This is a genomic window from Streptomyces sp. NPDC090127, assembly GCF_044746945.1.
In the GTDB taxonomy this organism is placed as follows: Bacteria; Actinomycetota; Actinomycetes; order Streptomycetales; family Streptomycetaceae; genus Streptomyces.
Genome location: NZ_JBIVDE010000002.1, coordinates 927994 through 1042993, shown reverse-complemented (window position 1 = coordinate 1042993; position 115000 = coordinate 927994). Strand labels below are relative to the sequence as shown.

Annotated in this window: 96 protein-coding genes, 1 tRNA gene and 1 pseudogene (1 of these 98 cut by a window edge); 61 read left to right on the top strand and 37 right to left on the bottom strand. The window is 72.7% G+C overall.

Translation table 11 applies throughout. The features are described 5' to 3' along the window. From ACIPPS_RS10180 to ACIPPS_RS10165, 4 genes are all read right to left on the bottom strand, one after another. A protein-coding gene (locus ACIPPS_RS10180; RefSeq protein ID WP_401429137.1) for an ATP-binding cassette domain-containing protein crosses the window boundary here: on the bottom strand, positions 1-2828 show its 5' portion. 97 nt of this gene lie to the left of the window's left edge; the window shows 2828 of its 2925 coding nt (coding positions 1-2828); it begins with the start codon at positions 2826-2828; its stop codon lies beyond the left edge, outside the window. Positions 2829-2841: 13 nt separating this feature from the next. After that, positions 2842-4092 carry an ABC transporter substrate-binding protein gene (locus ACIPPS_RS10175; protein ID WP_401429135.1) on the bottom strand — a complete coding sequence of 417 codons (1251 nt, stop codon included), beginning with the start codon at positions 4090-4092 and terminating at the stop codon, positions 2842-2844. Between the two features lie 110 nt (positions 4093-4202). Continuing rightward, positions 4203-6032, bottom strand: a complete 1830-nt coding sequence (locus ACIPPS_RS10170; RefSeq protein ID WP_401429133.1) for an AMP-dependent synthetase/ligase — start codon at positions 6030-6032, stop codon at positions 4203-4205. A gap of 466 nt (positions 6033-6498) precedes the next feature. Continuing rightward, a complete protein-coding gene (locus tag ACIPPS_RS10165; protein WP_401429131.1) occupies positions 6499-7365 on the bottom strand; it encodes a LysR substrate-binding domain-containing protein in 867 nt (288 codons plus the stop codon). Between the two features lie 117 nt (positions 7366-7482). Between ACIPPS_RS10165 and ACIPPS_RS10160 the strand changes: the two genes are divergently transcribed. The 4 genes from ACIPPS_RS10160 (at position 7483) to ACIPPS_RS10145 (ending at position 11495) form a co-directional block, all read left to right on the top strand. Next, positions 7483-8550 carry a bile acid:sodium symporter family protein gene (locus ACIPPS_RS10160; protein WP_401429129.1) on the top strand — a complete coding sequence of 356 codons (1068 nt, stop codon included), beginning with the start codon at positions 7483-7485 and terminating at the stop codon, positions 8548-8550. Between the two features lie 178 nt (positions 8551-8728). Then, positions 8729-9250 (top strand): isochorismatase family protein, encoded by a 522-nt coding sequence (locus tag ACIPPS_RS10155; protein WP_401429127.1) that lies wholly within the window; start codon positions 8729-8731, stop codon positions 9248-9250. Further along, the gene (locus tag ACIPPS_RS10150) at positions 9247-9660 is read left to right on the top strand and encodes a (2Fe-2S) ferredoxin domain-containing protein (RefSeq protein WP_401429125.1); all 414 of its coding nucleotides are present in this window, start codon (positions 9247-9249) and stop codon (positions 9658-9660) included. Before ACIPPS_RS10155 ends, ACIPPS_RS10150 begins: the two co-directional genes overlap by 4 nt. Before the next feature lie 317 nt (positions 9661-9977). Continuing rightward, a complete protein-coding gene (locus tag ACIPPS_RS10145) occupies positions 9978-11495 on the top strand; it encodes a SulP family inorganic anion transporter (RefSeq protein ID WP_401429123.1) in 1518 nt (505 codons plus the stop codon). 138 nt (positions 11496-11633) lie between these two features. Here ACIPPS_RS10145 and ACIPPS_RS10140 read toward each other — a convergent pair whose 3' ends face one another. After that, positions 11634-11906, bottom strand: a complete 273-nt coding sequence (locus ACIPPS_RS10140; protein ID WP_401429574.1) for an ArsR/SmtB family transcription factor — start codon at positions 11904-11906, stop codon at positions 11634-11636. 304 nt (positions 11907-12210) lie between these two features. Here ACIPPS_RS10140 and ACIPPS_RS10135 point away from each other — a divergent pair, with 304 nt between their 5' ends. Beyond that, positions 12211-13191, top strand: a complete 981-nt coding sequence (locus ACIPPS_RS10135; RefSeq protein WP_401429120.1) for a zinc-binding alcohol dehydrogenase family protein — start codon at positions 12211-12213, stop codon at positions 13189-13191. Between the two features lie 174 nt (positions 13192-13365). Here the strand turns inward: ACIPPS_RS10135 and fdhD are convergent, their stop codons facing one another. Continuing rightward, positions 13366-14214 (bottom strand): formate dehydrogenase accessory sulfurtransferase FdhD, encoded by an 849-nt coding sequence (gene fdhD / locus ACIPPS_RS10130; RefSeq protein ID WP_401429118.1) that lies wholly within the window; start codon positions 14212-14214, stop codon positions 13366-13368. 222 nt (positions 14215-14436) lie between these two features. On the opposite strand from fdhD, the gene ACIPPS_RS10125 reads away from it, so the two are divergent. The 19 genes from ACIPPS_RS10125 to ACIPPS_RS10035 all read left to right on the top strand — a co-directional run bounded on the left by ACIPPS_RS10125 (position 14437) and on the right by ACIPPS_RS10035 (position 39191). After that, positions 14437-15399, top strand: a complete 963-nt coding sequence (locus tag ACIPPS_RS10125) for a beta-ketoacyl-ACP synthase III (RefSeq protein WP_401429116.1) — start codon at positions 14437-14439, stop codon at positions 15397-15399. A 292-nt stretch (positions 15400-15691) separates the two neighbouring features. Further along, complete coding sequence (locus ACIPPS_RS10120) at positions 15692-16558, top strand: hypothetical protein (protein WP_401429113.1); 867 nt, start codon at positions 15692-15694, stop codon at positions 16556-16558. A 79-nt stretch (positions 16559-16637) separates the two neighbouring features. Continuing rightward, on the top strand, positions 16638-17294 hold the full coding sequence (locus tag ACIPPS_RS10115; protein ID WP_401429111.1) for a class F sortase: 657 nt from the start codon (positions 16638-16640) through the stop codon (positions 17292-17294). Positions 17295-17473: 179 nt separating this feature from the next. Continuing rightward, positions 17474-18655 carry an ROK family protein gene (locus ACIPPS_RS10110; protein WP_401429109.1) on the top strand — a complete coding sequence of 394 codons (1182 nt, stop codon included), beginning with the start codon at positions 17474-17476 and terminating at the stop codon, positions 18653-18655. 258 nt (positions 18656-18913) lie between these two features. Then, positions 18914-20440, top strand: coding sequence for a sugar ABC transporter ATP-binding protein (locus ACIPPS_RS10105; protein ID WP_401429107.1), 1527 nt, complete (start codon positions 18914-18916; stop codon positions 20438-20440). Further along, the gene (locus ACIPPS_RS10100) at positions 20437-21444 is read left to right on the top strand and encodes an ABC transporter permease (protein WP_401429104.1); all 1008 of its coding nucleotides are present in this window, start codon (positions 20437-20439) and stop codon (positions 21442-21444) included. The genes ACIPPS_RS10105 and ACIPPS_RS10100 overlap by 4 nt, the downstream gene beginning before the upstream one ends. Positions 21445-21511: 67 nt before the next feature. Continuing rightward, positions 21512-22549, top strand: a complete 1038-nt coding sequence (locus tag ACIPPS_RS10095; RefSeq protein WP_401429102.1) for a substrate-binding domain-containing protein — start codon at positions 21512-21514, stop codon at positions 22547-22549. 64 nt (positions 22550-22613) lie between these two features. Then, entirely contained in the window at positions 22614-23843 is a 1230-nt protein-coding gene (locus tag ACIPPS_RS10090; protein ID WP_401429099.1) for a Gfo/Idh/MocA family protein, read from the top strand. A 13-nt stretch (positions 23844-23856) separates the two neighbouring features. Beyond that, positions 23857-24861, top strand: coding sequence for a sugar phosphate isomerase/epimerase family protein (locus tag ACIPPS_RS10085; protein WP_401429097.1), 1005 nt, complete (start codon positions 23857-23859; stop codon positions 24859-24861). Positions 24862-25121: 260 nt separating this feature from the next. Further along, a complete protein-coding gene (locus ACIPPS_RS10080; protein WP_401429095.1) occupies positions 25122-28805 on the top strand; it encodes a ThuA domain-containing protein in 3684 nt (1227 codons plus the stop codon). An 83-nt stretch (positions 28806-28888) separates the two neighbouring features. Next, positions 28889-30016, top strand: coding sequence for an inositol-3-phosphate synthase (locus tag ACIPPS_RS10075; RefSeq protein WP_401429093.1), 1128 nt, complete (start codon positions 28889-28891; stop codon positions 30014-30016). Further along, positions 30013-31014, top strand: coding sequence for an SCO3242 family prenyltransferase (locus ACIPPS_RS10070; protein ID WP_401429090.1), 1002 nt, complete (start codon positions 30013-30015; stop codon positions 31012-31014). Before ACIPPS_RS10075 ends, ACIPPS_RS10070 begins: the two co-directional genes overlap by 4 nt. A gap of 179 nt (positions 31015-31193) precedes the next feature. Further along, the gene (locus ACIPPS_RS10065) at positions 31194-32099 is read left to right on the top strand and encodes a sugar phosphate isomerase/epimerase family protein (RefSeq protein ID WP_401429088.1); all 906 of its coding nucleotides are present in this window, start codon (positions 31194-31196) and stop codon (positions 32097-32099) included. Continuing rightward, a complete protein-coding gene (locus ACIPPS_RS10060; protein WP_401429086.1) occupies positions 32093-32656 on the top strand; it encodes an EboA domain-containing protein in 564 nt (187 codons plus the stop codon). The genes ACIPPS_RS10065 and ACIPPS_RS10060 overlap by 7 nt, the downstream gene beginning before the upstream one ends. Then, positions 32656-33507: a TatD family hydrolase gene (locus ACIPPS_RS10055; RefSeq protein WP_401429084.1), complete on the top strand. Its 852-nt coding sequence runs from the start codon at positions 32656-32658 to the stop codon at positions 33505-33507. The genes ACIPPS_RS10060 and ACIPPS_RS10055 overlap by 1 nt, the downstream gene beginning before the upstream one ends. 13 nt (positions 33508-33520) lie before the next feature. After that, positions 33521-34690, top strand: a complete 1170-nt coding sequence (eboE, locus tag ACIPPS_RS10050; RefSeq protein WP_401429082.1) for a metabolite traffic protein EboE — start codon at positions 33521-33523, stop codon at positions 34688-34690. Then, positions 34687-36084, top strand: a complete 1398-nt coding sequence (locus tag ACIPPS_RS10045) for an alkaline phosphatase family protein (protein WP_401429080.1) — start codon at positions 34687-34689, stop codon at positions 36082-36084. Before eboE ends, ACIPPS_RS10045 begins: the two co-directional genes overlap by 4 nt. Positions 36085-36133: 49 nt before the next feature. Beyond that, on the top strand, positions 36134-37228 hold the full coding sequence (locus ACIPPS_RS10040) for a sugar phosphate isomerase/epimerase family protein (protein ID WP_401429078.1): 1095 nt from the start codon (positions 36134-36136) through the stop codon (positions 37226-37228). Positions 37229-37607: 379 nt separating this feature from the next. Further along, positions 37608-39191: an aldehyde dehydrogenase family protein gene (locus ACIPPS_RS10035; RefSeq protein WP_401429076.1), complete on the top strand. Its 1584-nt coding sequence runs from the start codon at positions 37608-37610 to the stop codon at positions 39189-39191. Positions 39192-39301: 110 nt separating this feature from the next. On the opposite strand, the gene ACIPPS_RS10030 is transcribed toward ACIPPS_RS10035, so the two are convergent. Next, positions 39302-40570 carry a DUF2254 domain-containing protein gene (locus tag ACIPPS_RS10030; protein ID WP_401429572.1) on the bottom strand — a complete coding sequence of 423 codons (1269 nt, stop codon included), beginning with the start codon at positions 40568-40570 and terminating at the stop codon, positions 39302-39304. Positions 40571-40826: 256 nt separating this feature from the next. Here ACIPPS_RS10030 and ACIPPS_RS10025 point away from each other — a divergent pair. Next, positions 40827-40911 (top strand) — tRNA-Leu (locus ACIPPS_RS10025). A gap of 79 nt (positions 40912-40990) precedes the next feature. Here ACIPPS_RS10025 and ACIPPS_RS10020 read toward each other — a convergent pair. From ACIPPS_RS10020 to ACIPPS_RS10005, 4 genes are read right to left on the bottom strand one after another with little or no spacing between them, the layout of a single operon-like run. Continuing rightward, positions 40991-44164, bottom strand: coding sequence for a DEAD/DEAH box helicase (locus tag ACIPPS_RS10020; protein ID WP_401429074.1), 3174 nt, complete (start codon positions 44162-44164; stop codon positions 40991-40993). Positions 44165-44216: 52 nt separating this feature from the next. Then, positions 44217-44933 (bottom strand): class I SAM-dependent methyltransferase, encoded by a 717-nt coding sequence (locus ACIPPS_RS10015; RefSeq protein WP_401429072.1) that lies wholly within the window; start codon positions 44931-44933, stop codon positions 44217-44219. Continuing rightward, positions 44902-45414 (bottom strand): hypothetical protein, encoded by a 513-nt coding sequence (locus tag ACIPPS_RS10010; RefSeq protein WP_401429069.1) that lies wholly within the window; start codon positions 45412-45414, stop codon positions 44902-44904. Before ACIPPS_RS10010 ends, ACIPPS_RS10015 begins: the two co-directional genes overlap by 32 nt. Continuing rightward, positions 45408-45860: an ATP-binding protein gene (locus ACIPPS_RS10005; protein WP_401429570.1), complete on the bottom strand. Its 453-nt coding sequence runs from the start codon at positions 45858-45860 to the stop codon at positions 45408-45410. The genes ACIPPS_RS10010 and ACIPPS_RS10005 overlap by 7 nt, the downstream gene beginning before the upstream one ends. A 241-nt stretch (positions 45861-46101) precedes the next feature. On the opposite strand from ACIPPS_RS10005, the gene ACIPPS_RS10000 reads away from it, so the two are divergent. The 3 genes from ACIPPS_RS10000 to ACIPPS_RS09990 all read left to right on the top strand — a co-directional run bounded on the left by ACIPPS_RS10000 (position 46102) and on the right by ACIPPS_RS09990 (position 48092). After that, positions 46102-46965, top strand: coding sequence for a helix-turn-helix domain-containing protein (locus ACIPPS_RS10000; protein WP_401429067.1), 864 nt, complete (start codon positions 46102-46104; stop codon positions 46963-46965). Continuing rightward, entirely contained in the window at positions 46966-47202 is a 237-nt protein-coding gene (locus ACIPPS_RS09995; protein ID WP_401429065.1) for a DUF397 domain-containing protein, read from the top strand. 77 nt (positions 47203-47279) lie between these two features. Next, the gene (locus tag ACIPPS_RS09990) at positions 47280-48092 is read left to right on the top strand and encodes an SAM-dependent methyltransferase (RefSeq protein WP_401429062.1); all 813 of its coding nucleotides are present in this window, start codon (positions 47280-47282) and stop codon (positions 48090-48092) included. A gap of 125 nt (positions 48093-48217) precedes the next feature. On the opposite strand, the gene ACIPPS_RS09985 is transcribed toward ACIPPS_RS09990, so the two are convergent. Both ACIPPS_RS09985 and ACIPPS_RS09980 read right to left on the bottom strand, forming a co-directional pair. Then, complete coding sequence (locus ACIPPS_RS09985; RefSeq protein WP_401429060.1) at positions 48218-50089, bottom strand: M64 family metallopeptidase; 1872 nt, start codon at positions 50087-50089, stop codon at positions 48218-48220. Positions 50090-50191: 102 nt separating this feature from the next. Continuing rightward, positions 50192-51535 carry a 6-phospho-beta-glucosidase gene (locus ACIPPS_RS09980; RefSeq protein WP_401429057.1) on the bottom strand — a complete coding sequence of 448 codons (1344 nt, stop codon included), beginning with the start codon at positions 51533-51535 and terminating at the stop codon, positions 50192-50194. 17 nt (positions 51536-51552) lie between these two features. Here ACIPPS_RS09980 and ACIPPS_RS09975 point away from each other — a divergent pair, with 17 nt between their 5' ends. Then, positions 51553-51939 carry a VOC family protein gene (locus tag ACIPPS_RS09975; RefSeq protein WP_401429055.1) on the top strand — a complete coding sequence of 129 codons (387 nt, stop codon included), beginning with the start codon at positions 51553-51555 and terminating at the stop codon, positions 51937-51939. A gap of 60 nt (positions 51940-51999) precedes the next feature. Here ACIPPS_RS09975 and ACIPPS_RS09970 read toward each other — a convergent pair whose 3' ends face one another. Further along, positions 52000-53799 (bottom strand): FAD-dependent oxidoreductase, encoded by a 1800-nt coding sequence (locus tag ACIPPS_RS09970; RefSeq protein WP_401429053.1) that lies wholly within the window; start codon positions 53797-53799, stop codon positions 52000-52002. A 160-nt stretch (positions 53800-53959) separates the two neighbouring features. Here ACIPPS_RS09970 and ACIPPS_RS09965 point away from each other — a divergent pair, with 160 nt between their 5' ends. Further along, the gene (locus ACIPPS_RS09965; protein ID WP_401429050.1) at positions 53960-54553 is read left to right on the top strand and encodes a YchJ family protein; all 594 of its coding nucleotides are present in this window, start codon (positions 53960-53962) and stop codon (positions 54551-54553) included. 227 nt (positions 54554-54780) lie between these two features. On the opposite strand, the gene ACIPPS_RS09960 is transcribed toward ACIPPS_RS09965, so the two are convergent. From ACIPPS_RS09960 to ACIPPS_RS09950, 3 genes are all read right to left on the bottom strand, one after another. After that, positions 54781-56865, bottom strand: a complete 2085-nt coding sequence (locus ACIPPS_RS09960; RefSeq protein WP_401429048.1) for an MDR family MFS transporter — start codon at positions 56863-56865, stop codon at positions 54781-54783. 156 nt (positions 56866-57021) lie between these two features. After that, the gene (locus ACIPPS_RS09955) at positions 57022-57219 is read right to left on the bottom strand and encodes a hypothetical protein (RefSeq protein WP_401429568.1); all 198 of its coding nucleotides are present in this window, start codon (positions 57217-57219) and stop codon (positions 57022-57024) included. Between the two features lie 505 nt (positions 57220-57724). Beyond that, positions 57725-58783 carry an ATP-dependent DNA ligase gene (locus ACIPPS_RS09950; protein ID WP_401429047.1) on the bottom strand — a complete coding sequence of 353 codons (1059 nt, stop codon included), beginning with the start codon at positions 58781-58783 and terminating at the stop codon, positions 57725-57727. 52 nt (positions 58784-58835) lie between these two features. Between ACIPPS_RS09950 and ligD the strand changes: the two genes are divergently transcribed. The 3 genes from ligD to ACIPPS_RS09935 all read left to right on the top strand — a co-directional run bounded on the left by ligD (position 58836) and on the right by ACIPPS_RS09935 (position 61198). Continuing rightward, positions 58836-59855, top strand: coding sequence for a non-homologous end-joining DNA ligase (gene ligD, locus ACIPPS_RS09945; protein WP_401429045.1), 1020 nt, complete (start codon positions 58836-58838; stop codon positions 59853-59855). 205 nt (positions 59856-60060) lie between these two features. Beyond that, entirely contained in the window at positions 60061-60819 is a 759-nt protein-coding gene (locus tag ACIPPS_RS09940; RefSeq protein WP_401429042.1) for a class I SAM-dependent methyltransferase, read from the top strand. Positions 60820-60913: 94 nt separating this feature from the next. Continuing rightward, a complete protein-coding gene (locus ACIPPS_RS09935) occupies positions 60914-61198 on the top strand; it encodes a WhiB family transcriptional regulator (RefSeq protein WP_401429040.1) in 285 nt (94 codons plus the stop codon). A gap of 59 nt (positions 61199-61257) precedes the next feature. On the opposite strand, the gene ACIPPS_RS09930 is transcribed toward ACIPPS_RS09935, so the two are convergent. The 3 genes from ACIPPS_RS09930 to ACIPPS_RS09920 form a co-directional block, all read right to left on the bottom strand. Next, positions 61258-62232: an acyl-ACP desaturase gene (locus ACIPPS_RS09930; RefSeq protein ID WP_401429038.1), complete on the bottom strand. Its 975-nt coding sequence runs from the start codon at positions 62230-62232 to the stop codon at positions 61258-61260. Positions 62233-62468: 236 nt separating this feature from the next. Beyond that, positions 62469-64103, bottom strand: coding sequence for an ABC-F family ATP-binding cassette domain-containing protein (locus tag ACIPPS_RS09925; RefSeq protein ID WP_401429035.1), 1635 nt, complete (start codon positions 64101-64103; stop codon positions 62469-62471). A gap of 315 nt (positions 64104-64418) precedes the next feature. After that, complete coding sequence (locus ACIPPS_RS09920) at positions 64419-64829, bottom strand: SsgA family sporulation/cell division regulator (protein ID WP_401429033.1); 411 nt, start codon at positions 64827-64829, stop codon at positions 64419-64421. A 190-nt stretch (positions 64830-65019) separates the two neighbouring features. Between ACIPPS_RS09920 and ACIPPS_RS09915 the strand changes: the two genes are divergently transcribed. Beyond that, positions 65020-66159, top strand: coding sequence for a WD40/YVTN/BNR-like repeat-containing protein (locus tag ACIPPS_RS09915; RefSeq protein ID WP_401429031.1), 1140 nt, complete (start codon positions 65020-65022; stop codon positions 66157-66159). A gap of 12 nt (positions 66160-66171) precedes the next feature. Here ACIPPS_RS09915 and ACIPPS_RS09910 read toward each other — a convergent pair whose 3' ends face one another. Then, positions 66172-66471 carry a YciI family protein gene (locus ACIPPS_RS09910; RefSeq protein ID WP_401429029.1) on the bottom strand — a complete coding sequence of 100 codons (300 nt, stop codon included), beginning with the start codon at positions 66469-66471 and terminating at the stop codon, positions 66172-66174. Positions 66472-66555: 84 nt separating this feature from the next. On the opposite strand from ACIPPS_RS09910, the gene ACIPPS_RS09905 reads away from it, so the two are divergent. The 3 genes from ACIPPS_RS09905 (at position 66556) to ACIPPS_RS09895 (ending at position 68011) form a co-directional block, all read left to right on the top strand. Beyond that, positions 66556-67260: an endonuclease V gene (locus ACIPPS_RS09905; RefSeq protein ID WP_401429027.1), complete on the top strand. Its 705-nt coding sequence runs from the start codon at positions 66556-66558 to the stop codon at positions 67258-67260. Between the two features lie 245 nt (positions 67261-67505). Further along, a complete protein-coding gene (mmpA, locus tag ACIPPS_RS09900) occupies positions 67506-67640 on the top strand; it encodes a morphogenic membrane protein MmpA (protein WP_401429025.1) in 135 nt (44 codons plus the stop codon). Continuing rightward, the gene (locus tag ACIPPS_RS09895; protein ID WP_401429023.1) at positions 67637-68011 is read left to right on the top strand and encodes a VOC family protein; all 375 of its coding nucleotides are present in this window, start codon (positions 67637-67639) and stop codon (positions 68009-68011) included. The genes mmpA and ACIPPS_RS09895 overlap by 4 nt, the downstream gene beginning before the upstream one ends. Before the next feature lie 27 nt (positions 68012-68038). On the opposite strand, the gene ACIPPS_RS09890 is transcribed toward ACIPPS_RS09895, so the two are convergent. Continuing rightward, entirely contained in the window at positions 68039-69247 is a 1209-nt protein-coding gene (locus ACIPPS_RS09890; RefSeq protein WP_401429020.1) for a saccharopine dehydrogenase family protein, read from the bottom strand. A gap of 198 nt (positions 69248-69445) precedes the next feature. Between ACIPPS_RS09890 and ACIPPS_RS09885 the strand changes: the two genes are divergently transcribed. From ACIPPS_RS09885 to ACIPPS_RS09870, 4 genes are all read left to right on the top strand, one after another. Then, a complete protein-coding gene (locus ACIPPS_RS09885) occupies positions 69446-70603 on the top strand; it encodes a CaiB/BaiF CoA transferase family protein (protein WP_401429017.1) in 1158 nt (385 codons plus the stop codon). Then, positions 70600-71742, top strand: a complete 1143-nt coding sequence (locus tag ACIPPS_RS09880) for an acyl-CoA dehydrogenase family protein (protein ID WP_401429015.1) — start codon at positions 70600-70602, stop codon at positions 71740-71742. Before ACIPPS_RS09885 ends, ACIPPS_RS09880 begins: the two co-directional genes overlap by 4 nt. Positions 71743-71785: 43 nt before the next feature. Further along, positions 71786-73003, top strand: a complete 1218-nt coding sequence (locus tag ACIPPS_RS09875; protein ID WP_401429012.1) for an acetyl-CoA C-acetyltransferase — start codon at positions 71786-71788, stop codon at positions 73001-73003. 63 nt (positions 73004-73066) lie between these two features. Then, positions 73067-75238, top strand: a complete 2172-nt coding sequence (locus ACIPPS_RS09870; protein ID WP_401429010.1) for a 3-hydroxyacyl-CoA dehydrogenase NAD-binding domain-containing protein — start codon at positions 73067-73069, stop codon at positions 75236-75238. Here the strand turns inward: ACIPPS_RS09870 and ACIPPS_RS09865 are convergent. Next, positions 75235-75996 (bottom strand): MerR family transcriptional regulator, encoded by a 762-nt coding sequence (locus tag ACIPPS_RS09865; protein ID WP_401429008.1) that lies wholly within the window; start codon positions 75994-75996, stop codon positions 75235-75237. The genes ACIPPS_RS09870 and ACIPPS_RS09865 overlap by 4 nt on opposite strands. A 269-nt stretch (positions 75997-76265) precedes the next feature. On the opposite strand from ACIPPS_RS09865, the gene ACIPPS_RS09860 reads away from it, so the two are divergent. Continuing rightward, positions 76266-76730 (top strand): hypothetical protein, encoded by a 465-nt coding sequence (locus ACIPPS_RS09860; protein ID WP_401429006.1) that lies wholly within the window; start codon positions 76266-76268, stop codon positions 76728-76730. A 78-nt stretch (positions 76731-76808) separates the two neighbouring features. Here the strand turns inward: ACIPPS_RS09860 and sph are convergent, their stop codons facing one another. Beyond that, on the bottom strand, positions 76809-77798 hold the full coding sequence (gene sph / locus ACIPPS_RS09855) for a sphingomyelin phosphodiesterase (RefSeq protein WP_401429004.1): 990 nt from the start codon (positions 77796-77798) through the stop codon (positions 76809-76811). A gap of 181 nt (positions 77799-77979) precedes the next feature. Between sph and ACIPPS_RS09850 the strand changes: the two genes are divergently transcribed. Further along, a complete protein-coding gene (locus ACIPPS_RS09850; protein ID WP_401429002.1) occupies positions 77980-78468 on the top strand; it encodes a hypothetical protein in 489 nt (162 codons plus the stop codon). Between the two features lie 261 nt (positions 78469-78729). Continuing rightward, a complete protein-coding gene (locus ACIPPS_RS09845; protein ID WP_401428999.1) occupies positions 78730-79710 on the top strand; it encodes an oxygenase MpaB family protein in 981 nt (326 codons plus the stop codon). On the opposite strand, the gene ACIPPS_RS09840 is transcribed toward ACIPPS_RS09845, so the two are convergent. From ACIPPS_RS09840 to ACIPPS_RS09815, 6 genes are all read right to left on the bottom strand, one after another. After that, positions 79685-81052, bottom strand: a complete 1368-nt coding sequence (locus ACIPPS_RS09840) for a GH1 family beta-glucosidase (RefSeq protein ID WP_401428996.1) — start codon at positions 81050-81052, stop codon at positions 79685-79687. The two genes, ACIPPS_RS09845 and ACIPPS_RS09840, sit on opposite strands and share 26 nt — an antisense overlap. Before the next feature lie 47 nt (positions 81053-81099). After that, positions 81100-82023 (bottom strand): carbohydrate ABC transporter permease, encoded by a 924-nt coding sequence (locus tag ACIPPS_RS09835; RefSeq protein WP_401429565.1) that lies wholly within the window; start codon positions 82021-82023, stop codon positions 81100-81102. After that, positions 81936-82904 (bottom strand): carbohydrate ABC transporter permease, encoded by a 969-nt coding sequence (locus tag ACIPPS_RS09830; RefSeq protein WP_401428994.1) that lies wholly within the window; start codon positions 82902-82904, stop codon positions 81936-81938. Before ACIPPS_RS09830 ends, ACIPPS_RS09835 begins: the two co-directional genes overlap by 88 nt. Before the next feature lie 305 nt (positions 82905-83209). Next, positions 83210-84517, bottom strand: a complete 1308-nt coding sequence (locus tag ACIPPS_RS09825; RefSeq protein ID WP_401428991.1) for an extracellular solute-binding protein — start codon at positions 84515-84517, stop codon at positions 83210-83212. Positions 84518-84676: 159 nt separating this feature from the next. Continuing rightward, entirely contained in the window at positions 84677-85705 is a 1029-nt protein-coding gene (locus ACIPPS_RS09820; protein ID WP_401428989.1) for a LacI family DNA-binding transcriptional regulator, read from the bottom strand. Between the two features lie 393 nt (positions 85706-86098). Then, the gene (locus ACIPPS_RS09815; protein ID WP_401428986.1) at positions 86099-87637 is read right to left on the bottom strand and encodes a M1 family metallopeptidase; all 1539 of its coding nucleotides are present in this window, start codon (positions 87635-87637) and stop codon (positions 86099-86101) included. A 201-nt stretch (positions 87638-87838) separates the two neighbouring features. Between ACIPPS_RS09815 and ACIPPS_RS09810 the strand changes: the two genes are divergently transcribed. From ACIPPS_RS09810 to ACIPPS_RS09800, 3 genes are all read left to right on the top strand, one after another. Then, complete coding sequence (locus tag ACIPPS_RS09810) at positions 87839-89929, top strand: Xaa-Pro dipeptidyl-peptidase (protein WP_401428984.1); 2091 nt, start codon at positions 87839-87841, stop codon at positions 89927-89929. Further along, the gene (locus ACIPPS_RS09805; protein ID WP_401428981.1) at positions 89926-91296 is read left to right on the top strand and encodes a M14 family metallopeptidase; all 1371 of its coding nucleotides are present in this window, start codon (positions 89926-89928) and stop codon (positions 91294-91296) included. Before ACIPPS_RS09810 ends, ACIPPS_RS09805 begins: the two co-directional genes overlap by 4 nt. A 102-nt stretch (positions 91297-91398) precedes the next feature. Beyond that, a complete protein-coding gene (locus ACIPPS_RS09800; RefSeq protein WP_401428979.1) occupies positions 91399-93135 on the top strand; it encodes a BCCT family transporter in 1737 nt (578 codons plus the stop codon). A 47-nt stretch (positions 93136-93182) separates the two neighbouring features. Here ACIPPS_RS09800 and ACIPPS_RS09795 read toward each other — a convergent pair whose 3' ends face one another. Continuing rightward, complete coding sequence (locus ACIPPS_RS09795) at positions 93183-94151, bottom strand: NAD(P)/FAD-dependent oxidoreductase (RefSeq protein ID WP_401428976.1); 969 nt, start codon at positions 94149-94151, stop codon at positions 93183-93185. Positions 94152-94223: 72 nt separating this feature from the next. Here ACIPPS_RS09795 and ACIPPS_RS09790 point away from each other — a divergent pair, with 72 nt between their 5' ends. Genes ACIPPS_RS09790 through ACIPPS_RS09780 form a run of 3 tightly spaced genes read left to right on the top strand, consistent with a single transcriptional unit; the run spans position 94224 to position 96621 of the window. Then, positions 94224-95861, top strand: coding sequence for an ABC-F family ATP-binding cassette domain-containing protein (locus ACIPPS_RS09790; RefSeq protein WP_401428974.1), 1638 nt, complete (start codon positions 94224-94226; stop codon positions 95859-95861). After that, a complete protein-coding gene (locus tag ACIPPS_RS09785) occupies positions 95861-96217 on the top strand; it encodes a 2-phosphosulfolactate phosphatase (protein ID WP_401428971.1) in 357 nt (118 codons plus the stop codon). Before ACIPPS_RS09790 ends, ACIPPS_RS09785 begins: the two co-directional genes overlap by 1 nt. Beyond that, positions 96214-96621 carry a hypothetical protein gene (locus ACIPPS_RS09780; protein WP_401428968.1) on the top strand — a complete coding sequence of 136 codons (408 nt, stop codon included), beginning with the start codon at positions 96214-96216 and terminating at the stop codon, positions 96619-96621. Before ACIPPS_RS09785 ends, ACIPPS_RS09780 begins: the two co-directional genes overlap by 4 nt. A gap of 99 nt (positions 96622-96720) precedes the next feature. Here ACIPPS_RS09780 and ACIPPS_RS09775 read toward each other — a convergent pair whose 3' ends face one another. Then, positions 96721-99123, bottom strand: a complete 2403-nt coding sequence (locus tag ACIPPS_RS09775) for a Tex family protein (RefSeq protein WP_401428966.1) — start codon at positions 99121-99123, stop codon at positions 96721-96723. A gap of 141 nt (positions 99124-99264) precedes the next feature. Then, a complete protein-coding gene (locus ACIPPS_RS09770) occupies positions 99265-100128 on the bottom strand; it encodes a hypothetical protein (protein WP_401428965.1) in 864 nt (287 codons plus the stop codon). A gap of 130 nt (positions 100129-100258) precedes the next feature. Here ACIPPS_RS09770 and ACIPPS_RS09765 point away from each other — a divergent pair. Together ACIPPS_RS09765 and ACIPPS_RS09760 are read left to right on the top strand one after the other, a co-directional pair. Beyond that, a pseudogene (locus ACIPPS_RS09765) lies at positions 100259-101221 on the top strand (GlxA family transcriptional regulator); the annotation flags it as partial. A gap of 219 nt (positions 101222-101440) precedes the next feature. Continuing rightward, positions 101441-102082, top strand: a complete 642-nt coding sequence (locus ACIPPS_RS09760; protein ID WP_401428963.1) for a DJ-1/PfpI family protein — start codon at positions 101441-101443, stop codon at positions 102080-102082. 28 nt (positions 102083-102110) lie between these two features. Here ACIPPS_RS09760 and ACIPPS_RS09755 read toward each other — a convergent pair whose 3' ends face one another. Then, positions 102111-102863, bottom strand: coding sequence for an enoyl-CoA hydratase/isomerase family protein (locus tag ACIPPS_RS09755; protein ID WP_401428960.1), 753 nt, complete (start codon positions 102861-102863; stop codon positions 102111-102113). A gap of 64 nt (positions 102864-102927) precedes the next feature. Between ACIPPS_RS09755 and ACIPPS_RS09750 the strand changes: the two genes are divergently transcribed. Together ACIPPS_RS09750 and ACIPPS_RS09745 are read left to right on the top strand one after the other, a co-directional pair. Next, positions 102928-103602: an HdeD family acid-resistance protein gene (locus tag ACIPPS_RS09750; RefSeq protein ID WP_401428958.1), complete on the top strand. Its 675-nt coding sequence runs from the start codon at positions 102928-102930 to the stop codon at positions 103600-103602. A 142-nt stretch (positions 103603-103744) separates the two neighbouring features. Next, on the top strand, positions 103745-104281 hold the full coding sequence (locus tag ACIPPS_RS09745; protein ID WP_401428956.1) for an ATP-binding protein: 537 nt from the start codon (positions 103745-103747) through the stop codon (positions 104279-104281). Here ACIPPS_RS09745 and idi read toward each other — a convergent pair. The 3 genes from idi to ACIPPS_RS09730 form a co-directional block, all read right to left on the bottom strand. Next, entirely contained in the window at positions 104247-104855 is a 609-nt protein-coding gene (idi, locus tag ACIPPS_RS09740) for an isopentenyl-diphosphate Delta-isomerase (protein ID WP_401428953.1), read from the bottom strand. The two genes, ACIPPS_RS09745 and idi, sit on opposite strands and share 35 nt — an antisense overlap. A gap of 142 nt (positions 104856-104997) precedes the next feature. Then, positions 104998-106251: a GNAT family N-acetyltransferase gene (locus ACIPPS_RS09735; RefSeq protein WP_401428951.1), complete on the bottom strand. Its 1254-nt coding sequence runs from the start codon at positions 106249-106251 to the stop codon at positions 104998-105000. A gap of 207 nt (positions 106252-106458) precedes the next feature. Further along, positions 106459-107400, bottom strand: a complete 942-nt coding sequence (locus ACIPPS_RS09730) for a cation diffusion facilitator family transporter (RefSeq protein ID WP_401428949.1) — start codon at positions 107398-107400, stop codon at positions 106459-106461. A 425-nt stretch (positions 107401-107825) separates the two neighbouring features. Here ACIPPS_RS09730 and ACIPPS_RS09725 point away from each other — a divergent pair, with 425 nt between their 5' ends. From ACIPPS_RS09725 to ACIPPS_RS09695, 7 genes are all read left to right on the top strand, one after another. After that, on the top strand, positions 107826-109649 hold the full coding sequence (locus tag ACIPPS_RS09725; protein WP_401429563.1) for a DUF5941 domain-containing protein: 1824 nt from the start codon (positions 107826-107828) through the stop codon (positions 109647-109649). Continuing rightward, a complete protein-coding gene (locus ACIPPS_RS09720) occupies positions 109646-110383 on the top strand; it encodes a sugar phosphate nucleotidyltransferase (protein WP_401428947.1) in 738 nt (245 codons plus the stop codon). Before ACIPPS_RS09725 ends, ACIPPS_RS09720 begins: the two co-directional genes overlap by 4 nt. After that, on the top strand, positions 110371-111432 hold the full coding sequence (locus tag ACIPPS_RS09715) for an iron-containing alcohol dehydrogenase family protein (RefSeq protein ID WP_401428945.1): 1062 nt from the start codon (positions 110371-110373) through the stop codon (positions 111430-111432). The genes ACIPPS_RS09720 and ACIPPS_RS09715 overlap by 13 nt, the downstream gene beginning before the upstream one ends. Beyond that, the gene (locus tag ACIPPS_RS09710; RefSeq protein WP_401428942.1) at positions 111410-112189 is read left to right on the top strand and encodes a CDP-alcohol phosphatidyltransferase family protein; all 780 of its coding nucleotides are present in this window, start codon (positions 111410-111412) and stop codon (positions 112187-112189) included. Before ACIPPS_RS09715 ends, ACIPPS_RS09710 begins: the two co-directional genes overlap by 23 nt. Before the next feature lie 78 nt (positions 112190-112267). Then, positions 112268-113146, top strand: coding sequence for a glycosyltransferase family 2 protein (locus tag ACIPPS_RS09705; RefSeq protein WP_401429560.1), 879 nt, complete (start codon positions 112268-112270; stop codon positions 113144-113146). 62 nt (positions 113147-113208) lie between these two features. After that, positions 113209-114138: an ABC transporter permease gene (locus ACIPPS_RS09700; protein WP_401428940.1), complete on the top strand. Its 930-nt coding sequence runs from the start codon at positions 113209-113211 to the stop codon at positions 114136-114138. After that, entirely contained in the window at positions 114131-114916 is a 786-nt protein-coding gene (locus ACIPPS_RS09695; protein WP_401428937.1) for an ABC transporter ATP-binding protein, read from the top strand. Before ACIPPS_RS09700 ends, ACIPPS_RS09695 begins: the two co-directional genes overlap by 8 nt. The last annotated feature ends 84 nt before the right edge of the window (positions 114917-115000 follow it).

Here is a 115000-nt window from a genome sequence, read left to right as displayed (position 1 = left end):
TACGCGACGGTGTCGGCGAGGGCGAGCACCTCGGCCGCCTTCTCCTCCACCAGGACCAGCGCGGTCCCGTGCGCGCGGAGCTCCGAGAGGAGGCGGAAGACCTCGTCCACCACCCGGGGCGCGAGACCGAGCGAGGGCTCGTCGGCGACCAGGACCTCCGGCGGGTGCTGGAGGAGCGGCGCGAGCGCGAGCAGCTGCTGCTCCCCGCCCGACAGGGATCCGGCGGCGACGGACCGGCGGGCGGCGAGCACCGGGAAGCGGGCGTAGACGGCGTCGCGGTCCTCGGCGGCCGGCAGGTGAAGGGCCAGGTTCTCCTCGATGGAGAGCCCGGCGAAGATCCCCCTCCCCTCGGGCGCGAGTCGCACGCCGCGCCGCGCCCGCGCGACGGCCGTGTCCCCGGTGGCGTCCTCGCCCCGGACGCGTACCAGTCCCTGGGCGGGCCGCAGCAGGCCCGCCGCCACGCGGCACAGCGTGGACTTCCCGGCCCCGTTGGGCCCGAGCAGCACGAGCGCCTCGCCCCCGCGCACCGCGAGATCCGCCCCGCGCAGCACGCCCGCACCCCCGTACCCGGCGTACACGCCCCGCAGTTCCAACGCGGGGGTGGTGGCGGTGGTGGCTGCGGGTCCGGAACCGGTCCCGGCCCCTGCGCCGGCCTCCGGCGCCCGCGCCCGCACCCGTACCGGCCCTGAGGCCTCATCCCGTACGGGTCCCGCGGCGTCCTCCCGTATCGGCCCCGCGATCTCCTCCCGTACGGGATCGGGTGCCTGCTCCGGAATCGCCCCGGCCGCTGACCCGGGCCCGCCCGGTCCGCCCGGTCCGCCCGGCACCCCCGCCACGCCCGGCACCCCCGCCACGCCCGGCACCCCCGCCACCCCCGGTCCGCCCGGCAGCGCAGCCTCCGCCTCCGCCGAGCCGGGCCGTCGTGCCGCCCGGGCCGCCCGCCGGGACGGCCAGGCCGCGCAGTAGCCGTCCGGGTCGTTCGCCAGGGCGAGGCCCGCGAGGCCGAAGAGGATCACCGGCAGGTGCGCGGACTCCGTCACGTACGTGGCCATCAGGTGCGGGACCACCGCGAAGACCAGGCCCGCCACCACCGCGAACTGCGGGCGCCGCACCCCCGCCGCGACCACGACGGCCAGCCACACCAGGCCCGTCATCGCCGTGAAGTCCGTCGCCGTGATCCGCGTGCTGTACGAGGCCAGCAGTACGCCGCCGAACCCCGCGAGCCCCGCCGACACCGTGAAGAGCAGAAGCTTCGTCCGTACCACCGAGACGCCCGACGCGGCGGCCGCCTCCGGCGCCGACCGCACCGCCAGGATCGCCCGGCCCCACCGGGAGCCGCGCAGCCAGGTCAGCAGGGCCACCACCGCTCCGCAGAGCAGCACGAGCGCGAGCCCGAGCGCCCGGTCGTCGCCCAGGTCCACCGGACCGACGACCGGGCGGGGGATCTCCCACCCGGTGTCGCCGTTGCGCAGCCATCCCAGCTGGAACAGCACCTGGTCCGCCAGGAACGCGAGGGCCAGCGTGGCGAGCGCGAGGGACCGTCCGCCGAGCCGGAGCGCGGGCAACGCCACCACCGCGCCGAGGAGCGCCGCCGCGACCGTGCCGATCGCCGCCGCCGCGACGAACGGCCAGCCGTGGCTCATCAGCAGCCCCGCGACCAGGGCGGCGCCGGTCACGAACGTCGCCTGGGCCAGCGAGACCATCGCCCCGAGACCGGTCACCACCGTGAACGACATGAACACGAGCCCGACGGCGAGCCCCTGGGCCAGGATCCCGCTCCAGAAGGGCGTCGTGACGGTGTAGAACGCCGTACCGAGCAGCGCGCCGCCCACCACCCACGCGCCCCAGCGGCGCCGCCGGCCCTTCCCGGCCAGATAGTCGACCGGCGGCGGGTCCGCCGCCGCCGTGCCCGCGGCCCGCCGTCGCCGCGCGAGCACGACGAGCCCGGCGAAGAGGATGAGGAAGGGCACGGCGGTGCGGAAGCCGGTGATGTCGTCGGCGAACGAGGAGTAGCCGGCCACCAGGTTCTGCAGCACCCCGAGCCCGAGCCCGCCCGCGAAGGCGAGCGGCACGGAGAGGAACCGCCCGAGCACCGCCGCCGTCGCCGAGACGAACAGGAACAGGGTGTAGTCGTGGGCCGACAACCCCAGGAGCGGGGTGGCGAGGACCCCGGCGAGCCCGGCGAGGCCCGAGGACAGCATCCAGGCGATCGAGGACAGCCGGTCCGCGCTGATGCCGCGCAGTTCGGTCAGCGAGCGGTTGTCGACGGCCGCACGCAGCAGCAGCCCGAGCCGGGTGTGCCGCATCAGCACCCACAGACCGGCGGCGGCGAGGGCCGTCGCGACCCAGGTGATGAGCTGGTCGGAGTCGATGCCGACGCTGTCCAGGAGCTGCCAGGACTCCGCCGGGCTCGGTCCGACGCCCGGCAGCCCGAACTGGTTCTCGGCGGGCAGGACCGGCGCCCCGGCCCGTTCCAGCAGCTCCACCGCCCACAGCCCGGCCGCCGGCAGGGCGACGAGCAGACCGATCGTCGCCACGATCTGCGCCGTCTCGCCGACACCCGCGAGCTTGCGGAACATCAGCCGGTCCAGTCCCCACCCGAGCCCGGGCGCGACCACGCACACCAGGAGCAGGGCGGTGGGGACGGCAGGCCAGCCGAAGCCGGAGTGGAGCTCGTAGAACGCCAGCGCGCAGAGATAGGCGGTGGCGCCGTGCGCGAAGTTGAAGAGCCCGGAGGCGGAGTACGAGAGTACGAGCCCGGTCGCGAGCAGCGCGTACAGCGCGCCCGAGACCAGCCCGCTCAGGACGAAGCCCAGCAGGTCACCCACGCGAACGCGCCCCTCAGCCGAACGGGATCGGCGGATAGCACCGGAACGGCACGGCCACCTCGTACCGCCCGTTCTTCAGCCGGACCAGCGCCCCGCAGCCGAAGCTCTCCTTCTGCCCCTTGGGCTCGGCGCGGTCACCGACCAGCGTGCCGGTGTCGGAGAACCCGTTCGCGGCCTGCTGGAACGACTCGACGGTGAGGTCCTTGCCCGCTTTCGCGGCGATGGCGAGGAAGAGGTCGGCGCTCATGTAGCCGGTGAGCATGTGCATGTTGAGCGGTACCTCCTTGCCACCTGCCGCCTTCCTGATGTCCTCCTTGAACCGGCGCATCGCCGGGCTGTCCGCCTCGAACGGCTGGAACTGCAGCAGGACGTGCACCCCGTCGAGCGCCTGCTTCGTCGCCTCCTTGGCGAGCAGCCCGGGGTCGTAGTCCGTCGGGTCGGAGATGACGCCCTTGTAGCCGGACCTCTTGAGCGCGGTGAACAGACCGATGTTGTACGGCGTCTGCATCACGGAGACGACGGCGTCGGGCGCGCGGCCGCCGGGGCCCGAGCGCAGGATCTCCTTGGTGTACGCCGACCAGTCGCTCGGCATCGAGGTCGCGGGCACCACGGCCTTGGCGTACGGGACCTGGAAGCCGGCCGCCCTGAAGCCCTGGGTGAAGGTGCGGATGCCGAACTTCCCGGCGTCGTTGTCGCCCGCGATGAGCGCGACCGACTTGCCCCGCGCGCCGCCGAGGACGGTGGCGAGGCCCTCGGGCCAGGTCTGGTTGAGGGTGCCGCCGGGCGTGGGGACGAGGCAGCCGTTGAAGCCGTAGATGTACGCGGGACCGCAGAACGAGGGGAGCGTGCCCCAGCCGACGGTCGGGACCTTCTGGCCGTTGAGGAAGTCGGCGCCCGCGAAGGTGACCGAACTCATGGGGGAGACCGCGAAGACCTTGTCCTGCTGGACGAGTTTGCGGGCCGCCGCGAGGTTCCTGGCCGGGTCCTGGCCGTCGTCCTCGGCGCCGAGGTAGTCGATCGTCCGGCCGTTGATCCCGCCTTCGGCGTTGGCCCGGTCGTAGCGGGCCCGGGCGCCGAGGTCGGTGTCCTTCTTGGAGTAGCCGCTCGCGGTGGTCATGGAGACGATGCCGCCGACCTTGATCGCGTCGGCGGTGACTCCGCGTACCGAGGAGGTGGTCGTACCGCCGCTGGACGAGGCGGAGTTGCAGGCGGTCACGAGGAGCAGCGTCAAGGTGGCGGCGATGGTGCGCAACGGTCGCGGCACGGGTGATCCCTCCGTCGGGTGCCCGCATTCTGTGACCGTGCTGATGAACCGTCAATAACTGATGCAGCGTCAATTGATGATGTGTCAGCCGGGTTTGAGGGCTGCTCCCGTCAGCCGTACAGCGCGTTGACCTCGGCCGCGTACGCCTGCTCGATCGCCTTCCGCTTCAGCTTCAGGGACGGGGTGAGCAGGCCGTGCTCCTCGCTGAACGGATGCGCCAGGATCCGGAACGTCCGGATGGACTCCGCCTGCGAGACGGAGGTGTTGGCCGCGACCACGGCCCGCCGGATCTCCGTCTCCAGGCTCGGGTCGCGCACCAGCTCGGCCGGCGGCAGCGGCGGACGGCCCTGCATCGCCAGCCAGTGCTCCACCGCTTCCTGATCCATCGTCACCAGAGCGGCGATGTACGGTCGGTCGTTGCCCACCACGATGCACTGGGCGATCAGCGGATGCGCCCGCACCCGCTCCTCCAGGCCGGCCGGCGACACGCTCTTGCCGCCGGAGGTCACCAGGATCTCCTTCTTCCGCCCGGTGATCGTCAGATAGCCGTCCTCGTCGAGCGCTCCGAGGTCCCCGGTCGCCAGCCAGCCGTCGTTCAGGACGGCGGCGGTCGCCTGCGGGTTGTTGAGGTACCCCGAGAAGACCTGGCCGCCGTACAGCCACACCTCTCCGTCCTCGGCGATGTGCACCGTCGTCCCCGGCACCGGCTGCCCGACCGTGCCGTACCTGACCCGCTCGGGCGGATTGGCGGTGGCCGCGGCCGAGGACTCCGTCAGGCCGTACCCCTCGAAGATCGTCACCCCGGCGCCCTCGAAGAAGAGCCCGAGCCGCCGGTCCATGCCCGAGCCGCCCGACATCGCGTGCCGGACCCGCCCGCCCATGGCCTCGCGGACCTTGCCGTACACGACCTTCTCGAAGAACTGGTGCTGCATCCGCAGCGCCGCCGAGGGGCCCGGGCCGAGCCCGAAGGCCTTGTGCTCCATCGCCTCGGCGTACTTGGCCGCCACGTCGACGGCCTTGTCGAAGGGGCCCAGCTTCCCTTCGCTCTCCGCCCGGCGGCGGGCGGCGTGGAAGACCTTCTCGAAGACGTACGGCACGGCCAGGATGAACGTCGGCCGGAAGGCGGCCAGGTCCGGCAGGAGCGCGGACGCCTGCAAGGCGGGCTGGTGGCCCAGCTTCACGCCGCTCTGGACGGCCGCCACCTCCACCATGCGCCCGAAGACATGGGCGAGCGGCAGGAAGAGCAGCGTCGAGGCCTCGTCGCCCGGCTTGGAGTGGAAGACCGGCTCCCAGCGGCCGGTCAGCATGTCCGTCTCGAACATGAGGTTGGAGTGCGTGATGACACAGCCCTTGGGGCGGCCCGTGGTGCCCGAGGTGTAGATGATCGTCGCCACGGACTCGGGCGTCACCGCCCGGCGGTGCCGCTGCACGATGTCCTCGTCGATCTCGCGGCCCGCCGCCGTCAGTTCGGCGACCGCGCCGGCGCCCGCGTCCAGCTGCCACAGCCGCTGGAGCAGGGGCAGCCGGTCGATCACCGAACCGATGGTCATCGCGTTGTCCTCGGACTCCACCACGCACGCCGTGACCTCGGCGTCGTGCAGCGTCCAGTAGACCTGATCGGCGGAGGCGGTCGGGTAGATCGGCACCGACTGGGCGCCGAGCGTCCAGAGCGCGAAGTCGAAGAGGGTCCACTCGTAGCGGGTCCTGGCCATGATGGCGACCCGGTCGCCGAACCGCACGCCGTGCGCGATCAGCCCCTTCGCGAGCGCGAGCACCTCGTCCCGGAACTGCGCCGACGTCACGTCACGCCACTGCCCGGTGGCGTCCTTGCGGCCGAGCGCCACATGGTCCGGGGTCTGCTCGGCACGGTCGAACACGGCGTCCGCCAGACCGCCGACCTGAGGCGCCGCCTCGATGGGCGGCACGGTGAACTCGCGCAATGACCTGCTCCTCGAACGCTCGCTGTCGCGCTCCGTACGGCGCGGGTGACGGTACCCCACCCGACTGGCGGGCGGGAGGGCCTTCACCAAGCCGGGACATTGGGTGTTGTCACAGGTCAGGAGAGTGGGGAGGGGTAAGTGGCGGGAGGTCGGGGGTGGTTACTGACCGGGGAGTAAGCAGGGTGGGCCGCAATCTCCACGGAATCTGTACCGGCCGCTCACGTTCATGCCTCCGGAGACCGGGGTCGGCGGCTGGAGGTACGCCTGACGGGTGGCCCGGGGATGGGGGTGGCCCTGGCCGGTGGCCGGTGGCGAACGGTCCTGGGTGGCCGGTGGCCGGTGGCGAAGGGTCCCGGGTGGCCGTGGCCGTGGCAGGTGGCCGGCGCCTGGCCGGTGGCCGGTGGCGAAGGGTCCCGGGTGGCCGTGGCAGGTGGCCGGCGCCTGGCCGGTGGCGCGAGGCCGTTGGTCAGCCGGGGCGGTGGAGTCGGACGCCTCCCGCCAGGATCGCGGCGGCCAGGGCGTCGGCCGCCTCCTGGGCCGGTCCCCGCGGGCGGCCCGTGCGCAGGACGAAGTCGACCTCGCCCAGGTCGGGCAGCCCCGCCCGCGCGGGCAGCTGGGTCAGGCCCGGCGGAACCAGCCCACGGGTGTGCGCCATCACGCCCAGACCGGCGCGGGCCGCCGCGATGTTGGCGCTCAGGCTGCTGCTCGTGCACGCGATCCGCCACGCCCGGCCGTGCGCCTCCAGGGCTTCGAGCGCCCGGGCGCGGGTGATGCCCGGCGGCGGGAAGACGATCAGCGGCACCGGCCGGTCCGGGTCGAGCCGCAGTTTCGGAGCGCCGATCCAGACGAGCGTGTCCCGCCAGACCGGCTCGCCCCCGCTCTCCTCGGCGCGCCGCTTCGCCAGGATCAGGTCGAGCCGGCCCGCCTCCAGACGGGTGTTGAGCGTCCCGGACAGCTCGACGGTCAGCTCCAGGTCCACCTCGGGATGCTCGCGCCGGAACGATTCCAGGATCTCCGGCAGCCGGGTCACCACGAAGTCCTCGGACGCGCCGAAGCGCAGCCGCCCGCGCAGCCGGGTCCCGGTGAAGAAGGCGGCGGCCCGCTCGTGTGCGCTCAGGATCGTCCGGGCGAAGCCGAGCATCGCCTCGCCGTCCTGCGTCAGCTCCACGCTGTGCGTGTCGCGGGTGAACAGCGGACGCCCCGTGGCGTCCTCCAGGCGCCGTACGTGCTGGCTCACGGTCGACTGGCGGACGCCGAGCCTACGGGCGGCCTGGGTGAAACTCAGCGTCTCGGCGACCGCGAGGAAGGTGCGGAGCTGGGCCGGATCGTACACAGCGCCACGTTATCGCGTCTCGTGATGACAGTCAGAGCGCTGTGCGGGATTCCCGATCGCCGTCGACCGGTCGCAGGATAGGGAGGCACGGTCCGTCGTCCGAGAGCAGTGGAGCACATGAGCCGCCGTACCACCCTCCTGCCGTCCGGGCCGCCGGTCGACCCGTACATCCTGGCGATCCTCGGCACGGTGGGCGTCGCGGCCCTGCTGCCCGCCTCCGGCGCCGCGGCGACGGTCGCCGACGGCGCGTCGACGGGCGTCATCGCGCTGCTGTTCTTCCTCTACGGCGCCCGGCTCTCCACCCGCGAGGCGCTGGACGGGCTACGTCACTGGCGGCTCCATGTCACCGTCCTCGCGGCCACCTTCGTCGTCTTCCCGCTCCTCGGACTCGCGGCGAAGGGACTGGTACCGGCCGTTCTCACGCCTCCGCTCTACAGCGGCCTCCTCTTCCTCTGCCTGGTGCCGTCCACCGTCCAGTCCTCGATCGCGTTCACCTCGATCGCCCGGGGCAACGTCCCGGCCGCGATCTGCGCGGGCTCCTTCTCCTCGCTCGCCGGGGTCGTGCTCACCCCGCTGCTCGCCGCGTTCCTGCTCGGCTCCACGGCGGGCGGGTTCTCCGCCGACTCGGTGACCCAGATCGTGCTCCAGCTGCTGGTGCCGTTCCTGGCGGGGCAGCTGCTGCGGCGCTGGGTCGGCGGGTTCGTGCGGCGGAACAAGAAGGTGCTGGGGTACGTCGACCGGGGCTCGATCCTGCTCGTCGTCTACACGGCCTTCAGCCACGGGATGGTCGCCGGCATCTGGCACCAGGTCACACCGGCGCGGCTCGGGCTCCTGCTCGCGGCCGAGGCGGTCCTGCTCGCCGTGATGCTGTCGCTCACCTGGTTCGGTGCGGCGCGGCTCGGCTTCGGCCGGGAGGACCGGATCGCGATCCAGTTCGCGGGCTCGAAGAAGAGCCTGGCGGCCGGGCTCCCGATGGCGAGCGTACTGTTCGGACCGCAGGCCGCGCTGGCGGTCCTGCCGCTGATGCTCTTCCACCAGATGCAGCTGCTGGTCTGCACGGTGATCGCGAAGCGCCGTGCACGGGACCCGGAGGCGGAGCCGACGCCGGAGTCCGCCCTTGAGCCGGGAACGCCGCTGGAGCCCGGCCCCGCGCCGGAGTCGGCGGCTACCGCCACTAGGCGCTGAGCGCGACGGGCACCCGGGCCGGCCCTCGACGGGCACCCGGGCCGGCCCTCGACGGGCACCCGAGGCGGAGCGTGACCGGCACCCCCCGGTGCGCTCGCCCGAGCGGCGCGACCGGGCCGTGGCGCGATCGCGCCCCCGCCCCCGCCGCGAAGATCAACCGGCCCGCTACCGTGCACCCATGCCCGCACTCGATCCCGGCCACAGCGCACTCGTCCTCGTCGACCTGATGGAACGCATCGTCGCGCTGCCCCTCGCTCCCCGTACCGGAACCGACGTCCTCACCGCCGCGACCCGGCTCGCCGCGACCTTCCGTGCGGCCGGCGCGCCCGTCGTGCACCTCAGGGTCGAGCGGCCGAACGTCGAGACCCAGCCGCCCGGCAGCGAGCTCGTCCCCTCCCTCGTCCACCCCGGCGACCACGTCGTCGTCAAGCGGACCATCGGTGGTTTCCAGGACACCGGGCTCCACGAACTCCTCGCCGCCCGCTCCGTCACCACCGTCGTCCTCGGCGGCATCGCCACCAACCTCGGTGTCGAGTCGACCGCCCGCGCCGCCTGCGACCTCGGCTACGAACCGGTCTTCGCCGAGGACGCCATGGCCGCGCTCACCGCCGACGAGCACCACGCCTCGGTGGCCCTGGACTTCCCGCGCCTCGGCACCGTCGCCCCCGTCGACGCGATCACCCTGGACGGCCCCGAGTGACGCCCGTCCCGATACGGTACGGCGCCCGGCCCTGCTCCCTGGTCGTCTGCCGGGGCTGCTGCTGCGGCGACGCGACCAAGAACCCGGGCGTCGACCACGACGGCCAGCTCGCCCGGCTCCGACGCGCGGCCGCGGAGTCCCGAGGCCGGCTGTCCGTCCGTACCAGCGACTGCCTCGGCCCCTGCGCGCAGGCCAACGTCGTCGTGGTCCAGCCCTCCACCGAGGGGCGCCGCCGGGGCGGGCGCGCCGCCTGGATCGGGTTCACCACGGACGACGACTGCCTCGACGACATCCTGGCCTGGACGGCCGCGGGCGGCCCCGGTGTCGCCGAACCCCCGGCCACGCTCGCGCTCCAGATGATCGACCCGCCCGCCGTGGCGGCGGCCCCCGAGCCCCGGCGCCGCCGCTGAGGCACCCGCCGCCGAGGTCGGTCGGGCGGGCGTACGGCAGGTGCCCGGTAGGCTGGTCGCTCGTGGTGGGCGTGGCGGGCAGCCGCCTCGCCCTCGCGCCCCCGCCGGGGCCGACGCAGCCCCCGGCGCACGCCGGTCCCGTGGCGAGGCCCCTCACGCAGTGCCGCTCCGGCCCGTCCCCTCCGCACCCCCCCGTACGACCCGGCGCCTTCGCGCCCTCTCCCTCCCGCCCCTCCCGCCCCTTCCGCCCCTTCCGTACGTCCCGGCCCGTCCGGCCTCCCGGCAGGCCGTGCCCGAGCACGACAGGTTCCCGTTCCTTGCCCTCCTCCGCTCCCGCTCCCGTCGCGTCACCGGCCGCGTCCCTCCGTGGACTGAAGCCCGACTGGCTGCGTGACCCGAAGGTCTGGCGCACCGAGATCCTGGCCGGTCTCGTCGTGGCCCTCGCGCTCGTCCCCGAGGCGATCGCGTTCTCGATCATCGCCGGCGTCGACCCCGCGCTCGGTCTGTTCGCCTCCTTCACCATGGCCGTGACGCTCTCGATCGTCGGCGGCCGGCGGGCGATGATCTCCGCGGCGACCGGCGCGGTGGCGCTCGTGATCGCACCGCTCAACCGCGAGCACGGACTCGGGTACCTGATCGCCGCCGTCATCCTGGCCGGGGTCTTCCAGATCGCCCTGGGCGCGCTGGGAGTGGCCAAGCTGATGCGGTTCATCCCGCGCTCGGTGATGGTCGGCTTCGTCAACGCGCTCTCCATCCTGGTCTTCATGGCCCAGATCCCCGAGATGCGCGACGTGCCCTGGGCCGTCTATCCGCTGGTCGTCGCCGGCCTGGCACTCATGGTGTTCTTCCCGAAGATCAGCACCGTCGTCCCGGCACCGCTGGTCTCCATCGGCATCCTGACCACGATCACCGTGGCGGCCGGGATCGCGGTGCCGACGGTCGGGGACAAGGGCGCCCTGCCGTCCGCCCTGCCCGTGCCGGGCCTGCCCGACGTGCCGTTCACCCTCGACACGCTGACGACGATCGCTCCGTACGCCTTCGCGATGGCGCTGGTCGGGCTGATGGAGTCGCTGATGACGGCGAAGCTGGTCGACGAGATCACCGACACCCACTCCGACAAGACCCGCGAATCCGTCGGCCAGGGCATCGCCAACATCGTCACCGGTTTCTTCGGCGGCATCGGCGGCTGCGCGGTGATCGGCCAGACGATGATCAACGTGAAGGTCTCCGGCGCCCGTACCCGCCTGTCGACGTTCCTGGCTGGCGTCTTCCTGATGCTGCTGTGCATCGTCTTCGGGCCGGTCGTCTCCGAGATCCCGATGGCCGCCCTGGTGGCCGTCATGATCATGGTGTGCGTCGCGACCTTCGACTGGCACTCCGTCGCCCCGAAGACCCTCCGTCGGATGCCCGCCGGAGAGATCACCGTCATGGTGATCACCGTCGTCGCCGTGGTCGCCACGCACAACCTCGCCGTCGGCGTCGTCGTCGGCTCGGTCACCGCCATGGTGATCTTCGCCAAGCGGGTCGCGCACCTCGCGGACGTCACCGCCGTCGCCGACGAGGGCGGCGGGAGGGTGGTCTACCGGGTCACCGGCGAGCTCTTCTTCGCCTCGTCCAACGACATCGTCGGCCGCTTCGACTACGCGGGCGACCCGGAGAAGGTGGTCATCGACCTCTCCGGGACCCATGTCTGGGACGCCTCCTCCGTCGCGGCGCTCGACGCCATCGAGACGAAGTACGCCCAGCGCGGCAAGACCGTCGAGATCACCGGCCTCAACGATCGCAGCGCCGCACTTCATGGCCGCCTGTCCGGCGAACTCACCGTCGGTCACTGAGCCGACGGCTGAGGGCCGACGGTCGACGACGGCAGACGGCCGACGGTCGACGACGGCTGACGGCTGACGGCCGACGGTCGACGACGGCTGACGGCCGACGACGGCTGACGGCTGACGGCCGTGGCCGGTGCGTGCGGTCTAGCGGGGATCCGTGCGCAGCACCAGCGCCAGCAGGCCGGGGAAGCGGGCGTCGAACTCCGTGCGCCGCAGTCGGTTGACCCGGCGCGGCCCCTCGTCGCGCTGCTCGACCAGGCCCGCCCCGCGCAGGACGGAGAAGTGGTGGCTCAGCGCCGCTTTCCCCACTGGTACGTCGAAGCTGCCGCAGCTCCGCGACCACTCGTCCGACCCCGCCAGCTCGCGGACGAGGGTGAGGCGTACCGGGTCGGCGAGAGCGGCGAGCGCCGCCTCCACCGGGACCTCGTCGGGGTGGGTGTGATCGGGGGCGCTGCGGTGTCCGGTCGTACGGCGACCCGTGGTGGGGGGCTCGTCCTTGGTGCGGGGCCCGCCGGGGGTGCGTGGCCCGCCGGGGGTGTGAGGCTCGCCCGTGGTGAGGGGCTCGCCCGTGGTGTGGGGGCCACTGGTGGCGCGCTGGGTCATGACCGCTCCCTCCCCTTCCGTGACGCTCGGGGGTCGGCACCGCTTGCCGACTGTTCGATGAAAACCATACACTCGCGAGTGTTCGCTTTTCATTGAACAGTCAAGCCAGGGGTGAGGCATGCGCGCGATCGAGTTCCAGGAGTACGGCGGTCCGGAGGTCCTGCGGCCGGTGGAGGCCGAGGTGCCCGAGCCGGGCCCCGGCCAGGTGAGCATCGACGTCGCCTACGCCGGGGTGAACTTCGCCGACCTGAAGGCGCGCGCGGAGGGCTACCGGGTTGCGACCCTGCCCTACCGCCCCGGCCTGGAGGCCTCGGGGCGGATCCGGGCGGTCGGCGCGGGCGTGCCGGGGCTGACCGTCGGGCAGCAGGTCACCGCGCTGACGGACGGCGGGGCGTACGCGGAGGTGGCCCTCGCCGACGCCACCACCGTCTTCCCGCTCCCGCCCGGTATCGACCTGCGTACGGCCGCGTCCCTGCCGACGGTCCTGCCCACGGCGTACGCCCTCGTCCACGCCGTGGGCCGGATCGCGCCCGGCGAGAGCGTCCTCGTCCAGGGCGCGGCGGGCGGAATCGGCACGGTCGTCGGCCAGCTGGCGAAGGCGGCCGGCGCGGGCGCGGTGTACGGCGTGGTCTCCTCCGAGGCGAAGGCGGCGCACGCCCGCGCCCACGGCTACGACGAGGTCTTCGTCGGCGACTTCGAGAAGGCGGTCCGGGACGCGACCGGCGGGCGCGGAGTCGACCTTGCCCTTGACCCCGTCGGCGGCGAGACGTTCCGAGCCGCCCTGGCCTCGCTCGCGGTCTTCGGCCGCCTGGTCTCCTTCGGCAACGCGAGCTCGGCCGAGCCGTGGCGCGTGGGCCAGCCGGAGCTCTACCCGACAGGTGTCTCCGTCGGCGGCTTCTCCGTCCTCACGCTGGCGAAGACCGCACCGGCCGAGCTGCGGGAGCTGACCGAGCGGGCGTTCGCGACGGTCGCCGACGGTACGGTCACGCTCCCGGTCACCGCCGAGTTCCCCCTCGCCGACGCGGCGGACGCGCATCGGCTGATGGGGACCCGGGCGAGCACGGGCAAGCTGCTGCTGGCCGTCACTCCCGGTCTCTGAGGCGAGCACTCCCGGGCCCCTCCGGCCTCTGAGGCGAGCACTCCCGGGCCCCTCCGGCCTCTGCGGCGAGGGCCCCCGGACTCCTCCGGCCTCTGCGGCGAGGACCCCCGGACTCCTCCGGCCTCTGCGGCGAGGGGCCCCGGGCCCGCCGCCGCGAGGCAGGGCGGCGGCCCGTCAGCTGTGTGAGGCCGCGGCCCCGAGGGCGATCCGGTGCTCGCCCGCGTACACGTTCATGTCCTGCCCGCGCAGGAAGCCGACCAGCGTCAGGCCCGTCTCGGCCGCCAGGTCGACGGCCAGGGAGGACGGCGCGGAGACGGCCGCGAGCACCGGGATGCCCGCCATCACCGCCTTCTGCGCCAGCTCGAACGAGGCCCGGCCGGAGACCAGCAGGACCGCCCGGGACAGCGGCAGCCGCCCGTCGCTCAGGGCCCGGCCGACCAGCTTGTCCACGGCGTTGTGCCGGCCGACGTCCTCCCGCACGTCGAGCAGCTCGCCGTCCTCCGAGAAGAGCGCCGCCGCGTGCAGCCCCCCGGTCCGGTCGAAGACCCGCTGCGCGGCCCTCAGCCGATCGGGCAGGAGGGCCAGGAGCTCGGGCGTCAGCCGGAGCGGGGGCGCGTCGGCGATCGGGAAGCGTGCCGTGGTCCGTACGGCGTCCAGGCTGGCCTTGCCGCACAACCCGCACGACGAGGTCGTGTACACGTTCCGCTCCAGGGTGATGTCCGGGACGGGCACCCCGGGCGCCAGCTGGACGTCCACCACGTTGTACGTGTTCGTGCCGTCGTCCTTGGCGCCCGCGCAATACACGATGTTCCGCACGTCCGACGCCGCGCCGAGCGCTCCCTCGCTGACCAGGAACCCGGCGGCCAGCGCGAAGTCGTCGCCGGGCGTGCGCATGGTGATCGCGAGCGGCCGGCCGTTCAGCCGGATCTCCAGCGGCTCCTCGGCCACCAGCGTGTCCGGGCGTTCGTTGACGGCCGTGCCCCGGATCCGGATGACGCGCCGTCGCTCGGTGACCCGTCCCATTGGCTCCACCCGATTCTGTACGTGCCGGAAGCCGAAACGGCCCTTGATAGAGAGGTTGCCATGGTTCACCGGGTCACGTGCGGTGAGGTGGCCCCGACGTCCGTTGTCACGGTCTCCCAACACCTACGGGCGAATCTTGGTGGTTTACGTGCCTGGTTACCGATGAGTCGCTGGTCAGGATGGGAGGTCCTGCTTCCACGTGAACCCAAGGGGGTCCCGAGCATGACGGGCACTCGTATCGCCGCGCTCGGGCACTACCAGCCCGCCAAGGTGCTCACCAACGCCGACCTGGCGGCGCTCGTCGACACCAGTGACGAGTGGATCACCAGCCGGGTCGGCATCAGGACCCGCCACATGGCCGGCCCCGACGAGCCGGTCGACGAACTCGCCGCACAAGCCGCCGGCAAGGCGCTCGCCACCGCCGGCCTCGCCGCCGCCGACATCGACCTGGTCCTCGTCGCGACCTCCACGGCGATCGACCGCTCGCCCAACACCGCGGCCCGCGTCGCGGCCCGGCTCGGCATGACCTCGCCCGCCACCATGGATCTCAACGTGGTCTGCGCGGGGTTCACCCACGCCCTCGCCACCGCCGACCACGCGATCAGGGCCGGTGCCGCCCGCCGCGCCCTGGTCATCGGCGCCGACAAGATGACCGAGGTCACCGACTGGACCGACCGCACGACGTGCGTCCTCGTCGGCGACGGGGCGGGCGCGGCGATCGTCGAGGCGGTACCGGAGGGTGCGGCCGGCCCGGCCGGCGAGCCCGGCATCGGCCCGGTGCTCTGGGGTTCCGTCCCGGAGATGGGGCACGCCGTCCGGATCGAGGGCACCCCGCCGCGCTTCGCGCAGGAGGGCCAGTCCGTCTACCGCTGGGCCACCCAGCAGCTGCCCGCCCTCGCCCGCCAGGTGTGCGAGCGCTCCGGGCTCGCGCCGGAGGACCTGGCCGGTGTCGTGCTGCACCAGGCCAACCTGCGGATCATCGAGCCCCTCGCCGCGAAGATCGGGGCGGTCAACGCGGTGGTGGCCCGGGACGTGGTCGAGTCCGGCAACACCTCGGCCGCCTCGATCCCGCTGGCCCTCGCCAAGCTGGTCGAACGCGGTGAGCTGCCGTCCGGGGCGCCGACCCTGCTCTTCGGCTTCGGCGGCAACCTCTCGTACGCGGGCCAGGTCGTCCGGGTCCCGTAGCGACCGGGGTCGCGATCCCGCCCCCGTACCTGCCGGTCGCCCGGCGGGGTCGACCGCCGCTGCCGCTGCCGCTGCCGCTGCCGCTGCCGCTGCCGCCGCTTCCGCCGGTACCGCACGCCGCCGGTGGCGCGGCAGCGCGGCGAGCGGTCCTGGAAGGACCGCCCACCCGTTCGGCGGGGCCCGGTGGCGAGCGCCTCGGGCCCGTCCTAGCTTCGGACAGGTCGAGGGTTGTCTCGTGCCGCACGCGGAACCGTCCGCCGGGCCCCTCGCGTGACCGGGAGGAACGACCGCCATGCGCGCGATACGCGGTGCCGTCACGGCCCTGCTCGCCACCGCAGCCCTCTGCCTGGCCGCGCCGACGGCCGGGGCGGCGGTCGACGACGACGCGTCGGGCGAGGGCGCGACGAGCGAGGGTGCGTCGAGGGACGGTGCGTCGAGCGACGGTGCGTCGAGCGAGGGCGCGGGCGCCGAGGTGGGCACCGGCCTTGTCGGCGCGGCGGAAGGCATCGGAGAGGGCGCGGCAGAGGGCATCGGCGAGGGCATCGGCGAAGGCATCGGAGAGGGCGCGGAAGAGGCCCTGGGGCAAGGCGTCGGACCGACCGCAGGAGACGCCACCGGCGCCGCCGCCGCGGACGCCACCGGAGCCGCCGCCGCGGACGGCACCGGAGCCGCCGCCGGAGACGGTACCGGCCACGGCATCACCTCCTTCGGCTTCTCCGTCACGCCGGAGACGGTCGCCCCCGGCGGGAAGGTCACGCTGAAGTCCGACGGCTGCGAGGTCCCCTCCGTGACCGTCACCTCCGGGGTCTTCGACTCCGTCACGCTCAGCGAGGGCCGCGCGGGCGCCGCCACGGTCGACGTCGACGCCAAGGTCGGCGCGGAGTACCAGGTGACCTTCGACTGCAAGGGCGAGAAGGGCACCGCCACCCTCACCGTCGCAGGTGGCTCCGGCCACTCCACGGGCGGCCACGAGTCCGGCGGCCTGGACAGCGGTGCCGTCGACACCGGCGCCCACAAAGGTGTCAAGGCCGGCTTCGGCGGCGGGACCGACGCCATGGGCGCACCCGAGGCCGTCATGGGCACCGCGCTGATCGCGGGCGCGATCGGCGGGGGCGGCGCCCTGCTGCTGCGCCGCCGCCGCGCCGACGGCCGCGCCTGAAACGGCTCCTCCGCCCTGGGGTGACGAGGTCCGGGGCGGAGGGGCGCCATCACGTACAGCGGAACCGGGAGCGCAGATCGTGCAGGGCTCGAACACGACGTCCAGGCGCGGCGCGTGGGGCGTCGTCGCCGTCGTCCTGCTCGTCGGCGTCCATCTCGTCCGGGGCGGTACGCAGGAGTGGAGCACCGCGGGCCCTCCTCAGCCGCTCGCCGCCGCGGCCCCGGGCCGCGCCGCCGCCCACGCCCCGGTGCGCGCCCCCGCTCCGCTGCCCGCCTCCCGTCCCACCCGCGTCCGCGTCCCCGCCCTCCGTGTCGACGCCCCCGTCACCGCCGTCGGACGCGACGCCGAGGGGTGGATCGACACGCCCCCGGCGGACGAGGCCGACCTCGCCGGCTGGTTCACCGGCGCGGTCACACCGGGGGAGAAGGGCACGGCGGTGGTCGTCGGCCATGTCGACACCCCCGAGGGCCGGGCCGTCTTCTACGAACTCGGGTCGCTGGCCAAGGGACAGCGCGTCGAGATCGTCCGCCAGGACGGCGGGACCGCCGTCTTCTCCGTGTACGGAGTCGAGGTCGTCCCGAAGGAGGGCTTCCCGGCCGAGCGGATCTACCGGGCGTCCCCGACCCCCGAGCTGCGCGTCCTGACCTGCGGCGGCGGCTTCTCCCGACAGCGGGGGTACGACGGCAACGTCGTCGTCTCCGCCCGTCTGGTCGACGTGCGCCACCCCGCCGCCTGACCCGCCCCCTGGCGGGGCCCCGCGACCCTGCTTTGTCCTTCGCCGGGAAAAAGTCTGCACGGATCACTGCGCAAGTTCTTCCCACCCCCGGACACCACTGCTACGTTCCCCTCGAAAGCCCGGCGGAGAGCCGACCGAAGGGCTTCGCCGACCGGCTAGGGGAGGGGCGCGTGAGACGCATGACCGCACGACCCGCCAACGCGCACCAGGCACGACTGCTGCGTCTCCTGCGCGACGGGGGCCCCAACTCCCGTGCGCAGTTGGGCGATCAGATCGACCTGTCCCGCTCCAGGCTCGCCGTCGAGGTGGACCGGCTCCTCGACACCGGCCTCGTCGTCGCGGACGGCCTCGCCGCCTCGCGCGGCGGACGCCGTTCGCACAACATCCGGCTCGCCCCCGAACTCCGCTTCCTCGGCGTCGACATCGGTGCCACGTCCATCGACGTGGCCGTCACCAACGCCGAGTTGGAGGTGCTCGGACATCTGAACCACCCCATGGACGTCCGTGAGGGCCCCGTCGCCGTCTTCGAGCAGGCCCTCGCCATGGCCTCGAAGCTGCGCGCCTCCGGTCTCGCCGAAGGATTCGACGGCGCCGGTGTCGGCGTCCCGGGGCCGGTCCGCTTCCCCGAGGGCATCCCGGTCGCGCCCCCGATCATGCCCGGCTGGGACGGCTTCCCCGTACGGGAGGCGCTCAGCCAGGAACTCGGCTGCCCGGTCATGGTCGACAACGACGTGAACCTCATGGCCATGGGCGAGCAGCACGCGGGCGTCGCCCGCTCGGTCGGCGACTTCCTCTGCGTCAAGATCGGTACGGGCATCGGCTGCGGCATCGTCGTGGGCGGGGACGTCTACCGCGGTACGACGGGCAGCGCCGGCGACATCGGGCACATCCAGGTGGAACCGGACGGCCGCGCCTGCGCGTGCGGCAACAAGGGCTGCCTGGAGGCCCACTTCAGCGGCGCCGCCCTGGCCCGCGACGCCGAGGACGCGGCGCGCGCGGGTCGGTCGGACGAGCTCGCCGGACGCCTCGCGGCGGCCGGCCGGCTCACGGCGGTCGACGTCGCCGCGGCGGCCGCCGCCGGGGACGCCACCGCGCTCGCCCTCATCCGCGAGGGCGGCAACCGGGTCGGGCAGGTCATCGCCGGGCTCGTCAGCTTCTTCAATCCCGGTCTGGTGGTGATCGGCGGCGGGGTCACCGGCCTCGGTCACAACCTCCTCGCCAGTGTCCGCACCCAGGTGTACCGCCAGTCCCTTCCGCTGGCCACCGGCAACCTTCCCATCGTGCTGGGCGAGTTGGGCCAGACCGCCGGGGTGACCGGCGCGGCCCGTCTCATCAGCGACCACCTCTTCTCCCCGGCGTAACAGCCCGGCCAGAGGCGACCGTCCCGTAGCCCCGGGGGCCGGACCTCGCTCGGGGGCCGCCGGCGCACCCACCGCCCCCGGCTCGCCGCCCACCACCCTGGCTCGCCACCCACCACCCCCGGCGCACCATCCACAACCCCGGCTCGCCGTCCACCACTCCGGCCCACCACTCACCACCCGCCACCCCGGCCCCGCCGGCACCACCTCCGTCAGCACCCGCTCAGGCGCACACCCGCAACCGCCGAGGGGATCTTCGCCATGGCCCCAGAACAACCGCCCACACCCCTACTCACTATGTCCGCCATCACCAAGTCCTTCCCCGGCGTCCGCGCCCTCGACGGCGTCGACCTCGAGGTCGCCCCCGGCGAGGTGCACTGCCTCCTCGGCCAGAACGGCGCCGGGAAGTCCACGCTCATCAAGGTCCTCGCCGGTGCCCACCAGCCCGACGGCGGCCGGATCGCCTGGCGCGGCGAACCCGTCCAGCTCCGCTCGCCGATCGCCGCCATGCGCCTCGGCATCGCCACCATCTACCAGGAGCTCGACCTCGTCGAAGGACTCTCCGTCGCCGAGAACGTCCATCTCGGCCATGAGCCCACCACCGCCGGCTTCGTCGTCCGGGGCCGCGCCGCCCGCGCCTCCACGGCAGCACTCCTGAAGAGGCTCGGCCACCCCGAGATCGACCCGGCCCGACGCGTCGGCGACCTCTCCGCCGCCCAGCAGCAGATCGTGTCGATGGCCCGTGCCCTCTCCCACGACGTCCGGCTCATCGTCATGGACGAACCGTCCGCCGCGCTCGACCCCGACGAGGTCGACAATCTCTTCCGTATCGTCGCCGACCTCACCGCCGCCGGTGTCGCCGTCGTCTACATCTCCCACCGCCTGGAGGAGATCCGCCGGATCGGCGACCGGGTCACCGTCCTCAAGGACGGTCGCGCGGTCGCCGGCGGACTGCCGGCGGCCTCGACCCCGACGCGTGACATCGTTGCCCTGATGACCGGCCGGAACGTCGAATACGTCTTCCCGCCGCGCCCCGCGGGACCCCCGGCCGCCGCACCCGTGCTCCAGGTCCAAGGGCTCGCCAGGGACGGGGAGTTCGCCCCCGTCGACCTGGAGCTGCGGCCGGGGGAGATCGTCGGCCTCGCCGGGCTCGTCGGCTCGGGCCGCTCCGAGATCCTGGAGACGATCTACGGCGCCCGGAAGGCCACCGCGGGCCAGGTCCTCGTCGACAGGCGCGCCCTGCGCCCCGGCAGCGTCCGGGCAGCCGTCCGCGCCGGGCTCGGACTCGCCCCCGAGGAACGCAAGGCCCAGGGACTGCTGATGCAGGAGTCCGTCACCCGGAACGTCTCGGTCTCCACGCTCGCCCGCTTCGCGCGCGGCGGCTGGATCGACCGGAGCGGCGAGCGGGACGCGGCCCGGACCGCCACCCGGGAGCTGTCGCTGCGGCCCGACAACCCCGACGCCCCCATCCGTACCCTCTCCGGCGGCAACCAGCAGAAGGCCGTGCTCGCCCGCTGGCTGCTGCGCGGCTGCCGCGTGCTGCTCCTGGACGAGCCGACCCGGGGCGTCGACGTGGGCGCCCGCGCCGAGCTGTACGCCGTCATCCGGCGCCTCGCCGACGACGGGCTCGCCGTCCTCCTCGTGTCGAGCGAAGTGCCCGAGGTGCTGGGCCTGGCCGACCGCGTCCTGGTGCTCAGGGAGGGCCGTGTCGTCCACACGGCGCCCGCCCACGAGCTCGACGAACACCGCGTACTCGACCTCGTGATGGAAGGGAGCCCCCGCTCATGACGCTGTCCACGACCAAGACCCCCGAGGCGTCCGCGCAGGCCGGCGGCCGGCGCCCGCTCGGTCTGCGGGCCGACGTCCGCAACCTCTCCCTGCTGGGGGTGCTCGCCGTACTGATCGCGGTCGGCGGCTTCACCCGGCCCGACGAGTTCCTCGCCGTCTCCAACCTCCAACTCGTGCTCACCCAGGCCTCCGTGATCGGCGTCGTCACCGTCGGCATGACCTTCGTCATCACCAGCGGCGGCATCGACCTCTCCGTCGGCGCGATCGTCGCCCTCGCCTCCGTCTGGGCGACCACCCTCGCGACACAGGAGTACGGGTTCACCGGCATCCTCTTCACGGCCGTCGTCGTCGGCCTGGGCTGCGGCCTGGTGAACGGTCTGCTCGTCGCGTACGGCGGGATGGTCCCGTTCATCGCGACCCTCGCCATGCTCGCCTCCGCCCGCGGCCTCGCCCTCCAGATCACCGACGGCCGGACGCAGATCGTCACCGTCGACTCCGTCCTGGACCTCGGCATCCCCGACGCCTACATCCTGGGCATCCCGCCGCTCGTCCTGGTCTTCGCCGGTGTCACCGTCCTCGGCTGGCTGGTCCTCAACCGGACCACCTTCGGCCGCCGCACGGTCGCCGTCGGAGGCAACGCGGAGGCCGCCCGGCTCGCCGGCATCGACGTCCGCCGCCAGCGCCTCTACCTCTACCTGCTCTCCGGCCTGTGCTGCGGCATCGCGGCCTTCCTGCTGATCATCCTGTCCGGCTCCGGCCAGAACACCAACGGCAACCTGTACGAGCTCGACGCCATCGCCGCCGCGATCATCGGCGGCACCCTCCTCAGCGGCGGCCGGGGCACCATCGTCGGCTCCGTCCTCGGCGTCCTCGTCTTCACCACGATCACCAACATCTTCGCGCTCAACAACCTGCAGAGCGACGTCCAGCAGATCGCCAAGGGCGCGATCATCGTCGCCGCCGTGCTGGTCCAGCACCGGACCGCGCGCAACGGCGACACCTGACCTCCACCCCTCTTCCGAGTCCGCCCCCCGCCCGTATCTCCCTCACCCCCCGAAGGGATCCCTCGCCATGCCAGAAACCAGCCGCAGAGGACTGCTGTTCGGCACCGCGGCCGTCTCCGCCGGAGCCTTCCTCACCGCCTGCACCAGCAACGAGCCCAAAAACCAGGCGCCGGTCGCCAGCAGCGCGCCCGCCGCCGACGACAAGCCCGGCACCCCCGTCACCATCGGCTTCGCCGGCCCCCAGGCCGACCACGGCTGGCTCAACGCCATCAACCAGAACGCCAAGCAGCAGGCGAAGAAGTACAGCGACGTCACCCTGGAGATCACCGAGGGCTCCAACGACACCGCCGTCCAGATCGGCCAGATCCAGACCCTCATCAACAAGAAGGTCGACGTCCTGGTCATCCTGCCCGCCGACGGCAAGGCGCTCACGCAGGTCGGCCTCCAGGCCATGAAGGCCGGCATCCCCGTCGTCAACCTGGACCGCGTCTTCGCCTCCCCACAGGCCTACCGCTGCTGGATCGGCGGCGACAACTACGGCATGGGCCTCAACGCCGGCCGCTACATCGGCGAGCAGCTCAAGGACAAGCCCAACGCCACCGTGATCGAACTCGCGGGACTCGACAGCCTGGAGCTGACCAAGCAGCGCACCCAGGGCTTCGACGACGCCCTCAAGAACTACCCCAACATCCGCAAGGTGGCCCGCCAGGCGGCCGACTTCACGGTCGAGTCCGGGCAGGCCAAGATGGCCCAACTCCTCCAGGCCCAGTCGAAGTTCGACGCGCTGTGGAACCACGACGACGACCAGGGCGTCGGCGCGCTGCGGGCCATCGCCCAGGCCGGCCGCAAGGACTTCCTGATGGTCGGCGGCGCCGGCGCGAAGTCCGCGATGGACGCCATCAAGGCCGACGACGGCGTGCTCAAGGCCACCGTCCTCTACCCGCCGACCATGGCCGCCTCCGCGATCGACCTGGCCCGTGCCCTCGGCCAGAAGAAGGGCGTCGCCGGCCTCTCCGAGCTGGAGATCCCGGCCTCCCTGACGCTGTACTCGGCCGTCGTCACCAAGGAGAACGTCGACGAGTACCTGCCCACCGGCTTCAGCTGACCGGGCTCGGGCCGCCGGCCCGAATCCGGCACCCCCCACCGTGCAACCGACGAGGAGGAACCGTATGGAACAGCGGGAGAGCGAGGCCGGCGTGGCCGAGCAGGCCACGACCATGGCGCCGACGCTCGGCATCGGAATGGTCGGCTACGCGTTCATGGGCGCCGCCCACTCCCAGGGGTGGCGCACCGCGGGGCGCGTCTTCGACCTGCCGCTGCGGCCCGTCCTCGCCGCCGTCGCCGGCCGTGACCGGGCGGCGGTGCGGGCGGCGGCGGACCGGCACGGCTGGGCCGCCGCCGAGACCGACTGGCGCGCCCTCGTCGCGCGCGACGACGTCCAGCTCGTGGACGTCTGCACGCCGGGCGACAGCCATGCGGAGATCGCCGTCGCCGCCCTGGAGGCGGGCAAGCACGTCCTGTGCGAGAAGCCGCTCGCCAACTCCGTCGCCGAGGCCGAGGCGATGGTCGCCGCGGCCGAGGCGGCGGCCGCCCGCGGCCAGGTCGCCATGGTCGGCTTCAACTACCGGCGGGTGCCGGCCCTCGCGTACGCCCGGCGGCTCGTCGCGGAGGGCAGGCTCGGCGCGCTGCGGCACGTACGGGTCACCTACCTCCAGGACTGGCTGGTCGACCCCGCCTTCCCGCTGACCTGGCGCCTGGAGCGCGAGCACGCGGGGTCCGGAGCCCTCGGCGACCTCGGGGCGCACGCCGTCGACCTGGCCCAATACCTCGCGGGGGAGCTCCTGGTCGGGGTCTCGGCGCTCACCGAGACCTTCGTACGGGAGCGTCCGCTGCTCGCGGGCGTGTCGGCCGGACTCTCCGGGACCGCCTCGGGGCCGGGCGGGGCGTACGGGACGGTGACGGTGGACGACGCCGCCGTGTTCACCGGGCGGCTCGCGTCGGGGGCGCTGGCCTCCTTCGAGGCGACCCGGATGGCCGCGGGCCGGAAGAACGCCCTGCGCCTGGAGATCAACGGCGAGAAGGGATCGCTCGCCTTCGACCTGGAGCGGCTCAACGAGCTCTTCTTCCACGACCACACCGAGCCGGCCGCCTCCGCGGGATTCCGGCGGATCCTGGTGACCGAGCCGGACCATCCGTACCTGGAGGGCTGGTGGCCGCCCGGTCACGGGCTCGGCTACGAGCACACCTTCGTCCACCAGGCCCGCGACCTGGTCCTCGCCGTCGCGTCCGGGACCGCTCCGGCCCCGTCCTTCGCCGACGGGCTCCAGGTGCAGCGGGTCCTGGCCGCCGTGGAGGAGAGCGCCGAGAAGAACTCCGTCTACACCCCCGTACCGCTCTAGGAGGCCTGTGACCGTGTCCCGTCCCTTCACCCTCTTCACCGGCCAGTGGGCCGACCTGCCGCTGGAGGAGGTCTGCCGGCTCGCCCGCGACTTCGGCTACGACGGCCTCGAACTCGCTTGCTGGGGCGACCACTTCGAGGTCGACAAGGCGCTGGCCGACCCGTCGTACGTCGACGGCCGCCGCGCCCTCCTGGAGAAGTACGGCCTGACGTGCTGGGCGGTCTCCAACCACCTGGTGGGCCAGGCCGTCTGCGACCATCCCATCGACGAACGCCACCAGGCCATCGTCCCGGGCCGGATCTGGGGCGACGGCGAGCCCGAGGGCGTACGGCAGCGGGCGGCGCGCGAGCTCGCCGACACCGCCAGGGCCGCCGCCGCGCTCGGCGTCGACACCGTCATCGGCTTCACCGGCTCGTCGATCTGGCACCTGGTGGCGATGTTCCCGCCGGTCCCCGAGCACATGATCGAGCGCGGCTACGAGGACTTCGCCGAGCGCTGGAACCCGATCCTGGACGTCTTCGACGCCGAGGGCGTCCGCTTCGCCCACGAGGTCCATCCGAGCGAGATCGCGTACGACTACTGGACCACGCAGCGGGCGCTCGAAGCGGTGGACCACCGGCCGGCCTTCGGGCTCAACTTCGATCCGAGCCACTTCGTCTGGCAGGACCTGGACCCGGTCGGCTTCCTCTGGGACTTCCGCGACCGGATCTACCACGTGGACTGCAAGGAGGCCCGCAAGCGCCTCGACGGGCGCAACGGGCGCCTCGGCTCGCACCTGCCGTGGGGCGATCCCCGGCGCGGCTGGGACTTCGTCTCGGCCGGGCACGGCGACGTGCCGTGGGAGGACGTCTTCCGGATGCTCCGCTCGATCGGTTACGGAGGCCCGGTCTCGGTGGAGTGGGAGGACGCCGGGATGGACCGTCTCACCGGCGCGCCGGAAGCGCTTGCCCATCTCAAGCGGTTCGACTTCGACCCGCCGTCGGCCTCCTTCGACGCGGCCTTCGGCGGTCGCGACTAGGTCGTGTCCCCAGCCGAGGGCACAGGTGGACGCCCGGGTGGCGGCGACGTCGTCCGGGCCGCTCCGCGCTGCCCGCGACCGGCTTTGTCCTGTCGCGGTGAAAAGGTCGACGGGGACTGTGCGCAAGGGCTTTCCGGCCCGGACGAACCCCGCTACGGTCCCTGATGTGTTCATGACGTAACTCGCAGATCGAGACCAGCGTGACGGCGCGCGCCGGTCCCCGGACACCCGCACACCCGGCCCTATTCCGGAGGACATCCGTGCACAGCAGGAAACGCCCCCGAGCCCGAAAGCCACTCGCCCTCCTCGCCGCAGGCCTTCTCGCCCTCGGCGGCCAACAGGCCCTCGCGGCCGAGCCGGAAGGCGCGCCCGCCGCCGCGGCCGCCGAGGACTTCCAGCAGGTCACCCTCGCCAAGGGCGGTGAGGAGGTCGGCGAACCGATGTCGCTGGTCGTGCTCCCCGACCGCAGCGTCCTGCACACCTCACGCGGCGGCGAACTCCGCCGCACCGACGCGGCGGGCAACACGAAGGTCATCGGCACCGTCCCCGTCTACTCCCACGACGAGGAAGGTCTCCAGGGCATCGGGCTCGACCCGGACTTCGCCCGGAACAGGGCCGTCTACCTCTACTACGCCCCGCCGCTCGACACCCCCTCCGGGGACGCGCCCGAGAACGGCACCGCCGCCGACTTCGCGAAGTACGACGGCGTCAACCGGCTCTCCCGCTTCACGCTGAAGGCCGACGGCACGCTCGACAACGCCAGCGAGAAGAAGGTCATCGACATCCCCGCGACCCGGGGGATCTGCTGCCACGTCGGCGGCGACATCGACTTCGACGCGCAGGGCAACCTCTACCTCTCGACCGGCGACGACTCCAACCCCTTCGCCTCCGACGGCTTCACCCCCATGGACGAACGCCCGGGCCGCAACCCCGCGTTCGACGCCCGGCGGACCTCCGGCAACACCAACGACCTGCGCGGCAAGATCCTGCGCATCAAGGTCGCCGAGGACGGCTCGTACACCGTCCCGGACGGCAACCTCTTCGCCGCAGGCACCGCGAAGACCCGCCCCGAGATCTACGCGATGGGCTTCCGCAACCCCTTCCGCTTCAGCGTCGACAAGGCGACCGGCGTGCTGTACGTCGGCGACTACGGACCCGACGCGGGCGCCGCCGACCCGAAGCGCGGCCCGGCCGGCCAGGTCGAGTTCGCCCGGATCACCAAGCCCGGCAACTTCGGCTGGCCGTTCTGCACCGGCAAGAACGACGCCTACGTCGACTACGACTTCGCGACCAAGGTCTCCGGCGCCGCCTTCGACTGCGCCGCGCCGAAGAACGAGTCGCCGTACAACACCGGACTCGTCGACCTGCCGCCGGCCGAACCGGCCTGGATGCCCTACGACGGCGGCTCCGTACCGGAGTTCGGCACCGGCTCCGAGTCCCCCATGGGCGGACCCGTCTACCGCTACGACCCGGCCTCCACCTCCCCGGTCAAGTTCCCCGAGGCGTACGACGGCGACTTCTTCGCCGGAGAGTTCGGCCGGCGCTGGATCAAGCGGATCGAGCAGGGCGCCGACGGCACCGTCCAGTCCATCAACCCCGTGCCGTGGACCGGCACCCAGGTGATGGACATGGCCTTCGGACCCGACGGCGCGCTGTACGTCCTCGACTACGGCACCGCCTGGTTCGGCGGCGACCACAACTCCGGGCTCTACCGCATCGAGAACGCCACCGGCGGACGCTCCCCGGTCGCCGAGGCGAGCGCGAACAAGACCTCCGGCACGGCCCCCCTCAAGGTCGCCTTCTCCTCCGCCGGCACCACCGACGGCGACGGCGACGCCCTCACCTACAGCTGGGACTTCGGCGACGGCGGTACGTCGACGGCCGCCAACCCCACGTACACGTACAAGAAGAACGGCACCTACACGGCGACCGTGACCGCGAAGGACACCACCGGCCGTACCGGATCCGCCTCCGTACACGTCGTCGTCGGCAACACCGCGCCCAAGGTGACCCTCGAACTCCCCGCGGAGGGCGCCCTCTTCGCCTTCGGTGACGAGGTCCCCTTCAAGGTGACCGTCACCGACCCCGAGGACGGCGCGATCGACTGCGCCAAGGTCAAGGTCACCTACGTCCTCGGCCACGACAGCCACGGCCACCCGGTCACCTCGGCCAACGGCTGCACCGGCACCATCAAGACCTCCTCGGACGGCGGCCACGACGACGACGCGAACATCTTCGCCGTCTTCGACGCCGAGTACACCGACGGCGGAGGCGGCGGCCAGGCCGCCCTCACCACCCACGACCAGGCCAAGCTCCAGCCCCGCCACCGCCAGGCCGAGCACTTCGACGCCCAGCAGGGTGTCCAGGTCTTCGACAAGGCCGAGGCGAACGGCGGCCGGACCGTCGGCGACATCCACGACGGCGACTGGATCTCCCTCAAGCCCTACCACCTGAGCGGCGCCACCAAGCTCACCGCCCGCGTCTCCTCCGGTGGCGTCGGCGGCTTCCTCGAAGTCCGCACCGGCTCGCCCACCGGCACCCTGCACGGCTCCGCGCCCGTCCCCGTCACCGGCGGCTGGGAGACCTTCCAGGACGTCGACGTGCCCCTGCGGAACCTGCCCCGCAAGACCACCGAACTCTTCCTCGTCTTCAAGGGCGGCGCGGGCGCGCTCTACGACGTGGACGACTTCACGATCTCCAACGCACCGGTCGACCGCGACGCCAAGCGCGTCCTCGTCTTCTCCCGTACCGCCGGATTCCGGCACGACTCGATCGGCGCCGGTGTCACCGCGCTGAAGGAACTCGGCGCCGGCAGCGGCATCACCGTCGACGCGACCGAGGAACCCCGCCAGTTCACCACCAACAACCTCGCCCGCTACGACGCCGTCGTCTTCCTCTCCACGACCGGTGACGTCCTCGACGCCGCGCAGCAGGCCGCCTTCGAGAACTACGTCTCCACGGGCGGCGGTTACATGGGCGTCCACGCCGCCGCCGACACCGAGTACGACTGGGAGTTCTACGGCGGCCTCGTCGGCGCCCACTTCGCCTCGCACCCGCACATCCAATCCGCGACCGTACGGGTCGAGGACCACGCCCACCCGGCCACCCAGCACCTCGACGGCCCCTGGCAGCGCACCGACGAGTGGTACAACTACCGCACCAACCCGCGCGGTCAGGCCCGGATCCTCGCCACCCTCGACGAGACCAGCTACGAGGGCGGCACCATGAAGGGCGACCACCCGATCGCCTGGTGCAAGTCCTACGGCGGCGGGCGCTCCTTCTACACCGGCGGCGGCCACACCAAGGAGTCGTACGCCGAACCGGCCTTCCGTCAACACCTCCTCGGCGGCCTGACCTACGCCACCGGCCAGGCCGACGCGGACTGCCGGCCGCGGACCGGCTACCGCGAGCTCTTCAACGGGGAGACCCGCGAGGGCTGGAAGCAGGCCGGACCCGGCAGCTTCGACGTCGTCGACGGCGAACTGCGCTCGGTGGGCGGCATGGGGATGCTCTGGTACCAGGCCAAGGAGTTCTCCTCCTACTCCCTCACGCTCGACTGGAAGGCGTCCGGAGACGACAACTCCGGCATCTTCGTCGGCTTCCCCGCCTCCGACGACCCCTGGTCCGCCGTGAACAAGGGGTATGAGATCCAGATCGACGCGACGGACGCCGCCGACCGGACCACCGGAGCCGTCTACGGCTTCAAGTCCGCCAACCTCACGGCCCGCGACGCCGTGCTGCGGCCCCCGGGCCAGTGGAACAGCTACGAGATCCGCGTCCAGGGCGAACGGCTCCAGGTGTTCCTCAACGGGGTGAAGATCAACGACTTCACCAACACCGACCCGGCCCGCAGCCTCAAGGACGGCCACATCGGCATCCAGAACCACGGAGTCGACGACCAGGTGTCGTTCCGTGACATCAAGCTCAGGGAGCTCGCCTCGTAGAGCCCCCTGCCCAGCCGACGGCGGGCGGGGAGGCGCCGTACCCCCCGCCCGCCGTCTCCACCACAGTCCAGGGAGGCAGGGTCGTGACCACAGGAACACGTACGGGAGCACGTACGGGAGTCTGGCTCGTCGGAGCGCGCGGCTCCGTGGCGACCACGGCGGTGGCCGGCTGCGCCGCCACCACGGCGGGGCTGCACCCGCCGAGCGGCATGGTGACGGAGACCGGCCCCTTCGCCGGGGCGGGCCTTCCGCCGCTCGCCTCCCTCGTCTTCGGCGGACACGACACGGCGACCTGTCCGCTGCCCAAACGGGCCGAGGAACTCACCGTCGCCGGTGTCCTCCCGCACGGCCTCGCCGCCGCCGTCGCCGCCGAACTGCTGGCCGCCGACGCGGAGATCCGCCCCGGCGGACCACTGCCGGGCGACAACCGTACGGAGGAGGAACTGATCGCCTCCTTCGCCGCCGACCTGACGGACTTCCGCGTCCGGCTGGAACTGGACCGGGTCGTCATGGTCAATGTCTCTTCCACGGAGCCGGCGTCGGGGGGCGCCGAGCTCCCGCCCAGCTCCCTCTACGCGGCCGCCGCCCTGCGCGCGGGCTGCCCGTACGTCAACTTCACGCCCTCGACCGGACTGCGCCACCCCGCACTCGCCGAGACCGCCGCGGCGAGCGGCCTGCCCCACGCGGGCCGCGACGGGAAGACAGGCCAGACCCTCCTGCGCTCCGTCCTCGCCCCGATGTTCCTCCAGCGCGCCCTGGCCGTACGGGCCTGGTCGGGCACCAACCTGCTGGGCGGCGGCGACGGCGCCGCGCTCGCCGACCCTGCCGCCGCGGCCGCCAAGAACGCGGGCAAGGAACGGGTCCTCGCGGACGTCTTCGGCCACGCCCCGGAGGGCGAGGTCCACATCGACGACGTCCCGGCGCTGGGGGAGTGGAAGACGGCCTGGGACCACATCGCCTTCGAGGGCTTCCTCGGCTCCCGGATGGTCCTCCAGACCACCTGGCAGGGGTGCGACTCGGCCCTGGCGGCGCCCCTCGTCCTGGACCTGGCCCGCCTCACGGCCCGCGCCCACGAGACGGGCCTCTCGGGCCCGCTGGAGGACCTCGGCTTCTACTTCAAGGACCCGGAGGGCGAGGCGGTCCCGCCGGCCCTCGCGGACCAGTACGCACGGCTCGTGACCTTCGCGGCCCGCCTCGGCGAGTCCCGATGAACGCGGCCCGAGGTCGGGTCTCGGCCTGGGCGGAGCTCCTGCGCGTCTCGGCGCTGGCGACGGTGCCGGGCGAGGCTCCGGGGCGCGCGGCGCGAGGTCGGGTCACGGCCTGGGCGGAGCTCCTGCGCGTCTCGGCGCTGGCGACGGTGCCGGGCGACGCCCTGGCGGGCGCGGCGGCCGCCGGGCTGCGCCCCAACCGCTCCACCGTGCTCGCCATCGGCACCTCCGTCTGCCTCTACGAGGCGGGCATGGCGCTCAACGACTGGGCCGACCGCGCCGAGGACGCCGTCGACCGCCCGCACCGCCCCCTCCCGTCCGGCCGTGTCACCCCGCCCGCCGCCCTCGCCGCCTCCGCCGCCCTCACCGCCGTGGGCCTCACGCTGGCCGCCCGGGCCGGCCGCCCCGCCCTGGCGACCGCCACCGCACTCGCGGCGACCGTCTGGTCCTACGACCTGTACCTCAAGCACACCCCGGCGGCGTCCGCCACCATGGCCACGGCCCGCGCCCTGAACCTCCTCCTGGGCAGCGTCACCACGTCCACGGCCCCCTCCTCCCCGGGACCCCGCCGGGCCCGTCCGCCGGCGGCCGCGTGGCAGGCGGCCGCGACCGTCGGCGCCCACACCTACGCGGTCACCTCGGTCTCCCGCCACGAGACCCAGGGCGGCTCGACACGCACTCCGCTCCTCGCACTCGCCACCACGCTGACCCTGGCGGCAGTGACCGCCCGACGGCCTCCACCCGGCGCGACGGCGGCGGGCACCTTCGTCACGGCCGCCCTCGCCGCCTCCTACGCGCGCACCCCGGCCGCCCCGTTCCTCCACGCGGCCCTCAACCCGTCACCGCCCCTCACCCAGCGCTCCGTCGGCGCCGGCATCCGTGCCCTGATCCCGCTCCAGGCCGGCCTCGCCGCCCGGTCCGGCGCGCCCGGCACCGCGCTCCTGGTGCTCGGTCTCGCCCCCCTCGCCCGCGCTCTCGCCCGGAAGGTGAGTCCGACATGAGCCCCCATGCCGTGAACTCCGGTGCCGCGGGCGCCGGTCCCGGCCCCGGTCCCGGCCCCGGTGCCGGCCCCGGCCCCGGCCCCGGTGCCGTGGGTCCCGGTGCCGTGAGCACCAGCGCCGTGAGCGCCAAAGCCATGAGCCCCCGTGCCGTGAGCCCCCGTGCCGTGGGCCCCAGCGCCATGAGCGCCAGCGCCTTTCCGGCCCCGCCGTCCGCCGTCCGCTTCGGTTACGGCACCAACGGCCTCACCGACCTCCGGCTGGACGACGCCCTCGGTGTCCTCGCCGACCTCGGATACGACGGTGTCGGTCTCACCCTCGACCACATGCACCTCGACCCCCTCGCCCCCGACCTCCCGGCCCGCACCGCCCAGGTGGCCCGCCGCCTGGACGCCCTGGGCCTCGGGGTGACCGTCGAGACCGGCGCCCGCTACGTCCTCGACCCCCGCCGCAAGCACGGCCCGTCCCTGCTCGACCCGGACCCCGAGGCCCGCGCCGCCCGCGTCCGGCTCCTGCTCCGCGCCCTCCGGGTCGCCGCCGACCTCGGCGCCCACGCCGTGCACTGCTTCAGCGGCATCACCCCGGAGGGGACGGACGACGAGACCGCCTGGAAGCGCCTCGCGGAATCGCTCGCCCCCGTCCTCGACGTCGCGGCCGCCGCCCGCGTCCCCCTCGCCGTCGAGCCGGAACCAGGCCACCTCCTCGCCACCCTCGACGACTTCCACACCCTCCGTTCCCTCCTCGGCGATCCGGACCCCCGCCACGTCGGCCTCACCCTCGACATCGGCCACTGCCAGTGCCTGGAGGCCGCGTCCCCCGCCGACTGCGTCCGCGCGGCCGCACCCTGGCTGCACCACGTCCAGATCGAGGACATGCGCCGCGGGGTCCACGAGCACCTCCCGTTCGGCGACGGCGAGATCGACTTCCCCCCCGTCCTCGCCGCCCTCGCCGAACTCACCGCCGCCGGCTACCCCGGCCTGACGGTCGTCGAACTGCCCCGCCACTCCCACGCCGGCCCGGAACTCGCCCGCTCCTCCCTCGCGTTCCTGCGCGGCCACTCCACCCCACCGAGGGAGCCGACATGCTGACCCCCACCGCCCGGGCCTGGTTCGACGAGGCCCTCACCTCCGCCACCGCCCGCACCGCCCTCTGGGAGCTGCGCTTCGCCTCCGCCGGCCGGCACTGCGGCCCCGAGCACGCCGACTCCGTCCGAGTCGCCCTGCTCCGGGCGGCCCGCGCCGACACGGACGTCCTCAGCCGGCTCTACCACCACGGCTCCGCCCCCGAGCGCCGCGCCGTGCTCCTCGCCCTCCCCACCCTCGTCACGGGCCCCGAAGCCCTGCCCCTCGTCGAGGACGCCCTGCGCACCCACGACACCGACCTGCTGACCGCCGCCCTCGGCCCCTACGCCGCCTCCCACCTGGCCCCCCACGCCTGGCGCCACGCCGTCCTCAAGTGCCTCTTCACCGGCGTCCCCCTGGACACCGTCGCCGGCCTCCACGACCGCGCCCGCGGCGACACCGAACTCGCCCGGATGCTCAGCGACTACGCCGCCGAACGCACCGCCGCCGACCGCCCCGTCCCCGCCGACCTCCACCGCGCCCTCGCCCTCACCACCCCCACGGCCCCCACCGAGGAGTCCTGATGCGCATCTTCGACCCCCACATCCACATGTCCTCGCGCACCACGGACGACTACCGCGCCATGTACGACGCCGGAGTCCGCGCCCTGGTCGAGCCCGCGTTCTGGCTCGGTCAGCCCCGCACCTCACCCGCCTCCTTCGTCGACTACTTCGACTCCCTCCTCGGCTGGGAACCCTTCCGGGCCGCCCAGTACGGCATCGCCCACCACTGCACCCTCGCCCTCAACCCCAAGGAGGCCAACGACCCCCGCTGCACCCCCGTCCTCGACCTCCTGCCCCGCTATCTGGTCAAGGACAACGTCGTCGCCGTCGGGGAGATCGGCTACGACTCCATGACCCCCGCCGAGGACACCGCCCTCGCCGCCCAACTCCAGCTCGCCGCCGACCACGGCCTGCCCGCCCTCGTCCACACCCCGCACCGCGACAAGCTCGCCGGCCTGCGCAGGACGATCGACGTGGTCCGGGAGTCCGCCCTCGCCCCCGAACGGGTCCTGCTCGACCACCTCAACGAGACCACCGTCAAGGAAGCCGTCGACAGCGGCGCCTGGCTGGGCTTCTCCGTCTATCCCGACACCAAGATGGACGAGGACCGCATGGTCGCCGTGCTCAAGGACCACGGTCTCGACCGCGTCCTGGTGAACTCGGCCGCCGACTGGGGCAACAGTGATCCGCTGAAGACCCGCAAGGTCGGCGACGCCATGCTCGCCGCCGGCTTCTCCGCCGACGACGTCGACCGGGTGCTGTGGCGCAACCCCGTCGCCTTCTACGGCCTCAGCGGCCGCCTCCGGCTCGATCCCCCTTCGTCCGACGCCCCCACCCACCAGGGCAACTCCGTCCTGCGCGGCGGGGAATGAGGCGGGCCGCCCGATGCGCTTCCGCCACCCCGACGGCTCCACCGTCCACCTCGCCTACTGCACCAACGTCCACCCGGCCGAGACCCTCGACGGCGTCCTCGCCCAACTCCGCGACCACTGCGAACCGGTCCGCCGACGCCTCGGCCGGGACCGCCTCGGCATCGGCCTCTGGCTCGCGCGGGACGCCGCCCAGGCGCTGATCAACGACCCGGCCGCGCTGCGCGCGCTGCGCGCCGAGATCGACCGGCGCGGCCTGGAGGTCGTCACCCTCAACGGCTTCCCTTACGAGGGGTTCGGCGCCGCGGAGGTCAAGTACCGCGTCTACCAACCCGACTGGACCCGCCCCGAACGCCTCGCCCACACCTCCGACCTGGCCCGGCTCCTCGCCGCGCTGCTCCCCGACGACGTCGCCGAGGGCTCCGTCTCCACCCTGCCGCTCGCCTGGCGCACCTCCTTCGACTCCCGCGCCCAGGACACCGCCCTCGCCGCCCTCGCGACCCTCGCCGAGCGTCTCGACGCGCTGGAGGAGCTCACCGGGAAGAGCATCCGGATCGGACTCGAACCGGAACCCGGCTGCACCGTCGAGACCACCGCCGACGCCATCGCCCCACTCACCACCCTGTCGACACCCCGCGTCGGCGTCTGCCTCGACACCTGTCATCTCGCCACCTCCTTCGAAGATCCGCCCACCGCCCTGGAAGCCCTCGGCTCCGCCGGCGTCCCCGTCGTCAAGGCCCAGCTCTCCGCGGCCCTGCACGCCGAGCACCCCCACCTCCCGGAGGTCCGTGCCGCGCTCGCCGCCTTCGCCGAACCCCGCTTCCTCCACCAGACCCGCACCCGCACCGCCGCCGGCCTGCGCGGCACCGACGACCTGCCCGAAGCCGTCGCCGGCGGGGCGCTCCCCGACGGCGCCCCCTGGCGCGCCCACTTCCACGTGCCCCTGCACGCCCCGCCCGAGCCACCGCTCACCTCCACCCTCCCGGTCCTCCGCTCCACGCTCGCCCTCCTCCTCGGCGGCCCGCGCCCGCTCACGCACCACCTGGAGGTCGAGACCTACACCTGGCAGGCGCTCCCGGCCGAGCTGCGCCCCCGCAACCGCGCCCGCCTCGCCGACGGCATCGCCGCCGAACTCACCCTGGCCCGCGACCTGCTGACCGATCTCGGCCTCAAGGAGCTCCCATGACCGGCCCCCGGAGCGACACCCGGCCCACCCCCCTCCTCGTCCTCGACGTCGTCGGTCTCACCCCGCGCCTCCTGGAGCACATGCCCCGGCTGCGCGCCCTCGGCGAGGCGGGCTCCCAGGCCCCGCTCTCCACCGTCCTGCCGGCCGTCACCTGCACCGCCCAGACCACCTTCCTCACCGGCACCCTCCCCTCCGAGCACGGCATCGTCGCCAACGGCTGGTACTTCCGTGAGCTCGGCGACGTCCTCCTCTGGCGCCAGCACAACGGACTGGTCTCCGGCGACCGGCTCTGGGACGCCGCCCGCCGCGCTCACCCCGGCTACACCGTCGCCAACATCTGCTGGTGGTACGCCATGGGCGCCGACACCGACATCACCGTCACCCCCCGCCCCGTCTACTACGCGGACGGCCGCAAGGAACCCGACTGCTACACCCGGCCCCCGGCCCTCCACGACGAACTCACCGAGAAACTCGGCACCTTCCCCCTCTTCCACTTTTGGGGGCCCGGCGCCGACCTGGTCTCCAGCCGGTGGATCATCGACGCCACCCGCCACATCCTGCGCACCCACCACCCCGACCTCGCCCTCAGCTACGTCCCGCACCTGGACTACGACCTCCAGCGGTACGGCCCCGACGACCCCCGCGCCTTCCGCGCGGCGGCCGAGCTGGACACCGCGCTCGCCCCCCTCCTCGACGACGCACGAGCCGAGGGCCGCACGGTCGTCGTCCTCTCCGAGTACGGCATCACCCGGGTGAACCGGCCCGTCGACATCAACCGCGCCCTGCGCCACGCCGGCCTCCTGGAGGTCCACACCCAGGACGGCATGGAGTACCTGGACCCGATGACCTCACGTGCCTTCGCGGTCGCCGACCACCAGCTCGCCCACGTCTACGTCCGCCGCCCCGAGGACCTCGACACCGTCCGCGAGACCCTCGCCGGGCTCCCCGGTGTCGAACGGCTCCTGGACGACGAGGGCAAGAAGGAGCACGGCCTCGACCACCCCCGCTCGGGCGAGCTCGTCGCCCTCGCCGAGCCCGACGCGTGGTTCACGTACTACTACTGGCTCGACGACGCGCACGCGCCCGACTTCGCCCAGCTCGTCGAGATCCACCGGAAACCCGGCTACGACCCCGCCGAACTCTTCATGGACCCGCTCGACCCCTACGTACGGGTCAAGGCGGCGAAGGCGATCGCCCGCAAGAAGCTCGGGATGCGCTACCGGCTCGCGGTCGTACCCCTCGACCCGTCACCTATTCGCGGCAGCCATGGCCGCCTCCCCACGAGCGAGGACGAAAGTCCGCTCATTCTGTGCTCCACCCCCCGCGCTGTGAGCGGCCGCGTCGCGGCCACCGATGTGAAGTCGCTCCTGCTCCGGCTGGCCGGTCTTTCTTGACCGGATTCCAGTGAAGCAGACCCCACCGACAACGAGGAGTTATCCACAGATGACCCGCGCCCGCCGTATCTCGCCCACCCCCACGGACCCCGAACTGACCCAGAAGCTCAGCAGGCGGAACATGCTCGGCGTCGCCGCCGGCGCCACCGCCGCCGCCCTGCTCGGCGCGGCCGCCCCGCAGGCCGCCGCCGCCCAGTCGACCGACGGGACCCCCGGCCACGGCCCGGGCTCCGGCCAGGGTCACGACCACGGCAGGGGCCGCCCCGTCCTGCCGCCCGGCCGCCTCGGCATCCAGCTCTACTCACTCCGCGACAAGGTCGCCACCCTCGGCTTCGCCGCCGTCTTCGCCGAGCTGAGCAGGTACGGCTACGACGAGGTCGAGTACGCCGGCTACGGCCAGGGCTCCGCCGGCCCGATCACCCTCGCCGAACTCAAGAAGCTCACCCGCGAGAACGGGCTGCGCGCCATCGGCAGTCACGTCGGCTACTACAACGACGGCGACCCGAACGCGTACACCTTCGCGCAGAACCTCGACAAGGTCCTCGACGACGCCCAGGCTCTCGGCCTCCCGCACATCGGCACCGCCTCGGGACCCTGGCGCTACGGCGCCACCGTCGACGGCTGGAAGCGCTGCGCCGAGGAGTTCAACCAGTACGGAGCCGCGGCGAAGAAGCGCGGCATGAAGTTCTACCAGCACAACCACGCGGAGGAGTTCTCCTTCGCCACCGACCGGCCGGACGTCCGCCTCTACGACGTCCTGCTCGCCGAGACCGACCCCGATCTCGTCCACCTCGAAATGGACGTCTACTGGGCGTACGTGGCGCAGTTCCGCTTCTCCCGCCGCGCCGACGGCGTCCCCGCCCCCTTCGACCCGCTGCGCTACGTCCTCGACCAGCCGCACCGCTACCCCCTCTTCCACGTCAAGGACGGCGAACGCGACGAATCCGTCCGCGACGGCTACCGCATGGCGGACGTCGGGGACGGCGACATCGACTACCGGCGCTTCATCTCGGCGGTGAACCGCACCCACCACGGATACCGCTCCCACCACTGGCAGACCGAACACGACAACCCGGTCGAGTCCTTCGCGTTCGCCCGCAAGTCCAGCGCGCACCTGCACTCCCTGCGCGAGAAGCACCGCTGAGCCGACCGCCCGTCCCGTTCGCGCACCCCGGCCGACCGACCGCCCGTCCCGTTCGCGCACCCCGGCCGACCGGCCGCGGGCCCGCCGCCACCCGGCGGGCCCGCGCCCCCGGCCGGTGCCGGCAATCACCCCGGCGTCTTGAGGCCACACCGCGCCCCGCCGCTCTCGCCGCTCCCGCCGCGGCCCCCGCCATGGCCCCGCCGCCCTCGCCGTCGCCCCCGCCGCTCTCACCATGGCCTCCGCCGCCCCCGCCGCCCCCGCCGCCGCCGCCCCAGCCGCCCCCGCCGTCGCCCGGTGGCGGCCGCCGCGCCCCTCGCCCAGAATTGGCGCGGCCATCGCACCCCCGCCCCGACCGTGCAGCGAGAGCGGAGAACACCTCATGGCTCCCACCCCGGCATCGACGCCGGCGACCCCCGCCCCGCCCCCTCCCGCCCTCGTCCTCAAGCCCGGCACCGCCTGGTCCGACGCCTGGCAGCGCTGTCTGACCGTCGCCCCCGAGGCGTTCCGCGACGACACCGTCCTCAACCTCTGGGCCGGCGCCTGGCAGCCCGACGGGCGGCCGCTGCCCGCCACCAGCCCCGTGGACGGCAGCCCCATCGCCGGCCCGCCGCGCCTCGACGCGGCCACCGCCCACCAGGCCGTACGCGCCTCGCTGGACCAGCACCGGGCCTGGCGCCACCTCCCGCTGCCCGAGCGGCGCGCCCGCGTCTCCACCACCCTCGACGCGCTCACCGCCCACCGCGAGCTGCTCGCCCTTCTCCTCGTCTGGGAGATCGGCAAGCCCTGGCGGCTCGCGCAGGCCGACGTCGACCGCGCGATCGACGGCGTCCGGTGGTACGTCGACGGCATCGACACCATGGTGTCCGGCCGTACCCCGCTGCCCGGCCCCGTCTCCAACATCGCGAGCTGGAACTACCCGATGTCCGTCCTCGTCCACGCCCTGCTCGTGCAGGCGCTGGCCGGGAACGCCGTCATCGCCAAGACCCCGACCGACGGCGGCCTCGGCTGCCTCACCCTCGCCGCCGCGCTCGCCGCCCGCGAGGGCATCCCGATCACCCTGGTCAGCGGTGGCGGAGGGGAGCTCTCCGAGGCCCTGGTGCGCGCCCCCGAGATCGGCTGTGTCTCGTTCGTCGGCGGTCGCGACACCGGGGCCCGTATCGCCACCGAGGTCGCCGATCTCGGCAAACGCCACATCCTCGAACAGGAGGGCCTCAACACCTGGGGTGTCTGGAAGCACAGCGACTGGCCGGCCCTCACCGCCGTGATCCCCAAGCTCTTCGACTACGGCAAGCAGCGCTGCACCGCCTATCCCCGCTTCGTCGTCGAACGCGGCCTGTTCGCCGACTTCCTCGCCGCCTACCTGCCGCCCGTCCGTGCCCTCCGCTTCGGGCACCCGCTCGCCGTCGAGCACCCGGACGACCCGCTGCCCGAGCTCGACTTCGGCCCGCTCATCAACGCCACCAAGGCCAAGGAGCTCGACGACCAGGTCGCCCAGGCCATCGACCGGGGCGCGATCCCGCTCCACCGGGGCACCCTCGCGGACGGCCGCTTCCTGCCGGGCCAGGACACCTCGGCGTACGTCCCGCCCGTCACGCTCCTGAACCCGCCCCCGTCCTCGCCTCTCTACCACGCCGAACCCTTCGGCCCGGTCGACACGATCATCCTGGTCGACACCGAGGCCGAGCTCCTCGCCGCCATGAACGCCTCCAACGGCGCCCTCGTCGCGACGCTCGCCACCGACGACCCGGAGACGTACCAGCGGCTCGCCCCGCAGATCCGGGCCTTCAAGACCGGCCACGGCAAGCCCCGCTCGCGCGGCGACCGGGACGAGCTGTTCGGCGGTTTCGGGGCGTCCTGGCGCGGCGCGTTCGTCGGCGGCGACCTGCTGGTCAAGGCGGTCACCGACGGCCCGGAGGAGGAACGGCTCCCGGGCAACTTCCCGGACTACCACCTGATGCCGTAGGGCCCCGCGCCCCTGAGCCCGTAGCGCCTGCCCCGCACCCCTGAGCCCGTAGCGCCCGCCCCGTACCGAGCCGCGCCCCTCCCCGTGTCCCGGGGCGCGGCGGACACCCGTCATCCGATCCCCTGGCGGTCCCCCTCCAGCGCGAACGTGCGGTCGGCCGCCTCCAGCGCCGTGCGTTCGACCAGCTGCGTCAGCAGCGTGCGGTGCCGGATCAGGGGCTCCCGGCGCTCCTGCGGCACCAGGGACAACAGGTCCTCGAGCCCCGCCAGCATCCGTCGCGACACCTGGGGGTTGCCCGGCGCGCACCCCCGGAGCTCGGTGAACCCCAGGTCCACCAGGTCCGTCCACCCCGGTACGTCCTGCACCAGCCGGACCGCGCCCTTGCCGTCGCGGTGGTGGACGGCGCCCAGCGGGCGGTCCGCCACCGCGGCCAGGAACTGCGTGATCCGGTCCAGGGCCTGGACAGCCGTCGTCGGGTCGTTGACGGCGGGGGAGAGGGCCCGCAGGCCGATGTCCGCCAGCTGCCGCAGTCCGAAACCGAGGTCCTGGTGGAAGGTCCGCTCCACCCCCACCGACACGCCCGCCCCGATCCTGCGCGGCACCCGGCCCCCGTGCACGGCGAGGATCGGGGTTCCCGGCACCACGAAGTCCCCGATCCGGGGCAGCAGCCGCAGGACCACGCCATGGCGCCGGGCGAGCCGCACGAGCAGCGCCACGTTCACGTCCCGCAGCACCCCGGCGCGCCCCCGGTGCAGTACGTGTTCGGTCACCGGCCCCGGATCGCCGGGTTCCCCCGCGTAGCGAGGCTGCTTCGCCAGGACGCGGAACGCCTCCCAGGTGATCCGGTCCACCACGTGCCCCACCCGCATCAGCCGCAGCGTGGAGTTCACGTACGCCACGAAGAGCAGCAGGCTCAGCCCCACCATGATCAACGTCAGCAGCGACTGCACCAGAGGCACGGTCGACACGAACCGGGGATCGGTCTCGCTGTCGTACGAGGTGAGGACGAGGAGCGAGAGCAGGAAGGTGGCCAGGAAGACGGAGAACGTCGCCTTCGTGATCCGGCTCCGGATGAAGATCCGCACCACCCGCGGACTGAACTGCCCGCTGGCCATCTGCACGGCGACCAGCGAGATGGAGAAGACGACGCCGATGAAGGTCATCATCGCCGCGCTGATGGTCGTGACGATCGTCTTGGCGTCCTCGACGATCCCGATCAGCTCGCTGACCGCGTCGAAGTCCTGACCGTCCTGGAGGAACTGGACGATGGCCGCGTCCACGTACGAGGAGACCAGCCACAGCGCGACGACGGCCACCAGGGACGCGATGGGGGCGAACCAGAAGGTGTCCCGCAGATGCTCCCGCAGCGGTGACAGCATCCTGGGCCTGCGGTACGTCGACCCGCGGCGCTCGAAGAGGTAGCTCACCCAGCGCAGGCTAGGCGCCCCCGCCGTCCACGCCACGTACGCGCACGACGACACTCTGTGCACCGGCCCGCACCGCCCGGCGGTGATCAAGGACTCCACGGCCACCGCACCGCACTGACCACGGGAAACGTGGGTGAAACCCACCTCGAACCCCTGGTAGAGTTGTCCATGTCGCCGCGGGGAACACCCCCGGACGACACCACACCTGGTCCGGGTGGCGGAATGGCAGACGCGCTAGCTTGAGGTGCTAGTGCCCTTTATCGGGCGTGGGGGTTCAAGTCCCCCCTCGGACACATCGCAGAAGTGCTGGTTGAGCTCTCTCAACCAGCACTTTTCGTTTGTCCGGGAGCGACCGGGCCCCCGTCGGCGGGCTCAGGCCTGGATCTCGTTGTACGCGGCCAGCCAACCCGAGGCGAGCCGGTCCCCGCGCGTGAAGACCACCGCGCCGCAGCCCTCCGCCTCCGGGTCCGGTGTCGTGTGCGTCGCCCGCTCGGCGAGCAGCGCGCGGTACGCGTCGGGCGGAAGCGCGCAGTCGCGGGGCGGCGTGGTGCCCGGCCAGTCCGGCGAGGTGATGTCACGGTCGCGGGCCGCGCGCCACAGACGGGGAACCAGGTGCGGGGCGAGCGGAGGCGTGGCCATGCGTTCGCACATCCACAGCAGACGCCCCGCGCCACGACCCGGCCCGAGGGTGCGCCAGCGGACGCGCAGGGCGAGGTCGGACGCGACGACCCCGACCCAGGGGTGGACCGTCCCGAGCGGGCCCTGCGCGCCGAGCCAGGCGAGATGGCGGCGGGCCTCCTCCAGGACGGTCGTCATGCTCTCGACCGGGATGCCGAGGACGTAGGGCGAGCGGCCGCGGAAGAGGTGCGGGCTGTGCGCGACCAGCAGGAGCACCGCGCGGGCGAGATCGCCGGAGACGGGCTTCGCCTTCTCGTCGGCCGGCTCCTCCCGTACGTCCGACTCGGCGCGGCCGCCCCTCCGCAGCACCTGGAGGAGCGCGCGGCGCGCGCGGTCGGTGAAGGGGGCCTGTTCGAGCACGGGCAGGTGGGTGCTGAGCAACGCCACCAGCAGGTCCTCGGCGTCGTCCGGTGAGTCCGGTACGGATGCTCGGCCGAGCGCCTCGGCCAGAGCCCGGGACGGGTCCGTGTCGACCATGAAACGGCTGGTCAGCTTCCCCAGCGCGGTCGGCTCCCAGCGCCCGTCGCCCCTGTCCTTCAGGTGGCCCGAGGCGAGCAGGACGCCGGCCGCCTCGTGCACCGGGTCGACCGAGTCGTGTCCCTGGTGCATGGCGAAGGAGCGGCCCCACCACTCCTCGGCGTCGGTCAGCGAGGCGAGCCGACCCTGCACCGCCTCCGCCAGGAGGTGGTCGGGCAGCCGGTCGTCCAGCCGGGAGCGCACCGTGTACCCCGCCGCCAGCCGGGCCTGCCACTCGGACCGGTCCGTCTCGTCGGCCAGGAGGAACGCCCAGCCCTCCCGCTCGCCCGCGCCCACCCGGCCCGCCCGTCCGAACATCTGCTGGACCATCGAGACCTCGATCCGGTCGAGACCGATGGTGGTGTCGCTGACGATCACGGCCCGGGCGGGCAGGTTCACCCCGGCCGCGACGGTCGAGGTGGCCACGAGGACGTCGGCCTCACGGCTCCGGAACGCCTGCTCCGCCTCGCGCTTGAACGGCCAGTCGCGGTAGTGCAGCCGTACGCCCGCCTTCGTACAGAGCCGCTCGACGGCCTCCGCGTCGTCGGCGTCCACCCCGGCGGTCGGGACGCCCCGGTCCGCCGCGAGGGCGAGCGCCGTCGACCGCACCCGTCGCTTGCTGCCGCAGAAGACGAGCACGCTGCCCCCGCCCTCGCGCACCGAACGGGCCAGCTTCACCGCCGCCTCGGTGCGCACCGCCGCACGGGCGTTCCACTCCGGGGCGTCCGCGGTGGGCAGCACCGGGAGCTGCCAGGTGAGCCGGGTGGGGCGCCAGGGGGAGTGGACGAGCCGGGCGCCGAGCCACTCGGCGACCTCGTCGGCGTTGGCCGCGGTGGCCGAGAGCCCGACGATCCGGACGCCCGAGGTGTCCTCCCGTACGCGGGTGAGCAGGGCTTCGAGCACCGCGCCGCGGCTCGGGTCGCCCAGCAGGTGGATCTCGTCGACGATCAGGCAGCCGACCTCGGCCAGGGCGTCCCGCAGCGAGCCGGCCCGGCAGATGGACTCGAACTTCTCGGTGGTGGCCACCCATATGTCGGCCGTCCGGATCAGCTCGGCGTCGACGGCGAACTCGCCGGTGAGCCGCGCGACCTGGAGGCCGTGGTCGCGCCACGCCACCAGTTCGCGGTCGAGTTCGTCCGTCAGCGAGCGCTGGGGCACAAGCCACGCCGCCTTCCGCCCGGCGGCGTGCGCCTTGAGGGCGGCGACCATGCCGATGGGCGTCTTTCCCGCGCCGGTCGGGGCCACGACGAGCAGATGGGTGTCGTCGCGCAGGACCTCGGGGACGGCGGCCGACTGGGCCGGATTGAAGGTGGGATGCGGCAGCAGCGCGGCCCAGCCCTCGGGGACGAGCTCCGTGACGGGCAGGTACGCGGCGTCGTGCGCGCCCTCCGGGGGTTTCTCCAGCGCGTCCCACTGGGCCGCGAACGCGTCGCGTGCGGCTTGGGCGCCGGGCCCGGCGACCGGCGCCGCGGCCACCCCCGTGGTACGCGTGGGGCGCGCGACCAGGTCGGTGCGGCCGCCCACGTCACCCACCGTCCCCACTTGTTCGGCCTCCACCCAGTGGGCGGCCGAGCGGAAGGGGACCTCCAGCTCGGTGAGACGGGCGCGCAGCGGGGCGAAGGCGGGGCCCTCAGGGAGGATCACCCGGACGTCGTCGGCGGCGGCGACCGCGTCGACCGGGGGCCGCCAGGCCGGGTCCGACACCTTGCACCACAGCAGGGCGCGCGTCTCCGGTTCGCCGGGGACCGGGAGATCCTCGGGCCACGCGGGGCGGGGTGAGCGAGGTGCGGGGAACGCGGCCGGGGGGAACGCGGGTGAAGGGAACCCGGGTGAAGGGAACGCGGGTGCGCGGACGCCGGGCGCGAGGCCCGACGGCGAGTCACCCGCGAGGTCGGGCCCGGGGAGGGCTTGTCCGGAAAGGGCCTGCCCCGGGAGTGCCCGCCCGGGAAGGGCGGGTCCGGTGACGGCGGTGCGCTCGGCACGAGGAGCCGCGGGCCGGGCCACCCGGGAGGTGCGGCGCGCCGGGGTGATCAGCTGGTCGTACGTCTTCAGGCTCAGGTCGGCGAGGGTGTAGGCGGCCGGACAGCGGGGGCAGACGAGGGCCACGTAGCGGTAGACGCGGCCCGCCGACTCGTACGGGCGGCGCAGCGCGTGCAGCGGGGCCGCGCAGGTGGGGCAGGTGGCCGGCACTCGCTCCTCGTAGCTCCAGCCCGGCTCGGCGAAGCGCGGCAGGACCGGTCCGGTGAGCGCCGTCCCCCACCGCTCCCGCACGAGCTCCGGGACGGTCGCCCCCACGATGCCGTGCACGTCCCCGTCCCTGGCCTCGGCCGACCCGTCCCCGTCCCCGTTCATATGTCGACTCTGGCACCGGGTGATCCACTCCCGCCAGCCGTTTCGCGCCAGGTCACACCGGCTGTTTCCGCGCCAGCACCAGTCGGCAGGCCGGGCTCCCGTCCTCCCGCCGGCCCAGGGGGTCGATCGGCCGGGTCTCCACCGTGAAGCCGGCCCGGGCCAGACGCGCGCGGACGTCCGCGAGACGGAAGGTCCGGTAGTACATGACGAAGGGTGGCCGCCAGAGCGCGTTGCGTACCCGCATCGCCGCGTCGAAGCCGAGCAGCGTCCAGTACGCGAGCGAGCCGACCGGTGGCGGGCCCGGGAGGGGAAACGCGAGGAGGCCGCCCGGGCGCAGCGAGCCGTGGACCTGGCGGAAGAGGGTGAGCTGGTCCGGGGGGAGGAAGTGGCCGAAGGCGCCGAAGCTGACCGCGAGGTCGAAGGCCGGGGCGAAGGGGAGCGCCAGCGCGTCCGCGCGGACCAGGGTGGCCGCGGGCTGGGCCCGGCGGGCCTCCGCCAGCATGCCCGTGCTGAAGTCGACGCCCGCGACCCGGCCCGCGCACACCGCGCGCAGGACGGGGAGACCGGCTCCGGTGCCGCAGCAGAGGTCGAGGCCCGCGTCGAACGGGCCGAGCCGGCGCAGGGCGTCCGTGACCGCCGAGAGCACGCGGTCCGACGTACGGAACGGTGTCGCGTCGAACTTCCGCGCCAGCAGGTCGTACCCGTGCTCCACCGAGGAGAGCGCCTGGACGGTCAGCTCACGGGCGCTCGGGCCCTGAGGGGTGAACATGCTCCGACAGTACGCCGTCGCTCTGCGTGGGGATCAAGCTCCAGGAGGGCGCGGTGCCGGTCAGTTGGCAGCACAGCAGATAGAGGGGGATCGGCGGGGTGTACGGCGACGTGCCGTCGGGGTGGTGGATCAACCGGGGGCGGCGGTCCGGGATCTCCGCGCCGGGGGCGTAGCAGGACGGCAGCGGCCAGATCAGGTCCAGGTCGGAGCCGGTCGGGACCAGCCACCACCACCAGTCCGTGTCCGCGTAGACACAGCCCTTGGACGGCAGCCGGGAGAGGATGCGGAAGCCGTAGCGCGCGGGAACGCCGACCGCGTCGCAGCCCAGCGTGGTGTGGAACCCCGGTGGGACGATCAGCCGGGTCGAGCCGCCGGTGCCCGGGGTGGTCGCCCCGCCCGTGCCGGCGCCCGCGTCCCCGCCCGTTCCGTCCGGGGTCCTGCGGGACCTCGGGGTCAGCAGGGTCGCCATCGACCTCAGCACGTGTGCCCCATGCCGTGGGCCAGTTCGGCCCAGACGACCCGCGCGGTGCCGTGTCCCGTACGGTCCGATCCCCACGCGCTGGACAGCGCGTCCACGAGCAGCAGCCCGCGCCCGCGTTCGTCCTCGCCGCAGTCCCGGATCCGTGGGTCCGCCGCGCCGCCCTCGTCCCGTACCGCTATGCGCAACTGGTCTTCCCCCTCGCGCAGTTCGCAGACGACATGGCCGCTCGCGGTGTGCACGACGGCGTTGGTGACCAGCTCGGAGACGATCAGCGTGACCGTCTCACGTATGTCGGGGGCGCAGCCCCAGAGGATGAGCCGCTCCTCCGCGAGTCTGCGGGCCCGGGAGACCGAGGCGGTGCGGGCGGGCAGCTCGAAGGTGAACCGGCGGACGTCGTGAGGCAGTGCGGGGGTGCGTGGGCGCTGGTGCGTGACGCGGGGGCTCATGAGACCTGAGGGGAGCGCGTTACCAGAAGCCACGACCGGTTCCTCACAACAGTGGGTAAGCAGTGCCGTACGTCGCCCCCGAGGCAGCGCACGGCAGCAGCGCGTACTGGTTCACCGGAATACTTTGCTCCTGACGCGGACACTTGGCAAGTGGCACTCTGAAAATTGCAGAGTGCTGTGTTCTCTCTGGCGGTGTTCGTGGCACACTCAAGCGAAACAGCGCGTAGGGGGAGGTCTGAGAGTGAGCGAGCCGCGGTCCGCCCCCACGGTGGGACAGGTCGTTCTCGGTAGACGTCTGCAGGATCTGCGTGAGCGGGCCGGCCTGAAGCGCGAGGAGGCCGCCAAGGTCCTCCGCGTCGCGCCGGCCACCATCCGCCGCATGGAGACCGCGGAAGTCGCGCTGAAGATTCCGTACGTGCAGCTCCTGCTCCAGGCGTACGGCGTCAAGGACTCGGAGGCCGAGGCGTTCGTCGCCCTCGCCGAGGAGGCGAACCTTCCCGGCTGGTGGCAGCGGTTCCACGACGTGCTGCCCGGCTGGTTCTCCATGTACGTCAGCCTGGAGGGGGCCGCCGGCCTCATCCGGGCGTACGAGCCCCAGTTCGTTCCCGGTCTCCTGCAGACCGAGGGATACGCCCGCGCCATTCTGCGCAGTGGGGCGGTCGGCGGCAGCGATGCCGAGGAGATCGAACGTCATGTAGCCCTCCGGATGGAGCGCCAGTCCCTGCTGACCAGGGAGGACGCCCCGAAGTTCTGGGTGATCATGGACGAGACGGTCTTCCGCCGACCGGTCGGCGACGGGCCCGAAGTGATGCGCGACCAGCTCGACCGGCTGCTCGAAGCGTCCGAGCTGCCGCACGTCACCCTGCAGATCGCGGAGTTCGCGTCCGGCCACCACCCCGGCACCTACGGACCGTTCGTCCTCTTCCGCTTCGCCGTGCCCGAACTCCCGGACATGGTCTACAGCGAGTACCTGACGGGCGCCGTCTATCTCGACGCGCGCCCGGAGGTGGCCTCCCATCTCGAGGTCATGGACCGGATGGCGGCCCAGGCCGCGACTGCACAACGCACGAAGGAGATCCTCCGGGGTCTCCGCAAGGAGCTGTGAATGGATCGCATATACAACGGCATGCCCGCCGCGGATCTCGGTGTCGAAGGCTGGCACAAGCCGTGGAGCGGCGGGAACGGGGGCAACTGCGTGGAGGCCATGAAGCTGGCCGACGGCAGAGTCGCCGTGCGACAGTCCGCAGACCCTGAGGGACCCGCGCTCATCTACACCCATGGCGAGATCGCCGCGTTCATCCAGGGAGCGAAATCCGGTCAGGCCGACTTTCTGCTCACCTGACCCCTTCCGTCACACCCCTACCGTCGCGTAACTCTTGCTGCCGTGCCAGTAGTTCCACTCCCGGACCAGGAGCCCCGATGACCCAGGACCCCGTAGCCGCATCCGTACGGATCGACACCAGCAAGCCGCATCCCGCGCGGATGTACGACTGGTTCCTGGGCGGCAAGGACAACTACCCCGTCGACGAGGAGATGGCCCGGCAGCTCCTCACCCTCGACGCCCGCGGCCGTGACATGGCCCGGGTCAACAGGGCCTTCATGCACCGCGCCATCCGCTGGCTCAGCGCCCACGGCGTGCGCCAGTACCTGGACATCGGCACCGGCATCCCGACCGAGCCCAACCTGCACCAGATAGCCCAGCAGGCCGCCCCCGAGTCGCGGATCGTCTACTGCGACAACGACCCGATCGTGCTGGCGCACGCGGCCGCCCTGCTGCGGTCGACCCCCGAAGGGGCCACCGAGTACATCCAGGCGGACGCCCGGGACCCCGAAACCATCCTCGAAAGGGCTGGAAAAGTCCTTGACTTCAGCCAGCCCATCGCCCTGTCGATGCTCGCCCTGCTGCACTTCGTCGGGGACGAGGACGGCGCGGACGACCTGGTCCGCAAGCTCGTCGACCAGCTCGCCCCGGGCAGCTACCTCGTCCTCTCGCACGTCACCGGGGACTTCGACCCGGACGGCGCCGCGAAGGCCGTCGCGATGTACAAGGCCCGCGGCCTGACCCTGCGCCCGCGCTCGCGCGACGAGTTGGCCGCGTTCTTCGACGGCCTGGAGCTCGTCGAGCCCGGGGTGGCGCTCACGGCCGAGTGGCATCCGGAGCTCGGGGAGCCCGTCCCGGTCCAGGGCGACGACCCGATCCCGGGCTGGGCAGCCGTCGGCCGCAAGGTCTGATCCGTTCGTACGTACGCGCCGAGGCCCGCGGACCGTTCTCCGGTCCGCGGGCCTCGGCGCGTACGTCGTCGGGCCTCGGCTGCCGGCCGCGAGCCGCCGGCCGCCGGCCCTCCGCCGTCGGTCTGTCAGTCACCCGGCTCGACCAGCGTCACCAGGAACGACTTCGCCGGGCCCACGTTGCCCGCCGCGTCGAGCGTGCGGTACTCGATCGTGTGCGTGCCGTAGTCCGGCGTCGCGTCGTCCCACGGCACCGCCCGGCTGCGGCCCAGCTTGCCGTAGACGAGGTCGTCGACGACCGTGCCGCCCGGCGTGAAGCGGAACGGTGCATCCGCGTCGGTCGGCCAGCCGTAGTACGTGTACCAGCCGTCGCCGTCCACCCGGAACTGGCGGACCACGGGGCCCGGTCGGTCGTCCACCGCCGTGAGCTTCATCGTGAACGGGCCGTCGTAGACGTACTCGACGGGCCTGCCGGGCCGGTTCACGGTGCGCAGCGGCGCGGACAGGGCGTACGACGCCGTCGCCGGCCGGGCGTCCACCGTCCAGCTCAACTCGGCGTTCGTGCCCGGGATCCGGGCGATGAGGGTGTGGGTGCCAGGAGTGAGGCGCAGCGAACTCAGGTCTAGGTCACGGTCGTTGCCCGGGTTCGCCACCGGGAGGCCGTCGAGCCGCCACCGGACGGCGAGGGCGCGGCGCGTCGGGTGCGTGGTGTCGGCATGGACCACCGAGCGCGCCCCGACCGGCGAGGTCGTCGGTGTGTGGCCCGTGAACGCCGTCCCGACGGCGCCCTCCCGGGTCCTGACCGATCGGTCGACGGTCCATGTCACCGTACGGGTCAGCGCTGCCGAGCCGCGGACCGCCGGGTCCCGCACGGACGGGGTCGGGTCGCTCACGGTCGCCGTCAGGGTGTGGGCGCCGGGGGAGAGGTGCAGCGCCCGCAGGTCCACCGTACGGGCGTTGCCGGTCCTGAGCGTGCGGCCGTCCAGCCGCCAGACGACGTCGAGTTCACCGCCCAGCGGGTGCAGGGTGTCGACCCACACGGTCCGATCCGCGCCGACGGGCGCCGAGTTGGGCGTGTGGTCCTGGACCAGGTTCACCTTCGCCGAGATGGCGCGCACCATCACCTCCCGCTCGACCTGGTCGAAGGCGTAGCCGAGGGTCTTCATGATCGAGTGCCTGCTCGGCCGCCAGACGCCCGTGGTGCTGTACAGGCCGCCCTCGTGCCGGCCGATGACACCGCCCGCCTCGCTCGGTTCGCCCAGCCAGCGCCACCACTTGGCACGCCGCTCCCGCATCTGCGCCTCGGTCAGCAGGCTGTGGTGGGCCGAGGGCGGCTCCGGTCCCTCGTAGGCGCCGCCCGCGACACCGCGCGCGTAGTAGTCGTACTCGTCCTGGAGTCCGCCGAGCGAGTGGCCGATCTCGTGCGGGGTGATCAGCGAGGAGAGGGCGTTGCCGCCGGAAGCGGTCGCGTAGCTGCCTCCCGCGCCGCCGTAGGTGTCGCTGTGGGCGAGGGCCACGATCTGCCGGTTGGCGGGGCTGGTGCCCGGGACGAGGTCGGCGAGCGCGGCGGCCTTCCCGCTGTCCACGGTCAGCAACCGCTGCACGCTCTGCGGGTTGCAGCCGCCCCAGAACCCCATGTCCAGCGGGGTGTCGCGGCGGGGCGCGTCCAGCCCCGGATCGCAGTCCACGCCCGACTCGGGCGAAGGGACCTCCACCGCCCAGACGTTGATGTACGAGCGGTACGAGGCGAACGGCTCGATGCTCCACAGCACGCCCAGGTGCTCGTCGACGTCCGCCCGGAACGCGGCCGTCTCCGCCGCCGTGTAGCCGTCGCCCATGACCACCAGGTTGAAGCGCTTGTCGGCCGGACCGGTGAGCTGGACCGGGACGACGCGTGCGGCGGCGAGGGCCGGGTCGGCGGGGACAGGGGACTCGGCGACCGCCGGCCCACCGCCCACAAGACCGGCGGTCAGCAGACAGCCCGTGGTGAGACGGGCCATCGCCCTTCGAAAGCGTGCGCCAGGTGAACTCATGGGGCGCGAGCGTAGGCCGCGCCCCTCGTGACGTAAAGATGTTCGCCGGACAGCCGACCGGTCGTCGATTCAGGGGCGCAGGTACGCCAGTTCCGGATGCTCGGCGGTGTAGCCGTCGACCAGCCGCCGCGCCACCGACACGGAGTCGACCAGCGGGTGCAGGGCGAACGCCTTCACCGCCGTCGCACGCGCCCCGCTCTCCGCCGCCGCGAGCACCTCGCGTTCGACCGCCTTGACCGCCGTCACCAGACCCACCGCGTGGTAGGGCAGCGGCGAAACCGAGACCGGGTGGGCGCCGGCCGCGTCCACGAAGCAGGGCACCTCGATCACCGCGTCCGCGTCGAGCACCGAAAGCGTCGTGCCGTTACGGACGTTGAGGATGAGCGTGGCCCGTTCGTTGCGCGCAATCGCCCGCATCAGCGCCAGCGCCACCTTCTCGTACCCGCCCGACTCCAGATCCTCCTCGTCCCGCTCCCCGATCCCTGCGGCCTCCCGGTTGGCGGCCATGTAGGTCGCCTCCCGCTCGGCGAGCGTCCGGTGCCAGGCGGCCAGCGCGGAGGAGCCCGGCTTGCCCGTCTCGGCGTAGAAACCGGCCTGTTGGTCGCGCAGATAGGCGCCGCGCGTCCGCTCCGCCTGCTGGTAGGCGCGGACGGCCTCGCGGTTGAAGTAGTAGTAGTGCAGGTACTCGTTCGGGACCGCGCCGAGCGAGCGCAGCCACTCGGGCCCGAAGAGCCGGCCCTCCTCGAAGGAGCCCAGCGCCTCCTCGTCCGCGAGCAGCCTCGGCAGCTCGTCCCGCCCGCCCACCCGCAGGCCCCGCAGCCAGCCGAGGTGGTTGAGGCCCACGTAGTCGATCCACGCCTCGTCCGGGTTCGCGCCCAGGATCCGGGCGACCCGGCGGCCGAGCCCGACGGGGGAGTCGCAGATGCCGACGGCCCGGTCGCCGAGCACCCGGGACATCGCCTCCGTCACCAGGCCCGCCGGGTTGGTGAAGTTGATGACCCAGGCGTCCGGGGCGAGCGCGGCGATCCGCCGGGCGATGTGCACCGCGACCGGTACCGTCCGCAGCCCGTACGCGATCCCGCCCGCGCCGACCGTCTCCTGGCCCAGCACCCCCTCGGCGAGCGCGATCCGCTCATCGGCGGCGCGGCCCTCGAGACCGCCGACCCGGATCGCAGAGAAGACGAAGTCCGCGCCGCGCAGCGCCTCGTCCAGATCGGTCGTCGCCGTGACCTCCGGGGCGTCGGGCACCCCTGCCCCCTGCTCCGCGAGGACCCGGGCGATCGCCGAGAGCCGTCCCGCGTCGAGATCGTGCAGCGTCACCCGGGTGACCCGCCCCTCGGCGTGGTCGCCGAGCAGGGCGCCGTACACCAGGGGGACCCGGAATCCGCCGCCTCCGAGAATCGTCAGTTTCATGCTCGTACGCTACTGGGATGCACGTACTGAGCAGCCGGATCCTGCTCCGGCCCGCCGACCCCGAACGCTCCCGCGCCTTCTACGGCGAGACCCTCGGACTCACGGTGTACCGCGAGTTCGGCACCGGCCCCGACCGGGGCACCGTCTACTTCCTGGGCGGCGGCTTCCTGGAGGTCTCCGGCCGCGCCCCCACCACCGAATCCCCGCCCCACCTGCGCCTCTGGCTCCAGGTAGCCGACGTCCGCACGGCCCACGCCGAGCTCCTCGACCGCTCGGTGCCCATCCTGCGGGAGCCGGTGACGGAGCCCTGGGGACTGGTCGAGATGTGGATCGCGGACCCCGACGGCACGGAGATCGTCGTCGTCGAGGTCCCGGAGGACCATCCGCTCCGGTACCGCCCCTGAGGGGCCTGGGCTCCGAGGGGCCACGGACCTCAGGCTGCCGGCCAGGGAGCTTTCGACCGCTCACCCCACGTCGAGGGCGTTGCGCAGGCCGAGGCGGAAGCGGGTTCGGTCGTGGCGTTTGAGGGGCTCCAGTTCGGGGGCGCGGAACAGGGGCTCGACCGTGCAGCGGGTGGCGGGGGAGTCCGTGCGGTCGAGCAGGGCGTTGACGGCCTGGCGGGCGGAGGCGTTGGCGCCCTCCATGGTGGCCAGGTCGATGTCGACGGCCACGTAGTCGCCCGCCAGGTAGAGGTTCGGTATCCGCGTGGCCGCCTGCGGGCGGTTGTGGAACGTGCCGACCGGGTGGACGAGGAGTTGGTCGTCGTTGGTCGGGTTCGGCGTGCCGAGGCCGTCCACGCCCGGGTCCAGGAACCAGGAGTGCAGGGCGGAGTCCTTCAGCACCGTACGGCCCGTGTCGTTGAAGCCCGCCTTCAGTTGCGCCCACACCTCGCGCGCGACCTCCGTACGGGTGCACTGCTTGGCCGTCCTGCCGTAGAGGATGCCGGGCCGGTCCCACTCCGATACGTCCACCGACAGGCAGTCCACGACCGACCCGTCGCCGTAGTCGGCCGGGAAGTTCCGGGTCGGCCAGTGGTGCGCCTGCTGGATGCACGTCAGCGACCAGGGCGAGTCGATCAGGTTGGCGTGCCCGGCGAGCAGCGGTGCCCGTTCCGTCAGATAGAACTGGATGCCGGTCATCCAGTCCGTCTCCAGCCGGTCGCAGCGCGCCAGTTGGGGATCGGCCGCCCGCAGCGCGGCGCCCCAGGTCCGCCGGGCGTGCTCGACCGGCATCGCGGAGATGTAGTGGTCGGCCGTGACCGACCGCCGGACGCCGCCCGGGTCCTCGATCACGGCTGCCGAGATCCGCCCGGCCGACCCGTCGTACGCCAGCTCCCGTACCGTCCAGCCGACCTTGAACTCCACGCCCAGGGAGGTCAGATGGCTGACCCAGGGGTCGATCCACGCCTCGTTGGTCGGCAGGTCGAGGATGCGGTCGAGCGGCCCGTCGGCCCCGCGGCCCAGGGCGTTGAAGGCGAAGGCCTCCAGGAGCGTGCCGACCGTGCGGGTGCTGGCCTCCTCGGCCTTGGTCGCCACGATGTTGCGCGTGAGTCCGACGGCGAGGATGCGCTGGTAGTCGTAGCTCATCCGGTCGGCCCGCAGGAACTCCCACCAGGGGGTCGCCTCCCAGGTCCGGTTCCGGCGCTCGTCGCAGCTGGTGAGGAAGACCAGGAAACGGTTGACGACGTACGCGGCCTCGTGGAGCGGGATCGAGCGGGCGGTCTCCAGGAGCGCGGTCAGCGCGCGGCGGATCTCGTCGAGGGTCAGCTCGGCGGGCCGGTGGCCGGGCCAGGGGAGCGGGATGCGCAGGTCCTCGCGGCCGGTGCGGGCGAAGGACATCTCGGCCGGGGCGACGAGGTTGTCCCAGACGCCGTTGGCGTTCCCGGGGAAGGGAATGCGCCGCATCGTGTCGGGGAGGTTGTGGTAGATCCCCGGGATGAAGCGGAAGCCGTGCTCGGCGGGGAGCGCCCGCCGACCGCCCCGGGCGCTGTCCGGCACGTCCATCGAACGGGCCTTGCCGCCGAGCGCCCTGCGCTCGTAGACCGTGACGCGGAAGCCGCGTTCGGCCAGTTCGTGGGCGGCGGTCAGGCCGGCGACCCCGCCGCCGAGGACGGCCACGGCGGGCGCCGCCGCCTCCCGTCCGGCGCGGCCGGCCCCGGAGGCCGCGTGGGCCGCTACGGCTCCGGCGCCGGCGGTGGCGGCGGCCGCGGTCACGGCGGCGGCCGTGCCCACGAAGGTGCGTCGCGAGGTGCCCGTACGGTTCATGCCCCAGCCCCTTTGCCTTACCGGCGGTAACGGTCACGTCCGGCGCAGGAGCATAAGGGCCTCCACCGGCCCCCGGAAGCATCGCGCGGCCGTCCGTCGCCCACATGGCGCGATCCCGCCCCCGCACAGCACCCCCGTCCCGCACGACACAATGGGGGCCATGTCCCGCCGTAACGCCCGTAAGAACCCGGTCCGCCCCGCGCGCACCACCCGCCCCGCCGTCACCGCGGGCTCGCCCTGCCCCTGCGGTCTGCCCGCGCCGTACGGCGAGTGCTGCGGACGCTTCCACGCGGGGCCGGCCATGGCCGCGTCCGACTCCTCCGCGTCCGACTCCTCCGGGTCAAGCGCCTCCGTGCCCGGCTCCTCCGGGTCAAGCGCCTCCGCGCCCGTCGCCGGAGCGGCCGCTGCCAGTCCGCCCGCCGTCGCCGTGCCCGCCGTCAACGCGCCCACCGCCGAGCTGCTCATGCGCTCCCGCTACAGCGCCTTCGTCGTCCGCGACGCCGGCTATCTGCTGCGCACCTGGGCCCCGGAGACCCGCCCCGGCGAGGTCGACTTCGACCCGGCCCTGCGCTGGGCGGGCCTGGAGATCCGCGAGACCACCGACGGCACGGCCTTCCACCAGTCCGGCACCGTCACCTTCGTCGCCCGCTACACCCAGGGCGGCGAGGCCGGCGCGCTCCACGAGCGCAGCCGCTTCCGTCGCCACGAGGGCGCCTGGGTGTACGTCGACGGCGACTTCATCGACGAGCCCTGAGTTGACGGGCCGCGTGCCGACGGGCCGCGTGCCGACGGGCCGCGTGCCGACGGGCCGCGTGCCGACGGGCCCTGAGTCGCGGAGCCCTGAGCCGACGGGCCCTGACCCGCAGGGACGCGTCCGTCGCCCCCGTCACGACGTGACGCCGCCGAACGGCGCTGCCGGCCGGCCCCACCCGCTCACGACGTGACGCCGCCGGCCGGCCCTGCCCGCCGGCCGCACCCCGCTCACGACGTGACGCCCACCGGCTCCCGCTGCCCACGCGGCAACCCCTGCGCCAGGTCCTCCGCGATCAGCTTCTTCGTGATCGCGTCCGTCGCCGCCCTGAGCTCCGGGCCGCTGGGCCGGCCGGTCTCCCGCTCGACCCGGTCGCTGAGCCAGTCCCCCCAGGCGTGGGTGATGACCTCGGCCTCGCGCTTGCCCGCCCGGGTGTGCGAGAGGAGGTTGCCGTCCCGGGTCAGGAACCCTTCCTCCACCATGCGCTCGAAGACCGGCAGCAGGACCTCCGGCGGGACCCGCCGCCCGGCGGAGATCAGGCCGAGACTGGCGTGACCGACCGTCCGCGTGAAGAGCTCCACCTGCATCACCGCCCACGCACCCGCCGTGTCGAGCCGGGTGTCGGAGTCGGCGACGATCCGGCGCGCGGTGTCCAGGTCCGTCTTCCGCAGGATCCTGCCGACGGAGAGTTCGAGGAGCTTGGCCGAGTCGCCCGACGACGTGGGCGACGCGAAGCCCTCGCCCATGTCCGGCGCCGAGGCGCGAGCGGTGTCCCGGAGCTTCACCTGCTTGAGGAAGAGCGCCACGACGAAGCCGATCGCCGCGACCGGCACCGTCCAGAGGAAGACCGTGTGCAGCGTGTCCGCGTACGCCTGGACGATGGGCGCCGCCACGTCGTCCGGCAGCGCGTGCACCCCGGCCGGGCTCTGTGAGGCCTCGGCGACGGCGGACGGCTCCAGGGCAGGTCCGGCGACGGCCGACGCCTCGCCGACACCCTGCGCCAGGTTCGGCCTGAGGGAGTTGGCGTAGATCGTGCCGAAGACGGCCGTACCGAAGGAGCTGCCCAGCGTACGGAAGAACGTGACGCCCGAGGTGGCGGTGCCGAGATCCGCGTAGTCGACCGTGTTCTGTACGGCGATGGTGAGCACCTGCATGCACAGACCGATGCCGGCCCCGAGCACGAACATGTACAGCGACTCCAGCCAGGCGCTGGTGTCCGTGTCCATCAGTGAGAGCAGGAAGAGGCCGACGCCCATCACCAGACAGCCCACGATCGGGAAGATCCGGTACGTGCCGGTCTTGCTGACCACGTTGCCGCTGTAGATCGAGGCGATCAGCAGACCGACGACCATCGGCAGGGTCCGGATGCCGGAGACGGTGGCCGAGTCGCCGTCGACGTACTGGAGGTAGGACGGCAGGAAGGTCATCGAACCGAGCATCGCGAAGCCGACGACGAAGCTCAGGACCGAGCAGACGGTGAAGACGGGGTTGGCGAACAGCCGCATGGGCAGCATAGGTTCGGCCGCCCGGGTCTCGACCCAGCAGAACAGCGCGAGCGCGATCAGACCGCCGGCGAAGAGTCCGATGATGACGCCGGATCCCCACGCGTACTCGTTCCCGCCCCAACTGGTCGCCAGGATCAGGGCGCTGGAACCGGCGGCGACCAGGGCGATGCCCGCGTAGTCGATGACCGGCTTGCTCGCGGAGCGTACGGACGGGATGGTGCGGGCCGCCGCGATGACGACCAGGATCGCGATCGGGACGTTGACGTAGAACGCCCAGCGCCAGCTCAGATGGTCGGTGAAGAGCCCGCCGAGCAGCGGGCCGATGACCGTGGAGACACCGAAGACGGCGCCGATCGCGCCCTGGTACTTGCCCCGGTCGCGCAGCGGGATCACATCGGCGATGAGTGCCATGGCGGTGACCATCAGACCGCCGGCGCCGATGCCCTGGAGGCCGCGCCAGACGATCAGCAGGGTCATGTTGGTGGCGAGGCCGCAGAGGAACGAGCCGGTGATGAAGATGATCGCGGAGATCTGGAAGATCACCTTGCGGCCGAAGAGGTCGCCGAACTTGCCGACCAGGACGGTGGCGACCGTCTCGGCCAGCAGGTAGGAGGTGACCACCCAGGACATGTGGGCGGCGCCGCCGAGATCCGAGACGATCGTCGGAAGCGCGGTGCCCACGATCGTCTGGTCCAGCGCGGCGAGCAGCACGCCGAGCATGATCGTGCCGAAGACGATGTTGCGGCGACGGCTGTCGAGCACGGGCGGCGAGGCGGCCGGGGGCGCGGGTGCGGCTTCGCTGGTGGTCACCCTCGCAGCCTCACACCGGGTGGCGGCACCCGCATGCGGGGAACACCCGAACCGGTGCGGTGCCGGGCCGGCGCCCCGAACGGCCCAACGCCCGGAACGGACCTACGTCCGGAACGGACCTACGTCCCGAACGGTCCAACGCCCGGCAGGCCGTTGCTAGCGCGGAAGGACCGGCAGCAGCGGGTGGTGCTTGGCCAGGATCTTGTTCGCCCGGGCCAGCACGGAGAGCGCGTGCTCCCGGTCCGCCCGGTCCTCCGCGCAGAGCGGACCCCGGAACCGCAGCACCTCGCGCGCCGCGCTGTCGGCGTCGACCTCCGCCTGGAGCACGTGCAGCGGCAGGCAGGACCCGATCATGGCGGCCACGCGGTCGGGGATCGGGACGGGTACGAGGGGCGAGGGCGAGGTGATCACGGGTCAGTCCTTGTGGGTACGGGTAGCGGATACGGGTACGGGGTCTCCCTCTCCCATACGTACAGGATGGGCTTCAGGGTTCGGAGACGGGGATGTCTCCGTGGGGCGACGGCGCCGCGCCCGTTCGGCGGGGCGTACGGACGGTCCGGCCCCGGTGCCGGGCCGCGCCGCGTCACGGCGCGGGCCGTTCCCGCAGGTGCGCGCCGCGTGGGCCGATCTTGCTCGCCGCGGGGCGCCCTCGTTCGCCCTCGTGTGCGTCGAACGAGAGCCCGGGTGCTCGTATGTGAATGTGAAGCATCTCACTCCCGAGGGCGCCGTCTCCATGACGGAATCCTGGCGGAAGGTGATCAGGTGCGGACGGTTGAAATCTGGTTCCGGCCGGGTGAGTTGACTGATCGGTAAGTCCGGCGGGGCCGAGATCGCCGGCCGCCGGCCCCGGCGCCCTTCGCTACGCCAGCACCTCGGAGAGGTCGTACGAGACCGGCTCCTCCAGCTGGGTGTACCCGCAGGACTCCGGCGCCCGGTCCGGCCGCCAGCGCTTGAACTGGGCCGTGTGCCGGAACCGGTCACCCTCCATGTGGTCGTACCCCACCTCGCAGACCCGCTCCGGCCGAAGCGCCACCCAGGACAGGTCCTTCTTCCCCGACCAGCGGCTCGGCGCACCCGGCAGCCGGGCGCCCAGGTGCGCGGCCTCCTCGGCCCAGGCCGCCCAGGGGTGCCCGTCGGGCGGGTCCATCCGCAGCGGCTCCAGTTCGGCGATCAGCTCCTCGCGGCGCCTGGCGGTGAAGGCCGCGCAGACACCGACGTGTTGGAGGGTGCCGCCGTCGTCGTACAGGCCGAGCAGGAGCGAGCCGACGACGGGGCCGCTCTTGTGGAAGCGGTAACCGGCCACCACCACATCGGCGGTCCGCTCGTGCTTGATCTTGTACATGAGGCGGGCGTCCGGCCGGTACGGCAGGTCAAGCGGCTTGGCGATCACCCCGTCGAGACCCGCGCCCTCGTACTGCTCGAACCAGCGCGCCGCGATCTCCGGATCCGTCGTCGCGGGCGCCAGGTGGACCGGGGCGTCGACCCCGCGCAGGGCCTCCTCCAGGGCCGCCCGCCGGTCGGTCAGGGGCGTGTCGAGCAGCGAGTCGTCGTCGAGGGCGAGCAGGTCGAAGGCGATGAACCGGGCCGGGGTCTTCCCGGCCAGCATCCGCACCCGCGAGTCGGCGGGGTGGATGCGCTCGCTCAGCCGATCGAAGTCGAGCCGCCCGTCGTGCTCGATCACGATCTCCCCGTCGACCACGCACCGTCGCGGCAGCCGGGGGAGCAGCGCCTCGACCAGCTCGGGGAAGTAGCGGGTCAGCGGTTTGCCGGTACGGCTGCCGATGACCAGCTCGGGCCCGTCGCGGTGCACGATGGCGCGGAAGCCGTCCCACTTGGCCTCGTACTGCATGCCCGGCGGAATCTTCTTCACGGCCTTGGCGAGCATCGGCTTCACGGGTGGCATCACCGGCAGATCCATGGACCGATTGTCCGGTATGCGGGGAATGTCGGCGAGCCCTACGCTGACACGCATGGTGAGCAAGACGGCAGCGGTCGAACTGGAAGTCGGAGAGCGGACCGTACGCGTCTCCCATCCGGACAAGGTGTACTTCCCCGAACCCGGCTACACCAAGCTCGACATGGTCAGCTACTACCTCGCCGTCGGCGACGGCATCACCCGCGCGCTGCGCGACCGGCCCACCACCCTGGAGCGCTACCCCGACGGGGTGACCGGCGAGTCGTTCTTCCAGAAGCGCGCGCCCAAGTACCTCCCGGACTGGATCCCGACCGCGCACATCACCTTCCCCAGCGGGCGTTCCGCCGACGAGATGTGCCCGACCGAGCCCGCCGCCGTCCTGTGGGCCGCCAACCTCGGCGCGGTCACCTTCCACCCCTGGCCGGTACGGCGCGAGGACACCGACCACCCGGACGAGCTCCGCATCGACCTCGACCCGCAGCCCGGGACCGACTACGCCGACGCCGTACGCGCCGCCCACGAGCTGCGTGCCGTCCTGGACGAGCACGGTCTGCGCGGCTGGCCCAAGACCTCGGGCGGACGCGGCCTGCACGTCTTCGTGCCGATCGAGCCCCGGTGGACCTTCACCCAGGTCCGCCGCGCGGCCATCGCCTGCGGCCGGGAGCTGGAGCGCCGGATGCCGGACCGCGTGACGATCAAGTGGTGGAAGGAGGAGCGCGGCGAGCGGATCTTCGTGGACTACAACCAGACCGCCCGCGACCGCACGATCGCCTCCGCCTACTCCGTGCGCCCTCGCCCGCACGCCCCGGTCTCCGCCCCGCTGGCGTGGGACGAGGTCGACGACGCCACGCCCCGGGACTTCGACATCAAGACCATGCCGCGACGGTACGCGGAGGTGGGCGACGTCCACGCCGACATGGACGACCACCGGTTCAGCCTGGAGAGCCTGCTGGAGCTGGCCCGCCGCGACGAGGCGGAGCACGGGCTCGCCGACCTGCCGTATCCGCCGGAGTACCCGAAGATGCCGGGCGAACCGAAGCGGGTGCAGCCGAGCAGGGCGAAGAAGAGCGAGTGACGCCGGCGGGAAAGGCCCCTCGACGGCCCCTGGCGGGGGCGTCCGCACGCGCGCGTGGGGGGTCGGGGGTGGGCCGACGGGCCCCCTCGCGCTGTGCCCGCCGACGGTCGGCCAGAGCTTCGCGCGCCGCCCGTGAAATAGCCTCTGACCTGGGCTTTCGTGAAGTTCTCCACTAGCGTTCGGTCCATCGGGAAAGGGGTGCCGGATGGACCGGGACATACGTGACGTCGAGGACGTGCTGAAGCTGCTCGACGGGCTCTTCGCGCCGGAGGCCGACCGCTGGACCGCCGACGCGGCCGGCTGGTGGGACGGCTTCTACGGCGACCGCTCCAAGGAGGTGCCGTTCTTCGTCGCGAAGCCGGACGAGTCCCTCGTCTCCTCCGTCGAGCGTGGCCTGATCGCCCCCGGTCGCGCCCTCGACCTGGGCTGCGGACCCGGGCGCAACGCCCTGTATCTGGCGTCCCTCGGCTTCGAGGTGGACGCCGTGGACCTCTCCGACGAGGCGATCGGCTGGGCCCGACAGCGGGCCGCGGAGGCCGGCGCGGAGGTGCGGTTCCATCACGGGGACGCCTTCGCGCTCGCCGGGGACGTGCTCACCGGGCCGTACGACCTGATCGTCGACTCGGGGTGCTTCCACCATCTGCCGCCGCACCGCCGGGTCAGCTATCGCGCGTTGCTCGACCGGCTCCTCGCACCCGGCGGACACCTCGCGCTGACGTGTTTCGCGTCCGGCGAGATGGGCTCGGAGCTGCCCGACGCCGCGTTCTACCGCGACGCGCGCCTGCACGGCGGGCTCGCCTACACCGCGGAGTCGCTGCGGTGGATCTTCGCGGAGCTGACGGAGGTCGAACTGCGCCGGATGCGGGACGAGCCGGCCGACTCCACCTCCTTCGGCGAGCCCTTCCTGTGGGCGGGGCTCTTCCGCCGGGCCGCCCGGGCGGAGGAAGCGGTCGCCGAACGGTGAGAACGGCTCGGCGCGCCGCGTTGCGCGCGTCCGCGCCGACCGCATTGATCGAACGTTGAGGGACCGTTTAGGGCGGACCGGCAGCGTAGCGGCCATGCAGAACAACACCACCGTGATGACCGCCCCGGCCGCCGCTCCCGACATGTCCTGGCAGGAGAACGCCCTGTGCGCCGAGGCCGGGCCGGAGTTCTTCTTCCCGGCCCCCGGCTCCTCGACCCGCGAGGCGAAGCAGCTGTGCGGGGCGTGCGAGGGGCGGGAGGCCTGCCTGCAGTACGCGCTGGAGAACGATGAGCGCTTCGGGGTGTGGGGCGGTCTCTCGGAGAAGGAGCGGGGGCGGCTGAGGCGCCCCGAGAGCGCTCGCCGCAGGGTCGGCCCATGAGGAACGGGTGCACGCGCCGCCGAGGCGCGTACACCCGTTCCTGAACGGTGACCGGTGGGTCAGCCCGCCGCGCGCGCCGCCATCCGCGCCTTGCGCGCCGCCAGCTTCGCGTCGAACTTCGACGCCTCGCTGTCCAGGCCGTCCATGTAGAGCCCCAGCTCCTCCTGGGCCTTCAGGCCCTCCGGGCCGAGACCGTCGATCTGGAGCACCTTGAGGAAGCGCAGCACCGGCTGCAGCACGTCGTCGTGGTGGATGCGCATGTTGTAGATCTCGCCGATCGCCATCTGCGCGGCGGCCCGCTCGAAGCCCGGCATGCCGTGTCCCGGCATCCGGAAGTGCACGACGACGTCCCGCACGGCCTGCATCGTCAGGTCCGGAGCGATCTCGAAGGCCGCGCCCAGCAGGTTGCGGTAGAAGACCATGTGCAGGTTCTCGTCGGTGGCGATGCGCGCCAGCATCCGGTCGCAGACCGGGTCGCCCGACTGGTGGCCGGTGTTCCGGTGCGAGATGCGGGTGGCCAGCTCCTGGAAGGCGACGTACGCGACCGAGTGCAGCATCGAGTGCCGGTTGTCGGACTCGAAGCCCTCGCTCATGTGCGCCATCCGGAACTGCTCCAGCTTGTCCGGGTCCACCGCGCGCGAGGCCAGCAGATAGTCACGCATCACGATGCCGTGACGGCCCTCCTCGGCGGTCCAGCGGTGCACCCAGGTGCCCCAGGCGCCGTCGCGGCCGAAGAGCGTGGCGATCTCGTGGTGGTAGCTGGGCAGGTTGTCCTCGGTGAGGAGGTTGACCACGAGCGCGATCTTGCCGACCTCGGTGACCTTCGACTGGGAGGGATCCCAGGCCTCGCCGTCCTCGAAGAAGCCCGGGAAGTTCCGGCCGTCGGACCACGGGACGTACTCGTGCGGCATCCAGTCCTTGGTGACCTGCAGGTGCCGGTTCAGTTCCTTCTCCACCACCTCTTCCAGCGCGTACAGCAGTCGCGCATCGGTCCACCCTGTCGAGCTGCCGAGGTGGGGAGAGGTGAGCGTCACGGGGAACTCCTGGGGACGGAGAAGGGCATACGGAACTACCTACGGATTCGTAGGTTACGAGACCGTAGGTTAAGGCTCCGTAAGGCCTCGGCCAAGCCCGCCGGAGCGATGTCCGATTACGTTCCGTTATGTGCGCAGCTCGTGCGGCACGGGGAACGCCAGGTCACGGCTCCGGCGTCGCGGGGTGGCGCGATCATGGCTACGCAGAGCAGAGGGTCGGCCACCCCGGCCTGGCGTCACCGAATCTCCGACCCCACCGCCTCCGCGCTCGTGGGCCGCAGCTCACCGTCGAGCAGCAGCCAGCGGGTGATCCCCAGCGACTCCAGGAACGACACGTCGTGGCTTGCCACGATCAACGCCCCCTCGTACGCCTCCAGGGCCGCCGTCAGCTTCCGTACCGACGCCATGTCCAGGTTGTTCGTCGGCTCGTCCAGCATCAGCAGCTGGGGCGCCGGCTCGGCGAGCAGCAGCGCGGCCAGGGTCGCCCGGAACCGCTCTCCTCCCGACAGCGTCCCGGCCGGCTGATCCGCCCGCGCGCCCCGGAAGAGGAACCGTGCGAGGCGGGCCCTGATCGCGTTGCCCGTCGCCTCGGGCGCGAACCGGGCGACGTTCTCCACCACGCTCAACCCGTCGTCGAGGACGTCGAGTCGCTGCGGCAGGAAGCGCAACGGAACATGCGTCAGGACCTCGCCCGACACCGGCTCGAGATCGCCGGCGATCGTCCGCAACAGCGTCGTCTTGCCGGCTCCGTTCCGGCCCACGAGCGCGATCCGCTCGGGCCCGCGCAGTTCGAGGGCACCGTCGACCCGGGCGCCGTACCGCAGTTCCAGATCGCGCAGCAGCAGCACCTCGCGGCCGGGGTGGACCGTGGTGCGCGGCAGTTCGATCCTGATCTCGTCGTCGTCGCGTACCGCCTCCTCCGCCACGTCGAGACGTTCGCGGGCCTCGGCGAGCCGCTCGGTGTGCAGGGCGCGGTGCTTGCCCGCCGACACCTGCGCCGCCGCCTTGCGGTTGTTGGCGACGATCTTCGGTACGACCTTGTTGTCGAAGCTCTTCTGCCCGAACCGCTTGCGCCGGGCCAACTTCATCTGGGCTTCGGACAGTTCGCGCTTCTGCCGGTGCACGTCGGCCTCGGCGACCCGCACCATCCGTTCGGCCGCGTCCTGTTCGGCGGCGAGCGCCTCCTCGTACGCGGAGCAGGCACCGCCGTACCAGGAGACCTCGCCGCCACGCAGATCGGCGATCTGGTCGACGCGCTCCAGGAGTTGCCGGTCGTGACTGACCACGACCAGGACTCCGGACCAGGCCTCGACGGCCTCGTAGAGCCGGGTGCGGGCGTACAGGTCGAGGTTGTTCGTCGGCTCGTCGAGCAGCAGGATGTCCGGCCGGGCGAGCAGCAGCGCCGCCAGCCGCAGCAGGACCGACTCGCCGCCGGACACCTCGCCGATCGTCCGGTCGAGACCGATGTGCCCGAGGCCGAGCTGGTCGAGCGTGGCACGGGCCCGCTCCTCCACGTCCCAGTCGTCGCCGACCACGGCGAAGTGCTCCTCGGCCGGGTCGCCCGCCTCGATGGCGTGCAGTGCGGCCCGGGTCTCGGCGATCCCGAGAGCCTGGTCGACCCGGAGCGCGGTGTCCAGGACGAGGTTCTGCGGGAGGTAGCCGACCTCGCCGACCGTACGGACCGTGCCGTCGGCGGGGGTCAGCTCACCGGCGATGAGCTTGAGGAGCGTCGACTTCCCCGAGCCGTTCAGGCCGATGAGCCCGGTCCGGCCGGGACCGACCGCGAGCCGGAAGTCGCTCAGGACCTCGGTGCCGTCCGGCCAGGAGAACGAGAGGGACGAGCAGGTGATGAAGGTGGGATGGGTCGCCATGGGGGCCTCCCTGTTGCGAGAGCGTGGGCTGGGGCAACGGGTGAGACACCGGGGCGCGGGCAGGCGGGAATGCTCGTACGCCGAGGGCTAAGACGGCTCACGCGGCGCTGCGTGGAAGCAGCGGGAAACACGCGCGGCACGGTGTCTCGCATCCTCAGACGAGCAACGGCCTTCTCCGATCGGGCGACAACAGGGCCAGGTCAGGACGGTACGCCCGGCACCGAGCGGAGGCAATCGATTTATGGGGGGCGGGGAGCCTATTGGGGGAGAGGGGAGAGGGACACGGGGAGCGAAGAGCGGGCGTGCCCGCGCGGGTCAGCCGTCCAGGAGCTGCGCCAGGTCCCCGTCCCAGTCGAGGTACTGGTGCTCCCGGCCGGTCGGCACCAGGTGCTGCGACCGCTGGAGGAAGCGCCGCAGCTCGGAGGTGCGGACGTGCACCACGGCCACGCCCTCGGGCGCGTGGAACTCGACGACGGTGCGGTCGTACCCGTACGGGCGGACCCGGACGTCCCCCAGCCCGGCCGGGCCGTCGACGCCCTGCGCGAGCAGCTCGCGCGAGAACGCCCAGGACACCTCGACGCCCTCCAGCGTCGCGGGCGGGGGGAACGCCATGCTGACGGCGAAGGGGTCCTCGCGGTCGTAGCGCAGTGTGGCGGGGACGGTCTCCATCCGGGGCGCGGACGCGACCAGACGGGCCTGCACGGCCTGCTCGATGACGGTGGACAAGGCCAGCTCCTGTCGCGCGGCTTCGGTTCCTGACGTCTCCCTGACACAGGGGAAGACGAACAACGGGCCGGGAACGTGCACTGGGGGGTGACGTGACCTGCGTCACCGGACAGCGGACGTCCGGAACCGCCAGGCGATCGGTGCGAGGCGGTCTGGACGGGGTCTGGGAGGTGGGCTAGCTTCCGGCGCCATGACGTCCATGGGGAAGACGAGACGAATGATGGCGGCGGGACTGAGCGGACTCGCCCTCGCGCTGGCCCTGACGGCCCCGGCCCACGGCACTCCAGGCGCCACCGAGCAGCGTGCCGCCGGGCAGGGCGCCACCGAGCAGGGCGCGGCCGACGCCGCCTGGCGGGGCCTCGGCTGGCAGCTCGCACAGACCGGTACGGACGCCCGCTTCCGCGGTCTCGCGGCCGTCGACCGGGCGACCGCGTGGGCGGCGGGCTCGAAGGGGACGGTGCTGCGCACCACGGACGGCGGCCGGAGCTGGCGAAACGTCTCGCCCCCCGGGGCCGGAGAGCTGGAGCTGCGCGACGTCGAGGCGTTCGACTCCCGACGGGCCGTGGTCCTCGCCATCGGCGAGGGGGAGGCCTCGCGGGTGCTGCGGACCGACGACGGCGGAGCCACCTGGACGGAATCCTTCCGCAACACCGATCCGCGGGCGTTCTACGACTGCATGACCTTCTTCGACCAGCGCCACGGCCTCGCCATGAGCGACCCCGTCGACGGGAAGTACCGGATCCTGTCCACGCGGGACGGCGGCCGTTCCTGGGCGGTGCTGCCGAACGAGGGGATGCCGGCCGCGCTGCCCGGCGAGGCCGGCTTCGCGGCGAGCGGCCAGTGCCTGGTCTCCGCCGGGGAGCGGGACGTCTGGCTGGCGACCGGCGGCGGCGCCACCGCGCGCGTGCTGCACTCCCGCGACCGGGGCCTGACCTGGACCGTCGCGCACGCGACGATCCCGGCGGGCGACCCGGCGCGCGGGGTCTTCGGGCTCGCCTTCCGCGACCGCGCGCACGGCATCGCCGTCGGCGGGGACTACCGCGCCGACCAGCCCTCGCCGCACGCGGCGGCCGTCACCGGCGACGGCGGGCGCCGCTGGACCGCCGCCTCCGCCCCGCCGCCCGCCTACCGCTCGGGCGTCGCCTGGCTGCCGTACTCCCGTACGGCCGCGCTCGCGGTCGGCCCGACGGGCACGGACCTGACGACGGACGGCGGCCGAACCTGGCGGACGGTCGACACCGGCTCGTACGACACCGTCGACTGCACGAGGGACGGCGCGTGCTGGGCCTCCGGCGAGAAGGGCCGGATCGCCCGCCTCGGCGCGCGCTGAGCCCGGCGGGGTTCAGGCAGGCAGCTGCTCGCGGTACGGAGCGAGGGCGTCGGCCGTCTTGGTCGCGTAGAACTCGGTGACCCGGTACGCGCAGACGCCCTCGACGGTGAACGGGTCGGCCGCCACGATCTTCTCGATCGCGGCGCGGTCGACCCCGGCGGCCAGGATGATCCCGCCGTCGCGCGGGTTCTTCCGCCCGGAGGCGATGAAGACGCCGGCCGCGTACTGCGCGTCGAGCCACGCGACGTGCGCGTCGAGCAGCGCGTCGGCCCGCTCGACCGGGGCGGTGTAGGTCAATTCCAGTACGAACATGATCGCCAGGCTACCCGGGGGCCGGACGGCGGCGGGAAAACCGCTCGCCAGTCGGACGGAGGGGCGCCGTAGGGTGGCCGCATCATGACGATCATCGACGTTCCCGAGGGCTGGCCCACCGACGAGCCGGCGGCCCGCGCCGTACAGGAGGAGCTGCGCTCCCGCCTCGTCCTCGACGAGCCGGGCCCGACGCCCGGCACCGGCCATGTCACCGGTCTCGACGTGGCGTACGACGACGAGCGCGACCTCGTCGCCGCCGCGGCCGTCGTCCTGGACGCCCGCACGCTCGACGTGGTGGAGGAGGCGACGGCGGTCGGCCGGGTGTCGTTCCCGTACGTCCCCGGGCTGCTCGCCTTCCGCGAGATCCCGACCGTCCTCGCCGCGCTCGCCTCGCTGACCGTCGACCCCGGACTGCTCGTCTGCGACGGCTACGGCCTCGCCCACCCCCGGCGCTTCGGTCTCGCGAGCCACCTGGGCGTACTGACCGGACGCCCGTCGATCGGCGTCGCGAAGAACCCCTTCGCCTTCGACCACGACCGACCAGGCCCGGACCGGGGCGACTTCAGTCCCCTCCTCGCCTCCGGCGCGGAGGAGGTCGGCCGCGCCCTGCGCACCCGGGCGGGCGTGAAGCCCGTCTTCGTCTCGGTCGGCCACCGGGTCTCCCTGGACAACGCCTGCGCCCACACCCTGCTGCTCGCACCGCGCTACCGCGTCCCGGAGACCACGCGCCACGCGGACGCCCTCTGCCGGCGTGCGCTGCGTGAGGCCCTGGAGACGTCGGGGCGCTGAGGAACGGGCCGCTGATGCGTGGGTCGCTGAAGCGCGGGCCGAGTGACGCGACTCGGTGGCGCGAGCGAGTGGCGCGGTCAGGTGGCGCGGCTGAGGAGCCGACCGGGTGGTGCGGTCGACTGACGCGACTCGGTGGCGCGAGCGAGTGGTGCGGTTGAGCGGCGCGACCGCGTGGTGCGACTGAGTAGCGCGACTGAGTACGCGTACGGATGGCGGCGCGTGATCATGCGCGGCAGGCTGGCCGCATGACCTTCCCCGTATCCGCCCCGCCGCGTCGCGCCGAGCGCGCCATGAGCGTGCTCCTCGCCGTGGCCGGGCTCGCCGCCCTGGCCTGGGTCTGCGCCATGATCTACGTCGTCGCAGGGTGGGTGCTCGCATGATCGGCACGCTCCAGTGCGTCGTCCTGGACTGCACCGACGTCATGGAACTCGCCCGGTTCTACCAGCGGGTCCTGGGCGGCGAGATCAACCGTCCGGACCCGCAGTGGGCCATCGGTGACGCGTGGGCCACCCTGCACGACGCCGCCGGCGCGCCGGTGCTCGCCTTCCAGGGCGTGGCCGACCACCGGCCGCCCGTCTGGGGCGCGCCCGAGCAGCAGTTCCACCTGGACGTCCGGGTGGCCGACCTGGAGGCCGCCCACGACGCGGTGCTGGAGTCCGGGGCGTCGCTGCTTGACGCCGGGGAGGCAGGCCGGCCCTGGCGCATATACGCCGACCCGGCCGGCCACCCCTTCTGTCTCGTACGCCACTGAGGCACGCGGCGCTCGATCCGGCCGGTCCTACCGGGCGTCGGCCACCCGGAAGCGGATGCCGGCCGCCCGCAGCCGGCCGAGGAGCGCGTCGCCCATCGCCACGGCCGTGGTGACCTGCCCCGAGGTCTTCGGCAGGCCCTCGTCCAGGGCGAGGCAGAGCGCCGACTCCGCGAGGATCTTCGCCGTCTCGCCGTATCCCGGATCGCCGCCGGAGACCTCGGTGAAGACCCGTCGCCCGCCGCCCTCGCCGACGAAGCGGACGGTGAACCAGCTCCGCGCGCGCCGCTCCGCGCTCGGGCCCGTGCCGGCTTCGTAACGGCTCATCAGCCAGCTTCGTACGGGGGCGAGTTGGGCTGCCAGCAGCCCGCCGCCGACCAGGGTCGCGCCGCCGAGCGCCATCGGGAGGGTCTTGACGGAGGCGTAGTGCCGGTAGACGAAGTCGGGGCCGTACGCGTCGAGCGCCCGCGCCGAACGGGCCACCACCTGGGCGTCGATGGTCGGCAGCGGCAGCGCCCAGGTCCCGGTCTCGCGGCTGAAGCGCGGCCCGCCGATCGGGGCGCGGGCCCGCCGCCCTACCAACCGGGGCTCGTACAGGCGCCGTTCGCGCGCGGCACGCATCGTCTCCCGGCCGCGCCCCATCGCCGTCAGGGCGGAGGCGAAGGTGCCGCCCGAGGGGGCCGCCCCGACGCGCACGAAGCCGTCGATGCGCAGCGGCACGTCCTTGGGCAGCTGCTGGACGGTGTAGTAGACGCCCAGGTCGTGCGGTACGGAGTCGAAGCCGCACGCGTGGACGATCCGCGCCCCCGTCTCCCGGGCGCGCGCGTCGTGCCGTACGTACATCTCGTCGACGAACTCCGGCTCGCCGGTGAGGTCCACGTAGTCCGTGCCGGTCTCCGCGCATGCGGCGACCAGGGGCTCGCCGAACCACACGTACGGACCGACCGTGGTGACCACCACCCGGGTGGAGGCGGCCAGTTCGCGCATCGCGTCCGCGTCGGCGGAGTCCGCGACCACCAGTGGCACGTCGCCGCACCGGGGCCACCGCGCCGCCAGCCGTTCCCGTAGCGCGGTGAGCTTGGCGCGGTTGCGCCCGGCGAGCGCCCACCGGCACCCGGCCGGCGCGTGTTCGGCCAGATACTCCGCCGTGAGCTCTCCCACGAACCCTGTCGCCCCGAAGAGCACGACGTCGTACGCCCGCTCCCCGCCGCTCTGTCCCGTACCGTTCCCGGTCTCCATCCGGCCCTCGCCTTCCCCTGTGGCTTCCCCTGCGAGCGCGGAGCCTAGCGCGCCCTCCGGCCCGACCGGTCGGCGGACCGGCAGGCGGCCGTCCGGGGAATTTCCAAGCGCTTGCTCGGCCAGGGGTCTTGTGCGGAGTGGAACACGTTTCTAGCATCACCGGTGTTACATCATTGGTGTCACATAGCTGGGGGCTTCATGGCGGCGACGACGGCGACGACCCGGAACACCTCGGGCGGGCCGCTCTCCGGGGTGCGGGTGGTGGAGCTCGCGGGGATCGGACCCGGGCCGTTCGCGGCCATGCTGCTCGCGGATCTCGGCGCCGACGTCGTGCGCGTCGACCGGCCGGGCGGGCCGGGCCTCGGCATCGACCCCGCGTACGACCTCACCAACCGCAACAAGCGCTCCGCCCTCGTCGACCTCAAGGCCGACGGCGGCACCGCGGCCGTCCTCGACCTGGTCGAGCGGGCCGACATCCTCATCGAGGGGTACCGGCCCGGCGTCGCCGAGCGCCTCGGCGTCGGCCCCGACGCCTGCCTCGCCCGCAACCCGAGGCTCGTCTACGGACGGATGACCGGCTGGGGCCAGGACGGGCCGCTCGCCGCGAGCGCCGGACACGACATCGCCTACCTCGCGATCACCGGCACCCTCGGCATGATCGGCCCCGACCCCGACGGCCCGCCCACCGTCCCCGCCAACCTCGTCGGCGACTACGCGGGCGGCTCGCTCTACCTCGTCGTCGGCGTCCTCGCCGCGCTCCAGCACGCCCGCGCGCACGGCGAGGGCCAGGTCGTCGACGCCGCCATCGTGGACGGCGCCGCCCACCTCGCCACCATGATCCACGGCATGGTGGCGGCCGGCGGCTGGCAGGACCGCCGGGGCGTGAACCTGCTGGACGGCGGCTGCCCCTTCTACGGCACCTACGAGACCTCCGACGGCGGATACATGGCCGTCGGCGCCCTGGAGCAGCAGTTCTACGACGAGTTCGTACGGCTCCTCGGCATCGAGGAGACCGCCCCCGCCCGCCGTGACCTCGGCCGCTGGGACGAGCTCCGGGCCGCCGTCGCGGCCCGCTTCCGTACCCGTACGAGAGACGCCTGGACAGACGTCTTCGCCGGCACCGACGCCTGCGTCGCCCCCGTCCTCTCCCTCCGCGAGGCCCCCGCCCACCCGCACCTCGCCGCCCGCGCCACCTTCGTCGAGCACGGCGGCCTCACCCAGCCCGCGCCCGCGCCGCGCTTCTCCGCCACCCCCGGCACCGTGCGCACCGGCCCCGCGCTGCCCGGCGCCGACACCGACGAGGTCGCCCGCGACTGGGCCGTCCCCTCCCTGAAAGGCCAGGAGCCCGAAGCATGAAGCGCCAGCTCTACACCGCCGACCACGAGGCGTTCCGCGAGACCGTCCGCACCTTCCTCGCCAAGGAGGTGACGCCCCACTACGAGCAGTGGGAGAAGGACGGCATCGTCGCGCGCGAGGCCTGGCGCGCCGCCGGGCGGCAGGGCCTCCTCGGCCTCGCCGTGGACGAGGAGTACGGCGGCGGCGGCAATCCCGACTTCCGCTACAGCGCCGTCCTCGCCGAGGAGTTCACCCGGGCAGGCGCCCCCGGCATAGCCCTCGGCCTGCACAACGACATCATCGGCCCCTACCTCACCTCGCTCGCCACCGAGGAGCAGAGGCGCCGCTGGCTGCCCGGCTTCTGCTCGGGCGAGCTGATCACCGCCATCGCGATGACCGAGCCCGGTGCCGGCTCCGACCTCCAGGCGATCCGGACCGCCGCCGAGGACCGGGGCGACCACTGGGTGCTCAACGGCTCCAAGACCTTCATCTCCAACGGCATCCTCGCCGACCTGGTGATCGTCGTCGCGAAGACGACACCCGAGGGCGGGGCGCACGGCCTCTCGCTGCTGGTCGTCGAGCGGGGCATGGCGGGCTTCGAGCGCGGCCGGAACCTCGACAAGATCGGCCAGAAGTCCCAGGACACCGCCGAACTCTTCTTCCACGACGTCCGGGTCCCCAAGGAGAACCTCCTCGGCGAGCTCGACGGCGCCTTCGTCCACCTCATGACCAACCTCGCCCAGGAGCGGATGGCCATCGCGGTGGCCGGCATCGCCGCCGCCGAACACCTCCTGGAGATCACCACCCGGTACGTGAAGGAGCGCGAGGCCTTCGGCCGCCCGCTGGCCAAGCTCCAGCACATCCGCTTCGAGATCGCCGAGATGGCCACCGAGTGCGCCGTCACTCGAACGTTCCTCGACCGCTGCATCGTCGATCACTCGAACGGGGAACTCGACGCGGTCCACGCCTCGATGGCCAAGTGGTGGGCGACCGAACTGCAGAAGCGCGTCGCCGACCGCTGCCTCCAACTGCACGGGGGGTACGGCTACATGGCCGAGTTCCCGGTCGCCAGGGCGTTCACCGACGGCCGTATCCAGACCATCTACGGCGGAACGACCGAGATCATGAAGGAGATCATCGGACGGTCCCTGCTGGGCTGATGTCCTCTCCACCCTCATCGTCGACATCCTCGAAAGGCTTCTCGTGAGCACCGAAGCGTACGTGTACGACGCGATCCGCACCCCGCGCGGTCGTGGTAAGGCCAACGGGGCCCTGCACGGCACCAAGCCCATCGACCTGGTCGTCGGGCTCATCCACGAACTCCGCGACCGCTTCCCCGGCCTCGACCCGGCCGCCGTCGACGACATCGTCCTCGGCGTCGTCGGCCCGGTCGGCGACCAGGGCTCCGACATCGCCCGGATCGCCGCCATCGCCGCCGGGCTGCCCGACACCGTCGCCGGAGTCCAGGAGAACCGCTTCTGTGCCTCCGGCCTCGAAGCCGTCAACATGGCCGCGATGAAGGTCCGTTCCGGCTGGGAGGACCTCGTCCTCGCCGGCGGCGTCGAGTCGATGTCGCGGGTCCCGATGGCCTCCGACGGCGGTGCCTGGTTCGCCGACCCGATGACCAACTACGAGACCGGCTTCGTGCCCCAGGGCATCGGCGCCGACCTCATCGCCACCATCGAGGGCTTCTCGCGCCGCGACGTCGACGAGTACGCCGCGCTCTCCCAGGAGCGGGCCGCCGACGCCTGGAAGGCCGGCCGCTTCGACCGCTCCGTCGTCCCCGTCAAGGACCGGCACAGCGGCCTGGTCGTCCTCGACCACGACGAGCACATGCGCCCCGGCACCACCGCCGACTCGCTCGCCGCCCTCAAGCCCTCCTTCGCCGCCATCGGCGACATGGGCGGCTTCGACGCGGTCGCGCTGCAGAAGTACCACTGGGTGGAGAAGATCGACCACGTCCACCACGCCGGAAACTCCTCCGGCATCGTCGACGGCGCCTCGCTCGTCGCCGTCGGCTCGAAGGAGGTCGGCGAGCGGTACGGGCTGACGCCGCGCGCCCGGATCGTCGCCGCCGCCGTCTCCGGCTCCGAGCCCACGATCATGCTCACCGGGCCCGCCCCCGCGACCCGTAAGGCGCTCGCCAAGGCCGGACTCACGATGGACGACATCGACCTGGTCGAGATCAACGAGGCCTTCGCGGGCGTCGTGCTCCGCTTCGTCAAGGACATGGGCATCGGCCTCGACAAGGTCAACGTCAACGGCGGCGCGATCGCGCTCGGCCACCCGCTCGGCGCCACCGGGGCGATGATCCTCGGCACCCTCGTCGACGAGCTGGAGCGCCAGGACAAGCGCTACGGCCTGGCCACGCTGTGCGTCGGTGGCGGCATGGGCGTCGCCACGATCGTCGAGCGCGTCTGACCGCCCGTCCCCCAGCCGTCACCAGCCTTCACCGGCTTTCACCAGCCTTACGGAGAAGCAGCAATGAGCAGCCAGAGCACCACCATCCGCTGGGAGCAGGACGAGACGGGCGTCGTCACCCTCGTCCTCGACGACCCCGACCAGTCCGCGAACACCATGAACCAGGCGTTCAAGGACTCCATCGCGGCGATCGCCGACCGCGCCGAGGCCGAGAAGGACTCCATCCGCGGCATCATCTACACCTCCGCCAAGAAGACCTTCTTCGCGGGCGGTGACCTCAAGGACATGATCCGGCTCCGGCCGGAGGACGCCCAGCTCGCCTTCGACACCGGCACGGAGATCAAGCGCTCGCTGCGCCGCATCGAGACCCTCGGCAAGCCGGTCGTCGCCGCCATCAACGGCGCGGCGCTCGGCGGCGGTTACGAGATCGCCCTCGCCTCCCACCACCGGATCGCGCTCGACGCGCCCGGCTCCAAGATCGGCCTGCCGGAGGTCACCCTCGGTCTGCTCCCCGCGGGCGGCGGCGTCACCCGTACCGTACGCCTCATGGGCATCGCCGACGCCCTGCTGAAGGTGCTGCTCCAGGGCACCCAGTACGCGCCGCGGCGGGCCCTGGAGAACGGCCTGGTGCACGAGGTCGCGGCGACGCCCGAGGAGATGCTCGCCAAGGCGCGCGCCTTCATCGACACCCACCCCGAGTCGCACCAGCCCTGGGACGTCAAGGGGTACAAGATCCCCGGCGGAACCCCGTCGAACCCCCGGTTCGCCGCCAACCTGCCGGCCTTCCCGGCCAACCTGAAGAAGCAGCTGAACGGCGCGCCCTACCCGGCCCCCCGCAACATCCTGGCCTGCGCCGTCGAGGGCTCCCAGGTCGACTTCGAGACCGCGCTGACCATCGAGGCCCGCTACTTCACCGAGCTGGTCACCGGCCAGACGGCGAAGAACATGATCCAGGCCTTCTTCTTCGACCTCCAGGCCGTCAACTCCGGCGCCAACCGCCCCCAGGGCATCGAGCCGCGCCCCGTCCGCAAGGTCGCCGTGCTCGGCGCGGGCATGATGGGCGCCGGCATCGCGTACTCCTGCGCCCGCGCGGGGATCGAGGTCGTCCTCAAGGACGTCACGGCGGACGCGGCGGCCAAGGGCAGGGCGTACTCCGAGAAGCTGTGCGCCAAGGCGGTCTCCCGGGGCCGTACGACCCAGGCGAAGGCGGACGAGCTGCTCGCCCGGATCACCCCGACCGCCGACCCCGCCGACCTGGCGGGCTGCGACGCCGTGATCGAGGCCGTCTTCGAGGACACCGCCCTCAAGCACAAGGTCTTCGAGGAGATCCAGGACGTCGTCGAGCCGGACGCGCTGCTCTGTTCCAACACCTCCACGCTGCCCATCACCGTGCTCGCCGAGGGCGTCACCCGCCCCGAGGACTTCATCGGCCTGCACTTCTTCTCGCCCGTGGACAAGATGCCGCTGGTGGAGATCATCAAGGGCGAGCGCACCGGCGACGAGGCGCTCGCGCGCGCCTTCGACCTGGTACGCCAGATCAAGACCCCGATCGTCGTCAACGACTCGCGCGGCTTCTTCACCTCCCGCGTGATCGGCCAGTTCATCAACGAGGGCGTGGCGATGGTCGGCGAGGGCGTCGAGCCGGCCTCGGTCGAGCAGGCGGCGGCGCAGGCCGGCTACCCGGCGAAGGTGCTCTCCCTGATGGACGAGCTGACCCTCACGCTGCCCCGGAAGATCCGCGACGAGACGCGGCGCGCGATCGAGGAGGCCGGCGGCACATGGGCCGGGCACCCCTCGGACGCGGTGATCGACCGGATGGTCGACGAGTTCGGGCGCACGGGACGCAGCGGCGGCGCCGGTTTCTACGCGTACGACGAGGAGGGCAAGCGGCAGGGCCTGTGGCCGGGCCTGCGGGAGCACTTCGGCCGGCCGGACGTGACCGTCCCGTTCGAGGACATGAAGGAGCGGATGCTCTTCTCCGAGGCGCTGGACTCAGTCCGCTGCCTGGAGGAGAACGTCCTGACGTCGGTCGCCGACGCCAACATCGGCTCCATCATGGGCATCGGCTTCCCGGCGTGGACCGGTGGCGTCCTGCAGTACATCAACGGGTACGAGGGCGGGCTGCCCGGTTTCGTGGCACGCGCGCGTGAGCTGGCGGAGAAGTACGGCGACCGCTTCCAGCCGCCGGCGCTGCTGGTGGAGAAGGCGGAGCGGGGCGAGGTCTTCACGGACTAGCGCTCACGGCCCTCACGTCCCTCACGGCCCTCCGGGCTTCTGAAGGCGGTCCGCAGCTCCTCGCTGAGGGAGCGCTGGAAGGCCGTGACGAGGGCCTGGATCACCATCGGCTGCATGTGCGCGGAGAGCGACTTCATGGCGGCCAGGTGGTCCGGGTCCTCACCGCTGTCCCGGTACGGGTTCCAGACCTGCTCGCGGAAGAGCCGGGACAGCTCCTGGGCGGCCACGCGCGCGTGCTCCAGGAGGACGGTGCGGGAGGCGAGGATCGTCTCGTGCGCGATGGGGACGTCGAGCAGTTCGACGCCGAGCCGCAGCAGCGAGGCGTCGAGCCGGAAGACGTCGGGGTCGGCGCCCTTGTCGAGGACCCCCATCGCCGCCAGCCGGTCGACGTCCTCGTCCCCGAGCGCCCGCCCGGCGCGCCGCTCCAGCTCGCGCCGGCTGATCTCCTCGGCGGACTCGGGTGCCCAGGCGGCGATCAGGGCCCGGTGCACGGCGAGGTCCCGTTCGCTGAGGTCGGGCGGCAGCTGGTGCAGATACCGTTCGATGGCGGCGAGCGTCATCCCCTGCCGCTGGAGCTCCTCGATCAACGCGAGCCGGGAGAGATGGCCGGGCCCGTAGTGCCCGACGCGACGGGGCCCGATGGCGGGCGGCGGCAGCAGCCCCTTGGTCCCGTAGAACCGCACGGTCCGTACGGTGACACCGGCGCGAGCGGCCAACTCGTCGACGGTGAACGTAGGCTCTTCGCTCTCGGTGACCATCTGAGATGCCTCACTTCCGGTACCGTGCTGTGCCGTTGACTCGGTGGAACAGTATTGCTGTCGCACCACTGTTGTAAAAGCACGGGGGCAGGGGGCACGGTGAAGAGCGACGCCATGGGCGCCGCTGTCAGTGGTGCCTCGTAGCGTGGACGCATGACGGGGATCACGTACGTACCGGGGACTGACCGTACCCGCGCGGATCGGTGGCGTGTACCTGACGCTAGAGTCACGTGCTTGTTCGAATATGGGGTTGCTGACAGGGGAGGGTCATGTACACGGAACTCAGGGAGACGGCCACGGAGTTGGCCGCGGTCCTGTGGCGGGAGCACACCGTGTACCGGGAGCGCGGCGGGGGTGTCGTGATCCGGGGGGAGCACGTGGAGCGCTGGATCAGCCTCGCACCGACCGGCGGCCGGAACCAGGCGCGGCTGCGCGCCGGCCGGCTCCTGGACGGCGGGACCACCGCGCCGGCCCGCTCGGAGGTCGTGGTCGACCTCACCGTCGGCACGACCGAGCTGGCCGCCGTCTGCCGCCGTCTGCTCGCCGACGTCGCCGCCGCCGAGACCCGGCCGCCGAGGGCACACACCGAGCGCCCGGCCAAGGCCAAGGGGAGATCCAGGATCCAGACCCCCCGCCCCCGCAGGAGACGCCACACCGGCCTCGCCTCATGGGTGGTGCTCATATGCGTCGCCGGTGTCGTGGGGCTGTGGGGCTACAGCCTCTTCGGCGTATGACGGCGACTGGGTCCCGAGGACCTTTCGTCCCCGGGACCCAGACCGTTCACCTGGCGCCGGTCAGTACCGTCGGTGCGGTCAGAACGCCGTGACCGGGTAGTGGTCCGACAGGTTCGTGTACGTGTACTGCGTGCCCCAGCTGGAGACCGTCCAGGGCGCGCTCTTCTCCAGGACCACGTGGTTCGTCCAGTTCGCCGGGCGCGCGTTGCCCGAGCGGTACAGGACGTAGTCGAGGTCCTCGCGCGGGTCGTCCGGGTAGCGCTCGGAGGCGATCGAGTTCAGCTCGGTGTCGAACGAGTACGGGTGGCCGGTGCGGGCGTCCGCGCCCACCAGGCCCGCGTCGCTCAGCATCGTGCCGTACTCCGGGGTCCGCGAGTCGACGTTCATGTCGCCCGCGACCACGACCTGCTCGTTCGCCGGGATGTTCTTGGCGTCGAGGAAGGCGTCGATCGCCTTGAACTGGCGGCTGCGCGTCTGCGCCGCCTCGCCCGCCGAGCACCCCGGGTCCGTGGACTGGGCATGCGTGCCGACGACGTGGACCTTGCTGCCCTTCACGTCGAGGACCGTGTAGACGAAGCCCTTGTTCGAGTACCAGTCCGCGCCGCAGGCGTCCTTGTACACGTGCTGCTCCTTGCGGACGATCGGCCACTTGCTGAGGACGGTCACGCCGCCGTCCTCGGGCGTCGTGGCGGAGTACGCCCCGCCGGTGGCGTCCCAGCCGCTCTTGCTGCGGCCCATGACCGGGGTCTGGTACGGGTACTGACCGGCCGAGTTCGCCTTGAGCGCGTCCGAGGAGGAGTTGTCGAACGCCTCCTGGATCACGACCACGTCCTGGCCCTGGTAGAAGGACGCGGCGGGTATCGCCTTGGCCCGGTGGTCCTGGCCCCAGTTGGGGTAGAGCGACTTGCTGAAAAGGAACGCGTTGTACGAGAGCACCTTCAGCCGGGGCGCCTCGGCGGTCGACGCGGCGGACGCGGTGGGGGCGGTCGCGGCCAGGGTCGCGGCGGCGAGCGCACCGGACACGGCGGCGCCGAGGAATCTGCGGTGGAGCGGGGCGAGCGGCGACACAGGATCTCCCGATTCTGGGTGGGGATTCGACCGGCGACGCACATGCAATCAGCCCTAGTTACCTTCCGGTAGCCGTTGGGTGCCAGGAATCTTGCGAGCCCGGCACGAACATGCCAACTCTGTTGCCAACTCTCGCTCCGGCGCCCGAATTGTCGCTCCTGCGAGCAGGTAGGATGCGCGCATGACCCTCGCGCAGAATTCGACGATCTTCGACATGGACCTCGGTCCGCTCAACCCCGTCACGGCTGAGCTCATCCTTGGCGTGGTGCTGTTCGCCCTCACCTTCCTGATCCTGGCGAAGGGCATCCTGCCGAAGATCAGCCGTACCCTCGCCGAGCGCGAGGACGCCACCGAGGGTGGCACCACGCGCGCCGACGAGCTGCGCGCCGAGGCCGCGGAGATCCGCGAGCAGTACGAGGCCGAGCTGGCCGAGGCCCGCCACGAGGCGGCCCGCATCCGCTCGAAGGCCACCGAGGAGGGCGCCGCCGCCATCGCCGCCGCCCGCGCCGAGGGCGTCCGCGAGCGCGAGACGATCCTCTCCGCCGGTGCCGAGCGCATCGCCGCCGAGCGCGACGCCGCCGAGCGCGAGCTCAACCAGGACGTCGAGGCCTGGGCCCGCGCCCTGGCCGGCCGCATCGTCGGCGAGCCGGTCGGCGCCGACCGCGCCTGACGCCTTTCGGAGCGCGTACACACCACCACGCACGCCGCAGCACCACGATCGGGGCCGCGCCCCGGGCCGAACGCCCGGGACGCGGCCCCGACCGTTTGCCTGCGCGCGCGCCGTGCCCCAGGCCCCCGGGCCCCAGGCCCCCGGGCCCCAGGCCTCCGTGCCCCCGGCGCCCCGCCCCCTATCACCCCGGCCGCGCCGCCCCCTTTTGCCCGAGGGGGTGCCCAGAGGCAGGCTGAGAAGGAACGTGAGGAGAACGACCGCATGACCGGACCGTCCACGCCCCCGCCGCCCCCCGTCGGTGGTGTCCTCTGGAGCGTCGCCGGGGACGTCCGTGCCCTCCTCATGCTGCCCTCCGCCCTGGCTCTCCAGGTCGCCCACCCCGCCGTCGGCGCGGGCGTCGACGAGCACTCCGTCTTCCGCACCGACCCCTGGGGCCGAGGCGAGCGCTCGCTGCGCTCCGTACTGCTCTGGGTGTACGGCGGCGAGGCGGCGGCCGAGGAGGGGCGCCGGCTCCGCAGGCTCCACCGGACCATCCAGGGCACCGACGCCCACGGCCGCCGCTACCACGCGCTCACCCCGTCCCACTACTCCTGGGTGCACGCCACCGGCTTCCCCGTCTACCAGCGCGGCCTGAGCCTGCTCCACCGCCCGCTCACCGAGGCCCAGGAGCGACAGCTCTACGCCGAGTGGCTCCAGGTCGGCCGGATCCTCGGCATCCACGACCGGGACATGCCCCAGACCGTCGAGGAGTTCTGGCCCTCCTTCCGCAAGCGGCTCGGCGAGCTGGAGGACACCGTCGTGCTGCGCGAGCTGGTCGCCACCGACCAGCCGGTCCCGCCGCCCGACCGGGGCCCGCTGCCGCTGCGGCTGCTGCTCCGGGCGCTGTGGCCGGTGATCCTGCCCCGCCTCGCCCGCTTCCGCTCCTTCGTCACCGTCGGGCTGATGCCCGCGGAGGCCCGTGCGGCGCTCGGCCTGGAGTGGAGCGACGCGCAGGAGCGTCGGCTGCGGCGCTTCGCCCGGGTCGTACGGGTGGTGGTGCCCGCACTCCCCGAGCGGCTGCGCTATCTCCCCCTCGCGCGCGAGGCTCGCCACGAAGCCCGCCGTGAGGCCCGCCGCGCGGCCCGCTGCGAAGCCCGCCGTGAGGCCCGCCACGAAGCCCGCCGTGAGGCCCGCCGCGCGGCCCGCTGCGAAGCCCGCCGTGAGGCCTTCCGTGAGCTCAGCGCTCCAGGCCGCCGCGCCTGATCACCTCGGCGTACCAGCGCGCACTGTCCTTGGGCGTGCGGCGCTGGCTCGGGAAGTCCACGTGGACGATCCCGAACCGCTTGCCGTAGCCGTACGCCCACTCGAAGTTGTCCAGGAGCGACCAGAGGAAGTACCCGCGCAGATCGACGCCGTCGGCCAGGGCGCGGTGCGCGGCCGCCAGGTGGGCGTCGAGGTACGCCACCCGCTCGGGATCATGGACCGCGCCCTCCGGATCGGCGTAGTCGTCGTACGCGGCGCCGTTCTCGGTGATCACCAGCGGTACCCCGGGCAGCTCGTCGCGCAGCCGGACCAGCAGCTCGTACAGACCGTCCGCGTCCACCGGCCAGTCCATCGCCGTACGCGGCCCCGGAGCGGGCTCGAACCGCACCCGCTCCGGCGCGCCGGGCCAGGGCGACGGCGACTCCGATACGCCGGCGCCGACGACGCTGGGCGCGTAGTAGTTGACCCCGAGCGAGTCGATCGGCGTGGAGATCACCTCCAGATCGCCGTCCCGCACGAAGGACCAGTCCGTGATCGGGGCCGTGTCCTCGACCAGATCGGCCGGGAGACGCCCGTGGAAGACCGGGTCGAGGAAGATCCGGTTGCCGACGGCGTCGATCCGGCGCGCCGCGTTCCGGTCCTCGGGGGAGTCCGACAGCGCCCGGATCGCGTGCAGGTTGAGGGTCAGCGAGAGCTCCGCCGAGGCGGGCACGGCCGCGCGGAGCGCCCGGGCGGCCAGGCCGTGGGCCAGATTGAGGTGGTGGGCGGCGCGCAGCGCGGCCGCGTCGTCGGTACGGCCCGGGGCGTGCACCCCGGAGCCGTAGCCGAGGAAGGCCGCGCACCAGGGTTCGTTGAGGGTGGTCCAGGTGGCGATCCGGTCGCCGAGCGCCTCGGCGGCCAGCCCCGCGTACTCGGCGAAACGCTCCGCCGTCGCCCGCTCGGGCCAGCCGCCGGCGTCCTCCAGCTCCTGGGGCAGGTCCCAGTGGTACAGCGTGGCCACCGGCCGGATCCCGGCGTCGAGGAGCTCGTCGGCCAGGCCCCGGTAGAAGTCCAGGCCCTTCTGGACGGCCGGCCCGCGCCCGGTCGGCTGGACCCGGGGCCAGGAGAGGGAGAAGCGGTAGTCCGTGAGGCCGAGCTCCTTCATCAGGGCCACGTCCTCCCGCACGCGGTGGTAGTGGTCGGCGGCGATGTCACCGGTGTCGCCGTTGCGCACCTTGCCCGGCGTACGGCTGAAGGTGTCCCAGATGGACGGGGTCCGGCCGTCCTCGGCGGCGGCGCCCTCGATCTGGTAGGCGGCGGTGGCCGCGCCCCAGCGGAAGCCGTCAGGGAAGAGAGCGTTCATGGCGGGAGAACTCCTGTGTGAGGAAGGGGGTACGGTCGGCCACGCGCTCAGCCCTTGACGGCGCCCTGCATGATGCCGCCGACGATCTGCCGGCCGAGCAGGCCGAAGACGAGCAGCACCGGCAGCGTGCCGAGCAGGGTGCCCGCCATGATCACGGACTGGTCGTGGACGTAACCGCCGCCGAGCTGACGGAGGGCGACCTGCACGGTCGGCTCCTGCGAGGACAGCGCGATGATCGGCCAGAAGAAGTCGTTCCAGGCGGCCATGAAGGTGAGCATCCCGAGCACCGCCATACCCGGCCGGGCTATCGGCACCACGACCGACCAGAAGATCCGCGCCGAGGACGCCCCGTCGACCCGGGCCGCCTCGATCAGCTCGTCGGGCAGCGACTGCACCAGGTACTGGCGCATGAAGAACACCCCGAAGGCCGAGACGAGGCCCGGCAGGATGACCGACTGCAGCTGGTTCACCCAGCCCAGCTCGGCGATCAGCATGAAGAGCGGGATCACCCCGAGCTGCGGCGGGATCATCATCGTCCCGACGGTGAGCGCGAGCAGCGCGCCCCGGCCCCGGAAGCGCAGCTTGGCGAAGGCGAACCCGGCCAGCGTGCAGCACAGCACGGTGCCGACGGTGATGGAGCCGGAGACGATGAGCGAGTTGACGAGGGCCTTCCCGATGTCCGCCTCCTCCATCACCGCCTCGAAGTTGCGGATCAGGTTGGGCCCCGGCAGCAGCGTCGGCGGCACCTGGGCGAGATCGGCGTTGGAACGGCTGGCGGCGACGATCGTCCAGTAGAACGGGAAGGCCGAGACGAGGAGGGCGAGGATCAGGATCGCGTACGTGATCCGGCCCCCGTGGCCCGTACGGCCGGCGACACGTGTGGTCACGCCCGGCCCTCCTTCCGCGAACGGTGGCGCACGAGCAGGGCGTTGGCCCCGACGAGGACGAGAATGAGCAGGAACATCAGCCAGGCGATGGCGGCCGCGCGGCCGAGGTGGAAGAAGCCCCAGCCCTGTTCGTACAGATAGAGCCCGAGCGTCTGGTACTGGTGCGAGATGCCGCCCGAGATCGAGCCCTCGAAGAGCAGCGGCTCACCGAAGAGCTGTGTCGCGCCGATCGTGGAGACGACCGTGGTGAAGACGATCGTGGGCCGCAGTCCGGGCAGCGTCACATGGAAGAACTGCCGCCAGCGCGAGGCCCCGTCCATCTCCGCCGCCTCGTACAGCTCGGACGGGATGGACTGCATGCCCGCGAGGTAGATCAGCGCGTTGTAGCCCGTCCAGCGCCAGACGACGATCGAGGAGACCGCGATCTGCGAGGCGAGCGTGCTGTTCTGCCAGTCCACGGGGCCGAAACCGACCAGCGAGAGCACATAGTTGACGAGTCCGAAGTCCCGGCCGAAGAGCTGGGCGAAGACGAGCGTGGCGGCGGCGACGGAGGTCGCGTACGGCAGCAGCATCGCCGTACGGAAGAACGTCCGGCCGCGGAGCTTGTAGTTGAGCAGATGGGCGAGACCGAGCGCCATGGCGAGCTGGGGCACGGTGGACAGGACCCCGATGGTGAACGTGTTGCGCAGCGCGGTCCAGAAGAACTCGTCGGTGAGCAGCGCCGTGTAGTTGCCGAAGCCGCGCCACTCCATGTCGCCGGGGGTCTGCAGCTCGACGCGGTAGAGCGAGACGAAGGCGGTGTAGATCAGCGGGAAGAGGCCGAAGGCCGCGAACAGGGTGAAGAACGGGGCGATGTAGGCGTACGGGACGAGCGCGGACCGTCGGCGGCGGCGCGACGGCCCGGAGGGCCGGGCCGACGGCGGCGGGACGGGCGCCGCCGTCGGCCCGGAGGCGGTCAGGGTCACGGTGCGGCCCTTCGGGTCGGATGAGCGGGTGCGGTGCGTGCGGTGCGGTGCGGTGCGGTGCGGTGTGATGCGATGCGTGCGATGCGGTGCGGTGGGGTGCGAAGGCGATGCGGTGCGGTGGGTGCGCGGTGTGGGCTGTGGGGAGCCGGAAGCGGGCGCCCCGGAAGCGGGCGCCCCGGGGGGCGGGCGCCCCGGGGGGCGGGCGCCCCGGGGGACGGGCGCCCCGGGGGACGGGCGCCCCGGGGGACGGGCGGGGCCGGGGACGGGCGGGGCCGGGGGCGGGTGTCCGCCCCCGGCCCCCGCCGTCAGCCGACGGCGTTCTCGACGCCCTTCTGCGCGTTCGACCACGCCTTCTCCGGCGAGGTGCCCTTGCGCTCCACCTCGCTCAGCGCGTTGGTGATCTGGTCGGCGACGTTCTTGTCGTGGACCCCTAGCACCTGCACCGGGGCCGCCTTCGCCGCGTCGCCGAAGATCTGACCGATCGGCGCGCCGGAGAAGTACGGGTCCGTCGCGGTCGCGACCTGCGCGATGGCGCCCGTCGAGGACGGGAAGTTCCCCTGCTTCTGGAAGAGCGTGGCCTGCTGCTCGGGGGCGGTGAGCCACTTGATCAGCTCGTACGCCTCCTTCTTGTGCTTCGCCGCGCGCGGTACGGAGAGGTACGAACCGCCCCAGTTGCCGGCGCCGCCGGGCAGCTTGGCGATGTCCCACTTGCCCTTGCCCGCGTCACCGGCCTGGCCCTTGATGTAGCCGAGCATCCAGGCGGGGCAGGGGAGCGTCGCGAAGGAGCCGGCCGAGAAGGCCTGGTTCCACTGCGGCGACCACTGGTCGAGCTTGGCGCTGAGGCCCTCCTTCGCGGCGTTCGCCGAGGTCTCCCACGCGGTCCTCACGGCCGGGCTCTCGGCGTAGACGAGCTTGCCGGAGGCGTCGTAGTACCGCTCCTTCTCCTGGCCGATCATGACCGTGAAGAGGCTGCCGACGCTGTCGAGCCAGGCGCTCTTCGCCGGGGCCTTGGCCTTGTACTGCCGGCCGAGGTCCAGGTAGCCGTCCCAGGTGGACCACTTCTGCGCCAACTCCGTGCGGTCCGTGGGGAGTCCGGCCTGCTTGAAGAGGTCCGTGCGGTAGCACATGGCCTCGGGGCCGACGTCCGTGCCGAGGCCGAGGACCTTGCCGTCCTGGGTGGTCGCGGCGGACCACTTGGCGTCCGCGAACTCGCCCTTGAGCGTGTCCGCGCCGTACTTGGTCAGGTCCTCGAACTTGTCCGACTGCTGCTGGGTGACGGAGGCGATCCGGCCGACCTCGATGCCCTGGACGTCGGCGAGCCCGCCCCCACCGGCCAGCCGGGTCTGGAGCGACTTCCAGTAGTCCTGCTCGTCCTCGGTGTCCGTCTGCTTGATCGTCACCCCGGGGTGCAGCTTCTCGTACGCGGCGTAGAGCCCGGCCTCCTTGTAGCCGAACGAGCCGAAGAGGTCGACGGTGATCGTGACCTTTCCGCCCGCGCTGTCGGACGTGCCGTCGGATCCACCGGATCCGCAGGCGGCGAGCAGGGCCCCGGTGAGGACGACCGCGCCGATCCGTACGGCGGCGGACGTTCTGGCGGCTCGGGCTGTGGGCATGGGTGGCCTCCGTCTTGAGAGCGCTCTCAGGAATGCGTGTGGAGCGTCCCTCCCGGCCCGGGGTCCCGTCAAGAGTCGAACGGGTAACAGCTCGGAGTAGGCCGGGACTTGTCCCGGCGCTTCACGAGCCGTACGCGCCGGATCCGCTGGGGGGCGGGGTCAGGCCGAGGCCCGGCGGATCAGCTCGGTGGCGGTGATCACGGGTTCGGGCACGCCCGCGCCGTCGAGTGTGCCCATCAGGAGCCGTACCATCAACCGGCCCATCCCTTCGATGTCCTGACGGACCGTCGTGAGCGGCGGGTCGGTGGCCTCGACCACCGGGAGCATGTCGTCGAAGCCGACGAGCGCCACGTCGTCCGGGACGCGCCGGCCGTGCTCCCGCAGCACCCTGAGCGCGCCCGACGCCATCAGGTCGTTGGCGGCGAAGACGGCGTCCAGGTCGGGGCGGCGACGCAGGAGTTCGGCCATCGCGCGCGCCCCGCTCTCCTCCGTGAACGCGCCCTCGGCCACCAGCTCAGGCCCGGCGTCCGGGAGTTCGTCACGGTAGCCGTCGAGCCGGTCGAGCGAGGAGGTCTGGTCGCCGGGGCCGGCGATGTGCGCGACGGTCCGGCGCCCGAGCGCGCGCAGATGGCGCACGGCGGCACGGGCCCCGCCCCTGTTGTCGCAGTCGACGTACGGCACCGGGGGCTCTCCCGCCGGGCCCGTCCAGCCGGGCCGCCCGCCGAAGACCGTCGGCACCTGGGCGCGCCGGACGATCTCCGGGAGCTGGTCGTCGTTGTGGAGCGAGAAGGCGAGGGCCCCGTCGACGTGTCCGCCGCCGAGGTACCGCGCGATCCGCTCGTGGTCGCCCGGTCCTTCCACCCAGAGCAGTACCAACTGCGCGTCGAAGGCGGTCAGTTCACGGCTGATGCCGCGCACCTGCTGCTCGAAGAAGGGATCCGAGAAGATCCGGAACTCGGGCTCGGCGATGATCACGGCGACGGCGCCGTTCCGCCGGGTCACCAGGGTCCGCGCCGCGTGGTTGGGGATGTAGCCGAGCTCGTCGACGGCCTCGCGCACCTTCTCCGCGAGCGCCTCGCGCACCCCGGCGCCGCCGTTGACGACACGGGACACCGTCGCCCGGGACACCCCGGCGCGCGCGGCGACGGCTTCCAGGGTCGGGCGTGTCCCGGACGTCGTTTCGCTCAAGGCTGGCTCCCCACGGGCACGGTGGTGCGACGGTGCGTGCTGACAGCGTCGAGGGTAACCCCTGGTGGGGCGGGCGAGGGCGGAGGGCGAAAGCGCTCTCAGCCCCGGCCCGCCCCGGGCGCGGGGGTCGGGACGCGGGCCGAGGGCCAGCGCCTCCGCCGGGTCGCCCGCCGCCGCGCGCCGCAGGGCCTCGGCACGCGCCGCCCGTACCGCCGGGGAGCCTACTGACCAGCACGGACGCGCGCGGCACGGACGCGCGCGGCACGGACGCGCGCGGCACGGACGCGCGCGGCACGGACGCGCCCGGCACGGACGCGCCCCGCCCCCGCCCGCCCCCGAGGGCGGTGGGGAGCGGGGCGCGCCCGTACCGTCGGCGAGCGGAAGCGACGGCCGTCAGTGGTCGCCGTGCTGGTGGATCGTGTTCGTCTCCGCGATCTTCTTCCAGGACTTCGGCCGCACCGGCGGAACGGCACGCGCCGGCGCCGCCGACCGGGCCTGCGCCCCCGCCGACCGTTCGGGCACCCCCGCCGCGGCCGCCGTCGAGGCGGCCGGCTTCCCCGGCTCGTACAGCCAGCTGTCGAAGAGCGCGGCGAGCGGCTCGCCCGAGACGCGCTCCGCGTACGTCACGAAGTCCTTGACCTTGGCGTTGCCGTACGCGAACTCCGTCGGCCAGCCCTTCAGGATCGCGAAGAAGTCCTCGTCACCGATCTCGTTGCGCAGCGCCTGGAGCGCCAGCGCGCCCCGGTCGTAGACGGCGCTGTGGAACTGGTTCTCCGGCCCCGGGTCGCCCGGCTTCACCGTCCAGAACGGGTCGTCGGCGCCCCGCGACGCGTACGTGTAGTCCGCCAGCTCCTGCGCCGTGCCCTCGCCCTCCTTCTCCGACCACAGCCACTGGCTGTAGCGGGCGAAGCCCTCGTTGACCCAGATGTCCTTCCACCGGTCGACCGAGACGCTGTCGCCGTACCACTGGTGCGCCAGCTCGTGGACGACCACCGACACGTTCGCCCCGTTGGCGAACTGCCGGGGGCTGTAGAACGGCCGGGTCTGGGTCTCCAGCGCGTACCCGCTCGTCACGTTCGGGACGTAGCCGCCGAGCGCGTTGAAGGGGTACGGCCCGAAGACCCCCTCCAGCCACTCCGCGACCTCGCCCGTCCGCTCGATCGAGGCCCGCGCCGCGCCCGCGTTGTCGCCGAGGTCCTTGCTGTAGGCGTTGAGGACGGGCAGGCCGTTGGCGGTCCGGTCCGTGGTGATGTCGAACCTGCCGACCGCGAGCGTGGCCAGATAGGACGCCTGCGGCTTGTCGGAGCGCCAGTTGAAGCGCGTCCGGCCGAGCCGCGAGGACTGCGACTGGAGCACGCCGTTGGAGATGGCCTGCGTGCCGTCGGGCACGGAGACGGAGACGTCGTAGGTGGCCTTGTCCAGGGGGTGGTCGTTGGACGGGAACCACCAGGCGGCCGAGTCCGGCTCCTGGGCCGCCACACCGCCGTCGGGCGTGCGGTGCCACGCGGTCCAGCCGCCGATCTTCACCTCGGAGGGCTTGCCCGCGTACCGCACGACGACCGAGATCGTACGGTTCTTCTCCAGCGGGGTCGCCGGGGTGATCTCCAGCTCCTGCTCGCCGCGGGTGGTGAACGCGGCCTTCCTGCCGTTCACCCGCACCTCGCTGACCGTCAGTCCGAGGTCGAGGTTGAAGCGGGAGAGGTTCTGCTTCGTGGTGGCGAGGATCGTCGCCGTGCCCTCCAGCAGGTCGGTCGCGGGCTGGTACGTCAGCCGCAGGTCGTAGTGGGAGACGTCGTAGCCGCCGTTGCCACTGGACGGGTAATAGGGGTCGCCGATGCCCGATGCGCCCGGAACGTAGTCGGCGGCCGATGCCGGGATCGCCAGCAGGAGAGAGGCCGCGAGTGCGCTCGGAACGACAAGTCTGCGGTGCACGAGAGCTCCAAGTCGGTAAGAAGCGTGAGGGGTGTTCGGTCCTTAGCGACGCTATTCATCCCGGTGATGCCCCGTCACGTCCAGAGCACCTCCTTTCACACGATCGCCATTCGGCCGAAACGAACCCTCCGCCCCCTCTGGGCGACTCCTGCACCGACGGCCCTCTGTCGCCCGGGGGTTGACCGAGGTACGTTCCGCCCCATGGCGATACGTGTGCGGAGAACCCGCGGAGCCCGGCTGTCGTACGGAACCCTCGCCGTGGCCGCCACGGCCGCCCTGCTGTCCGCCGTCGTCGCGCCGTCCGGCGCCGTCGCGCGGGACACCGACCGGGCCGCCCAGGACTCGGTGGTACGGGACACGGCCGTGCGGGGCAGGGCCGCCCAGGACTCGGTCGTACGGGACACGGCCGTGCGGGACTCGGTCGTACGGGAGTCCCGGCCGGTGTACTCCTACGGCGGCGCGATACGCGAGTCCGTCTGGGTGGACACCGGGCTCGACGGCGACGGTGACGGCCGCACCGACCGGGTCGCCGCCGACATCGTCCGCCCCCGCGAGCCCGCCGCCACCGGCCGGAAGATCCCGGTCATCATGGACGCCAGCCCGTACTACGCCTGTTGCGGACGCGGCAACGAGAGCCAGACGAAGAGCTACGACGCCGCGGGGAACCCGGTCCGCTTCCCGCTCTTCTACGACAACTACTTCGTGCCGCGCGGCTACGCCTTCGTCGCCGTCGACCTCGCCGGGACCAGCCGCTCCGACGGTTGCGACGACGTCGGCGGCCGCTCCGACGTCCAGTCCGCCAAGGCCGTCGTCGACTGGCTGAACGGCCGGGCGCGCGGCTACACCACCCGTACCGGCGCCGAGCGGGCGAAGGCCACCGCGTGGTCCACCGGCAAGGTCGGCATGATCGGGAAGAGCTGGGACGGCACGGTCGCCAACGGCGTCGCCGCCACCGGGGTCGAGGGGCTGGAGACGATCGTCCCGATCGGCGCGATCTCCTCCTGGTACGACTACTTCCACTCCCAGGGCGCCCCGCTCTACGACGCCAACCCCAGCTGGCTCTCCGCGTACGTCAACAGCCCCGAGGCGAACGCCCGTTGCGGCGCCGTCCAGGCCCGCGTCACCGCCGGCACCCCGTACAGCGGCGACTGGACGCCCGCCTGGAGCGAGCGGAACCACGTACCGGACGCCCGGAAGGTGCGGGCCAGCGTCTTCGTCGTGCACGGGCAGCAGGACCTCAACGTCCGAGCCAACCAGTTCGGCCAGTGGTGGGACGCCCTCGCCGCCCAGGGCGTCGAGCGCAAGATCTGGCTCTCCCAGACCGGTCATGTCGACCCCTTCGACTTCCGACGCGCCGACTGGGTCCGCACCCTGCACCGCTGGTTCGACCACCAGCTCCTCGGCTACGACAACGGCATCGACCGCGAGCCGATGGCCGACATCGAACGGGCCCCGGACCGCTGGACCACCGACCGCGTCTGGCCGCCGCGTGCCACCGCGCCCACGATCCTGCGCCCGGACACGGGTCCGGCGCCCCGCGCCGGTACCCTCGGCCGGGCCCCCGCCGCGCCCGGCACCCCGGAGACGTTCACCGACGACCCGACCCTCGGTGAGACCGACTGGGCCGCCCGGATCGACGACCCGACCCCCGCGCAGGCCGGGTTCACCACCCGCCCGCTCGCCCGTGACCTGCGGCTCTCCGGCTCCTCGACGGTGACCGTCACCGCCACCCCGACGACCTCGACCGCGCACCTGACGGCCGTGCTCGTCGACCTCGGCCCCGACACCATCCGGGACTACGCGGTGGCCGGCGAGGGCATCACCACCCTCACCGAGCGGTCCTGCTGGGGCGCGAGCACCGACGGCGACTCCGCCTGCTTCAAGGAGACGAGGGCCCGGACGGCCGACGTCGGCTTCACCGTCGTCAGCCGAGGCTGGGCCGACCTGGGCACCTGGGCCGACCCCGGCAAGGGCCGTCCCCTGACCCCCGGAAGGGCGTACACGATCACCCTGAAGCTGGCGGCCACGGACCATGTCGTCCCGGCCGGCCACCGGCTCGCCCTGATCGTCGGCGGCACGGACAGGGACCTCCTCGACCCGCCCGCGTCGACCCCGACGCTCACCCTCGACCTCGCCCGGACGTCGGCGAAACTGCCGCTCGTCGGTGGTGCGGAGGCGTTCGCGCGGGCGACAGCCGGTACCGTCGACGCACGTCCGGCGCAGACCGGGCGGCCGCTCTCGGGTGTCGGGCACGCGCGCCCGGACATCCCCGTCCCGGGTGAGGCCCGATGACCCCCGCACCGAACCGCCCCGCGCGGCGCACGCTCGCCCTCGTCGCGGGCGTCACCGCGCTCGGCCTCCCGCTCGTCGCCGTGCCCACCGAGGCGCACGGCTCGGCGGCCTCCGTGCCGCCGCCCCCACGGACCGGTTTCGAGACCAGCCATGGCGCCCGGTGGACGACGGAGGCGGAGGAGCGGTCCTTCCTCTCCGCCGCCGACCGGGCGAGCGACCGGGTCGCGGTGCGGACCGTCGGCACGACGAAGCAGGGCCGCCCGATCCGCCTCGCCACCATCGGCGCGGATGCCCACCGGGACGCCACGGGCGGGGACGCGGCAGACCCGGGCGGCGCCGCTCCCCGCCCCGGATCCACCACCGTCCTCCTGGTCTGCACCCAGCACGGCGACGAACCGTCCGGCCGCGAGGCCTGCCTGACCACCGTGCGAGACCTGGCGTACGCGCGGGACGAGAAGACGCGGCGCTTCCTCGCCCGTACGACCGTCCTCGTCGTCCCCACCGCCAACCCGGACGGGCGTGAGGCCGACACCCGGGGCAACGCCGACGGCATCGACGTCAACCGCGACCACCTCGCCCTGGAGACCGCCGAGGGCCGGGCGATGGCCGCGCTCATCCGCGACCGGCGCCCCGAGCTGGTCTACGACCTGCACGAGTACGACGGCACCTCGCCGTACTACGACAAGGACCTCCTCGCCCTCTGGCCGCGCAACCTCAACACCGACCCCCACGTCCACGACGAGGCCCACACCCTCTCGGAGTCGTACGTCCGCTCGGCCGCCGGGATCTCCGGCTTCACCAGCGGCGTCTACGGCATCTGGACCGACCCCCACACCGGGCAGCCCGTGAAGCAGGTCGCGGGCGACGGCCAGGAGCGCATCCTGCGCAACACCGCGGGGGTCAAGCACTCCGTCGGCCTGCTCGTCGAGACCCGCATCGAGGCGCTCACCCAGGCCGAGGCCGACGACGACGCGCGCAACAGGAAGCGCCGGGTGACCAGCCAACTCGTCGCGCTGAAGGGCGCGTTCGCCTACGTCGACGAGCGGCGCGGGATCCTCGGCGCGGCCACGGCGCAGGCGCGCCGCACCGGCTTCGCCGACCGGGGCCCGGTCCTGCTGGGCGGCGCCGACAACGATCCCGCCGAACCCGCCGAGATCCTCCAGGACCCGCCCTGCGGCTACCGCCTGGACGCCGCGCAGTACGCCGAGTTCGGCGACGAGCTGGCGCTGCACGGGATCACGGTCCGGCGGGACGGCGACGGCGTGCTCGTACCCCTGCGCCAGTCGCGCCGGGCCCTGGTCACCCTGCTGCTCGACGGGCGCGCGGAGTACCGCCTCACCACCGGGCGGCCGGTGGAGCCCTGTTGACGGGCTGACAGGCTGAGTTGGTCCCGGAACTGACGCTTCACCTGTGGTACTGCTGCCATACGGAGTGAGGTATGTCCCGTAATGCCGTGAAAGGTGCCACCTGTGTCGCAGGAAGATCAGAAACCGGGGGACCCCGAGAGCGGTGGTGGCCGGGAAGGCCGGGAGGGTCTGTCGGTGACGGCCGACCTCCCGCGCCACCCCGGAAGCCACCCCAAGGCCCGGACGGACCGGATCGTGTTCGGCGTCACCGCCGTCCTCACCGTCGCCTTCGTGGTCTGGGGTGCCACGGCCACGGACAGCCTGGAGAGCGTCTCCAGCAAGCTCCTCGACGGGCTGATCCGTAACGGCGGCTGGGCGTTCATGCTCGCCGCCTCCGCGTTCGTCATCTTCGCGCTCTGGCTGGCCATCAGCCGCTACGGCCGGATCACCCTCGGCCACGAGAGTGAGGGACCGGAGTTCCGGACCGTGTCGTGGATCGCGATGATGTTCAGCGCGGGCATGGGCATCGGTCTGATGTTCTACGGAGTGAGCGAGCCGCTCGCCCACTACGGCACCCCGCCGCCCGGCACCGACCCCGCGGACTCGGCCGAGCGGATGCAGATCGCGATGGCCACCACCCTCTTCCACTGGACCCTCCACCCGTGGGCGATCTACGCCGTGGTCGGCCTCGCGATCGCCTACTCCACGTTCCGGCGGCGCCGACGGCAGACCATCAGCGCCGTCTTCGTGCCGCTGCTGGGCAAGCGGGCGGCCTACGGGAGCCCGGGCCGGGTCATCGACATCCTGGCCATCTTCGCGACCCTCTTCGGCTCGGCCGCCTCGCTGGGACTCGGCGCGCTCCAGATCGGCAGCGGGTTCGAGGAGTTGGGCTGGATGGAGAAGACCGGCACCGGGCTGCTCGTCGGCATCATCGCCGTGCTGACCGTCGCCTTCGTCCTGTCGGCCGTCTCCGGCGTCGAGAAGGGCATCCAGTGGCTGTCCAACACGAACATGGTGCTGGCGCTGATCTTGGCCGTCTTCGTCTTCATCGCGGGCCCGACCATCATCGTGCTCGACCTGCTGCCCACCTCGATCTTCGCCTACTTCGGCGAACTCCCGCAGCTGGCCGGCCGCACCGAGGCGACCAGCGGCGACAACATCCACGAGTGGCTCGGCAGTTGGACGGTCTTCTACTGGGCGTGGTGGATCTCCTGGACGCCGTTCGTGGGCATGTTCATCGCCCGCATCAGCCGGGGCCGGACCATCCGCCAGTTCGTCGGCGGCGTCATCCTCGTGCCCAGCGTGGTCAGCCTGGTCTGGTTCGCCGTCTTCGGTGGCACCGCGATGAAGCTGAGCGAGGAGGGCCGGCTGGCGGCGGAGACCACGCCCGAGGGGCAACTCTTCGGTGTGCTCCAGGAGTTCCCGATCGCCGGGGCGATGAGCCTGCTCGTGATGATCCTCGTGGGCATCTTCTTCGTGTCCGGCGCGGACGCGGCTTCGATCGTCATGGGCACGCTCTCGCAGCGCGGCTCGTTCGAGCCGACCCGCCCGGTCGTCGTGTTCTGGGGCGTGGTGACCGGCGCCGTCGCCGCGATCATGCTCCTGATCGGCGACGGTCAGGGCGACGCGCTCGCGGGCCTGCAGAACCTCACCATCCTGGTGGCCGCGCCCTTCGTCCTCGTGATGATCGGCATGTGCGTGGCGCTGATGCGGGACCTGCGCAAGGACCCGCTCATCGTCCGGGGCGAGGTGGGCGAGGAGGTCATCGAGCTGGCCGTGATCGCGGGCCACGAGAAGTACGACGGCGACTTCGAACTCCGCATCGGCCCCGGCACGACCCCACCGGACGCCAAGAGCTGAAACCGGGCGCACCGCACGGCCCGGGAGGCGGACGCCTCCCGGGCCCCTCAGCCGCAGGCCAGGTCCGCCGCGCGCCGGGCGCAGCCCCAGGCGACCGTGACGCCCGCGCCGCCGTGCCCGTAGTTGTGGACCAGGCGGCCACCGGAGGGCAGCGGCTCCGCGTCCAGCCGGACACCGCCGGCCCGGGCGGGCCGCAGCCCCACCCGGTGCCCGAGGACCCGTGCGCCGGCGATCTCCGGCCGGATCCGGGCGCACCGCGCCACGATCGCCGCCGCCGTCGCCGGATCGGGCTCCAGCCGTTCGTCGCCCTCCTGGGCGGTCCCGCCCAGGATCAGCCGCCCCGGCTGCGGGAAGAAGTACGTCGTCTCGCTCGACGCCCCGTCGGCCGCCGTGAACCATTCCTCGATCCCCGGGTTCTCCACCAGCACCAGCTGCCCGCGCACCGGCCGCAGCCCCGCGTCCGGTACGAGATCCCGCGCGCCGAACCCCGCGCAGTCCACCACCACCCGCGCCGACCGCGCCGCCTCGGCGAACCCGGTCACCGTCCGCTGCTCGACGACGCCACCGGCCGCCTCGACCCGCCCCCGCAGCCACGCCAGGTGGACCGGCATGTCGATCAGCGGCAACCGTGCCGCGAGGCCCGTGCCGTGGGGCCCCGGCACCTGGGCCGCCGTGAGCTGCCGCAGCCCCGAGACCTCCCGCGCCCAGTCGCCCAGCTCGGCGAGGGTGGTGTCGGCGTGGACACCGGCCACGATGCGCACCCCCGTCCCCACGGGATCGGCGGCGAGCTTCTCGTACACGCGCAGCGACTCCAGCGACCAGCCGCCCACCTGCTCCGCGGGCTCGATCCGGTACGGCCACCACAGCGCCCCCGCCACCGCCGACGTCGTCCCCGCCGCCGGATCCCGGGACCAGACCCGTACCCGCAGGCCGCGCTCGGCCAGCGTCAGGGCCGTGGTCAGACCTATGACCCCGCCGCCCACCACGACCACGTCGTCGATCACGTCGTCACTCATGGCCGGACCGTACCGGGACCCGTTCGGGCGCACCACGGTGCGTCGGGCCGGTGGCTTACGATTCATCCCCTGATGACTGCCACTCTCGTCGCCAAGGACCTCGCCGCCGGCCACGGCGAACGCTCCCTCTTCGCCGGCCTCGACCTCGTCGTCGCCCCCGGCGACGTCATCGGCCTCGTCGGCGTCAACGGCGCCGGCAAGTCGACGCTGCTGCGGCTGCTCGCGGGCCTCGACACCCCCGAGGAAGGCGAGCTGAAGCTCTCGCCGCCCACCGCCACCGTCGGCCATCTCCCGCAGGAGCCCGAGCGGCGCGAGGGGGAGACGGTCCGGGAGTTCCTGGCCCGCCGCACGGGCGTGGCGGCCGCACAGGTCGCCATGGACGAGGCGACCCAGGGCCTGGTCGACGGGGCGCCCGGCGCCGACGACGCGTACGCCGTGAGCCTGGAGCGCTGGCTCGGCCTCGGCGGCGCCGACCTCGACGAACGCGCCGAGGAGGTCGCCGGGTCCCTCGGTCTGACCGTCGGCCTCGACCAGCGGATGACCTCGCTCTCCGGCGGTCAGGCCGCCCGCGCGGGCCTCGCCTCGCTCCTCCTCTCCCGCTACGACGTCTTCCTGCTCGACGAGCCCACCAACGACCTGGACCTCGACGGCCTGGAGCGGCTCGAAGGCTTCGTCCAGGGGCTGCGCGCCGGCACGGTCGTCATCAGCCACGACCGCGAGTTCCTCACCCGTACGGTCACCAAGGTCCTGGAACTCGACCTCGCCCAGCAGCAGATCACGCTCTACGGCGGCGGTTACGAGGCATACCTGGAGGAGCGGGACACCGCCCGCCGGCACGCCCGCGAGGACTTCGAGGAGTACGCCGACAAGAAGGCCGCGCTCGAAGGCCGCGCGCTGATGCAGCGCAACTGGATGGACAAGGGCGTCCGCAACGCCCGCCGCAAGGCGACCGACAACGACAAGCTCGGCCGGAAGCTGCGCGGCGAGGCGAGCGAGAAGCAGGCCGCGAAGGCCCGCCAGACGCAGCGGATGATCGAGCGGCTCGACACCGTCGAGGAGCCCCGCAAGGAGTGGGAACTGCGGATGGAGATCGCCGCCGCGCCGCGCTCGGGCTCGGTCGTGGCGACCCTGCGCGAGGCCGAGGTCCGGCGCGGCGACTTCCGCTTCGGGCCCGCCACCCTCCAGATCGACTGGGCCGACCGGGTCGCGATCACCGGTGCCAACGGTGCCGGCAAGTCGACGCTGCTCGCCGCGCTCCTCGGCCGCCTCCCGCTCGACGCGGGCGACGCGGTGCTCGGCTCGGGCGTCGTCGTCGGCGAGGTCGACCAGGCCCGCCGGCTCTTCCACGGCTCGGAGTCGCTGCTCGACGCGTTCTGCGCGGCCGTCCCCGAGACCGAGCCGGCGGAGGTACGGACGCTGCTCGCGAAGTTCGGCCTCAAGGCCGCGCACGTGCTGCGGCCCGCCACCACGCTCTCCCCGGGCGAGCGGACCCGCGCCGCTCTCGCCCTCCTCCAGGGCCGGGGCGTCAATCTGCTCGTCCTCGACGAGCCGACGAACCACCTGGACCTGGCGGCGATCGAGCAGCTGGAGTCCGCGCTCGACTCCTACACCGGCACGCTCCTGCTGGTCACCCACGACCGGCGCATGCTGGACGCGGTCCACACCACCCGGCGCGTCGAGGTCGCGGCCGGCAAGGTGACCGAGCTCTGATGGGCGTCGGCTTCGGCGGGAGCCCGACGGAGGCGGCCGCCCTCGCCCGGGACGCCGTCCCGGGCGGGCGACGGCCCGACGGCTCCCTGCGCCCGGCCCTGGAGGACCTCCCGGGCGCGAGCGCGGTCCTGTCGGCGCTGTCCGCCCCGGGGCCGTACGACCTGACGGCCCAGGCGCGGGCGGCGGTGACGCTGTGGGAGGCGACGGAGGACCCGGCGGCGGAGCTGCACCGCTGCGATTCAGGGCGTGAACTGTACGAGTACGGCTATCCGCAGGACGTCGCGGTGGCCGCCGAGGTCGACACCTCGAAGACCGTCCCCGTCCTGAGGGACGGCGCATTCCAGGAGACACCATGACCGACCTGCTGACCCGGCTCACCCAGATGCTGGACGACCTCGACGCCGACGTCGACGAGACCATCGACCTCGCCGACGAGATCGCCGCCTCGGGCGACGCGGCGATGCTGCCCCGCCTCCAGGCCGAACTGGACCGGGCCCTCGTCGAGCGCAACGCCTACGCCCGCGAGCTCCTCGGCGGTGTCCTCGCCGCGATCGGCGGCCCGGACGCCCTGCCGGCGCTCCTGCGGGCCTCCGCCGTCGACCTCGGCGACGACCAGGACTCCCTGGCGGCGGAGATCGTCGACCTGGTCCAGGCCGACCCGACCCGCTCCAGCGCCCTTCTCCAGCCCCTCACCCAGGACGACGACCTGACGGTCGCCCACCGCGCGGAGTGGGCGCTGCGCTTCCTGCCGAACGCGTAACGGGGGCCTGGACGGCCCGCGCCTCCGGCCCTGGTGCGGGTGGGCGGACGCGACGACGGGCCCGGCCACCAGGCCGGGCCCGTCGTCGCGTCCCGTCCGTCAGCGGCCGCGTCGCTTGCCGCCGTCACCCTCGTTCAGGAGACCCGCCTTGCGCAGGGCGTCCGCCATCGCGCTGTTCGACGGGGCCGGGGCCTGGGAGCGGCCCCGGTCGGAGACGCCACCGCCGCCGCCCGCGCCGCGGCGCTGCTGCGGCGGGCGACCACCGCGCTCTCCGCGCTCGCCGCGGTCCCGCCGCTCCCGCTGTGGAGCCGCCGTCGCCTCCGCCGTCGCCTCGTCGTCGAGCCGCAGCGTCAGCGAGATCCGCTTGCGCGGGATGTCGACGTCCAGGACCTTCACCCGGACCACGTCACCCGGCTTCACCACGTCGCGCGGGTCCTTGACGAAGGTCTTCGACATCGCCGACACATGGACGAGCCCGTCCTGGTGCACGCCGATGTCCACGAACGCCCCGAACGCCGCCACGTTCGTGACCACGCCCTCCAGGACCATCCCCGACACCAGGTCGCCGATCTTCTCGACGCCCTCCTTGAAGGTCGCCGTCTTGAACGCGGGCCGCGGGTCCCGTCCCGGCTTCTCCAGCTCGCGCAGGATGTCGGTGACCGTCGGCAGACCGAAGGTCTCGTCCACGAACGCGTCCGCCCGCAGCGACCGCAGCACCCCGGTGTTGCCGATCAGGGAGGCGACCTCGCCACCCGTCGTCTTCACCATCCGCCGCACCACCGGGTACGCCTCCGGGTGCACCGAGGACGCGTCCAGCGGGTCGTCGCCGCCCCGGATCCGCAGGAAGCCCGCGCACTGCTCGTACGCCTTCGGGCCGAGCCGCGCCACGTTCTTCAGCGCCTTGCGCGACGTGAAGGGGCCGTTCGCGTCGCGGTGCGCGACGATGTTCTCGGCCAGCCCCGCGCCGATGCCCGACACCCGCGAAAGCAGCGGCGCGGACGCGGTGTTGACGTCGACACCGACACCGTTCACACAGTCCTCGACGACCGCGTCCAGCGAGCGCGAGAGCTTCACCTCGGACAGGTCGTGCTGGTACTGCCCGACGCCGATCGACTTCGGGTCGATCTTCACCAGCTCGGCCAGCGGGTCCTGAAGGCGCCGCGCGATCGACACGGCGCCCCGCAACGAGACGTCCAGTTCCGGCAGTTCCTGCGAGGCGAAGGCCGAGGCCGAGTAGACCGAGGCGCCCGCCTCCGAGACCATCACCTTGGTGAGCTTCAACTCGGGGTGCTTGGCGATCAGTTCGGCGGCGAGCTTGTCCGTCTCACGGGAGGCCGTGCCGTTGCCGATGGCGACCAGCTCGACCGCGTGCTCCTTCGCCAACCCCGCCAGCTTCGCCAGCGACTCGTCCCACCTGTTCGCCGGGACGTGCGGGTGGATGGTGTCGGTGGCCACCACCTTGCCCGTGCCGTCGACCACGGCCACCTTGACCCCCGTACGGAAGCCGGGGTCCAGGCCCAGCGTCGCCCGCGTCCCCGCCGGGGCGGCGAGCAGCAGGTCCCGCAGGTTCGCCGCGAAGACCCGGACCGCCTCGTCCTCGGCTGCCGTCCGCAGCCGCAGCCGCAGGTCGATCCCGAGGTGGACCAGGATCCGCGTCCGCCACGCCCAACGGACCGTGTCGAGCAGCCACTTGTCGCCCGGACGACCCCGCTCGGCCACACCGAAGCGCGCGGCGACCATCCCTTCGTACGCGGAAGGACCGGGGGTCTGCGAGGGCTCCTCCGGCTCCAGCTCCAGGGTGAGGACGTCCTCCTTCTCGCCACGCAGCATCGCGAGGATCCGGTGCGAGGGGAGCGCGGTGAAGGGCTCCGCGAAGTCGAAGTAGTCGGCGAACTTCGCGCCCGCCTCCTCCTTGCCCTCCCGCACCTTCGCGGCCAGCCGGCCCCGGCTCCACATCCGCTCCCGCACCTCGCCGATCAGGTCGGCGTCCTCGGAGAACCGCTCCGTGAGGATGGCGCGGGCGCCCTCCAGGGCCGCGGCCGCGTCGGCGACACCCTTCTCGGCGTCCACGAAGGCCGCCGCGGCGACCGCCGGCTCCACCGAAGGGTCGGTGAGCAGCCCTTCCGCCAGCGGTGCGAGACCGGCCTCACGGGCGATCTGCGCCTTGGTGCGGCGCTTGGGCTTGAAGGGCAGATAGATGTCCTCCAGCCGGGCCTTGGTGTCGGCGGCCCGGAGCTGCGCCTCCACCTCGGCCGTCAGCTTCCCCTGCTCCCGTACGGAGTCGAGGATGGCGGTCCGCCGGTCCTCCAGCTCCCGCAGATAGCGCAGCCGCTCCTCCAGCGTGCGCAGCTGGGCGTCGTCGAGCATCTCGGTCGCTTCCTTGCGGTAGCGCGCGATGAACGGCACGGTCGAGCCGCCGTCGAGCAGCTCGACGGCCGCCCTCACCTGTCGCTCACGTACGCCGAGTTCCTCGGCGATCCTGCCTTCGATGGACGTCGTCACGGTGTCCCGACTCGCCTTCTCGTGCCTCAAGCTTGCGAGTGCATTGTGCCGTCTTCCCCGCCGGAACCCCGCACGCGCCCCGGGCCGTGTCCGGAACAGTCCCCGGCCCCGACGGGTCCGCGCCCGCCCGGACCGGTGCCGTCAGCCCTTGTCGTTGAGGTCCGCCGGGAAGGCGCCGGCCAGGAACGCCGCGTTGCGGAAGGCCTTGCCCAGCTCCGTCAGCCGCTCCACGCCCGCCGCGCCCAGGTGCTCGTAGGGGGCGGTGTCCAGGCGGTCCGTCAGCTCCTCCAGCTCCTCGCGCAGCGCCGTGCCCTCGGCGGTGAGCTCGCCCTGAGCGTCCAGCACGCCGCGCTCGCGCAGCCGGCCGAGGGCGGCGTCCCAGTCGGCGCGCGCCCATCCCCGGGCGCGCAGCGACCACCGCGGGTTCATGCCCATGCCCGTGGCGGTGTGGCTGACCATCGCCTCCAGCGGGTCGAGGCCCACGGTCAGCAGGGCCGCCAGGTGGCCGTCGCCCCGGTGCTCGCGCAGCAGCGTCGCGGCGTGCCAGTACCGCAGGTGCGGCGCCTCGGGGACCGGCAGGTCGGCGTGGGCCGAGTAGAGCGGCCGGGCGTGCCGGGTGCAGGCCTCGGTGGCGCGCAGGGCGAGCTCGGCGGCCTCCGCCATCTCGGCCGAGGCGATCGCCTCCTCACCCAGCAGCCGGCGCAGCGTGCTGTCCACGGTCCGCAGCCGCGCGGCCCCCACCTCGGCGGGGGAGGCGATGTCCCAGACGGCGGGCAGGTGCCGGGCCAGGAAGGCGACGTTGTAGTTGGAGAAGGTCGCGGCGACGGTGCCCGCGCCGACGGCCCCCATCGCGGCGCTGCGCGAGGCGAGCCGCATGGCCGACTGGTCCTCGAAGCCCAGCGCCTTGAACTCGGTGTCCAGGTCCGGCGAGAAGTACACCGTGGAGTGGACGGGGTTGAGCACGTGGTGGCAGCGGCGGCCCGCGCGGGGCGGCAGAGAAGTCATGGACAGAACGTTACCGACTGGTCGGTACGGAGGGCAGTCCGGGGGGCGTCCCGATCCCCGACCCCCGGATGGCAGGAAAGGTGGGGTCTTCGTCATTGCGGCCATGCGGCGACCGCCGAAGGATGGAGCCATGACGAAACGACCCGTGCTCTTCGTCCTCTTCGACGGAGTGCAGAGCCTGGACGTCACCGGCCCGCTCGAGGTGTTCGCCGGTGCCGACCGCCTGGGCGGCGGCGGAGGAGGCGGTACGTACCCGCTCACCACCGCCTCGCTCGACGGCGGGCCGGTCCGCTCGCACAGCGGGCTGCGGATCCTCCCCGACACCACCCTCGCCGACGCGAACCGCCCGCACACCCTGGTCGTCCCCGGCGGCGAGGGCACCCGGCACCCCGACCCGCGCCTGATCGACTGGCTGCGTACGAACGCGCCGCGCGCCGACCGTCTGGTCTCCGTCTGCACGGGCGCCCTGCTGCTCGCCGAGGCCGGGCTCCTCGACGGACACCGGGCCACCACGCACTGGATCGCCTGCGACCACCTCGCCCGCTGCTACCCGCAGGTCGAGGTGGACCCGGACCCGATCTTCGTGCGGGACGGCAACCTCTCCACCTCCGCAGGCGTCACCGCGGGCATCGACCTGGCCCTCGCCCTGGTCGAGGAGGACCTCGGCCGGCAGGCCGCGCTCACCGTCGCCCGGCATCTCGTCGTCTTTCTGCGCCGCCCCGGCAACCAGGCCCAGTTCAGCGCCCAGCTCGCCGCCCAGACCGCCCACCGCCCGTCCCTGCGCGACCTCCAGCACTGGATCACCGAGCACCCCGCCGGGGACCTCTCCGTGGAGGCCCTGGCGGCACGCGCCCGGCTCTCGCCGCGGCATTTCGCCCGCGCCTTCCGGGAGGAGACCGGCACCACGCCGGGCCGGTACGTGGACCGGGTGCGGCTCGAACACGCCCGCAGGCTCCTGGAGGAGAACGGCGACGGGGTCCAGGAGGTCGCCCGCGCCGCCGGTTACGGCACGCCCGAGGCCATGCGCCGGGCCTTCGTCAAGGCGCTCGGCACCGCCCCCGCCGAGTACCGCCGCCGCTTCCACACCCCGGCACCACCCCCCGTACGCGCACCACCCGTCGTACCCGCACCCGCACCACCGGCCGTACCCGGACCACCCGCCGTAACCAGGCCACCCGCCGTACCCGCGCCACCCGCCGTACCCGCACCACCCGCCGTACCCGCACCAGCGGCCGTACCCGGACAACCCGCGATACCCGCACCACCGGCCTGATCCCACCGCCCGCCCGAGCCCACCCCGGAAAGGGACCTCATGCAGATCGCCGTGCTGCTCTACGACCGTTTCACCACCCTCGACGCCGTCGGCCCCTATGAGCTCCTCGCCCGTCTCCCCGGAGCCGAGACCGTCTTCGTCGCCAAGGAGGCGGGCCCCGTCCGCAACGACCAGGGCAGCCTCGCCCTCGTCGCCGACAGGACCCTCGCCGAGGTCCCGGACCCCGACATCGTCCTCGTCCCCGGCGGCCCCGGCGCCCGGGAGGCGATGAAGGACCCGGAGATCCTCGCCTGGCTCCGTACCGCCGACGCGACCAGCACCTGGACCACCTCCGTCTGCACCGGCTCCCTGATCCTGGGCGCCGCCGACCTGCTCGCCGACCGCCGTGCCACGACGCACTGGCTGGCGTACGAGGAGCTGCGCGCGCTCGGTGTCGAGCCGACCGGTGAGCGGGTCGTCTTCGACGGCAAGTACGTCACCGCCGCCGGGGTCTCCTCCGGCATCGACATGGCGCTGCACCTGCTCGGCCGGATCGCCGGCGACGAGGCCGCCCAGACCATCCAGCTGCTGACCGAGTACGACCCCCAGCCGCCCTACGACGCCGGTTCGCCGGAGAAGGCCCCCGCCGCGATCGTCGCCCACTGGCGCGGCACGGCCGTCGAGGAGCTCGCCGACCGCTGATCCGGCCCGGGCGCCGGGCCCCGCCCGGTCAGACGCCGTACGTGAAGCGCGGCGCGCGGCGCTCCAGGAAGGCGGCGACCCCCTCGGCGGTGTCGCCGCTGCCGCGTGCCTGCTCCGTCCAGTGCGCGTCCCGGTCGGTGCGGCCGTCGGCGAACTCCTTCGCCGCCGACTGGGTGAGCAGTGAGCGACCGACGAGCACCCGGGTGAACTCGCCCACCCGCTTGTCCAGTTCGCCCTCCGGCAGGACCTCGTCCACCAGGCCGGTGCGCAGCGCACGTGCGGAGTCGATCAGCTCTCCGGAGAAGAGCAGGTACTTCGCGGCGGAGGGCCCCACCAGCGCGGCCAGCCGGCGCGTCGAGGAGGAGGGGTAGACGATCCCGAGCTTCGCCGGGGTGACCCCGAACCGCGCGCCCTCCTCGGCGAACCGCAGATCGCAGGCGGCCGCGAGCTGGCTGCCGCCGCCCACGCAGTAGCCCCGGACGGCCGCGAGCGTCGGTTTGGGAAAGGCGGCGAGCGCCTCCTCGGCCGCCACCGCGAGCGACTGCTGCTCGTCGCCCGGCTCCCGCAGCGTCGAGATGTCCGCGCCCGCGCAGAAGGTGCCGCCCTCGCCGGTGACCACCAGCGCGCGGACCGCCGGGTCGGCCGCGAGCGGCGCGAGCAGCCCCGGCAGGGACCGCCACATCGCGGCCGTCATCGCGTTGCGTTTGGCCGGGTTGGTGATGACGACGGTGGCGACCGTGTCGGCGACGACGACCCTCAGCTGCGGCTCGGTGGCATCCATGCGCCGGATGCTATCCGGGCACCTCGACCGTACGATCGACAGAGGGGTCGAGGAGGAGGCGCACATGGCCCGGGATTCCCACGCCACGACCGACGAGGGCGCCTTCGACGCCGTGCACGAGGGCAAGAAGCTCAGCCGCAGCCTCGGCCGGCTCGCCTTCCTCGGCGTCCTGCTGGCACTCGCCGGGATCGTCGGCCTCTTCTACACCGGTTTCGCCACCCTCACCTCGATGCTGCTCTTCGGCTGGCTGCTGCTCATCGGCGGCGTCGTGGGCCTGCTGCACGCCATCGAGTCGCGCGGCAGCAACTTCTTCTGGCTCGCCGTGGTGGTGGCGGCGCTGAACATCGCGGCCGGTGTCGTGGTGATCCGGCACCCGGAGGGCTCGGCCGAGGCGCTGACCATGTTCGCCGCCCTGCTCTTCCTCACGGGTGGGGTCTTCCGTCTGGTGGGCAGCGTCGTGGTGCGCGGGCCGCAGTTCGGCTGGACCCTCCTCCAGGGAGCCTTCGGGATCCTCCTGGGTCTGCTGGTCCTCTTCGACTGGCCGGACAGCAGCCGGTACGTCCTGGGTGTCTTCTTCTCGCTGGCCCTGCTCTTCGACGGCCTCGGGCTGATCGCGATCGGCATCGGGGGCCGCCGTATCGTCGGCATGGTCACGCCACCCGACCCGGTGCCGACGGACACCCCGCCGGCCGACTCTTCCGCCGCCCCTCCGAAGGTGTCAACCGAGGATCAGGAGTAGTCGAACAACTGACGTTGGCATACTCACCCGATCAGAATGCGGTCGATAAGTGTCGACTTCTGGTCAGTAGCCCGGTCCGCACCTGCGGATTACCAAGACTTGACTCGTGGCGACAATCGAGCAAGAGGGTGGGAGCCGGACTATGGAGAGCCGCGGGAGCGTCCCCGCACGGCCACCGTCCTACGAAGGGGTCTGGCGCTTCACCGCTCCCGCGGTCGACGTCTCCGTTCCGCAGGCCCGGCACGCCGTACGGGACCTGCTGGTCCGTCAGGGAGTACCGGCACACGACGACACGGTCCAGGGCCTGCTCCTGATCGTCTCGGAGCTGGTCACCAACGCCGTGAAGCACGCGGCGCTGCTCTCCCCGGAAGTGGCGGTGGAGGTGGCGATCGGCGCGGAGTGGATCCGGGTGTCCGTCGAGGACAACCATCCGTACCGACCCAAGGCGCTGGAGGCGGACTGGGGCCAGACGGGCGGCCGCGGGCTGCTGCTGGTCCGGGAGATCGCCCTGGGGTCCGGCGGCGCCTGCGACGTGGAGCACACCGCAGGCGGCGGGAAGATCATCTGGGCCGCGCTGCCCCTGAACCCGGAGTTCGTGGCGCCGGGGGAGCCGTCGACGGCGCTCCCCCCGGCCGCGCCCGGGATCACCAGCCCCCGGCGGGACCCGTCAGCTCCTTGATCGCCGGACGCGCGGCGTCCAGGACGGTCATGAACCAGGCGGAGAACGGTGCGCTCGCGTGCCGCTCCATCAGCTCCTCCGCCGTCACGAAGGCGGTCTCCTCGACCTCCTCCGCATCCGGCCGCAGCTCGGTCTGCGCCATGCCGACGAAGAGGTGGTTGTACTCCTGCTCCACCAGGCCCGACGCCGGGTCCGGGTGGTTGTAGCGGACCGTGCCCGCCTCGGCGAGCAGCGAGGGGGAGATCCCCAGCTCCTCGTACGTCCGCCGGGCTGCGGCCGCGAAGGGCGCCTCGCCCGGGTACGGGTGGCCGCAGCAGGTGTTGGACCAGACGCCGGGGGAGTGGTACTTGCCGAGCGCGCGCCGCTGGAGCAGCAGCCGGCCCGACTCGTCGAAGAGGAAGACGGAGAACGCCCGGTGCAGCTGCCCGGGGGCCTGATGCGCGGCGAGCTTCTCCTCCGTACCGATGGTGATGCCGTTCTCGTCGACCAGTTCGAGCATGATCGACGCCTGGGCTGCGGTCGGCTGGACCCCGTTCGACGAGGTGGGAGCCACGCTGGCTGATGTGGTCGGCATAACCGTCCTTCGCTTCGGTCTCGGCCCGGAGGGGCTCCCTCAGTCTGCCGCACAAAAGCCGCTTGTCCGTACTTCGGTGGCCCGGACATGGCCCGCTCCCACCGCTCCGGAGTACACCGGCGCGGCGGGAGCGGGCGGGGCGTCAGACGCCGAAGGCCGCCGGATAGTGGATCGTGCCCGACGGGACCGGGTCCGAGCCGTCCAGGACGAGCGCCCTCATGGCCTCGTCCGGAACGTCGAAGGACGGCCGAATTCCATATTCAGACGCCCGTACGAAGCCGAACCGGGGGTAGTACTCCGGATGACCGAGGACCAGCACGACCCGCTCCCCGCGCAGCCGCGCGGCGTCGAGAACGGCCCGGACGACGGCCTCCCCGGCGCCCTGCCGCTGGTGCTCCGGCGCGACGGCGACCGGCGCGAGCGCCGCCGCCGGAACACCGTCGACCCGGCAGCGGGTGATCAGCGCGTGCGCGGCGACCGAGCCGTCCGGAGCCTCGGCCACGAACGACAGACCCGGCAGCCAGGCCTCGCCGTCCGCGCGGAGGGCGTCGACCAGATCGGCCTCCGCCGGTGTCTCGAAGGCCGCCGCGTTGACGGCCCGGACGGACGGGACGTCGGCGGTGGTCTCCGCGCGCGTCGGCCACCGGGGGTCGACCGGCCGCAGGACGTAACCGGTGTAGCCGTACTCGCCGCCGTGGTCACGGCGCACGGCGAGCTCCGCGCGGGTCGAGGCGAGGGCCTCGGCCATGCCCGGAGCGGACGGGTCCGCGGCGTCGGCCCGCGCGGCGAGCGGACCGTAGTACTCCTGCCAGTCGCTCTCGGGCTGCGGGACCACGCCGAGGACGTGGTAGCCGCCCTCGACGGCCGCCGCGGTGTTCGCGGCCCTGGTGCGGAGCGGGTAGTGCTGGTCCCAGAAGGCGCGGGCCGCCCGGCTCGGCTCGTCCACCGTCCACTCGCAGTCGGTGAGCACGAGCGTGCCGCCGGTGGCCGTCAGCCGGCGCCAGGAGCGCAGCGCGGTGTCGAAGCCGAGGGCGTAGGCCGAGCTCTCGGCCCAGACGAGGTCGAAGGACCCGTCGGGGAACGGCAGCTCGCCCATGTCGGCGCGGAGCGTACGGATCCGGTCGCCGAGCCCACGGGCGTGGGCGGTCTGCCGCAGCTCGTCGAGGAACGGCTGGTGCAGATCGACGGCCGTCACCTCGGCCCCGGCCTCGGCGGCCAGGAGCAGCGCGGAGCGGCCGGGACCGCAGCCCAGGTCGAGCACACGGGGCCGCTCGGGGAGCGGTCCGGCCGTCGCGAGCAGGCGGCGGGTGGTGGCGTCGGAGCCCGGACCCTGGCGCGGAAGGCCGTGGTGCAGGGCGAAGAAGGCGTCGTGGAGCGCGTTGGTGTGGTCGGACAACGTGGGAACCCTTGGGTGAGAGGGCCCCGGCCGACGGGTGATCGGGTCGGAAGAACCGGGATCAGGTCAGCCGAAGGCCCGGAAGCTGAAGCTGGACCGGGCGCTGCCGCACTGGGCAGCCTCCATCGCGACGGTCATCAACCCCAGCTCCTCTCGTATCTCACCGGTCGAACGGCTCGAACGCGTGTCGATCAAGCCTAACAGCGCTCACAGACACAGCTTCGCCTCGTGCTCGGCGTGACCGACCGGCTCCAGCTGGAAGGTGCAGTGCTCCACGTCGAAGTGGGAGCCCAGGCAGCCCTGCAGGTCGTGCAGCATCTTCTCGTGGCCGACGGAGTCGAGCGCCGCCTGGTCCACCACCACATGGGCCGAGAGCACCGGCATCCCGGACGTGATCGTCCAGGCGTGCAGGTCGTGGACGTCCTCGACGCCCGGCAGGGCCAGTACGTGCGCCCGGACCTCGGCCATGTCGACGCCCTTGGGAGCCGACTCCAGCAGGACGTCCAGCGTCTCGCGCAGCAGCTTGACCGTGCGGGGCACGATCATCAGGCCGATCAGGATCGAGGCGATCGGGTCGGCGTACTGCCAGCCGGTGGCCAGGATGATGCCGGCCGAGACGATCACCGTCACCGAGCCGAGCGCGTCCGCGAGCACCTCCAGATAGGCCCCGCGCACGTTCAGGCTCTCCTTCTGGCCGCGCACCAGGAGGGAGAGCGAGACCATGTTGGCGACCAGACCGATCAGCGCGAACATGATCGCCACCCCGCCCTTGGTCTCGGCCGGCTCGATGAAGCGCTGGACCGCCTCGTAGAGCAGGTAGGTGCCGACGCCCAGTAGCAGCAGACAGTTGGCGAGTGCGGCGAGGATCTCGGCCCGGGCGAAGCCGTAGGTGCGGTTCTCGGTGGGCGGGCGGTTGGCGAAGTGGATGGCCAGCAGGGCCATCGCGAGGCCCACCGCGTCGGTCGCCATGTGGGCCGCGTCGGCGATCAGGGCGAGCGAGTCGGCGAGGACGCCACCGATGATCTCGACCACCATCACGGAGAGCGTGATCGCGAGCGCGATCCGCAACCGGCCCCGGTAGGCCGCGGCGGCGGTCCCCGTGGGCGGGGGTCCGCCGTGGCTGTGCCCGTGGTCGTGTCCAGCCCCCATGACGTGGCCTCTCCCTCGTGTCGTGAGCCGGTGTTCGACTCGCTCCGTACCCCTTCGAATCGCCAGTGAACTACGGGTGGGGGGTATCTGCAACACGGCACTGAACACCGTTGTCATATCATCTGACCTGCGGTGATGCGGGTTCGGTGGCGTGGCGTGCGAGGGTGGGTCCGGACAGCCGGTCGACACGGTTTGTGAGGCGGCGGGTCGATCACCCATGATGATCTCCGCGGGGCCTGGCGCACTCGGACGGATTCGAGTGGGCCCGGGGGAGTCCGCACCGCAAAGCCTCGGTGAACTCCCGCCCCTGTCCATCCGATAGCCTCAGCCGACGTCCCGCCGCCCGATGCCGGGCCGAGCCGCCGTGCCCGGGGCGTGCCATGAGCCCCGAGGGCCCGCCCGTCAGCTCCAAGGAGTGAGTTCGTCTGTCGACCGCCATCCTCACCGGTCCGCCGGTACCCGGATCGTCGCTCGACGGCGATCTGCGGTCGCTCGGCTTCGACGTACGGGTCGCCTCCGGCCCGCAGGAGACGGGAGCACTGCTCGCCGCCGTACCGGCGGGTGAGCGGGTCGCCGTCGTCGACCCGCGCTTCGTCGGACACCTCCACGCGCTGCGCCTGACGCTCACCGACCCCCGCTTCCCGGCCGCCGCGGCGCCCGGCGCGCTCACCGCGCAGCCCGAGGCCCGCCCGGCGCTCGCCCGCGCGCTGACCCACGCGTACGCGTCGGTGCCCGGCGCCCCGGCCGCGCCCGAGCCCGCCGCTGGCGCGGAGAGCCTGCCCGACACCCTCGCCGAGGCCCTCGACACCGACGGCGTCGCCGTGCACCGACCCGTGCTGGGCACGCTCGTCGCCGCCGTACCGGCCGACGCCGAGGCCCGCCACGAGACCCGCGCCGCCGTCGCCGCCGTCGACGACGAGGCCGTACGACTGCGCTCCGCCGTGAAGGCCCACGACGGTTTCTTCACCACCTTCTGCGTCAGCCCGTACTCGCGCTACATCGCCCGCTGGTGCGCCCGGCGCGGACTCACCCCCAACCAGGTCACCACCGCCTCGCTGCTCACCGCCCTGATCGCCGCCGGCTGCGCCGCCACGGGCGAGCGCGGCGGATACGTCGCCGCCGGGGTGCTCCTCCTCGTCTCCTTCGTCCTGGACTGCACCGACGGGCAGCTCGCCCGCTACTCCCTGCAGTACTCGACGATGGGCGCCTGGCTCGACGCGACCTTCGACCGCGCCAAGGAGTACGCCTTCTACGCGGGCCTCGCCTTCGGCGCGGCCCGCGACGGGGACGACGTCTGGGCGCTCGCGCTCGGCGCGATGGTCCTGATGACCTGCCGGCACGTCGTGGACTTCTCGTTCAACGAGGCCAACCACGACGCCACGGCCAACACCAGCCCCACCGCCGCGCTCTCCAGCCGCCTCGACAGCGTCGGCTGGACCGTCTGGGTCCGCCGCATGATCATCCTGCCGATCGGCGAACGCTGGGCGATGATCGCGGTCCTCACCGCCGTCACCACGCCCCGGATCGTCTTCTGGGCGCTGATCGTCGGCTGCGCCTTCGGCGCCTGCTACACCACCGCGGGCCGCGTCCTGCGCTCCCTGACCCGCAAGGCCCGCCGCACCGACCGGGCCGCCCAGGCGCTCGCCGACCTGGCGGACTCCGGCCCTCTCGCCGAGTTCCAGGCGCGGCTGCTGCGCGGCAGGGCCGGGGCCGTGGGCCCGCTGCCCGTCGCGGTGCTGGGCGCCGCGCTGATGCTCGCGGCCGCGTGGTACCTGCCGTTCGGCGACGCCCGGCTGATCGCCGTCGCGGTGATCTACGCCATGGCCGCGGGACTCGTCGCCGCCCGCCCCCTCAAGGGCGCCCTCGACTGGCTCGTACCGCCCCTGTTCAGGGCAGCCGAGTACGGCACGATCCTGATCCTCGCCGCCCGTTCCGAGGTGAACGGCGCCCTGCCCGCGGCTTACGGGCTCGTGGCGGCCGTCGCCTACCATCACTACGACACGGTGTACCGCATCCGCGGCGGCACCGGCGCCCCGCCCACCTGGCTGGTGCGCACGACCGGCGGTCACGAGGGCCGCGTCCTGCTGGTGACGGTCCTCGCCGCCCTGCTGGCGACCCGGGGCGACGACTTCGCCCTGGCGCTCACCGCCCTCGCGGTCGCCCTCGCGCTCGTGGTGCTCGTGGAGTCCATCCGTTTCTGGGTGTCCTCCGGAGCACCCGCCGTACATGACGAAGGAGAAACAGCATGATTGGCCTCGTACTGGCAGCAGGTGCCGGACGCCGTCTGCGCCCCTACACCGACACGCTCCCGAAGGCCCTCGTGCCTGTCGACGGTGACACCACCGTCCTGGACCTCACGCTGAAGAACTTCGCGGAGGTCGGCCTCACCGAGGTCGCCGTCGTCGTCGGCTACCGCAAGGAGGCCGTGTACGCGCGCAAGGAGGCTCTGGAGGCCCAGTACGGCGTCTCGATCACGCTGATCGACAACGACAAGGCCGAGGAGTGGAACAACGCCTACTCCCTGTGGTGCGCCCGTGAGGTCCTCAAGCGTGGTGTGATCCTCGCCAACGGCGACACCGTCCACCCGGTCTCCGTCGAGAAGACCCTGCTCGCCGCGCGCGGCGACGGCAAGAAGATCATCCTCGCCCTCGACACGGTGAAGAACCTCGCCGACGAGGAGATGAAGGTCATCACCGCCGAGGGCAAGGGCGTCCAGAAGATCACCAAGCTGATGGACCCGGCCACCGCCACCGGCGAGTACATCGGCGTCACGCTCATCGAGCCCGAGGCGGCCGAGGCCCTCGCCGACGCCCTCAAGGCGACCTTCGAGCGCGACCCCGACCTCTACTACGAGGACGGCTATCAGAAGCTCGTCGACGACGGCTTCACCATCGACGTGGAGCCCATCGGCGACGTCAAGTGGGTCGAGATCGACAACCACGACGACCTGGCGAAGGGCCGTGACATCGCGTGCCTGTACTGACCCGGCTCATCCCCTCGCCGGTCGTCGTCGACATCCGCAGAGGAGCGCTGGAGGACCTCTCCGCGCTCCTCGCCGACCAGCGGATCTCCAGCAACGGCCGGATCGCCGTCGCGATCAGCGGCGGCTCGGGCCTGAAGCTGCGTGACCAGTTCGCGCCGGAGCTGCCCGGAGCCGACTGGTACCCGGTCGAGGGCGGCACCATCGACGCGGCGGTCAAGCTCGCCGACGCCATGCGCGGCAAGCGCTACGACGCGGTGGTCGCCCTCGGCGGCGGCAAGATCATCGACGTGACCAAGTACGCGGCGGCCCGGGTCGGCCTGCCGCTGGTCGCCATCGCGACGAACCTGTCGCACGACGGCATCTGCTCGCCGATCTCCACCCTGGACAACGACAACGGGCGCGGCTCCTACGGTGTGCCGACCCCGATCGCGCTGGTCGTCGACCTCGACGTGATCCGGGACGCCCCGGTGCGCTTCGTCCGCTCCGGCATCGGCGACGCGGTCTCCAACCTGTCCGCCATCGCGGACTGGGAGCTCTCGCACCGGGAGACCGGCGAGCCGGTCGACGGCCTCGCCGCCGCGATGGCCCGCAGCGCGGGCGAGGCGGTGCTCCGCCACCCCGGCGGCGTCGGCGACGACGACTTCCTCGTCACCCTCTCCGAGGGCCTGGTGATGTCCGGGATCGCCATGTCGATCAGCGGCGACAGCCGGCCCTCCTCGGGCGCCTGCCACGAGATCAGCCACGCCTTCGACCTGCTCTTCCCCGAGCGGGCCGCCAGCCACGGCGAGCAGTGCGGACTCGGTGCGGCCTTCGCGATGCACCTGCGCGGCGCCGCGGAGGGCTCGCTCCAGATCGTCGAGACCCTGCGCCGCCACGGCCTGCCCGTGACGCCCGAGGAGATGGGCTTCAGCGTGGAGGAGTTCGTCCGCGCCGTGTCCTTCGCCCCGCAGACCCGGCCCGGCCGCTTCACGATCCTCGAACACCTCGACCTCTCCGACGACCAGATCAGGGACGCGTACGCCGACTATGCCAAAGCCATCGGTAGCTGAGCTCCGCCCGGTCGTGCACCCCGCCGGGGTGAAGGACCGACGCAGCGGAGAGCACTGGGGCGGCCGCCTGTACATGCGCGAGATCTCGCTGCGCATCACCCGCCACCTGGTCACCACCAAGGTCACGCCCAACCAGCTGACCTACGTGATGACGCTCTGCGGCGTGCTCGCCGCCCCCGCCCTGCTCGTGCCGGGTGTCTGGGGCGCGGTCCTGGGCGTCGTCGCGGTCCAGCTCTACCTGCTGCTCGACTGCGTCGACGGTGAGGTCGCCCGCTGGAAGAAGCAGTTCTCGCTCTCCGGCGTCTACCTCGACCGGGTCGGCGCGTACCTGTGCGACGCGGCCGTCCTGGTCGGCTTCGGCCTGCGCGCCGCCGACCTGTGGGGCGGCGGCCGGATCGACTGGCTGTGGGCCTTCCTCGGCACCCTCGCCGCGCTCGGCGCGATCCTGATCAAGGCGGAGACCGACCTCGTCGGTGTCGCCCGCCACCAGGGCGGGCTGCCGCCGGTCAAGGAGGCGGCGAGCGAGCCCCGATCCTCCGGGATGGCGTTCGCCCGCCGGGCCGCCGGGGCGCTGAAGTTCCACCGGCTGGTCCTCGGGATCGAGGCGTCCCTGCTGATCCTGGTCCTGGCGATCGTCGACGCGGTCCGTGACGACCTGTTCTTCACCCGCCTCGGCGTCGCGGTCCTCGCGGGCATCGCGCTCCTCCAGACGCTGCTGCACCTGGTCTCGATCCTGGCGTCGAGCCGGCTGAAGTGAGGACCGGCTGACATGGCCTCGAAGGTGCGGACGACCGACAAGACGACGAGCAGGGGGAGGACGAGCGTGAGTACGTCGATGAAGCTGGGTGCCGTCATCATCACGATGGGCAACCGCCCGGACGACCTGCGCGCGCTGCTGGAGTCGGTGGCCAAGCAGGAGGGTGACCCGGTCGAGGTCGTCGTCGTCGGCAACGGCGCCCCCGTCACGGGGGTCCCCGAGGGCGTCCACACCATCGACCTGCCCGAGAACCTGGGCATCCCCGGCGGCCGTAACGTCGGTATCGAGGCCTTCGGCCCCGAGGGTCCCTGCGGCCCCGTCGACGCCCTGCTCTTCCTGGACGACGACGGTCTGCTGGAGCGCGCCGACACCGCGGAGCTGGTCCGCGGGGCGTTCGCCGCAGACGAGCGGCTCGGCATCATCAGCTTCCGGATCGCGGACCCGGAGACCGGCCTCACCCAGCGCCGGCACGTCCCCAGGCTGCGCGCGGCCGACCCGATGCGGTCCTCCCGCGTGACCACCTTCCTCGGTGGCGCGAACGCCGTCCGCACCCAGGTCCTCGACGAAGTCGGCGGGCTGCCCGACGAGTTCTTCTACGCGCACGAGGAGACCGATCTGGCCTGGCGGGCCCTCGACGCCAACTGGATGATCGACTACCGTTCCGACATGGTGCTGCTCCACCCCACCACGCCACCGTCCCGGCACGCGACGTACCACTACAACGTGGCCCGCAACCGGGTATGGCTGGCCCGGCGCAACCTCCCCGCACTCCTGGTTCCCGTCTATCTCGGTGTCTGGCTGCTCCTCACCCTCGCGCGGCGTCCTTCGGGGCCCGCGCTGAAGGCGTGGCTCGGCGGTTTCCGGGAGGGCTGGGCCACCCCCTGCGGACCGCGTCGGCCCATGAAATGGCGTACGGTGTGGCGGCTGACCCGACTGGGACGCCCGCCCGTCGTCTGACACGTGGCGTCTGACACGTGGCGCCTGACATACCGCGCATCTGAATACGAAAGTTCCGATCTGTGAGTGACACAACCCACGACGGCGCGGTCGCGACGAGCGCCCCGCCATCCGCCGACGACGGCCTCACCCCGGCCGCGCTGGCATCGAAGTACGGTCTGTCGGTCAGCGGTGCCCGGCCGGGCTTCTTCGAGTACGTCCGCCAGCTCTGGGGGCGGCGCCACTTCATCCTCGCCTTCTCCTCGGCGAAGCTGACGGCGCAGTACAGCCAGGCGAAGCTCGGCCAGCTCTGGCAGGTGGCGACCCCGCTGCTGAACGCCGGTGTCTACTTCCTGATCTTCGGGCTCATCCTGGGCGCCGGCCAGGGCATGCCGACCAGGGTGTACATCCCGTTCCTGGTCACCGGGATCTTCGTCTTCACCTTCACCCAGAGCTCGGTGATGGCGGGTGTCCGGGCGATCTCCGGCAACCTCGGCCTCGTCCGGGCCCTGCACTTCCCGCGCGCCTCGCTGCCCATCTCGTTCGCGCTCCAGCAGCTCCAGCAGCTGCTCTTCTCCATGATCGTGCTCGCCGCGATCGTGGTCGCCTTCGGCAGCTACCCGTCGCTGAGCTGGCTGCTCCTGGTTCCCGCGCTGTTCCTGCAGTTCGTGTTCAACGTCGGCCTCGCCATGATCATGGCGAGGATGGGCTCCAAGACGCCCGACCTCGCGCAGCTGATGCCCTTCGTCATGCGCACCTGGATGTACGCCTCCGGCGTGATGTTCTCCATCCCGGTGATGCTCGCGGACAAGCCGGCCTGGATCGCCGACGTCCTCATGTACAACCCGGCGGCCCTCTACATGGACCTGATCCGGTTCGCCCTGATCGACGACTACGGCTCCTCCAACCTGCCGTCGCACGTCTGGATGGCGGCGCTCGGCTGGGCGCTGGCGATCGGCATCGGCGGCTTCGTCTACTTCTGGAAGGCCGAGGAGAGGTACGGCCGTGGCTGACACCACCCAGGGACGCGTTCCCACCGTGATCGCCGACGAGGTCCACATCGTCTACCGGGTCAACACCGGTGGCGGCGGCAAGGGCAGCGCCACCGCGGCCCTCAGCCGGATCCTCGGCAAGGGCAAGGCCGAGGTCACCCGCGGCGTCCGCAAGGTGCACGCCGTCCGCGGCGTCACCTTCACCGCCTACCGGGGCGAGGCCATCGGCCTCATCGGCAGCAACGGCTCCGGCAAGTCCACCCTGCTGCGCGCCATCGCCGGCCTGCTGCCCACCGAGAGCGGCAAGGTCTACACCGACGGCCAGCCCTCGCTGCTCGGCGTCAACGCGGCGCTCATGAACGACCTCACCGGTGAGCGCAACGTCATCCTCGGCGGCCTCGCCATGGGGATGAGCAAGGAAGAGATCCGCGAGCGCTACCAGGGCATCGTCGACTTCTCGGGCATCAACGAGAAGGGCGACTTCATCAGCCTGCCCATGCGGACGTACTCCTCCGGCATGGGCGCCCGGCTCCGCTTCGCCATCGCGGCCGCCAAGAACCACGACGTCCTCATGATCGACGAGGCCCTGGCCACCGGTGACCGCAGGTTCCAGATCCGCTCCGAGGAGCGCATCCGGGAGCTCCGCAAGGAGGCCGGCACCGTCTTCCTGGTCAGCCACAGCAACAAGTCGATCAGGGACACCTGCGACCGCGTCCTGTGGCTGGAGAAGGGCGAGCTCCTGATGGACGGCCCCACGGAGGAAGTCCTGCGGGCGTACGAGCGCGAGACCGCGAGGTAGCCCGAACCGCGTACGGAGGCCCCCGCCGCGCAGGCGGGGGCCTTCGCGTTCCCCGTCCCGCTCCTCCGCGCCCCTTCCCACCTG

Bases quoted from the DNA above. Each gene is read 5' to 3' on its own strand.
- ACIPPS_RS10045 (WP_401429080.1), top strand. From the start codon at position 34,687: ATGACCGGCCCCCGGAGCGACACCCGGCCCACCCCCCTCCTCGTCCTC.
- eboE (WP_401429082.1), top strand. From the start codon at position 33,521: ATGCGCTTCCGCCACCCCGACGGCTCCACCGTCCACCTCGCCTACTGC.
- idi (WP_401428953.1), bottom strand. From the start codon at position 104,855: ATGCCGACCACATCAGCCAGCGTGGCTCCCACCTCGTCGAACGGGGTC.
- ACIPPS_RS09810 (WP_401428984.1), top strand. From the start codon at position 87,839: ATGGCGATACGTGTGCGGAGAACCCGCGGAGCCCGGCTGTCGTACGGA.
- ACIPPS_RS10060 (WP_401429086.1), top strand. From the start codon at position 32,093: ATGCTGACCCCCACCGCCCGGGCCTGGTTCGACGAGGCCCTCACCTCC.
- ACIPPS_RS09845 (WP_401428999.1), top strand. From the start codon at position 78,730: ATGACCGGACCGTCCACGCCCCCGCCGCCCCCCGTCGGTGGTGTCCTC.
- ACIPPS_RS09880 (WP_401429015.1), top strand. From the start codon at position 70,600: ATGAAGCGCCAGCTCTACACCGCCGACCACGAGGCGTTCCGCGAGACC.
- ACIPPS_RS10005 (WP_401429570.1), bottom strand. From the start codon at position 45,860: ATGAGCCCCCGCGTCACGCACCAGCGCCCACGCACCCCCGCACTGCCT.
- ACIPPS_RS09745 (WP_401428956.1), top strand. From the start codon at position 103,745: ATGGAGAGCCGCGGGAGCGTCCCCGCACGGCCACCGTCCTACGAAGGG.
- ACIPPS_RS10035 (WP_401429076.1), top strand. From the start codon at position 37,608: ATGGCTCCCACCCCGGCATCGACGCCGGCGACCCCCGCCCCGCCCCCT.
- ACIPPS_RS09780 (WP_401428968.1), top strand. From the start codon at position 96,214: ATGACCGACCTGCTGACCCGGCTCACCCAGATGCTGGACGACCTCGAC.
- ACIPPS_RS09910 (WP_401429029.1), bottom strand. From the start codon at position 66,471: ATGTTCGTACTGGAATTGACCTACACCGCCCCGGTCGAGCGGGCCGAC.
- ACIPPS_RS09860 (WP_401429006.1), top strand. From the start codon at position 76,266: ATGTACACGGAACTCAGGGAGACGGCCACGGAGTTGGCCGCGGTCCTG.
- ACIPPS_RS10100 (WP_401429104.1), top strand. From the start codon at position 20,437: ATGACGCTGTCCACGACCAAGACCCCCGAGGCGTCCGCGCAGGCCGGC.
- ACIPPS_RS10040 (WP_401429078.1), top strand. From the start codon at position 36,134: ATGACCCGCGCCCGCCGTATCTCGCCCACCCCCACGGACCCCGAACTG.
- ACIPPS_RS10090 (WP_401429099.1), top strand. From the start codon at position 22,614: ATGGAACAGCGGGAGAGCGAGGCCGGCGTGGCCGAGCAGGCCACGACC.
- ACIPPS_RS09760 (WP_401428963.1), top strand. From the start codon at position 101,441: ATGCAGATCGCCGTGCTGCTCTACGACCGTTTCACCACCCTCGACGCC.
- ACIPPS_RS09790 (WP_401428974.1), top strand. From the start codon at position 94,224: ATGACTGCCACTCTCGTCGCCAAGGACCTCGCCGCCGGCCACGGCGAA.
- ACIPPS_RS10160 (WP_401429129.1), top strand. From the start codon at position 7,483: ATGAGCCGCCGTACCACCCTCCTGCCGTCCGGGCCGCCGGTCGACCCG.
- ACIPPS_RS10105 (WP_401429107.1), top strand. From the start codon at position 18,914: ATGGCCCCAGAACAACCGCCCACACCCCTACTCACTATGTCCGCCATC.
- ACIPPS_RS09885 (WP_401429017.1), top strand. From the start codon at position 69,446: ATGGCGGCGACGACGGCGACGACCCGGAACACCTCGGGCGGGCCGCTC.
- ACIPPS_RS09990 (WP_401429062.1), top strand. From the start codon at position 47,280: ATGACCCAGGACCCCGTAGCCGCATCCGTACGGATCGACACCAGCAAG.
- ACIPPS_RS09870 (WP_401429010.1), top strand. From the start codon at position 73,067: ATGAGCAGCCAGAGCACCACCATCCGCTGGGAGCAGGACGAGACGGGC.
- ACIPPS_RS09730 (WP_401428949.1), bottom strand. From the start codon at position 107,400: ATGGGGGCTGGACACGACCACGGGCACAGCCACGGCGGACCCCCGCCC.
- ACIPPS_RS10120 (WP_401429113.1), top strand. From the start codon at position 15,692: ATGCGCGCGATACGCGGTGCCGTCACGGCCCTGCTCGCCACCGCAGCC.
- ACIPPS_RS09705 (WP_401429560.1), top strand. From the start codon at position 112,268: ATGAAGCTGGGTGCCGTCATCATCACGATGGGCAACCGCCCGGACGAC.
- ACIPPS_RS09840 (WP_401428996.1), bottom strand. From the start codon at position 81,052: ATGAACGCTCTCTTCCCTGACGGCTTCCGCTGGGGCGCGGCCACCGCC.
- ACIPPS_RS09955 (WP_401429568.1), bottom strand. From the start codon at position 57,219: ATGATCGGGTCCTGCCTGCCGCTGCACGTGCTCCAGGCGGAGGTCGAC.
- ACIPPS_RS10030 (WP_401429572.1), bottom strand. From the start codon at position 40,570: ATGCTGTCACCGCTGCGGGAGCATCTGCGGGACACCTTCTGGTTCGCC.
- ACIPPS_RS09995 (WP_401429065.1), top strand. From the start codon at position 46,966: ATGGATCGCATATACAACGGCATGCCCGCCGCGGATCTCGGTGTCGAA.
- ACIPPS_RS10055 (WP_401429084.1), top strand. From the start codon at position 32,656: ATGCGCATCTTCGACCCCCACATCCACATGTCCTCGCGCACCACGGAC.
- ACIPPS_RS09925 (WP_401429035.1), bottom strand. From the start codon at position 64,103: ATGGCGACCCATCCCACCTTCATCACCTGCTCGTCCCTCTCGTTCTCC.
- mmpA (WP_401429025.1), top strand. From the start codon at position 67,506: ATGACCTTCCCCGTATCCGCCCCGCCGCGTCGCGCCGAGCGCGCCATG.
- ACIPPS_RS10095 (WP_401429102.1), top strand. From the start codon at position 21,512: ATGCCAGAAACCAGCCGCAGAGGACTGCTGTTCGGCACCGCGGCCGTC.
- ACIPPS_RS09825 (WP_401428991.1), bottom strand. From the start codon at position 84,517: ATGCCCACAGCCCGAGCCGCCAGAACGTCCGCCGCCGTACGGATCGGC.
- ACIPPS_RS09915 (WP_401429031.1), top strand. From the start codon at position 65,020: ATGACGTCCATGGGGAAGACGAGACGAATGATGGCGGCGGGACTGAGC.
- ACIPPS_RS09940 (WP_401429042.1), top strand. From the start codon at position 60,061: ATGGACCGGGACATACGTGACGTCGAGGACGTGCTGAAGCTGCTCGAC.
- ACIPPS_RS09965 (WP_401429050.1), top strand. From the start codon at position 53,960: ATGTCCCGCCGTAACGCCCGTAAGAACCCGGTCCGCCCCGCGCGCACC.
- ACIPPS_RS10125 (WP_401429116.1), top strand. From the start codon at position 14,437: ATGACGGGCACTCGTATCGCCGCGCTCGGGCACTACCAGCCCGCCAAG.
- ACIPPS_RS09985 (WP_401429060.1), bottom strand. From the start codon at position 50,089: ATGGCCCGTCTCACCACGGGCTGTCTGCTGACCGCCGGTCTTGTGGGC.
- ACIPPS_RS10135 (WP_401429120.1), top strand. From the start codon at position 12,211: ATGCGCGCGATCGAGTTCCAGGAGTACGGCGGTCCGGAGGTCCTGCGG.
- ACIPPS_RS09935 (WP_401429040.1), top strand. From the start codon at position 60,914: ATGCAGAACAACACCACCGTGATGACCGCCCCGGCCGCCGCTCCCGAC.
- ACIPPS_RS09865 (WP_401429008.1), bottom strand. From the start codon at position 75,996: ATGGTCACCGAGAGCGAAGAGCCTACGTTCACCGTCGACGAGTTGGCC.
- ACIPPS_RS09770 (WP_401428965.1), bottom strand. From the start codon at position 100,128: ATGACTTCTCTGCCGCCCCGCGCGGGCCGCCGCTGCCACCACGTGCTC.
- ACIPPS_RS10070 (WP_401429090.1), top strand. From the start codon at position 30,013: ATGAACGCGGCCCGAGGTCGGGTCTCGGCCTGGGCGGAGCTCCTGCGC.
- ACIPPS_RS09980 (WP_401429057.1), bottom strand. From the start codon at position 51,535: ATGAAACTGACGATTCTCGGAGGCGGCGGATTCCGGGTCCCCCTGGTG.
- ACIPPS_RS10110 (WP_401429109.1), top strand. From the start codon at position 17,474: ATGACCGCACGACCCGCCAACGCGCACCAGGCACGACTGCTGCGTCTC.
- ACIPPS_RS09755 (WP_401428960.1), bottom strand. From the start codon at position 102,863: ATGGATGCCACCGAGCCGCAGCTGAGGGTCGTCGTCGCCGACACGGTC.
- ACIPPS_RS10020 (WP_401429074.1), bottom strand. From the start codon at position 44,164: ATGAACGGGGACGGGGACGGGTCGGCCGAGGCCAGGGACGGGGACGTG.
- ACIPPS_RS09785 (WP_401428971.1), top strand. From the start codon at position 95,861: ATGGGCGTCGGCTTCGGCGGGAGCCCGACGGAGGCGGCCGCCCTCGCC.
- ACIPPS_RS10155 (WP_401429127.1), top strand. From the start codon at position 8,729: ATGCCCGCACTCGATCCCGGCCACAGCGCACTCGTCCTCGTCGACCTG.
- ACIPPS_RS09975 (WP_401429055.1), top strand. From the start codon at position 51,553: ATGCACGTACTGAGCAGCCGGATCCTGCTCCGGCCCGCCGACCCCGAA.
- ACIPPS_RS09895 (WP_401429023.1), top strand. From the start codon at position 67,637: ATGATCGGCACGCTCCAGTGCGTCGTCCTGGACTGCACCGACGTCATG.
- ACIPPS_RS09905 (WP_401429027.1), top strand. From the start codon at position 66,556: ATGACGATCATCGACGTTCCCGAGGGCTGGCCCACCGACGAGCCGGCG.
- ACIPPS_RS09795 (WP_401428976.1), bottom strand. From the start codon at position 94,151: ATGAGTGACGACGTGATCGACGACGTGGTCGTGGTGGGCGGCGGGGTC.
- ACIPPS_RS09720 (WP_401428947.1), top strand. From the start codon at position 109,646: ATGATTGGCCTCGTACTGGCAGCAGGTGCCGGACGCCGTCTGCGCCCC.
- ACIPPS_RS09890 (WP_401429020.1), bottom strand. From the start codon at position 69,247: ATGGAGACCGGGAACGGTACGGGACAGAGCGGCGGGGAGCGGGCGTAC.
- ACIPPS_RS10015 (WP_401429072.1), bottom strand. From the start codon at position 44,933: ATGTTCACCCCTCAGGGCCCGAGCGCCCGTGAGCTGACCGTCCAGGCG.
- ACIPPS_RS09970 (WP_401429053.1), bottom strand. From the start codon at position 53,799: ATGAACCGTACGGGCACCTCGCGACGCACCTTCGTGGGCACGGCCGCC.
- ligD (WP_401429045.1), top strand. From the start codon at position 58,836: ATGGTGAGCAAGACGGCAGCGGTCGAACTGGAAGTCGGAGAGCGGACC.
- ACIPPS_RS09710 (WP_401428942.1), top strand. From the start codon at position 111,410: ATGCCAAAGCCATCGGTAGCTGAGCTCCGCCCGGTCGTGCACCCCGCC.
- ACIPPS_RS09850 (WP_401429002.1), top strand. From the start codon at position 77,980: ATGACCCTCGCGCAGAATTCGACGATCTTCGACATGGACCTCGGTCCG.
- ACIPPS_RS09950 (WP_401429047.1), bottom strand. From the start codon at position 58,783: ATGGATCTGCCGGTGATGCCACCCGTGAAGCCGATGCTCGCCAAGGCC.
- fdhD (WP_401429118.1), bottom strand. From the start codon at position 14,214: ATGGGACGGGTCACCGAGCGACGGCGCGTCATCCGGATCCGGGGCACG.
- ACIPPS_RS10065 (WP_401429088.1), top strand. From the start codon at position 31,194: ATGAGCGCCAGCGCCTTTCCGGCCCCGCCGTCCGCCGTCCGCTTCGGT.
- ACIPPS_RS09805 (WP_401428981.1), top strand. From the start codon at position 89,926: ATGACCCCCGCACCGAACCGCCCCGCGCGGCGCACGCTCGCCCTCGTC.
- ACIPPS_RS09750 (WP_401428958.1), top strand. From the start codon at position 102,928: ATGGCCCGGGATTCCCACGCCACGACCGACGAGGGCGCCTTCGACGCC.